This is a genomic window from Staphylococcus capitis subsp. capitis (assembly GCF_040739495.1).
Classification (GTDB): Bacteria; Bacillota; Bacilli; order Staphylococcales; family Staphylococcaceae; genus Staphylococcus; species Staphylococcus capitis.
Map to the genome: position 1 here is coordinate 1730141 of NZ_CP145263.1, position 115343 is coordinate 1845483.

A 115343-nucleotide genomic window follows, 5' to 3' on the forward strand; every position below is an offset into this window, starting at 1 on the left:
AAAATGAGTTATTTTTAAATTTATAACCTTTAGCCATTTCATTTTGTAATGGTTTTTCATCGTAAAATGCAGAATGCTTTAGGTGAAATTTATTGCCAAGTCGATTGTAATAATTTTGTACATAAGGTTTACCTGTTACCTTCTCAATTACTTTAGCTAGAACTAAATAGTTTGCATCGTTATAACTATGTTTATGATAAATTTCATCATCGATTCCGCGTTTCTGAATTGATAAAACTGCTTGATCTAAATTTTTAATGTTTGTTGAAGCTTCGTATTTGTATAATCCACTTTTATGTAACATTAAATCTTTAATTGTGATTTCTTTATCAGTTTTAAACCATGGTAAATATTTCGTTACAGGTGCATTTAAATCCACCTTATGTTCTAGCTCTAATTGTTTAAGCATTAAACCTGTTGTAAATTTTTGAGAAGAACCAATAAGAAACATTGTATTGGCAGTGTTCTTCTTACCTTTCTCAATGTCTTTATAGCCATATCCTTTATTCATTTTTAACTTACCATTATCAAAAACAGCAACTGTACCATTAAAATGTGTCTCTTTTAAATACTTGTCGATTTGACCATACATAGGTTCCTTCTTATCGACTACTGTTTTTAACTTCTTAGGCGCTTTAACTGACTTATCTCTCTTCTCAATATAATTTGTGTTATCACTTTGATTCTTCAATACTCGCGTTTCTACTTCATGATGTTTACTCCATTTAAATCCTAATATTCCAACTAATACAATCAATATAACTAGTACGATTATAAAAAAGATAATTTTAAATTTATTAAGTTTCATTTTCTCTTGTTAGCCTCACACATTCAAGTCTTTAATATTCAATATATGTCTCTTTAAATTCTTTAATTAAATTTTCAATATTATTCACATTTAGTGAAAAATATATCTTAATTTTAGGCTCTGTACCAGATGGCCTAATAGCTATAAAACCTTCATCAAATATGAGACGTATTAAGTTTGTATTAGGTAAATAAGTGGCATCTTTTTCTCCACTTTCAATGTTTTCAATTGTACCTAATTGATAATCCTCAATGGCTTTTACATCTAACCCACATACTTGATGAATTGTCTTATTTCTGAATGAATTTATAATTTCCTCTATTTTATGCTGCCCTTCTGCACCTTCAAATACAGGACTTAAATTAATGCTATGATAATGGCCGATAGTACGATAAATATCATCAAGCGTATCTTTTAAAGTGATATTATTTGCGTAAAGTAAATTTTTATATTTGATGATTAAAGGTACGATTTGAATAGCATCTTTATCTCTTACAAATGGTTTAGCCATATAACCGTTACTTTCTTCAAATGCTAACAATAACTTTTCTTTAGAGTGGCTCTTATCATTTAAAATTTCTGAGATGTACTTAAATCCTGTAAGCACATTATAGACTTTAACATTTAAAACATCCGCCAATTGTTCACTTAATTCACTAGTTACTATGGACTTAACGATATATAAATCTTCATATGAAGCATCAATTAAATCTTGGTATCTTAATTTCATTAATATAAGCCCTAGTTCATTACCATTGAAAAATTTATATTCTCCATTGCCTAAACGTTCTACAATCCCTAATCTATCCGCGTCAGGGTCAGTAGCAATAATGAGTTGGGCATCACTCTCTTCAGCGAGATGCTTCCCTACTTCAAATGCTGATTCATTCTCAGGGTTAGGACTATTTACCGTTGGAAATGTTCCATCTGGAATAGACTGTGATTGCGCAATGACATAATTATCATAATTCAGTTGATCTAAAATATCAGAAACAATAGGTAAACTTGTTCCATGTAGACTCGTTAATACTGTCTTTGCATTCTTTTTTTCAATGTTTCCCGTAGCTTTAATAACTTCATCAATGTAATTATTTCTAACATCACTGCTTGCGAAATTAATTTGATCTTCAGTCACTAACTTATCAAAGCTACCGATTTCAATATCTAATGGGTTTTCAATTTCGTCTATATAACTACTTAAAATTTCAGAGTCTTTAGGTAATAATTGTCCGCCATATTCGTTATAAACTTTGATACCATTATAATTCTTGGGATTATGACTTGCGGTTATCATTACTCCACCATCAGCTCCATAATACCTTATGGCGTGAGAAAGTTCAGGTGTAGATTTATAACTTTCAGCAGTGATAACTTTAACTTCATTATCAGCTAAAATTGTAGATAATTCTTTTGAAAATGCTTCTGAAAGTAATCTAGAATCATAAAAAACAACAATAGTTGCTTCATTGCAGTTTGCTTTTAAAAATTTTGCTAAGCCAAAAGCTACTTTTCTTACCGTGAAAGCATTCATTCTACCAGGACCAATGCCAAACTTTCCTCTAATTCCAGCAGTCCCAAAAGATAACTGTGTTGTTAATCCTTCTTCTATTTCTCTATCATTTTGTTGCTCATAAAACGATTGAATTAAACTTTCATCCAAGCGCTTTATCCATTCTTGTTTCATTAGTAATCTCCTTTCTTATAAACAATCAATTTAAAGGAAAGTAGCACGTCGAGTCTATGGTGAAAATTTGATAATTGAAATTGTATTCAAAATATATTTTTACATATTTTATGTATTTGATTAGCTATGCATTATTATAACTTAATGACATAGATAAATCACTTTAATTAGATAATACGCTTATTTAAAAATAATTCTATAGCACTTTAGTACCATAAAGGATTTTGTACGAAATTATTTTCAAACTTATAGAAAAATAATGTAAATTTAGTTTTAAGATTGTAAAATTAATATAAAGCTATGAGTTGTAATTTTGCTTATAAAGTAATACAATTTAAGGCTATAGTGCATAAATACAAAAGTGATCACGCATGAAAAAATTATACACAAATTTCAAAACATAAATATAAATTTTAATAATATAGGAGCACTTACGATGAACAAATTTTTAAAGTATTTTTTAATATTATTAACATTCGTTCTTGTCGTCGTTCCAATCATATTTGCTACTCAATTATATAAAAGTTCAGAATCTGCTTTTGAAAAATCTCAAGATCAACATAATGCACAACGTCAATCCACTTTAAGAGATTCAAAAGTAAATCCTGAAAAGCAACCTATTTCTATTTTATTTTTAGGAATAGATGATAATGAAGGCAGAGAAAAGAACGGACAAAGTATTGAACACTCTAGATCAGATGCAATGATTTTATCAACATTTAATCAAAAGAAACATCAAATTAGAATGTTAAGTATTCCACGCGATACAATTAGTTATATACCAAAAGTTGGTTATTACGATAAAATCACTCACGCTCATGCTTACGGTGGTCCTGTAGCTGCAATGGACTCTGTAGAAGCAACGATGAATGTACCAGTAGATTATTATGTTCGAATTAATATGAAAGCATTTGTTGAAGCCGTTGATGAGTTAGGCGGTATTTACTATGATGTACCTTATAATTTAAACGAACCAAATAGTGACGATACCGGCAGAATTAAAATTAAAAAAGGTTATCAAAAGCTAAATGGTGACCAAGCTTTAGCCGTAGCACGAACAAGACATCACGATTCAGACTTAAAACGCGGTCAAAGACAAATGGACTTAATTAAAATTCTTTTCCAAAAAGCCCAAAGTCTAGATTCAATTGATAAATTAGACAATGTAGTTGAAATCGTGGGTAAAAATGCTAAACATAATCTTACTAAAAAGGAAATTCAATCATTAGCCAAGATGTATCTTACAGGCAGTACTGATATAAAAACATCTCAACTTGAAGGTAAAGACGATTATTTAGATGGTATTTATTATTATAATCCAAGCGTTAAAAGTATTATGAAATATTCAAATGTCTTGCGCTCTGATTTAGGCTTATCTAAAATAACAGATAAAGATGACTTTTTAGATCATAGAGTTATTGAACATTATGGTTCACTCGTACCATTAACAGAATTAAGTGATAGTTTGTTACGTCATAATCAAAAAGATACAACTAGTGATAACAACAACGATAATAACGATAATAATGACACTACAAATGATAGTTCAAATAATGCAACAGAGAATAACAATAATCAAAATTATGATCAAGAAGATACAGGAAATAATAATCAAACTACTGATGACAATAATTACCAAAATCAATATCAACAAAATAATGAGCAAAATAGCACTTTAAATGATGAGGCTAATATGAGTGTACAATAATCATTTATAAATGATTATGTTAATCATCACAGTTATATAATACGGAGAGGAGCTTATACAATGAGCCGCAAAACATATGAAAAAGTCGCTAACATAAATGGCATGTTTAATATGTTGGAACAACAAATTATTCATAGTAAAGACATGGCCCTATTTCGTAATGAATTCTTCTATGTTAATCATGAGCATAGAGAAAATTACGAAGCGTTACTCGTTTATTATAAAAATAGTTTAGATAATCCAGTCGTAGACGGCGCTTGTTACATTGTCGCCCTTCCTGAGATTTTCAACAAAGTAGATGTATTCGAATCTGACTTACCTTTTACATGGGTTTATGATGAGAATGGCATTACTGAAACTATGAAAAGTATTAGCGTGCCTTTACAATACTTAATTGCTGCTGCGCTCGAAGTGACTGACGTTACCTTATTTAAACCATCTGGTTTTACAATGGGCATGAACAACTGGAATATCGCGCAATTAAGAATTTTTTGGCAATATTGCGCCATTGTACGAAAAGAAGCTCTATAAAATTTATAATCAAAGTATTTTTATATAACTTTACCTATCCGCTAACATTGTATTTATCTTTGTTAGCGGTTTTTTAATGAAAAAGTTGTCTTTCTTTGATGAACCATTTCTTAGAATGAAAAAATTTAACAATAATCTGTTCAATTTGTGATTTATTTACATGAAATTGGGAATTATTAGAGATATTGGAGGTTTTAAATGTTTAAAAAAGTAATTAATCAAGAAATGTTAAATGATTGTTTTATGATAAGAAAAAAAGTTTTCGTTAAAGAACAAAACGTCCCTGAAGAAAATGAAATAGATAAATATGAAGAATTATCATATCACGTAATCGGTTATACAAAAGATGGTGATCCGTTTGCTACAGCTAGATTTAGACCTCTTAATACAAAGTTAGGAAAAGTAGAACGTGTAGCTATCACTAAAGAAAATAGAGGATTGGGTTACAGCAAACTATTAATGAAATCTATTGAAGAAATAGCTAAAGATTTAGACTTCGATAAATTAACCATGCATGCTCAAACACAAGCGCAAGCTTTTTATGAAAAAATAGGTTACAAAGCAATTGGGGAGACATTTATTGAAGAAAATATTGAACACGTCAGAATGAATAAATCAATATAACAACTTTTTATATTCAATTTTCAACTTTGCACAAACTTAAAAATGTAATATTTAATATTCATTTTACACTTATGAAAATGTATAGAAAACGCGTAACCAATGCTTTAACGGTAAAAACAATAAAATATTTATCAACTCGTATACGTTAAAGTTTGATTACAAAACTGTTAAAAGTAATACAGATATTACAACTAATATTATAATTGGTACAAAATAAAATATTATGAGGAATAAATAAAAATATGACGAAGAAATTCAATTACAAATTGCCGTCAATGGTTGCATTAACGTTATTTGGAACTGCCTTCACTGCTCACCACGCACACGCCGCAGAAAATACTCAAGATCAAACAAACAATAAAAACGTATTGGATGACCAAACCGCTCTTAAACAAGCTGAACAAGCTAAAGAGAAGGTCTCTCAACCAGCGCAAAATGTGTCAGGAACTCAAACTTATCAAGATCCTACAAAAGTTCAATCAAATGATGATTCTACTTCTAATACATACGATGCCTCACTAGATGAATTAAACGATTCTTCAAGTAAAACTTCTCAAGATCAATCGAACAATTCAACTCAAAAAGAACAACAAACTCAAGATGCTAACGAAACAACTTCTAATACAGAAGTCGCTAACACGCAAGATGCTGATAATGAAAATTCACAATCTGAACAACAAGCACAAGAAGCAACTAATAGTTCAACTAAAGAAGACTTAAAACCAAATAATAGTGAAGATGCTTCACAACCTGATCAACAAAACAGTGAATCTATTTCAGATAAAAATGAGGTTACTTCACAATCTAAAGAAGCAACTCAGCCATCAAATACTGATAATTCAAGTTCAAATGATGATCAACAAGTAAATAACCAATCTACAAACGACCAAGATACAGCTCAAACGCAAGGTACTAAAAACAAGGAGTCAGATGCTACTCAATCATCATCAAACCAAGTTGATGATGATGAAAATAACGAGACTACTGTTACTACATCAAGTAATTCTGATGAACAAACAACTAAAAATTCTAATCATCAGCAATCAAGTGATGAAAAAACTGAACAATCAAGTACTAAAGTAAGTAACACTAATAAATCAGGTTATAATTTTGACTATGATGATGACACTACTGAAGATACAGATACAACTGATGTTCAAGATTTAAAATCAAATGGTGCAAAATCTCAAACTACTCGAGCTACTAATGATAAACAGCCTCAAATCGCATCATTAACGGCTCAAGCTAAAGACGACAATAGTCAGAAGCCTAAAACTGAATCTAATAATACTAAAAATAATGAAATAACAAATAAAACTACAACACCTAGTGTGAAAGCTACTAATAATAACGCAACAACTCGTTCAAACCAATCAACTAATGAAAAAGCCACTTCTAGTAATAATAAAAAAGTGACTACATTCGGTTCAGTAACTAAACCTAGAATGATGTATTCAGTAAATAAGAAAACTACATCTAAAGCCACTTCTTCTTTACCTAAATACACGCCACAAGTTAAATCATCAATCAATGATTATATTCGTAAAAATAATTTCAAAGCACCTCAAATTGAAGAAAACTACACTTCATATTTCCCTAAATATGGATATAGATATGGTGTAGGTCGTCCTGAGGGTATCGTTGTACATGACACTGCTAACGATAATTCTACAATTGATGGCGAAATTAACTTTATGAAGAACAATTATGAATCAGCATTTGTACATGCATTTGTGGATGGTAATAGAATTATTGAAACTGCACCAACTGACTATTTATCTTGGGGTGCAGGTCCAGCTGGTAACGAGCGCTTTATTAATGTCGAAATCGTCCATACACACGATTACGCTTCATTTGCACGCTCTATGAATAACTATGCAGACTATGCTGCAACTCAACTTGTTTATTACGGTTTAAAACCAGATAGTGCTGAAAATGACGGTCAAGGAACAGTGTGGACGCACTATGCAATTAGCCGATGGTTAGGTGGTACAGACCACGCCGACCCTCATCAATACTTCAGAGATCATAACTATAGCTATGCTGAACTTTATGATTTAATTAATGAAAAATACTTAATTAAAACTGGACAAGTTGCACCTTGGGGAACTACTTCTTCAAGCTCTACTAAACCATCAGGTGGTTCTAGTTCTTCATCAAGTAGCGATAAATTAACTGTAAGTGCTAATAGTGGTGTTGCTCAAATTAAACCTAGCAATAGTGGATTATATACTACAGTCTATGATTCTAAAGGACATTCTACAGACCAATCTCAAAAGACTTTATCTGTAACTAAATCTGCGACTTTAGGTAATAATAAATTCTATCTTGTTGAAGATTATAATAGTGGCAAAAAATATGGTTGGGTTAAACAAAGTGATGTTGTGTATAATACAGCGAAATCACCTGTCAAAGTGAACGAAACTTATAATATTAAACCTGGCGTTAAGTTATATACGGTACCTTGGGGTACATTTAATCAAGAAGCTAGTAAAGTTTCAGGTTCTGGCAACCAAACATTCAAAGCTACGAAAAAACAACAAATTGACAAAGCTATTTATTTATACGGCACGGTCAACGGTAAATCTGGTTGGGTAAGTAAATATTATTTAACTGCCCCAACTCAATCTAAAGCTGCAACGAACACTAAAGTAACAACAGCAAATAGAGCTGCTTCAACTCAATCAACACCTAAAGCAACTCAAAGTGCAACGACGCAAACTATAAATAAAATAGCGCAAGTTAAAGCTAATAATTCAGGCATCAGAACATCTGTTTATGATAAAAAAGCTAAGAGCGGTGCTAAATATGCTAATCGTACCTTTATCGTTAGCAAACAACGTACTGAAGGAAATAACACTTATGTTTTACTTCAAGATGGCACACAAAATACACCATTAGGTTGGGTAAACATTAAAGATGTCACAAGCCAAAACATTGGTAAACAAACGAAATCTTCTGGTCAATATAAAGTTAATTCATCTAATGACGGATTATACTCTATTGCCTGGGGTACGAAGAATCAACAACTTCTTCCATCAAACATGATTTCTAACAAATCATTTAAAGCTTCTAAATCAGTATATGTTGGAAAAGAATTATTCTTATACGGAACTGTTAATAGCAGAACTGGTTGGGTTGCAGCAAAAGACTTAACTCAAAACGGTAATGATACTCAAGCAACTCCATATCATTACACATTTGTTGTTAATAATAATAAGGGGTACTACTATAATGACTTTGCGAATAATGCACATTATTCACTCAATTCTTATTACAATCAACCATTCATTGTATCGAAACAAATGCAAGTCAATGGCGTAACTTGGTATTATGGTCAATTAACAAATGGTAAATATGTATGGATTAAACCAACGGACTTATCTAAAGAGTCAATTAAATACGTTAGAACTGGTATGACTTTAACAAAAGCAGCAAATATTCAAAATAATTCTTACTATAACCCTCAAGTTCAAAGAACAGCAGGAAAATGGGAAGATGCGAATTATGATGAAATTAAAAATGCTATGGATCCTGTTAGATTAGCTAAAGACGATGAGTATAAATATCAATTCTTACTTTTAGATCAACCACAATACTTACCAGTTTCAGCACTTAATAAATTGTTAGAAGGTAAAGGTGTGCTGGAAGGACAAGGCGCATCATTTAGCCAAGCAGCTAAAAAGTATGGTATTAATGAAATTTATTTAATATCTCACGCTTTAATAGAAACTGGCAATGGTACTTCTGATTTAGCTAAAGGTGGAGACATTGTTAATGGTAAATTCACAAATAAATCAGCTAAAAAATATCACAACGTATTTGGTATAGGCGCATATGATAATAATCCTTTAGTAGAGGGTATTAAATATGCAAAAGAAGCTGGTTGGGATTCAGTATCGAAAGCTATTATTGGCGGAGCGAAATTTATCGGTCAATCTTATGTCAAAGCAGGACAAAATACGCTTTATAAAATGCGTTGGAACCCTGCACATCCAGGTACACATCAATATGCTACAGATATTAACTGGGCTAATTTAAACGCTCAAGTTATTAAAGGATTTTACGATAAAATGGGTGAAGTTGGTAAATACTTTGAAATCCCACAATATAATAAATAAACAGTAATTAATACTAAGGCATCTCTTAAGTAAAATAACTAAGAGATGCCCTTTTTTCGTTTTATATCTAAAATCTAACATACGTCTCACTTTGAATATAAAAAATAAGCAACTTATATCAGTAATAAAATATTACTTATAAGTTACTTACCTTTTTAGTCAAATATTTGTTTAAATGTATATTGCACTTTAAAGCAAAAATTAAAATATTTACTAAACTAAATATAAATATGTCTACTGTTCAATTTATCTAATAATTGATTAAGACTTTCTATTTCTTTAGGTGTTAAACATTGGCATCTTGCTTCGATTAATTCACATCTCGCTGTATTAATTTGTTGAATAAGTGCACGAGCCTCATCAGTTAATATTAACTCCTTGCAACGTAAGTCCTCATGAGATTGTTGACTCGTAATATAACCTTTAAGTACAAGCTTTTTAATCCATCGTGAGACAATCGATTGTTCTCTACTAATCTTCATAGTTAAATCATACTGTGATAAGCGATCATAATTATATAAAATACGTAATAATTCTAACTGTTCAGAGGTTATATCTGTGCGTTGTCCAAAACGTCTGTTTACTAAATTTAAATCATTATTTGTGAGTGTTATAAGTTTTTCAAGTTGTTTATACATGTTGTTCTACTCCACTATTTAATGTTTTTAATATTATATTCTTTATTTATAAAATATACAATACTATTATACACTTTGCACAAATTCGTTGCATATCTACCTAAAAGTATACTAAATTATAATAAGTCTATTTAGAGAAAAAGGAGACGCTTTATGACAGCTATCAAAGATAGGGATTATTTTTTCGATAATGCCCGAGCATTTTTAATATTTCTAGTTGTCTTTGGACATCTTTTACAACCTTATACTTCCGAAGATAAATTTTTATCAGCATTATACCTTTTAATTTATAGTTTTCATATGCCTACGTTCTTATTTATTTCGGGATATTTTGCGAAGAATCTTGATAAACCACATTATTTAGAGAAAATCGCTAAAAAATTACTTGTACCTTATATCATTTTTTTCGCATTCTTTTCTATATATTATTACTTAACTGGCAAAGAAGACGCTATACAGTTAGATCCATTTAATCCAGTCTTTGCCCTATGGTTCTTACTCACGCTATTCTTCTTCCATGTTGTATTAGTGATTGTACGAAGATACAATCCATATATTGTTTTATCTGTGTCTATATTAGTTTCTGTGCTTGCGGGTTTTTCAGGTAATATAGATAGTTATATGAGTATTTCAAGAACAATCGTCTTCTTTCCTATCTTTTATATAGGCCATTTAGTCACTAAAGAACAAACAATGAAATTAAGAAATAAAAAATGGGTACCTATATCAATCATCATTCTTATAGGCTTCTTTATAGGATATGTTCTACACCCTATTAATGGTGATTGGTTACTAGGCAGTTCACCCTATATATCACTCGAAAATCATGGTGGCGATATGTATAGTCCATTTAAACGTTTAATACACTATATAATTATTCTAGTCACTATGGGGGCATTCTTAAATCTGACATCGCAAAAGAAGCGCTTCTACACGTATATAGGACGAAGAACGATGTTTGTATATTTATTACATGGCATTGTTATTGGTGTATTAAGAGGCTTTGCTATATATCCGTTTAAAGATACGATTTCAATATTCACTTATTTATTCTTAATCATTACTACACTAATCATCGTACTCGTATTATCATCAAGATTTGTGTGTAAATGGACCAATCCTGTTATCAACTTACGGAAACCAGCTGATTTCAGAGACTAACAATCTAATTATTAATCATAGATGTATTTTTATACCGAAATGTAGTACTCAAAATATGTTATGATAGTAATAATTTGAAAGAATTATGAGACTATTTTAACAATTCAAATACTACATTTTGGTATTTTTTTAGAGGTGTTTTTCGAAAATGAAGTTATCATTAAATACAAATTCAAAATTTTTAAGAGCGCCAAGTATACGTCAATTTTCAAACAGAATGAAACACATTGATGATTGTGTGAACTTAACTATCGGACAACCAGATTTTCCAATGCCTGATGTTGTTAAAGAAGCTTATATCAGTGCAATTAAAGAAGATAAGACAAGTTATTCCCACAATAAAGGCCTCCCAGAAACACGACAAGCAATTAGTAATTATTTCAAAAAGAAATACGGTTTCGAATATAGTGAAGAAGAAATTATTATTACGAATGGAGCTAGTGAAGCGCTTGATACATCATTAAGAAGTATGATTGAACCTGGTGATGAAATATTAATTCCTGGTCCAGTGTATGCAGGTTATATACCATTGATTGAAACACTCGGTGGTACACCTATTTATATGGATACTACACAATCCGAATTCAAAGTGACACCCGAACTCATTAATAGCCATATTACAGAAAAAACGAAAGCTATTTTACTCAACTACCCTACTAACCCTACTGGCGTTATACTTGAACGTTCTGAGGTCAAAGCCATAGTAAATACACTTGTTGATAAACATCTTTTTATCATTAGCGATGAAATCTACGCTGAAAATACTTTTAAAGGCACCCATACATCCTTTGCGGAATTCACAGAGATTCGTGATCAATTGTTACTTATTGGTGGTTTAAGTAAATCTCATTCAGCTACAGGTATTCGTATTGGTTTCCTCATTGGCCCAGAATATTTAATTGAAAAGTTAACATTTATGCATGCGTATAATTGTATTTGTGCAAATGTACCTGCTCAAATTGCTTGTATTGCAGCTTTAAACGAGGGATTAGAAGCACCACAATATATGAACGATGCTTACATTAAACGTCGCGATTATTTAAAAAATAAACTTGAATCACTTGGTTTTGAATTAACTGCTCAACCGGAAGGCGCATTTTATATTTTCCCAAGTATTAAAAAATTCACTGAAAATGACTTCGATTTCTGTGTAGATGTATTAGAACAAGCACATGTCGCAATGGTTCCTGGATCATCATTTACAGATATGGGTAAAGGATATATTAGAATTTCATATGCTTATGAGATGGATATGCTTAAAGAAGGAATGCGTCGCTTAGAAAATTATTTAAATCAAAATTATCCTGATAAGATGAAATAATTACTTGTAAGGTAATTCATTTTTAAATAAAATACTTACAAATACAAAAATCCACTTGATTGATATTCTACAATCAAGTGGATTTATTTATATTCTCACTAAACGCTTATGGGAATTTAGGGAATTGGTCAAAGTCAGGATCACGTTTTTCTTTGAAAGCGTCGCGTCCTTCTTTCGCTTCATCAGTTGTGTAGTAAAGTAGTGTTGCGTCTCCAGCCATTTGTTGTAAACCAGCTAAACCGTCTGTATCGGCATTCATAGCTGCTTTTAAGAAACGTAAAGCAGTTGGTGAATGTTTCATCATGTCTTTACACCATTGAACTGTTTCGTCTTCAACTTTATCTAAAGGTACTACTGTATTAACTAAGCCCATATCTAAAGCTTCTTGAGCATTGTATTGACGGCATAAGTACCAAATTTCTCTCGCTTTTTTATGACCAACGATACGCGCTAAGTAACCAGAACCATAACCAGCATCGAATGAACCTACTTTAGGTCCAGTTTGACCAAAGATTGCATTGTCTGCAGCGATAGTTAAGTCACAAACTACATTTAATACGTTACCGCCACCAATAGCATAGCCTCTAACCATTGCGATAACCGGTTTTGGAATAACGCGAATTAAACGTTGTAAATCTAATACATTTAAACGAGGAATCTCATCTTCACCTACATAACCACCGTGACCACGTTTCTTTTGATCTCCGCCTGAACAGAATGCTTTGTCTCCTTCACCAGTTAAGATAATAACTGATACATTTTGATCATCACGTGCACGTGAGAATGCATCAATCATTTCAGCGACTGTTTTAGGTGTAAACGCATTACGTACTTCAGGACGATTAATCGTTACCTTTGCAATCCCTTCGAAAAATTCATATTTAATTTCATCATATTCTCTAAGTGTTTCCCACTGTCTAGTCATTTTGCTCCTCCTTTAAAAAACCTAATATTATTGTATCAAATTCCGCACTATCTTCCACATGAATTGTATGCCCAACATCTGAAACTTGCACAGTATGACTATTAGGTATTTCCTCTTTTAATTTCTGTCCTATTTGAACAAACTTTTCGTCTTTTTCACCAGTTAAAATTAACGTACGAACACTTAGCGACGACACGTGTGGCCAAAGATTCGGCATATTGCCCGTACCATAATCACGAAGCGCTTTAGCCAACCTCACAGGGTTCTGGCTCATTCGATTCGCCCTAATAGCCTTTCGCACCTCAGCATCCAATTCATACTGCGACCGGAAAAGCGGCAACTTCTCCCAATCATTCACAAAGATTTCCAATCCAGCAATTTCAAGCACCTTCGCACGAGCAGCATCCACTTGAACACGTTCCACTTTATCCGCTTCCGATTGAATCCCCGCTGAAGTACTTTCTAAGAGCAGCCCACGTAGCGCTACACTGCCATTCAAAGCATAGTATAGCGCTACGCGGCCGCCCATAGAATAACCAAGTAGGTACACGTCATACATGTCATATTGAGACAATACCTCATCAAGTGCATGAGCAATATACGGGAAATCCCAAGTATCATTCATGTCTGAAGTATCCTTACCATGTCCGGGTAAATCAATAGTTAATACGTTCACATGTTGGCTAAGTTGTTCAATATGACTGTCATACGTCGTTGAATCACTAATAAACCCATGCAACATCACAAGTAATTGTTTGCTATCATTTTGAGATTTAAAAAAATTATAATTTAACATTAACGATATCACTCAATTTCTTATATAAAATTTGATGTTGTTGTAAATTATCTTCTCGACTTGTTAATACTTCATATATATGAGAACCCATCGCTGATAATTCCATGTATTTAAAATCTGTTAAGTTTTCAAAGCGATCAAAAGTAAAATCATATAATAGCGCAGTATGCTCGAAGTCTAAACCTGTAGGTGTGCCGAATAATTTCTCGAAATATTCATTCGCTGAATCTTTTTGTGGTAAATAAGAGAAGATACCACCACCATCGTTATTAACAAGCACAATATTAATATGAATATCATTTAATTTCGCCATTAATAAACCATTCATATCATGATAAAAAGATAAATCTCCAATCAAGAGCGTCACATTCTTATGAACTGCCATACCTATCGCGGTTGAGACAACGCCATCAATACCATTTGCGCCGCGATTTGCATAAACTTCCGCTTCAGTTTCAAACATTAAATTATCAACATCTCGAATCGGCATACTATTTCCAACGAAAAACGCATCTTCTTTTGATAATTTATGAATCAGTTCACCCACATAAGCAGCTTCATCAGTTGCATGATTCAAGTAATCTTTAATTTCAATGCGAGATTGTTGTTCTAATGATTGCCACAATTCTAACCAATCTTTACGTTGAACACTCTCTTCCTCAATTAATGATCTAAAGAAATCGTTCGCTGAAATTTCATAAGATATATGTGGTGGTGTTGGAAATACATCAATTTTATCATTATTTTGTACTAATATTTGATAAGCTGATGTTCGTTTAAGCCATTGATTTAACTTTTTAGAAATCACAGGTTTACCAACACGAATAACAAAGTCTACATCTAAATCCAAACCTGCACGATAGAGTAAATCATATGTGGTAATCACATTAGGATGGTTATATTTACGTAATTGGCTCAATGGATCAGCCAATATAGGCAAGTCATAAATTGTAGAGTATTTCAGAATTTGATCGACCTCTTGATGTTGCATATCTCCAACAATAATAAGTCCCTTTTTCTTCTGTAATGTCGCACTAATATCATGTACAGCAATACTCTTTTGATAGTGTGGTAATGTTTTATTCTCGGATGTGAGTAAATCAACACGATTCATATCAGGAGTCAGAGGCTCCCTAAATGGCATGTTGAAATGTATTGGACCACGATGCGGTCCATATAGATATTGGCTTGCAATCTGCATCTGATAATGTATCGTGTCTAGCAATTGCGTACTACCATCTGCGATAGGTAAATCAAATTGGAAATTAACATAGTTACTAAACATGTTCACTTGATTAATCGCTTGAGGTGCACCCACACTACGCAATTCATGAGGTCTATCGCTTGTTAATACGATTAAAGGCAATCTACTAATCTGGCTTTCAGCGATGGCTGGTGTATAGTTCGCAGCTGCTGTTCCTGACGTACATAATATCGCGACTGGTTTTTTACTTCCTTTAATAAGTCCTAATGCGAAAAATGCTGCGCTTCGTTCATCAGGATGTATCCAGGTTTTAATTTTCGGATGTGCCTCAAATGCAAGAGCTAACGGCGTTGAACGTGAACCCGGGCTAATCACCACTTCACGTACGCCATATGCATATAATTCCGACGCAAATGTGAAAACTTGTTGCGTCAATGCATCGCTATGATTTGTCATAATTATCTACTCCTAATGCATTCATCATTGGTGAAAATTTAACTGCCGTTTCAGCGACTTCGCTATCAGGATCAGAATTCTTAACAATTCCGCAACCTGCAAATAATGTAGCTTGGTCTCCTTTAATTAACATCGAACGAATCGCGACTATAAATTCGCAATCATCATAAACGTCAATGTAGCCTACCGGAGAACCATACAGTCCTCGCGTTCCAAATTCTTTATTCTCAATAAATTCTAATGCCTCGTCCTTTGGATAACCACCTAAAGCTGGTGTAGGATGTAAGCAATCAATTAATCCAATGTATGATTTATCGTTTAAATGACCCTTGATCTCTGTGTATAAATGATATAAATGATCATTTTTTAAAATATTAGGTGTTTCATTGTACTCTACATCTTGTACGAACGGCTTAATATCATTCAAGATACTTTCCACTACAAATTGATGTTCACCTAAGTTTTTCTTATCTTTTAAGAAAGCTTTAATATTCGCTTCATCTTCTACTTCGTTGTGCGAACGTTTAATCGTTCCCGCGACAGCCTTTGTCGAAAGCACGCCATCTTGAACTTTAATCAATTGTTCAGGCGTTTGTGAAAAGAATATAGATTGATTTGATTCTAATAAGAACATATAGCTATTCTTCTCATTTTTTAAAGCTTGATTTAGAACGTAAGGAATATTAATATCTTTATCAAATTTTATTAAACGTCTACGTGCGAGTACGATTTTTTTCGTTTCATCAATTGTGTCAATCGCTTCTTCAACGAGTTCTCGCCAGTCATCTTTGTAGATGTCTTCTACACGTGTGACATCTCCCAGGCTATCTTCTGTTTCGTTAACTTCAGTATTTTCAAAATATGAAACTACTTCTTTGAAAGTTTCAATATTAAAATCTTGACGTTCAGTAGTATAAGTGATGAATGTGCGGTCCCCTTCAATAGATATCAATACTTTAGGTAATACAAAGTGATTTAATCCATACTCTCGCCACTCATCGTCTGATTTATGACTTGAAAATTGAAATCCACCACATAATCTTAAGTGATGTTGACTTGTATTAGGATGTATCAATTCAATCTCATTTTTTAATTTTTCCCATTCCCTAAAGATAGACTGCTTATTTTCAAAGTTATTTTTAAACCTTTGAACTTCATGATATCCAAAATATGAAGAATGATTGTCATTCAAGCGCATATAAAAGCGGTCGCCAGCATCTTGTTCTGTTAAATGAAATAAAGTACTTGGATCAATTGTTCTATTTAATTCAGTTTCAACAGATACCCAGTCCTTGGTACTCGCATACAACTTATCGACAATGTCTTCTTCTTTTACATTCACAGCCATTCTTTTCACTTCTTTCTCCTTCGAATTTTACTCATTAGTATATTGTATCATTTTTGTATTAATGTGTTATCATTCTTGCTTAAACTAAACATGCAATTTTTCACGTCAATTGACCTTTATCTACGATTCTTTTAAAATATTTATGTTAAAACTATATAAATAAGAGGTTATGCATATTATGGCAGATCAATATCAACAATATTCAACTGTTAAGAAATACTGGCAATTGATGAGACCTCATACTTTAACCGCTGCAGTTATCCCGGTCTTAGTCGGAACAGCTACAGCAAAGATTTACCTACTTGGTAGTGAAGACCATTTGAAATTCAGCTTATTCCTAGCTATGCTTCTTGCATGTTTATTAATACAAGCTGCAACAAACATGTTTAATGAATATTATGATTTCAAAAAAGGTCTTGATGATCATAACTCTGTAGGTATTGGTGGCGCTATCGTACGCAATGGTATGAGTCCAAAACTTGTCATGAACATAGCGATTGCATTTTATATTATTGCAGCATTATTAGGTATCTTTTTAGCTATACAAAGTTCATTCTGGATTATTCCAGTCGGTATCGTTTGTATGGCAATTGGTTATCTTTATACTGGTGGACCTATTCCTATTTCATGGACACCATTTGGCGAACTATTTTCCGGTTTATTTATGGGAATGATTATTATAGTGTTATCATTCTTTATTCAAACTGGAAATGTTCAAGGTTATGCCTTTTGGATTAGTATTCCAATCGTTATTACAATTGGACTTATTAATATGGCAAACAATATCCGTGATCGTGTTAAAGATAAAGAAAGCGGCAGAAAAACTTTACCTATTTTATTAGGTAAACGTGCCTCTGTGATTTTCATGGCAGCCATGTATATAGTTGCTTATGTGTTCGTAATTTTCACAGCACTATTCAAAGCTCCAGGATCACTATTTTACTTATTAGTGTTATTATCTTTCCCTATGCCAATTAAAGCTGTAAGACGTTTCAATAAGAACGATACGCCAGCTACTATGATGCCAGCTATGGCAGCTACAGGTAAGACCAACACAATATTTGGTCTTTTATATGCATTAGGAATATATATTAGTGCACTTTTAGGCGCAATTTAATTTAATACTTTTGAAAATGAACTCGGCAATGAAATGATATTTCAATGTCGAGTTTTTTAATTTAATGTCATGTGATGATACTGATGTCCATACAAATCAATATCTCCATTTTCTTTAAAACCTAATTTACTATAAAGTTTAAAAGCACCCTCATTGTCATAATCACAATTCAAACTCCATTTCGCATGTTTATCAGTATCAATTAAATGTTTTAACAATTGCGTAGCGATACCTTGACCTCTGTATTCAGGAAAAGTAGCTACCGCTTCAATATAAATTTCATCATTATAAGCTTCTTGTTGCGGTAATGGTGTGCCTAGTTCACGAATATCCTCTTCAAGCGGTAAATTCAACCATTGTCGCTCTAAATCTAGCTCTTTTTCACCTGGATAAGCAATGATACAACCAGCCACGACACCTTCTTTTTCATATACCCAAATATGCTCATAATACGTACGGTATTTAACATTCACAATGCTTAGTTCTATCGCCTCAATGACACGTTCTTTGGTAAACGTTTGTGTAAGTTCTAGCTCCATATCTTGCCATATGATGTAACACAATTTAGCAATTTGCCTATTATCACTTGGACGCGCTCTTCTAATCATCATTCATTCCCCTTTTTAAATAGGTTGCAATGCTATTATATATAATCTCTGTGATTTAATAAAATTATTACTAACTTGGGACTAAATTGAAGAGTGAATTAAACTATGGATTTTTTAAAAAATTCTTAAAATTACTTTTAATAAACTACAATCAGGGGTAAGTATGAATAATAAATCAATTATATAAGGGAGAATAATTATGGATATTATAAGAAGAGTGTTTAGAATTTTAATCACAGGCTATATTGTCAAAGCCATAAGAAACCTCATATCTGGGAAATCTGGAAAATCAGACAACAGCAATAACAATGAGAACAAAGAAAAGTAAAACCTTATAAGTTTAATTAATGGGAATATGTTTTAGGTGTAAAAACACTATATTTATTTTAAGTCGAACTAATCACATGCGGTTAGTTCGACTTTTTATTAAATAAAAATATGTATTAATAATTAAAAGATATTCATTGAAGTAATGTAATAAAAATGTCGAAATCTTTATTTAAAATTTTATGGAATATTCGATTGAAAACCCTTACAATATATAATGTAAAATTCAGATAAAATATTAGTGTAAGAGGACCAATTCAATCTAATCAAGTCATGCTAGTTGTTATAGCAATTTATTAATATTAAAGAGTTGCATTTATTAGTAATTATGATTAATAATCGGAATTTTCTAAATAATGATTTTATTTCCCCTTATCTACCGAGATTTCTTAAATTACTAAAATCAAATGAGGTGAAAAAATGCTAAAAGAAAAAGATAGAGAGAGTAAGTACTACAATGACATATTAAATATTTCAAAGTTTATTAAAGGAGTGAGTAGTTATAAGTGTTTAATATTCAAATTTTGCCTTCTTTAAATAAAATAACAAAAGAAAAAATACTAGAAATCAATGATTGCATTGTCATTAATTCAAAAACCACCAATCCAGATTTGCTTATCATTTGGGAATCAAGTAATGAATATGATCAAATGATAGAAAATAAAGTTAGTTCATTACCTATCATCGTAATAACTAAAAATAATAATAGAGACAGAAAGTATTATTTTTATGAAAAAGGTGTAGCTTTGTATGTCATCATCAATGACGAAGATGATTGTTCGATAGAGTGTCTCATTATTAACGAAATAAAAAAGCATTTACATTACCTTAGACCTAAATTGCTCATCGATTTTGAGAAACAATTATTTATTTTTAATGATAAAAAATATGCACTATCTCACATTGAACTGCAAATTTTAAATTACCTATATCAACATATGAATCAATACGTCTCTAGCAAAGATTTAAAAATTCAAGTTTGGGATACCCTAGAATATGTAGACTCTAATACAATAAATGTTTACATTCACAGATTAAGATATCATCTTCAAACTTGCAATAATTTGGAAATTGTCAACAAAAGGTCTACAGGCTACAAATTAGTAATAAAAGATAGGTAATTGTACTTGCCATCAGTACATAATCAAAAATAATCCTCAAAGTAATTGAAGTCTTAATACTTTGAGGATTTAATATTTAAAATTAAACGTCTAGAGTACTTGTTCCGATGAATGAAGTTCATAATCTTAGATATTGAGTTAAAAAGTTTTATTTTCAAAAAAATAAAAAACATTGTTATTTAATAAACTATTATATTGCGATTGAAGCCCTAATCTTTCACGAGCCATCAATATATTAACGCGTCCTCATAACTAGCTAATTAAAAACATGTTTTTCCAACCTTTTTCTAAATAGTCAGTGTGCCTACTTTGATAATCTAATAATGATAAAAGAACACCTATCTGTCCTTCTAATAAACCAACCTTATTTTTAAATAGTTTCTGTTTATTATCTAACTCGATATCATGAAACATAAACTGATTTCCATAAGAATAAAGTGACAATATCTTTTCTTGGATTAATTCAAGATAACTATTAACTTCTTCTATATTAAAATATCTATTTACATTATTTAAAATAGTTAAATGAGATGAAAGAACATGACAAAACGTTGGACTCACTAAATTATCATTATTTAATCTAACAATTTTAATTATTAGATTTTTAGCTTTTTCTATGAGCGTATCATTATTTAAAGCTAAACCTAATAGCCAAATTGTATTCATTATTCCAGTATCTCCATAACACCAGCCATTTCTTACGGAGTACGTTGGATAATACTTTTCTGCTATATCATAGCGATCAAGCCATCCCAACTTATTTTGGAATTCTGTCCTAAATAAATATTCCGTAATATCAGACAGTAACCTCGTATGATTATCTATTTCTACTCCTTTTAATTTGCTAAGAGCTAAGAGCGAGAATGGACCTAATATTCCATGAGCTAAACCTAAATTAATATTTCCTAAAGAAAACCTTTCTTTATCTATATCTAAAAACTGGTTTTCTCTTGAAACAATCCAGTGGCTTTTTGAATAATGTATATCTCTAAAATGATTCATTATTTTTATTAAACTAGATATAACCTTTGGATTAGCCTCTACTCTATTTAGCAAATACCTACCCATACCGGCTAAGCCTCTTACCACATCATATTCTTTTGGATTTGCGTCCATATCTAAACATTTCATTTTTCTATTGATAAACTCGATTAAATAATCATCTAGTGTCTGTAAAATGCTTTGATAGTGCATAGTATTATCTGAAATCACGTCAATTGAGAATGCTACACCTGATATACCGCTAAACAATGAATAACCTTCTATTCCTCTTTCTAATTCTTTACCTAATCTCGACACATATTTATGTATTAATTCATCAAGGTTAACGTTGTATAAATTTTGAAATTCATTTAAGAACAATATCACTCCAGGGTAACCATGAGACAATGTATAAGAACTCCAACACTCACTCTTATTCTCAAATTGAGATGTAGCACTTCCAAAGTGAGATAAGAATTTTACTTCTCTTTTCATTATTTCTTCGATGTTATTCATTTACTGTCTCACCACGCCAGTATTTCTTAGTCTTCTCTATTTCGTTAAAAATAGAAAGTACAAATTTCTCTTTATCTCTATTAACTCCAAATATTCTATTACATCTCATATGAATTATACTGCCAATTATATGTGTTCTAGGTGTAGATAAATTTTTACTTAAAGCAACTTTCAATTTTTCTATTTCTTTATAGTTGTTATATAAAATTTGATGAAGTTTGGGTAGCTTTTCATGTAAATAGTGATAATTATCCTTAGGGTTCGTAAGTTTAACCATCTCATTTTTATATTCTCTTATCTCATTATTACGATATAGATTTTCAACATTGTTATATCTAATTTCATTTATTTCTTCTTGGCTTATTTATAATTCATTCACTAAGAAAATAAGACTTATAGCTACAATAAATTCTTTAGGGTAATTAAATGTTTGATCAATTATTTGAATTGCCAACCAACTATCATACATAAAATAATCCTCAATAACTTCAATTGTTTCAATGCCACCATACCTGTTGAATTCTGGTTGGTAATCAACAATTGCAGAATTAGATAATTCAGATTCATTAAGCCACTTTTGTTTCCGTTGCAACATAACATAATACAAATGCATTGAGTTATTTTGTTTACTTAATAATCGGAGTTTAATGAAATGTTCATTTTCTTTATATTTAATGAAAAAGAAACTTTCTACATGATTATTATCTAAAAGTTCTCTTAAACACGGTAAGATATGTTGAATTATAAAATCATTTTGGTAGTTTTCATCAATGTATAAATGTATTGAAAACCATTTCCTCTTAGTCTCCAATCGCTTATAAATATTTTTAGGAATAGATATTCTTTTTTCATTGGGTTTAACTTTTCTATATATTGGTGTCACAATTTCTATAACTCTATCATTGTTAGACTTTGATATAAAATCCTCTAACAGACTTAGCCTACCTTGCTTTTCAATTTCCTTTTTCAATATAGAAATATGTGCATAATTAGACAAATCAATAGTTAACCTATTATCTCCATAAGCCATCGTGACATCATTGGGAATATTATAATATTGTTGAATCTTTCGAAATTGTTCAATCCAATTTTCTTTTTCACTACTGGTGAACATATCTTTATTTAATTTCCATGTTGCTGGTTTTAAAATTACATTTTTATATCTAATTCTAGGACAATAATTAAACCCCTCAATTCCATTGTCCTTGATAGGTTGAATAAATCTTGTATTACCTATAGACACTTCTCTCAAAAACCTATATAAATTAGAACATAAAACATAGTTCAACATAGAATGTGTTATAAATATAACCCTTGAATTTAAAGTTTTAGAAAATAAATATAATTGATCAAAAGTACTTCCAACGAATAAATCATCTAACACAAATGAATTATACGGCATATCTAAATCTAATTCTTTGAATTGAGTAGTACCAGAATGATTGATATTTAAATTTCTAGCATATTTAGGTATCTCATTTATATGGATAACCTCAGTATCATTTTTATTACTATATTGAAGGTATTGTTCATATATTTCGTTATCTAATTGACTACGTAAATCTCTATCAATTTCTTGTGAAAATCGTCCCATCGTTGCTCCGGCATTGAAAGAAGATACGATAGGACTAATTACTAAAAATTCATCATATCCATTTATCATATTTCCATAATAAAATTCACTATATATTTCTGTAGTTAAAGGTGCTCTTTCCACAGGAACAGTGTTTTTCTTTTCTAAATCTAAGAGTTCTTTCTCAGTGATTTCTATCTCTTCATTATGAGATAGTGCATAATAATATTTATCTTTCAAAAATGGAATATCATTTTTTATTGGCTTATCTTCATTTGTGGAATAACCCATACCATTGATATCAGAAAGTAATTCCTTTAAATTTACAATTTGTTCTAAACCGTATTTTTCCAAAAAATTATAATGGAAATCATTATTAGTGCTAATTTCCAAGTCATTAGGAGAAAGTAACCAAAGTAGATATGCCGCTTCACTTATATTTTCAGCAATTTCGTTACTTAAATAATTATTTTTAGTTTGAATTTTAGTATCAATTTGAATATATTCTTTAGCTTTAAATAAACCGCTCATCAACTCTCTAATTCTTAAAAAGGTCGTCTTCCCCTCTCCAATTTCCATAATTTGGTACTTCATAATTTCAAAATGTATCAACTGAAGTGATCTTATAAAATCATTATTAACGTCTCTATAAAGGCATAATAGATAATCTAACAGGTTTTCTTTTTTTAAGGCAGTCCTCAAGCTAGTAAAGATTATTTCTTTGTCTAATAAACTTTGTATAAAACGTTTTATTTCATTCTCATCCTCAATTAAAAACTTCTCTGAAATTAATTTTATTAGGTCTTTAAATGTTAAATCTTCATGCAAACTTTGTTTAATGAACTTAAGTAAATCATTATTTTTGATAGAGACGCGTTCTTTATTATTTTCTTGAATTAAACATGTTTGATTATCTAAATAAATGCGCTGCTCAGTAATGTAATTTCTTTCATTCCAAATGACTAAACTATCTTGATAATAATCATAATTTCTTTCTAAAAAATGAATTAATTTACATAACCATGAACCATCGATTTTAACGCTTTTATAATAGTAATTAATATCTTCTTGTATTTGAATATTAGGTTTCTCATCAAATTGCCCTAAAGATATACCACTTAACAATCCATATGGCGTTCCTCTCGTACTCATTCTAATAAGATACTTTAAAAAGCTCTCTTTAGCATTACGCGCTTTTTTAGTCTCACTATCATATGAAATTTTAGTTAAGCTTTTGTATAAATGATATGTAGTAGTCATAATGGTTTCTTCAATAATTTTGTTTTTGAAAAAAGAGGAGTAATCTATTTCATCATTTTTTAAATAATTTTTATAAATAGATACAGGAAGTAAAGGGGCTCTAATAATGTAATAATTCGATGTATTAAAAATACTTTTCATCTATTCACCTCTAAAAATAAAGCAGAGCCCTTTATAAGGAACTCTGCTCAAACATTGCACTTAAATCAACACTTTTTACTAGAGAATTACAAGTTTTTAGCGCAACCTGGTGTACACCAAATTAAACTTGTATTTGGCGGATCTGATTCTGAATTACTGATTTCTCTCGCATTTACTTTAACGTCAAGATCAAAAAGTTCTTTCTTTTCTTTAACAGCTTTCATTGAACCACTCCTTAAAATTTTTAAAAGAATATTTAAATTCTTTTCAGTTACATATTAATACGAGTTTAAAAATATTTCTATATTTTATCATTATTATTACATATGTGTAATAATATAATAATTTGATTTAGGATTAACTTTATTAAATAACAAGAATACAATGCTATCTTACATACTCTCTAAAAAAATTACATATTAAAAAAGCCATGACTATAAAGTCATGGCTCCAACTAAAAATTAAGATATTCAATTCAAGTATTTATATTAAAATAAAATCTTAATTAAGAAAGTTTCATACTCATTAACCCTATAATAGTCACTAACATAATAGCGGCACCTAACAAATCAAGTTTAAATGTTCATATTCAATGACAACTCATAATAAATTTATCTTACAAATTATCATCATCTTTATCTTTTTATAAACCACAATAAAGGTTAGGTGGCTTTATAGTACGTGAAGCTGAAAAATTTCTTGACAAGACTAACTTATTTGAATTGCTTTATATACTATATGCCTATTTACCATTAGCAACTCAATCCCTCAATACTAAAGATTAATAACCATAACTCGTTTTAGTCCTTTAATTTTAACTGTTGTTTGAACACTTTAAATTTTTTATTTCACTATTAAACAAAAGTTTCACAATGTTTTAATTTCATATTCTAGAATTTTCTTATCGAACTTTTGTTTAATATTATATATAATATGCTCATAGGCTTTAAGTAGGTTCTTAAATAAGAATTATCATTAGTAATCGACTAAAAAAGTCTTAAAGTAAAATTATTACTACACATTTAACTGACTATATATTTTTTACAAAGCGATGAGAAATTCATAAATATCTTAGAATTAAAAATCTAAATATAGCTAAAAATAAAGAGAACGCTAATTTACTAATAAATAACCATTAGTATGAGTGTGTTCTCTTTTTTATATAAAAATTATGCATAATTTGAACTTTTAATAGGAGTTGATGTTTAAAAACAAATAATAAATATACAATTTCTAAAACTAAAAAAGGTATGAGAACTATGCATGAATACAAGGAGCTGATTGATAATATTAAATATATAGAGATGTTTACCAAATTAGAATATTTAATCTTAGAAAATGATTTATATACTGATGAAAGCTTATCATTGACTGCTTACATTAGAGAAACATCTGATTCTTATTATTCAAAACAATAAAGTATTTTTTTAATCTCTTTAAATCAAATAGAGTATGTAGTTATATCCAACAACTGCACTATCCTACTTAAACTGAGTATGTTTTCCAAACTTCCCACTACTTTGATTTAAATCTTTATTTGTATACTATTAAATATTCTAATTTACCTTTTCTCAATATATTACAATTTAAAAAACTAACAATTTATCAAATTGATACATAGGAGGATATTTTTATGCAACAAGAATCAACACCGTGGTACAAGCAAGAATGGTTTATAGTTTTAACTTTAATATTCATTTTTCCACTAGGTTTATTTTTAATGTGGCGATATAGTAAATGGCCATCTGTTGCAAAGACAATTGTAACAGTGGCAATAGTGGTTATAGCGTTATCTAGTACAACTTATGTTGGTAGCATCAAAACCGATAATCATGAAACACAATCTACCGAAACTACTGATAATGAAACTAAAGATAACGCTAATGAAACAAAAAATATAAATTCTGATGATAATAGTAAAGATGAAGAAACAAATGATAATTCTAAACAGGATAATAATACTACAATTAAAGAAGATGATGACAAAAATATTGAAGGTACACGTTTAGAAAAAGCAGCACTTGAAAAAGCAAAATCATACTCTAAAGATATGCATATGTCTAAACTAGGAATATATGACATTTTAACTTCGGAATATGGGGAAAAGTTTAATAAAGAAGATGCACAATTTGCTATTGATCATCTAAAAGCTAATTATGAGAAAAATGCTTTAGAAAAAGCGAAATCGTATGCTAAAGATATGAACATGTCTAATGATGCAATTTACGATATATTAATATCTGAATATGGCGAAAAATTCACTGAATCAGAGGCAAAATATGCTGTAGACCATCTAGATAATTAGTTCTTGAGGACGAATTACTGTCTCTATAACACTTAAAATGAGAGTAATTATAAGAATGAGCATAGGAAATTAATAGTAAACTTCGCCTATTTTAATTTTAAAATAGAATATGTCAAACGCTTTTTAAATTTAAAGTAGCAAAAAATCTATAAAATGAGTTTTATTCTTCTTAATCTAAGTAAAATAAATTAAGTGAGAATAACCAATAGTTAATGAAACATTAATAAAAAACGTTAACTTATCTGCTGATATTTTGGTATAATAAATCCATATTATTTTTTTATAAAGTTTACCACTATATTTCTAATATATATAAATTAAAGCAAGCAATACTCTTAGTTTCGTTGTTTTATAGAAATATCTAAAATAAAATTTATAAAGAAGGAATATTTTGAATGTGATGCTGTTACCAATTAATTATTCATTGAAATATGGTTACACCTTTCATTCAAATAGATACATCTCAATAATGACAATATCATCTTTTAATAGGTAATAAACAAATTAGATTTTAACCTCAAATCTCAACATGAAGTTGATGTAATGTGATTATTGATGATTTCAGTGTGCATGACTTTAAAACTTATTAAAAGGGAGTAAAAAGATGGAAGAAAACTACAATAAGTATCAACAAGAAAGACATCAGGAACAATTTCAAGAATATCAGAAAATGAATGGACAAAAAAAGAATTCTAAGAAAGGTTGGCTATGGGGTTGCGGTGGATGTTTAGTTTTAGTTATTTTAATCATTATAGGCATTTCAGCTTGTACAGCCAGTATAACTACCACTAACTCAAACAATAGTCCAAATGATACTAATGCTACTTCTCAGGAAAAAGCCGCTTTGAATAAAGCAAAAATATATTCAGATACAATGCACATGTCAAAACAAGGAATATATGATCAATTAACATCTGATGCAGGTGAGAAATTTAAAGAAAAAGATGCCAATTATGCAATAGAACATTTAAAAGCGAACTACAAAGAAAACGCTAAGAAGAAGGCAAAGGATTACGTTGAACAACAAAATATGTCAAAAGATGCGGTATTTAACCAACTAACTTCATCTTACGGTGAGAAATTTACTAAAGAAGAAGCGCAATATGCTGTAGATCATCTAGAAAAATAATTCCATTTTAGGGTAGCACGTCTACCCTTATTTTTTTATCATTTTTATAGAAAAGAATTTATAGAGAAGAACATAACAAGTAGCATAAAAGCTTGATACAAAATAGATTATGAAAAAAGAGGTTAAAACATATACTCAATTTTTAACACAGATAATTTATTTAGCCAAAACTATACGGCAATATTTGACCAGGTTACTTTCAAAATTTTACATTTCAATTTGTATGTAAAAAACACGATTATGACAGTATTTAAATAACATGACATATTTATCACCATTTATAGGAAGTACTAAAAAAGTGAAAAACTTACAAAGCTAGATAATATGAAAAAAATTTAAACCGTCAAAGAGACCGACAATTTAACAAAAACTCAAGTAATATTGACCACGAATTGACCAAAATGTTTAAAACAGACTTTTACAGATTTTTACCAAAATAAAAAAGAACGTTGATTTAACAACGTTCTAACAAAATTTAGTAAAATAAAAGTCTATTAATTTTTACTATTGTACGGAAACGGAGGGATTCGAACCCTCGCGCCGCTCTCGCGACCTACACCCTTAGCAGGGGCGCCTCTTCAGCCAACTTGAGTACGTTTCCATATGGCTCCGCAGGTAGGATTCGAACCTACGACCGATCGGTTAACAGCCGATAGCTCTACCACTGAGCTACTGCGGATTAATGTAATTTATCTCTATCAAGCACAAATATTATTATATCAATCCTGTTCAGTTTTTCAAGAGAAATCTTAAAAAAATATACGGAACATTTACACTAATTTAATATTAACGTTCCGCATATTTTAAAATTAAACAAACAATTTTATGCTAAATATGAGTAGCTAAAGTATTAAAAAAGTGTCTACTTATCATCTAAAAGTGAATACCTTGAAAGAGCTTCAAATATATTTAACGATGATTGGTTATAATCAATGAGTTGTTCTGGGTTATTTGATTTCATACGTGCATGTTTATCTACCATATAATAATAAATAATCGCGTTCGTATATTGATGCCATAAGCTATGATAAGAAACGTTTAATATAAATGATTCACTATTAGCAAATATCACTTTACTTTTACGATTTTTTAGTTCTTTGATGCTATCAATATAATGCATGTTTATCCAGATGTTTTCATCTTGACGATCAGAATGTGTTGGGAAAAAATAAGTTGGAAATAATGGAGTAAGTAAAATAGGTGGTTTACTAGAGATACCTGTAATTCTATTAGTTTCAGATTTTTTACTTAGATAGCTATTACCATAAAATTTGCAGGACCTTTCAATAATTCTTTGTACTTTAAATGGACTTTCCTTTCGTGATTTATCAAATCTTATAATTTCTGCCCCTGAAGTTTGTTGATATTCATCATACCTTGGTCGAATTAACATATCACCTTTTCTAATAACATAGATTGATTCACTAAAATTAGTCATTCGATTACCTCACTTCACAAAAAATTAATTATTGTTACTATTTTCTTTTAATAATAATAACTTAATATTATTTTATACGAGCTTCAAATTAAGTCAAGTTATACTTTTATTTTCTTTTTACACATATTTCTTTTAAAATGTCAGAATATTCATTGATTTCAAAAATTAAAAACTGTATACTACTCATATATCAATAAAAAAGAAAGGTAGTGATTTTCATGAATCATAATACAAATGTAAAATACACTACACTTGAAGACTTTGTAACAACGGTAAATGATTTAGGTGTAGAACTTGTAATTGATGAAGCATTACGAGAAGCTAGGAAGAAAAAACTCGAGACTCTTATCGATGAAGCACTAGTAAATAAGAATGAGAAAGATTTCAGACAGTATACGGATGAATATAAAAAATTGGAGGCTTTTCTCAGTGAATAAATTAGATTCGAGTCACTCATTATAAAAGGTCTATTCCCTACTTAATTTAAGTGTTGAGAATAGACCTTTTTTATAATATTTAAGACATTAATCTTATAATTTCATATTTATCAATATCACCAAAATAATGATAAAGATCATAATTGGATAATGCTTCCTCGATATGCTCGAAATCATGTAAACAACCTTCCAATGCATATTCAAGTTCAGTTACATCACCTTCACCAAAGAAGTCTCCAAATATTTTCGCATGTTCAATACGTCCCTTTTTAACATCAAATTTAATTTGAATAAATCCCTTTTCAAATTTTTCTTCACGCTCAAAATTATATTTAGGATTTTTACCATAATTCCATTCCCAAGTGCGGTATTTTTCGTCGCTTAACTGTTTGATTTTAGTCCAATCGTCATCAGTTAATACATATTCTTCTACTTCATTTTCCCCAAAAATAGTCTTTAGAATAATTTGTTTAAACTCATTAATATCTAGTGGTTCTTCTAAAAATTCATCAATGTTAGCCACTCTTTTTCTAACAGATTTAACACCTTTAGATTTAATTTTAGCAGGATTTACTTTTAAAGCATTTTGAACTTCATCAAGTTCGCAATTTAACATTAGCGTGCCATGACTAAACATTCTATTTTTAACTTTTACCATCGCATTCCCTGAAATTTTAGCTTCACCAACTTGAATATCATTACGACCCGTCATTTCAGCATTAACACCTAAAGATTGTAAAGCTTGTACAATTGGCATTGTAAATTTTTTAAAATTGTGAAAGCTATTTCCATCGTCATCAGTGATAAAGCTGAAGTTCAGATTACCTGTATCGTGATAAACGGCACCACCGCCGGATATACGACGTACAACATCAATATTATTTTTATCAATATATTCTTTATTAACTTCCTCAATTGTATTCTGATTCTTACCTACTATGATTGAAGGTCTATTAATGTAGAATAAAAAGTAACTTTCTTCAGCTGGAAGATGCTTAAGAACATATTCCTCCATAGCTAGATTGAGCGTTGGATCAGTAATATTATTATTACTAATAAACTTCATAACATTCCTCTCCTTAAAGTGTCTTTCTATATGCCCTTACCCTAGTTATGAATGATTTATATTAAAAATTCCAATTATTTACTCATTTATGTCTTACTTTTCATATTTATATATAACAATCTTAGTTTTTTAAGGATATTAGTTTATTTGTTATGTAAATTTTAGTACAATATTATCTAGCTATGATTTAAGGGAGGAGTCATTATGACTGTTGCAGAAGTAGGTAATATTGTAGAATTTTATGACGGTTTAAGAGGCCGTGTAGAGAAAATTAATGACAATTCTGTTATTGTAGACTTAACAATTATGGAAAACTTTAATGAATTAGATTTACCTGAGAAAACTGTCATTAATCATAAGCGATATAAAATCGTTGAACAAGAAGGTTAATTATAATGAAAAATGTTTCTAAAGCTTTAATTTGGTTTATTATAAGCTTCATCGTCTTTCACGCAATTTTATTTGTGATGTGGGGTGAACACCAAGAGTACTGGTACTTATATACTGGCATTATGCTAATAGCAGGAATAAGTTATGTTTTTTATCAAAGAGACATTGTATCAAAACGATTATTAACTTCAATTGGAATTGGTATAATTACAAGTATTGTACTTATAATCGTACAACTCATTTTTTCACTTATTTCATCAGAATTATCGTACGCATCATTAATCAAAGAATTATCAAGAACAGGCGTTTATTTCAAATGGCAAATGCTCGTTACATTACTATTTGTAATTCCATGCCATGAGTTATATATGCGAACTGTTTTACAAAAGGAATTAATTCGTTTCAATTTACCTAAATGGGTAAGCATATTAATTGTCGCAATCTGTTCAAGTTCATTATTTATCTATCTTGATAATTGGTGGATTGTATTCTTTATCTTTGTAACTCAAATCATTTTATCATTAAGTTATGAATATACTAGACGAATAGCAACAACTTCTATAGCTCAAATTGTTGCTATCATATTATTATTAATATTTCATGGATAAAAAGCATTTCTTAACCCTACTCTTGCGGGTTAAGAAATGCTTTTTTATTGAAGTAATTTCATTGCTTATACCGTTGTTATATATATAGAGGAAAATTAAAGATTAACCTTAAAATTATTCGTTACTTTAATATTGTAATCTGCTTTTTTTAAATTATTTCTAATCAGTCCCCCCATTGTTTCATCATGGGTTTCATGAACAATCGCATCTTTCAAGTAATCTTTGTAATTTCTATAACAGTAATCTGTCATTGTAATTCTATACATTTGTTCTTCATCTATATTTTCTATTTTAACTCGTTGGTATGGTTCTTGATTCATGTCGACTGTATAATTAATTCCTTGCCAGAATGTAAATAACGTTTCATCAACAATTGTTAAACTTAATTTTCCTTGTTCAAATTCTATGTGGGAGTAGCTATACTCTAAAATGTCTTTGATATTTTTTCCTCTAACTGTCAGATCAACAGGTTTGTCTGGATGAGGATATGCCTCATATAAATCCCTATTACGAACTACGCCACTTAGTCCTTCCTCACCATTTATAGGTAGATGTACACATGAGATTTCATGATTATAAGCAGTTTTTATGCCATCATGAAGCAATTGTGCAAATGGATGTGGCTGACAAATAATGTCTTCAATACTATCAATTGCCAAGTTAAATTTGTTATTAGATATAATTTCATCTGCCCAATACTCAACAGCTTTACGATCATAATGTGTCTCATTTAATAAAGCTTCATCTTCATTATAGTCATTTAAATCTATCACTTTAGATTCAATATTATCTATTTCATATGAACTAGTCCGCTTTTTAAAATGAATTGATAAATGTACTAACTCTTCAGCATTTTGACCTGCTTGTACATAAACTGTTTCATGATCTTTACCAACAATGGTTTGATGTTGATGAGCTGTAATAATTAAATCAATAACACCTAATTCTTCCATAATTTTTTCAGCTTCATTAGCATTTCTTTCGTTTCTTTTATTCTGATTACTAATTTTATTAAGACCACCGTGATAAATGACTATAAGAAAATCTGGTTCCTCAACCTCATGAATATATCTAATCCAACGCTTAGCTGATAGAAGCGTCTTTTCAATACTAACATCGTCTTCCATTTCAGCATATTCATTTTTCATTAAACCATCAGCTGTTAATCCTACAATGGCTATCTTTAAATCATCATAATTTTTTATTGTATACGGTGTTGAAAAATATGGTTCTCGAGTCACAGTGTATTCTATATTTGCAGATAACCAAGGAAAACGGGCTAACGCAACTGAACGTGTCAAGAATGATAAACCAAATTTAAATTCATTAGGACTTATACCACTAGCATCGTATTGCATAGCGTTCATTAATTTAATCATAGGATGACGCTTATAAGGAGCTACTACAGCATAATAAAATGCTGCCAATGAGCCAGCTAAACTGCCTCCACTATCTAGTAAAATAACATGTTTATTTTGATTACGTGCATCTTTTACATACGTACCAGCTCTGTATATATTTGATCCATAGTCCCCATTTAAGAAGTGACTATGCATATCAGATGTTGCAATCACATCCACTGTAATATTTTCATTTTTTTCCATCTAGCCACTCCTCTCATTAAAGTTAGTTTAACATGTAAATATCTTGTAGTGTAATTAATATAAAAGTATTTCAAATAATGCCTTCGGGAAACAAAATAGAATGTATAATTAAATACTTATCAAAACATAAAAACACTTCTGATAAATAATATTCATTTACCAGAAGTATTGATATAACAATTATCCAATTTGTATCCGTTCTTTAGGATAGCTAAATTTATCAGGTTCTTTACGTCCAGCTAAAATAATGATAAACGATATTAAGCCGACACGTCCGATGAACATCAGAATCATAAGTACAATTTTAGTTAAATTACTGATATCGTCTGTAGCACCTAAACTCAAGCCACAAGTACCGAAAGCTGACATCACTTCGAAAAATATTTGAATAAACGTCAGTTTACCTTGTTCAGTAGCAGCAATAATAATCATACTTACAAACGTTAAAATTGAAGCCATTGTAAATACTGCAAACGAACGCTGAATATCCATAATATGAATTTCTCTATTAAAGGCTTTGATACCTGTTTTGTCAGCAGTATTATTAAAATTGATAATAAAAAGAATAAGGATAGCAAATGTCGTAGTACGGATACCTCCACCAACTGAACTTGGAGAAGACCCAATGAACATTAATATACTCATTATAATATTTGTGGCATCACTGAAATGTGACACATCAATTGTCTGTAAGCCAGCACTACGTGTAGTCGCAGACTGAAATAATGAATCAAATAGAGCCTGATGCCAACTCAAACCCTTGAAGGCATGATTATGTTCCAATAACAATATAGATAACACACCAAATACGAATAGAAATAGATATGTAGAAGTTGTTATTTTAGTAAATAATGAAAATCTAAAATTAGTCACTCTATTCTTTATGTATGCTTTAAGTTCAAGAAGCACCGGAAATCCTATAGAGCCTAAAACAATTAAAAACATAACTATTGTTTGCACAAAATAATCTTTTGCATATGGCACGAGAGATTCCCCCGTTATATCTAAACCACCATTAGTTGTGGCTGAAACCGATACAAATACACCTTGCATAAAAGCATGTTTTAAATCAGGATTATCTCGATAAAAGTAAAAAGCTAATAATAATGCGCCTACCAGTTCAATTACAAATATTGTTCTCACAATTTCTAAAATTAATTTTACTGTACCACTCATCGTGTCTTTATTGTTATCTAACATGATAAGTTGACGTTCTCTTATACCAATGTGCTTACCTAACACTACCCAGAGTAATGTACCAATAGCCATGACACCTATTCCACCGATATTTAATATAATCAAAATTATTATTTGTCCAAAGGTAGAATAAGTATCAACTATATTTACTGGTGTTAACCCGGTAACACTAATTCCAGAAACCGCGACAAATAGTGTATCTATAGGATTTACATCCACTCCTTGTTTGTGCACATAAGGTAAATTTAATAATAGAAATGCAACCACAATGGCAAAGAGATAATAAAGAACAATCCCTTGTTGAGGACTTGATTTCTTAAGTAATTGACTTAATATAGACATAAATTTCACCTCAACGTTTATTTCAATTTAATTTTAATATTTTTTTCAGTACCATTTCTATAAATTTTAGCTGTTAAAGTTTTCAAATCATCTCTATGGCTAAAAATAATTTGTCTATAGCGTAAATTATCTTCAACAGTTTTACCATCTAATTCTACTATGACATCATCTTTTTTCAACCCTGATTTTTCACCTAGGCTATTTTCTTTAACATCATTGATGAGTACACCATTATTTATACTTGGTGGAAGCTTAGTTTCCTCACGCTCTTCACTTGAAATATCTGCTACATTTTTAATGTTTATACCAGTATTAGGGTATTGGACTTTACCTTTATCTTCTAATTGTTGTGCTATTTTACGTACATCATTAATCGGAATTGCAAAAGCCATACCTTCTACATTTTCCATATCTATCTTCAACGAAACTATACCTATAAGTCTACCATCTTTATCAATGACTGCTCCTCCAGAGTTTCCTGGATTAACAGGGGCATCAATTTGAAATGCTTTCATCAATACATCATAGCTATCATCTTTAACTATATCTACAGGTACATGACGTTCTAAACCTGAAATAATTCCTTTAGAGACGCTACCTTTAAAATCTACTCCTAAAGGATTACCAACTACCAATATTGACTGTCCCAATACTAAGTTATTTGAATCACCTAAAGTTATTGGTTTCATACTATCATCTGTTAACTTAGCTTTAACAACAGCAATATCAGACCATTTATCTTTGCCTATCACCTTTCCTTCAACAGACTTATTGTTATTGTATGTAACTTTTTGTTTATCTTTGTCTCCTACTACGTGAGCATTCGTTAATATATAAATAGAGTCGCCTACTTTTTTGTAGACGACACCTGAACCAATTTCATTATCTGATCCTGATTTACTTTTAGGAATAGTAGTATTATTAGATACATTGTTTTGAACAGTTACTACTGATTTGACAGAGTTATTAGCATTTTTCATTGTAGTTGTATAATTCTTGTCATTTCCGTTAAAAGCACTATCATTAGTATGATCATTTTTATTAACTGTTGTAAATATAGCATTTAATATAAGTAACAATAAGATAATACCTATGATAATTAAAAATTTTGGCCAGTGTTCTTTTAAAAAAGAAGTTATTATATTCTTGATGTGTTCAAAATTATCATTTTCATTACTCGTTTTTGCAGTATCTTTCGTAGCATGTTTATCATAATCTTTGTCACCATAGTTATCACTTTCATCTGAATGATTATTTATAGATGAATATGGCTTTTCTTTATTTTGTTCAGAATCTCTTCGAAGCTCATCATTATCTATTCTTTTATCTGTTTTGCCTTTAGAGGTCTCTGTCTGATTATTTTTCTTATAATTACTATCTTTAGTGCTGATCTCATTTTTATCAGATGTTTTATTAAGATTAGATTGTTCTTGTTGAATAGTGTCATCATTCTTTTTAGCTCTCTCTAAGTCATTAGGTTGGTTAGTGATAGAATATGGTACTCGTTGTTCTTTATGAACATTAATTACTTGTTCATCTTCAACTTCATTTTGTTTTTCAGTATCTGAAGTTAAATGTGATTGAATGTTGTTACCTATTTCATCAGAAGTAGACGATTTTGAGCTTGTGGAAGAATGTTTAATTGTATCATTCTTATTTGTATTAACATTTCTACCTTTTTGTCTTTGATTTGCCAACTCGTGTTGTTGTTGAATTTCTTCTTGGGTTAATTTCTCAATTCTTGCTTTACGTAAATTATCTTTAACACGCTCTTCGTTAACTTTTGATTGTTGTTGTTCTTTAACAACTTGCTGTTTTTGAGCTTCACGTTCACGTTTAATACGCTCTTCTCTTTCTTCATTATGGAAAAATTCACGTCGCTTTCGACGATACTGACTACGGGGTATGACTTGTTTTTTATCATTATCCAATTGATGACCCACTCCTATATTCACTTATATTAATTATATATGTAAAATTATTAAATTTAGTTATTTCTAAGATTTTTAATACACTATTATCGAGTTTGTTTATAGTTTAAATTTTAATATTTTAACTATAAAACTGCAATGTTCAATATAATAAAGTTAAAAATAAACTCCACTCAAAAACTTTAATGAGTGGAGCGAAATTTAAAATAATAAACTAATTATTCTTCTTTTTGTTTTTAATGACAGAAGTAAACCATCCTATAATTACTAGTAAAATAAGCACTGCCCAGAAAATGGATTGCCATAAAGCACCATGAGGGAATTCTTCTGGTAATACGCCAATATCAGGATGCGCAAGAACCATTACAACTAATTTAATACCAACCCAGCCAACAATGGCAAAGGCTGCTCCCTCTAAACCTGGATATTTATTTAATAATTCAACGAACCAATTTGCAGCAAATCTCATTAGGATGACGCCAATCATGCCACCTAGGAACATGACTATAAATTGACCTAAATCCATCCCACCGAAGTGAATACCCATCTTAGGTAATGTCACTGCTATAGCTAAGGCAGCTAACATTGAATCAATAGCAAATGCAATATCTGCAAATTCTACTTTGAAAACTGTACCCCAAAAAGCTTTAGGCCCAACTTTCTTCTCATTTCCAGAATCATCATAGTGATGGTCATCACCTGAGTCTTTATGATGCTCTTCATCTGATTTATGAAAGAAATCCCATAAATTCTTAATAGACATATAGATTAAATAGATTGCACCTGCAGCTTGAATCCACCAGAAATTAGCGATGATACTAATTAAGAATAAGGCAATAAATCTAAATATAAATGCTCCTAATAAACCATAAAACAATGCCTTCTTACGTTGTTCTGGTGGTAAATGTTTTACCATTACAGCCATAACTATTGCGTTATCAGCTGCCAATAAACCTTCTAAGAATACAAGCACTAAAAGCACCCATAAATAAGGTAAAATCAAACTTGGATCCATAGTGGACAACTCCTTTATTTAAGAAATACAAATAAAGAGACCTATGCTAAATCATAGCAAAGGTCTCACTAAGCAATTGTATTGCCCACTTTACCGGAAGACTTACCTTCGTAATGACGATAAAGTGTTAAATAGTAGTTACTAATAATTAAAGTTCTACTATCCTCAAGTTACTCCCCTCTGACAAAGTTGTCATAGGTATTCATTTGTTAATAATAGTATACATAGATTGTACAAGTTACACAATCTAAATCGTACTTACTTCGTTTAATATGTTCTTAAAGAATACCCTTTGTCAATAAAGTTAAACTCAAAACTTATAATAAACTGTATAACTTAATATCAGGGAATTTCTCTTCAAACCAACGTGTCGCAAATTCATTTTCAAATAAGAAGACGAAGTTATCATAACGGTCTTTCACTAAAATAGAACGTGATGTGTTCATATTATTTTTAATATCTTCTTCATTTTCTATCCAACGTGCAATTTTTCTGCCTACTGGTTCCATCACTACATCAACATTGTATTCATTCTTCATACGGTGCTCAAACACTTCAAATTGTAATTGACCTACAGCACCTAGAATGATTTGATTCGTGTGTAGTGTTTTATAGTATTGGATTGCACCTTCTTGTACAAGTTGCTCAATACCTTTGTGGAAATGCTTTTGTTTCATTACGTTTTTAGCTGAAACTTTCATAAAGATTTCAGGTGTAAATTGAGGTAAATCTTGGAAACTATATTTTTGCTTAGCACCGACAAGCGTATCGCCGATTTGATAATTACCAGTATCATATAGACCGATTATATCTCCAGCTACTGCGTGGTTAACAGTTTCTTTATCATCTGCCATAAATGAAGTAGATCGTGTTATCTTTTGTTTCTTATTTGTTCTTTGTAATGTAACATCCATACCACGTTCAAATGCACCGCTTACAACACGCATAAAGGCAATGCGGTCTCTATGTTTAGGATCCATATTTGCCTGTATTTTGAAAATAAATCCTGAAAAGTCTGTATCAAATGGACTTACTTCAACATCTTCATTTGTTTGACGAGCGTTAGGCATAGGTGCGTGGTCAACATAAGCATTTAAGAAGTTTTGTACACCAAAGTTAGCTAAAGCTGAACCAAAGAAAACTGGTGTGAGCTCACCGTTTAGTAACGCATCATTATCAAATTCTTCGCCCGCTTCTTCCACAAGCATCATTTCTTCAATAGCTTGTTCAAAAGCACTATCATTTTTAATATCATGATCTTCTTCTAATTCATAATCATCATTTAAATGTATTAAATTTTCTTCATCTCTAAATGGTTCGATAGTTTTAGTCGCTCTATCTATAATACCGAAGAAGTTTTGACCCATACCAACAGGCCAGTTCATTGGATACGTTTCAATATTTAATGTTTCTTCAATTTCATCTAATAATTCAAATGGTTCTTTACCAACTCGGTCAAGTTTATTGATGAACGTAAAAATAGGAATACCTCTCATTTTACATACTTTGAAAAGTTTTAGAGTTTGAGGCTCAATACCTTTTGCACAGTCAATTACCATGACAGCACTATCAACAGCCATTAGAGTACGGTAAGTATCTTCAGAGAAGTCTTCGTGTCCTGGTGTATCTAAAATGTTAATTTTATAATCATCATAATCAAATTGCATAACTGAACTAGTCACGGAAATACCACGTTCTTGTTCAACCTTCATCCAGTCACTTGTAGCAAATTTCCCTGTCTTTTTACCTTTAACAGTACCAGCTTCTCTAATCGCTCCACTGAAGTATAATAATTTTTCAGTTAAGGTAGTTTTACCAGCATCTGGGTGTGAGATGATGGCAAAAGTTTTTCTTGACTCTACTTCTTCCTTTAAATTCATTCATCATTCTCCTTTTAGTTTGTTGCTATCCAATCACTAATGTCACGTGCGAGTGCATCGGCTTCATTTTCCGTATATAGATTAAATAATTGCATTAATAATTCTTCATGTAATTCATCTTTAGTTAAGTCGAGAGGTAATTCTGTTGACCAGAATATATCGGGAATCGCAATTATCATTACGCCTCTCTCTATATATTGACAGAAATAAATATTTATCGTTAGTTCATTATACTGAAGTTGCTTAATCTTCAACAGGGCCACCGCCGAATTTCTTATAAGCAGCATCTAATCCAATTAAATCATCCCTATGAGGGACTTTCACATGTCCTGGCATTATTTGATAAGGTTCTCTACCTTTAGACGCCAATACTACTGTATCTCCGGGTTCAGCAACCTCTATTGCATGTCTAATACCTTCAGCACGATCATCAAATTCAACATAATTATCATGTGTTGCACCTTTAGCTAATTCAGCTGTTAGCATTTTAGGATCGTCATTTGCAGGGTTATCAGGAGTGAAGATAACATAATCTGCACGGCAAGCTACGCTACCCATCTCAGGCGTTTTAGTCATATCTCTTTCTCCAGCCATACCAACTAAGAAAATCAATTTCTGTTTAACAAACGGTTTTACAGCGTCAATTAATTTATTCATACCATCAGCAGTATGCGCATAATCAATAATTAAATCAATTGGTAATGATGGGTCCAGCACTTCTAATCGTCCTTCTACGGGTTCTAGAGAAGTTACCGCATTAATAATTTCTTCCATAGAAGCACCTTTACTCCAAACTGCAATGATAGCAGCCATAATGTTAGAGATATTAAATCGCCCTACATATGGTGATTTAACCCGATAATCTCCAAATGGTGTGCTTAAATCGAATTCTACACCCTGCAACGATTCATTAATATTTTTAGCCATAAATTGAGCTTCATTATCAATGCCATATGTAAACACTTCATAAGGTGTCACGCTTGCTAGGTAATGAGAAAATTCATCATCATTATTAAGAACAACGTATTTTTCTTTCGCTAAATCTTCACCAAGTTGGCTAAATAAAAGTGATTTTGCATGGCCGTATGCTTCCATAGTACCGTGAAAATCTAAGTGATCTTGTGTTAGATTTGAGAAGATTGCTACATCAAATTCTACACCTCGTAATCGGCCAAGCGATAAACCATGACTTGAGACTTCCATTGTCATTGCTTCCGCGTTAGCATCAACTGCTTCTTTAATTTTTTTAGTTAGTGAAACAGTTTCTGGCGTAGTGTTAGCTCCTTTAGTCTTCGTTTCATTAATTTGGAAACCATTGGTACCTAAATAAGCGCTATTTTTATTTAATTTTCTATAAATGAGATGAATCATTGTTGCAATTGATGTTTTACCGTTAGTACCTGTTACACCATAAGTCGTCAACTGATGACTTGGAAAATCAAATAACGTATGTGCTAGTAAACTAGCTACTCTCAATGTATCTGGAACAATAACTTGAGTCACTTCTCCTTCAAGTTCGAGTTCCCTATTTACAACTACAATACTACAACCTTGCTCAATTACATTTTGACAAAAATTATGACTATCTACCGTATATCCTTTTGATGCTACGAAAATACTTCCTTCTCTAGCTGTACGTGAATCAGTAGTAATATCGTCTACATTTTTATCTAGTGTTCCAATTACATTTTTTACTCTTATTTTCTCGAACAACGCACTCGCATTCAAAATGTATCGCTCCTTTATTTACAATAATTCTATTATACACATTTTACTTGTGTTGATAAATTTATTCTTATTTATTAAGGGTAGTTAATAAAATTATGTACTTCTGTATTAAATAGGAAGTAAAAATCCAATGAAAAATATACTTCAATGTAAAATTTAGGCAATTTTTATTAAGCTTAAGTAAAAATATCTTAAAAATATTTCTATAGCCCCAATCATCCCAATACATTTCCCTTAATTAATGCTAGTATGAAAGTAGATTAAGAAAATATAAAGTTTTTAATAAGTTTATTTTGAGTTAGCACGAAGTTTTGATTGAGTAATTAAAAATTTATTTTGAAGATGAGTATGGTATAATGCATAAATAAAAATTTAAAATTACTTAGTTTACAAAGTTAACATACAGCCAAAAAATGTGTTGCACACTGTATTTATTGTGCTACGAAACGGCACCTTGTTGTCACTTAATTTCTTTTATAATGTATGAAAATACGTTACACTTATTATAAATTTTAAAAATTAATGGAGGGTGGCTATAAATGGTTACTCAAAATAAAAAGATATTGATTATTACTGGATCATTTGGTAACGGTCATATGCAAGTCACACAAAGTATTGTCAACCAATTGAACGAAATGAATTTAGATCATTTATCAGTAATACAACATGATTTATTTATGGAAGCTCACCCAATTATGACTTCTATATGTAAAAAATGGTATATCAATAGCTTTAAATATTTTAGAAATATGTATAAACGTTTTTATTATAGCCGCCCTAACGAGCTTGATAAATGTTTTTATAAATATTACGGATTAAATAAATTAATCAATTTACTCATCAAAGAGAAACCAGATTTAATTCTTTTAACATTCCCTACACCTGTAATGTCAGTCTTAACTGAGCAGTTTAATATTAATATTCCAATTGCGACTGTTATGACAGATTATCGCATGCATAAAAATTGGATTACTCCAGATTCTCAAAGATATTACGTTGCTACAGAAGATACCAAAGATGATTTCGTTGAAGCAGGCGTTCCTGCCTCTCATATAAAGGTAACAGGGATTCCTATTGCTGATAAGTTTGAAGACTCCATTGATAAAGAGGCTTGGTTATCTAAACATCATTTAGACCCAAACAAACCAACGATTCTAATGTCAGCAGGTGCATTTGGAGTTTCTAAAGGTTTCGATTATATGATTAATGAAATTTTAGAAAAAAGCCCTCATTCACAAGTCGTTATGATATGCGGACGTAGTAAAGAACTCAAACGTTCTTTAAAAGCTAAATTTAAACATAATCCAAACGTTTTAATTCTAGGTTATACAAACTATATGAATGAGTGGATGGCTTCAAGTCAATTAATGATTACTAAACCAGGTGGAATAACAATCTCTGAGGGACTTACTCGTTGCATCCCAATGATCTTCTTAAATCCTGCACCTGGTCAAGAACTTGAAAATGCTCATTATTTCGAAGATAAAGGATTTGGCAAAATTGCTGACACGCCAAATGAAGCCATTGATATCGTATCACATTTAACAAATCATGAAGATAGACTAGAAGCTATGACAAATCAAATGCGAATATCCAAAGTAAGTTATTCAACTCAGAAGTTATGTAGAGATTTATTAGATTTAATTGGTCATTCATCTCAACCAGAAGAAATCTACGGAAAGGTTCCTTTATATGCAAGATTCTTCGTTAAATAATTACTCCAATAACAAAAATTTTGTTATTATGTTAGTTATTTTGTTCTTAATGGAATTTGCACGAGGCATGTACATACTTAGCTATATCAACTTCTTGCCTACAGTGACGTCTATTGCAATCGCAATTACTTCATTCGCATTTTCTATACATTTTATAGCTGATGCGGCGACAAACTTTGTTATCGGATTTTTATTAAAGAAATTTGGTGCTAAAATTGTCTTAACTGCAGGCTTTTTACTCGCGTTTGTTAGTTTGTTTCTAGTCATCTGGTTCCCGGCATCACCATTCGTAATCATCTTTAGTTCGATTATGCTAGGAATAGCCGTTAGTCCTATTTGGGTTATCATGTTATCAAGTGTTGAAGAGAATAATCGTGGTAAACAAATGGGTTATGTATACTTCTCATGGTTACTCGGTTTATTAGTCGGTATGGTCGTTATGAATTTATTAATCAAAGTGCATCCGACCCACTTTGCTTTCATGATGTCTCTTGTAGTTCTTATCGCATGGGTATTATATTACTTTGTTAATATACAATTGACGAACTATAATACGAAGCCTGTTTCTGAACAGCTTAAACAAATCGTGGATGTAACTAAACGACATCTCGTACTGTTTCCTGGGATATTACTACAAGGTGCTGCAATTTCAGCGTTAGTGCCTATACTACCTAAATACGCTACAAAAGTAATCAAAGTTTCTACCGTTGAATACACCATTGCAATTATTATTGGTGGTATCGGTTGTGCATTTTCAATGTTATTTTTATCAAAAATTATTGATAATAACAGTCGTGGATTTATGTACACCATCATCTTCGGTGGCTTCATACTATATACGTTATTAATTTTTGCTTTATCATTGGTAACAAATATTTACTTAGTTTGGGTAATCGGTCTATTTATTGGATTAATGTATGGAATTCTTTTACCTGCGTGGAATACTTTTATGGCGGGTCATATTAATCCTGAAGAACAAGAGGAAACTTGGGGCGTATTTAATAGCGTTCAAGGTTTTGGATCTATGATTGGACCATTAGTTGGTGGATTAATCACTCAATTTACAAACAATTTAAATAATACATTTTACTTCTCAGCTATGATTTTCTTATCTTTAGCTGTATTTTATGGATATTACTTCATAAGCGGTAAACAAAAAAAGAAATAGATTATTCGAAGCCTATTGATGAATTTCATTGATAGGCTTTTATTCGACCTAATGAGAAGCTAGATTTTCATATGTGATACATATAATATTCCGCTACAAAAAAAGGATGAATCGACACCCCTGTACAATTCATCCAATCATTTATATTAATTAACCTAACTCAAATGTTTCCACTACTGTCCATTTATCGTCTGCTTCATTATATTGTAGTAAAGAAAGTTCATTAATTGTCTCTTTATGGTCTACCCCTGCTAATTTTACTTGACCATAAATATCTTCAAATTCTTGACTTGAAAGCCCTTGTGCAATTGTAAAATGCGGAACAAATGGATGTTCAGCCTTACCATAAAATTCATCAGTATTGAATTTATCAAAAAGTTTTTCTAAAGAATCAGTTTTAGCTACTTTAAAGTAAATAACATTAGTTGTTGGAGCAAAACTTGAAGCTTTTGTTGCATGAACATCCACCGGTTGAATGTCATTAATACGTTTTTTCACTTCTTCTTTAATAGAATCTAATTCATTATCATCAATTTCAAATTGAGATTTGATAGTAATATGAGGCATAATTTGTGCATAATGCGTATCATAACGTTTACGATAAGCATTTACCTCTTCTTGGAATGACTTAGACGGAACTAATGCTAATCCTAGAATCATTTAAATTCCTCCTTTGTTTAACATATTTCCATTATATCAAAATTTTTTGAAAACCGTTACTTTTAAAGTGAAAACAATTACATATCTGAAATTTCTACATTTAGTAAAATTTATATTTATAATCCCTTTATGATTAGAATACTAAAATAGGAAGAACACTTAATCTGGTATGACATCACTTAAAAAATATTCAAGAATTTCACCTAATAATGGCTTCCATGATTTCCAACTATGCCCGCCCTCAAACTCAGTGTAATAATAATCAATATCATAATCTCTAATAAGTCCAGCTAATTCTCGATTAGGCGTAAGGAAATTAGCACGTTTACCATTTGTAGGTAATGTGAAATCTTCCTCTTCTAAACCAATTGCATGCCATAGTGTAAGTTGATTTCTATTATCACAATTAACTACTTTCTGTTTTACATTATCATCATACATTGGACTTAGCATTGCTGCCTGACTAAATATAGTTGGATAAGTGAGCGCAGTCATTAAAGCGATACTACCAGCCAAACTATCTCCAATTAATAATCTAGCATTACCTACTTTATAAGTTGGAAAAGTAGAATCAATGAACGGTAATATTTCCTTACCTATTGCTTGAACTGTCAAATGCGAGCGACTACCTGATGGATGAAACTCTTCTCGTCGTTTATCAACATCTTCATAATGAAAACCAACGATAATTGCTCTTTGAATAGAATTATCCTTTCTCAATTGTTCATACGTACGTTGAATTCTACCGAATCTTAAGAAATCTAAACCATCAAAGCATAAAATCACTTGATACTTAAACAACTCAGTATATTCTTCAGGTAAATAAATGGAGAGTGTCACATCCCTATCTAGAATGTCACTGTGTATTATTTTTTTATTTATCTTTCCAGCGTTAAACTCTGTCATATGCGTATGCCCCCTCATAGTAGTATTATCATTGTATCAAGACTTACACTACATTTAAATTCTCTATAGTAATTTTATGCATATACGTTAGTAGCATATTATTAATTTTAAAGATATAATAATCTTTCTTTATAAATTAAGTAAAAGCTTATTTATGCCGTCTTTGAGTATGATTTATAAAGTATTTTCTCTTTTTTAAGATATAGTTTTAAGATATACTTATTAAGAATAAATAAAAGTATTACTATAGGAGGAAAGAGGTTTATGTTAAATAAAGTTTGGTTTAGAACCGGCATATTTATTATAATGCTGTTCATACTCATCAAACTATTTATGGAAGTACATGAAGTATTTACACCAATCGCGACGATTATCGGCTCTGTATTCCTTCCATTCCTTATTAGTGGTTTTCTATTTTACATATGTTTACCTTTCCAAAATATTTTGGAAAGATGGGGATTTCCACGTTGGGCAAGTATTTTAACAATATTTATCGGGTTAATTGCAATTATTGCTATTGTAGTGTCATTCATCGCACCGATAATTATTTCAAACATCAATAATTTAATTAAGCAGACACCTGCTTTACAAAAAGAAGCTGAACATATTATTAATTTCTCTTTAAAACAAATGGATAAATTACCTGATGACGTGACGCATCGTATTAATAAGGCAGTTAAATCTGTAGGTGATGGTGCAACATCCGTTTTATCTAACTCAGTCACTTACATCACATCATTTATTTCAACAGTTTTCTTATTAATTATGGTACCTTTCTTCTTAATTTATATGTTGAAGGATCATGAGAAATTTATTCCAGCTATAGGGAAATTTTTCAAAGGTGAACGTAAAGTATTCATCGTTGATTTATTAAAAGATTTAAACTTCACTTTAAAATCTTATATTCAAGGTCAAGTGACAGTTAGTGTGATTCTAGGTATTATTCTTTACATTGGCTATTCAATTATAGGACTACCATACACACCATTACTTGTACTATTTGCAGGTGTAGCAAATTTAATTCCTTTCTTAGGCCCATGGCTTTCATTTACACCCGCGGCTATTTTAGGCATCATTGAAGGTCCTACAACATTTATATGGGTTTGTGTAGTTACATTAATAGCACAACAACTTGAAGGAAATGTGATTACTCCTAATGTTATGGGTAAATCTTTAAGTATTCACCCTCTAACAATTATTGTTGTAATCTTAGCTGCAGGAGATTTAGGTGGCTTCACTTTAATTCTAATAGCTGTTCCTTTATATGCGGTAATTAAAACGTTAGTTAGCAACATCTTTAAATATCGTCAAAGAATTATTGATAAAGCTAACAGTGACGTTAAAGATACGAAATAAACATTCTAAACATCGCTTACTATTAACGAGTAAGCGATGTTTTTTTATTGAAAATGATTAAACTTACGAGTGCGATTGTACGAGCAATTAAAAGTTAAAAATCTCATGTTGATTTATGGTTGAAAATAATATAAAAAAGCGATTGAGCTTGTTACTCAACCGCTTCAAATAATATAAATTGTTATTTAATTGCGTGGAATCCACTATCAACATGGATATTTTCACCAGTTACACCACTTGATAAATCACTTAATAAGTACGCTGCTGTTTTACCTACTTCTTCTTGATCAACGTTTCGTTTTAATGGTGCACGTTCTTCAATCTCTTTAAGAATTGTATTAAAGCCTCCTACACCTTTCGCACTTAAAGTACGAATTGGACCTGCTGAAATGGCATTTACACGAATATTATCTTCGCCTAAATCAAGTGCTAAATATTTTACATTTGCTTCTAAGCTAGCTTTAGCAACACCCATGACGTTATAGTTTTGAACAGCAAACTCACCGCCAAGGTAAGTTGTTGCAACGATACTTCCACCTTCTGGCATAAGCTTTTTAGCTTCATGTGCAACAATAGTTAAAGAATAAGAACTAATATCTTGAGCAAGTAAGAAACCGTCACGTGAAGTTTCATTGAAACGGCCTCTTAAGTCTTCCATATTGGCAAATGCAATTGAATGATAAACTCCGTCAATATTTCCTACTTCTTCGCCAATTTTTGCGAATCCGTTAATAACATCTTCATCACTTTGTACATCAATTTGATATAAATAATGTTCAGATTGATTGAGTTGTTCTAATAATTTTTCTAATTCTTTACGGCTACGTTCTTTACGGTATGTAAATACTAACTTTGCACCTAATTTGTCCAATACTTTAGCTACACCAAATCCGATACTACGTTTGTTTGCAATACCCATGATGACATATGTTTTATTCTCTAAATTTAACATTACAGTATAACTCCTTAATAAAAAATCAATTCTTTTTTCAATGGTTATAAACTTGTTTCTTAAATAACCCCTTTACCATAATTAGTTTAACACTTTTAGTACCTGATAATAAAGTATTTTAGACCTTCATCATTATTCGAAACTTATGGATAATTTTTTGAAAAAACATTCTTACGAGTACTAAAAAATTCTAGAAGATTAACACACAAATTCAACACTTTTTAGAAACTCAATAGATTAATAAATACCTAATTAAAAATTATGCCTACAACTGGATCGTTTTCAAACCCAATTATAGGCATTAATAATATATTTATTCTCTGACTTACTTTTTAAAGATCTTTGAAATCATAAATCTAATAATAGAATTCTAATTCTTGTTTAAGTTCATCAACATATTCTTTTGAACCAGTAACAATAAGACGGTCTTTATAACGAAGTTGAGTATCACCATGAGGAACGATGGATTCATTATTACGTACTATTCGTACGAATATGATATCTCCGCCAAATGGGAAATTACGTAATTGCATATTTTCATAATGATGATTTAACATTTGAATTTCGTATAATGAAGTTTCTACATTGCTTAAAAGGTTTAACATATTTGGAGTTTCAATTAGACCTTTTAATAAAATTTTATTACTTAAATAATTACTAAACACTTCAATACCTTGAGCTTTAATTTCCGCATCTTCATTGGAGCTCTCTAATCTACAAATAACACGATCGACTCCGTATTTCTTGGCCATTAATGCTACATTCCTATTAATTTCATCATCATTAGTTGCACACACCATAATGTCTCTTTCGAACAAACCTAAACGGGCTAATAAACTTTCTTCATAATCGGCAATTTCTACCATTGTAATTTCGTCTGATAATTTCCTGCTATCACTTAAATCCTTACGATAATACAACGAAATGTTATACAACTGAGATGTTAAGTTTTGAGCAATCGGAATAGTTAACTGATTCTTACCAATTAAACTCACTTCAATTCGACGATTAACCTCATTAGGTATTGGGAACATCTTTTTAAAAATAATAGGCACAAATACACAAGTAATCACGGCACTTAAAATTAATATACCTGATGTCTCTGCTGAAATCGTTTTAAGTTGTTCTGCGATTTTCGCTGCAGCAATAACTAAAGATAATGTAGAAGTTAATAAAAATGCTGAAGCAATCGTCGTTTTAGTATCAAACCAACGTTTTATAAATAAAACTGGGATAAGCTTCGATACTATAAAAGCTAAAATAAGCACTGGAATGATTAAGAGTAGAGATGGTTCTTTAATTAAAGAAGGTATATTTAAATCGACACCGACCATAATAAAGAATATTGGAATAAAGAACCCATACCCAAATGAGTCCAATTTCTCCACCATTTCTTCATCTGGATTTAATAACGAAACAACAACACCAGCTAGGAATGCACCTAAAATATACTCAGCACCTACACCTTCAGCAAGTGCTACTAATAAAATAATTAATGCAAAAACTGCACGGATTCCAATTTGAGTTGTTCCGTCCATTAACTTTTGTAAAAATGACATACGTTTAAATAGACCACCGATTATGTAGAAAATGATTGTAAATACGATTAGTATTCCCGTTAACCATATCGTACTGCCACCATGACCATTTATCGCTCCATAAACAGTTAATAAAAGCATCGTTACTAAATCAGCTAAAACTGCTACTAAAAGTATAAATTGACCTATTGTTGTACGCATTATATTCATTTCTTTAAGCGTTGGTACTACAACACCTAAAGAAATAGTTGAAATAATGATGACCATTAATAATACATCATCTACTAAACCTAGCCATTTGAAGGCGTAAGCCAAGATAATTGAGATCAACATGATAAAACCAAATACAGTTAAAGCTAAGTTTAAATGACTTGGTAAATTCTTTTCTTGTTTATTCTTTCCTTGTCTGGAACGTGAATCTTTTTTAAATGCTTTAAAATCAATTTCTAATCCACTTAAAAACATTAGAAATATAAAGCCTAAGGTAGATAATATATTTAATACAGAATCTCTTTCAACTAGATTAAGGAAAGAATGACCAATGATAATTCCCATCAAAATTTCTGCCACTACCACAGGTAGAAAATTGATGTTAAGTCGGTTAACGATAATAGGAGTTAAAAATGCAGCAACAACTACAATAACTAAAGATAAAAACCCCATGAGACCTCCTAAGTTAAATATGACATAAATGACGTTGCTAAACCGAAGTAAATTAACATACTTACAATATCATTTATAGTTGTAATGAAAGGACCACTTGCAACTGCTGGGTCAATTTTAAATTTATTCATGATTAATGGAATCATAGAACCCACTAATGTTCCGACAGTCATCGCACATGTCAGACTGCCACCTACTATTAGTGCTAATAAAGGTTGTCTATATATAACTACAATGATTAGGAATAGTACCACTGAACAAACTAAACCAGATAAAAATCCACTACCAGCTTCTCTTAAAGCTAATTTAAATTTACTCTGTTCGTTAATTTCACCAGTAGAAATATTACGTACAGAAACGGCTAAGGATTGTGTACCTGAATTACCAGACATACCACTAATAATAGGGATAAATGCCGCTAATAAAGCGACTTGAGATAATGTATCTTCAAAACTGCCTAAAATAGTGGCAGTAATCATTCCTAAGAAAGTTAAGACAATTAACCAAGGAAGTCGTTTGCTGGCTGTCTTGATAACTGAGTCACTTGTAGAGTCGATATCAGACACACCGGCTAAACGAGAATAGTCTTCACTCGCCTCTTCATCCATTACATCTAAAATATCATCAATAGTAATGATACCTAATAAGTGAGTCTGATAATCAACAACTGGTACCGCAATAAAATCATAATCTCTTATAACTTGAGCAACATCTTCTTGGTCATCAGCCACATTCACACTAATTACACGTTCACTCATGACATCTTCGATATACGAATCATTTTCAGCTGTGATTAAATCTCTTAAAGAGAGGACCCCTACCAGTTGCCCCGCTTCATTTACAGCGAAGATAACATAAATCGTTTCAGCATCAGGTGCTTGTTCTTTGACATGCATCAATGCTTCTTTCACAGGTGTTGTAGTTTTTAATGAGATATATTCCGTTGTCATGATACCGCCAGCAGTATCTTCTTCATAATGTAATAAAGCCTTTATTTCATTAGCTTCATCTTTATCCATTAATGTTAGTAAACTAGCAACTTTTGGTTTTGACAGCTTATTTAAAATATCTACCGAATTATCATAAGACATTTCCTCTAAGACATGACTTGCATAATTGGCATTTATTTTATCGAATAGTTCTTCATAATCTTCATCATCAATATCTAATTGATCAAAGAAATTAGCAACTTCTTTTGGAGATAAGAACTCAAATATTTTTTGTCTATTATTTTCATCTGTGTCTTCAAAGTATTCACTTTGTTCGTAATTATGCATAGATAAAAATTCATCTCTAAATTGGTCGATGTCATTTTCATCTAATAATCTATTTAATAATTCTTCATCATAAACGTCTTCGCGCACTTTATCTTTAATCTCTGTGTCGTTAGACAATATACACACCTCCAAAGCATATTTATTATAGCACGTTAAATAATTGAATTAATTGTTTGTAATCAATATTTATTGATATTTTGTTATGATTTATAGGATGAACAAACTTAAGTGAACAACATTGTAAACTCTGTCCCTTAACTAAATGATGTACGCCACCATATAAATCATCCCCTACTATAGGATGCCCCATAAATTGAAAATGCACTCTAATTTGATGTGTTCGTCCTGTATGAAGTTTTACTTTGCACAAACTCAAGGTATTATTTTGAACAATAGTATAATAACTTGTCTTGGCATATTTCCCTTTGTCCGAGACCTTTCTTGTAATAATACTATCGCTATCTCTAGCAATTGGTGCTTCTACAACACCTTCAGGTTGAGTACGACCATAATCCAAACATATATATTCTTTTTCAAATTTTACTTTAGAAAATAAATGATGGATGTGTCCAAACTTAGCAAATAAGACCAGGCCTGATGTATTGCGGTCTAATCTAGTTACAATATGAGGGTTTGTCTGCACATCTTTATTCATTAAATAAGCTAATACTTGCTCTACTAAACTCTCATGTGGATGTTCTCTTGAAGGTGCACAATTTTGAGATTGGGGTTTATTGACGATAAGAATAAATTCATCTTCGAATACAATATCTAATGGTTTGGGATAAGGTAACAAATTGGAACTGGGTTCCTCAATAGGCATGTGAACTTCAAATTGATCCCCAACAGTCATCTCTTTTCTAACTGTTACAGGATGCCCGTTTACTAATAAAGCGCCATTATGTTTAATGGCGCTAATAGTCTTTTTAGAGTAATCATGTCTTTGTAAAAAAGATTTAACAGTTTCTGATTTCTTGATAACATACTTGAAAATCATCTTTCATCATCACTTGAAATGAATGAATCATGAACTCTTTTCCAAAAAGGAAATGGTCGAAATCTAGCAAACCTTACTTTCTCATTTGCTACTCTAAATTGAATGGCATTTACATTTTTGTGTTTAATACTTACATGATCAATAGTTGTCCTAATCGTGTCATGATTAACAGGTGTAATCAAACATGTATGATGTTTAGGTAAAACCAAAGGAGATCCTACAGTTCTAAACACTCTATTATTAATAGAAGCTATTTCAGCAATTTGCATTGCTTCTAAGGATGGATGTATCAGCGCTCCACCTAAGGCTTTATTATAAGCGGTTGAACCAGACGGTGTTGATATACATAATCCATCTCCTCTAAATCGCTCAAAATGTTTACCACGTATATTAACGTCCACAACTAATGTTGAACCATTTTCAGTTTTCATTGTTGCTTCGTTCAAAGCAAGGTATCGTGTTTCGTATCCATTATCGTTGTACCTTACAATTAATTCTAATAACGGATATTCAATCACTTGAAATTCAGTATTATTTATTTCAATGATTAACTTCTCAACTTCATGAGGTAACCAGTCTGCATAAAAACCCAAGTGACCAGTATGAATCCCTACAAAGGCGACTTTAGATAACATATGACTATATTGATGAAACGCCTGTAGTAACGTACCATCACCACCAACAGATATGACAATTTCAGGATTTTCACTATCCTCTACCATTTGAAAATCCTTCATATGATTAATCATTTTATGCTTTAATGCATTCGATTTCGAATCACCTTTAGCTAGGATTGTATAACGCATTATCTACACCTCATTAGTCATTTTCATGTTTCTTAGCACGTTTCTGAGTATAATATTTCTGTGCCTCTTGAATTTCGTCTTTTATTTCAGACATTTCTTCATCTAATAAATAAGCTGCTTCTGCTGCTCTCTCCAAGCGATGTTGTATTTCATCAGGATAGTCTCCATCATATTTATAACGTAGAGTATGTTCTATTGTTGCCCAGAAATTCATAGCTAATGTTCTTATTTGAATCTCAGCTAGAATATGTTTCTGTCCATTTAACGTTTCAATTGGATATTCAATAATCACATGATATGAACGATAGCCACTTTCTTTCGTATTACGGATATAATCTCGTTCTTCTACGACTTTGAAATCTCTTCGTTGCCTTAATATATTAACAACAATATCGATATCATCTACGAACTGGCACATCATTCTTAATCCAGCAATGTCATACATTTCTTCATGTAAGCGGTCGAACGGAATACCTCTTTTATTAGCCTTATCGATAACACTTGAAATGGGTTTAACTCTTCCTGTTACAAACTCGATAGGTGACGTGTGTTCACCCACTTCATATTGTTTACGCAAACCTTTAAGTTTTACCTTTAATTCATCTACCGCTTGTTTATAAGGTGTTAAAAATTGATCCCACTGGTTCATTTTGTTTCACTCCGCTTCACTCTAGTTCGAAAGTTTTTTCAACAGTTGAAACAAACTCCTTACCATAGTTATTATTTCCTTCTATATTATCTATTATGTAATCTAGTTCTTCTTGGAAGTGTTTTAATTCTAAATCGTTATTAATGATAATCTTTTTATCTCTATTTTCATGTAACAACGACCATGTCTCTTGCACAAAAATTAGATAAGAATACGATTCACCGTCATCTAATATATATGCGAATCCATAATTATCACTATCAACAAGCATTTGTCCAACTTCTTCTAGACCATCTGTAGAGTCCTCTGAGAAGCAATAAATGCCATCTTCTTTAACTTTAATTTCATTTATATAAATACGCATGCCTGTTTTCCTCCTTATTCCATACTAGTTTAACATAATATACACTTACAAAACACGCCACAACTTGCATTGAAATTCTAGATTAAATCACAGATTTCCACTTTCTTTAAAGTTATTTTCATATATATAAATTGAAATACGTTATAAATTAATTTTCAGAGTTAAAAAGACTACAGATAATTTTTCACTACCTTAAAACAGTTATTAAATTACTTTAATTTAAAGGTAAAATTCGTCATAATTATAAATGCTTTAAATATCAACAAAAGTAAATGATTGAGGTGTTAACTATGGCAACAAATAATGAGATCGAGTTCAAGCAAATCTTAACCAAAGATTTATACGATAAGATTTTTAACACTTATTTTAAAAATGAAAAACCCTTTAGCCAAACTAATTATTATATTGATACTAAGGGTTTCAAACTTAGAGATCATCGTTCAGCATTACGTATCAGAGTAAAAGATAACTCATATGAGATGACTTTGAAAGTCCCTGCTGAAGTTGGATTAATGGAGTATAATCATCCAACTAATGTTAAACTAAAGATGAATGATACTCTTTCAAACTCCAAACTACCAGATGATATAAGAAATATTATTGAAGGACAATTTAATGTTTCAGAAGATGAATTAATTATTTTAGGGGATTTAACAACACTTAGAGTAGAAACTCATTATCAAAATGAATTACTTGTATTAGATAAAAGTGAATACCTAAATAAAGTTGACTATGAGCTAGAATTTGAAGTTGATTCATACAATGAAGGTTATGAAAAGTTTAAACAATTACTTCAGGAATTCGATATTAAACATGAGAAACCATTAAATAAGGTACAAAGATTTTTTGAAGAAAAGCAAAATGCAAGCAATAAGTAGCAATATTTTCCTAAAAGGCAAATTACTTTCAAATGTAAAAATTCATGTTATATTAGATATATATTAATGGAACACGGTGATATTATGTCTAAAACACCTTATGAGATAATAGGTCAAGACGCTTTGTATCAAATGATCGACTATTTCTATTACCTAGTCGAAAGAGATAATCGTATTAATTATTTATTTCCAGGGGACTTTAATGAAACAAGCCGAAAGCAGAAACAGTTTTTAACTCAATTTCTTGGCGGCCCTGACTTATATACTCAAGAACATGGCCACCCCATGTTAAAAAGAAGACATATGGAATTTACAATTACTGAATATGAGCGAGATGCATGGTTAGAAAATATGCATACTGCAATTCAATATGCAAATTTCCCCGCAGGCGTTGGTGATTATTTATTTGAAAGATTACGCTTAACTGCAAACCACATGGTAAATTCCGAAAAATAATTGTAGGTGAAAATACATGGCTGAAGAATTAAGAATATTGGATAACAAGAGTCGTGAAGATGCTAATCTATCACCTGTAAGCAAAATAGAAATTTATTCTTTTTTTGATCCTTTTAGCAAAGACTGTTTTAAGCTATCAGCTATATTATCAAAATTAAGAATTGAATATAATCAATATATCCGAGTAAGACACATCTTAAACCCTTCTTTAAAAGTTTTAACTAAGTGCCAAGCTCAAAGTACATCCGATTTCGATAACATTGCCCTTGCATATAAAGCAGCTGAATTACAAGGACGTTTGAGAGCTGAAAGATTTATTCACTTAATGCAAAATGAAATCATACCTAAACGCGATATCATTACTGAAGATATGATTTGCGATTGTATTAATAATGCAGGTATTGATTATCAAGTATTTAAGGAAGATTTACAAAAGAGTAAACTTACTGATAGTTTGAAAGTAGATCTCCACATTGCAAGAGAAATGGACATCGAACAAGCGCCCTCTCTTGTTTTCTTTAGTGAAGACGTCCAAGAAGAAGGTTTAAAAGTAGAAGGTCTATACCCATATCATATTTACACTTACATCATAAATGAATTAATGGGAAAACCTATTGAGAAGAATCTCCCACCTAAATTAGAAGTGTACATTCAAAAGAAACAATTAGTAACGATGGAAGAACTTCTAACCATTTATGAATGGCCAGAAAAATTACTCAATAAGGAGTTAAAAAAACTTTCATTACAACAAAAAGTTGAGAAATTACAATATCCAGAAGGCGAATTTTGGAAATCAAAAATGCCCCAATGCTAATTAAAACAAATTTAATGTATAAAGACGGCTAGTCAAATGAGGACTAGCCGTCTTTTAATATTTATATAGAGAATCATCTTATACTCTTTTTTGTATAAGAACTGCATAATTTACACATAAGAAAATTGTATTTTTAAAATTGAACATAAAAAAACGCCGTGTCTGATTACACGACGCTAAACAAAGGGGATGGGAGAAATTTTTCACTTCAAACAAAGGGGTATGTTTGTTATGTGATTAATTTCATGTTCATAATATAACACGGTGTATACCCCTTTTCAACCTTTGTTTAATTATATATTTAAATTGTCACAATCTGTTCAAATTGTAAGCGAATTCACTCATACTAAGCTTTCATTAGTTTTTCAAATGCATCTAATTTTTGTTCAAAAACTTCACATGCTTCTTCAATAGGTTTAGGCGTAGTCATATCTACACCTGCATTTTTTAAGATCTCGATTGGGTAGTTTGAGCTACCTTTTTTCAAGAATTCATTAATATATCTTTCAACAGCTGGTTTGCCTTCTGATAAAATTTGGTGACTTAAACTCTGAGCTGCACTATAACCTGTAGCGTATTGATATACATAATAATTCATATAGAAATGTGGTATACGAGACCATTCTTTACTAATATCTTCATCTGTTTCAACAGCATCTCCGAAGTATTGTTTATTAAGTTTCGCATACTCTTCATTCATTCGGTTAGGTGTTAATGGTTCTCCCGCTTCCTCATTTTGGTGAATTTTATGCTCAAATTCAGCAAACATAGTTTGACGGAATAAAGTAGCTCTGAAGCGCTCTAATTCTTGGTTTAACAACAATAATCGACGCTCATCATCTAAATGTTTATCCATATAGTCACTTAAAAGTGCCTCGTTACATGTAGATGCGACTTCTGCAACGAAAATTGTATAATCACTTAAGTTTGAAGGTTGATTTTGACGACTGAAATAACTGTGAGCAGAATGACCAAATTCATGTACTAAAGTGTATAAATCTGAAACAGTATCTGACCAGTTTAATAGAATGAAAGGATTCGTTAGATGCGCACCTGAAGAATAACCTCCAGAACGTTTACCTTTATTTTCATAAACATCAACCCATCGATTGTCTAAACCTTCTTTAACTACGTTTAAATACTCTTCGCCCATTGGTTCTAAAGCTTTCAACATCCATGATTTAGCTTCCTCATAAGGCATTTCAAATTTAACATCCTTAACTAGAGGTGTGTATAAATCATACATTTTAAGATCTTCAATACCTAAAAGCTCTTTTCTTAATTTAGTGTATCTGTGAAGTAATGGAAGATATTTATGCACTGTTTTAACTAAATTATCATACACGGCCTCAGGGATATGATTATTACTTAAAGCACGCTCCCGAGCTGAATTATAATGATGAGTTCTAGCATTAAATACATTTTTCTTCACTTCTCCTGCAAGTGTTGCGCCTAATGTATTGTTATGCGAACCATAAGCTTTATAAACATTTCTAAATGCTGATTCTCTTAACTTACGATCATCAGACTCTAAATATTTTATAAAAGTTCCTTGTGTTAATGGATGTGCTTCCCCGTTTTTATCAATAGCATCCTCGAATTCCAAGTCTGCATTACTAAACATTCCATAAACATTCGAAGGCGTTGATAAAGCATCTTGTGCTTCTGTTAAAAGCTTTTCTGTATCTGCATCTAAAATGTGTGGACGTTTCTCATTAATTAATTTTAAGTCAAACTCATATTGTTTTAATTTATCAAATGAAGAAATAAACTGTTCAATTGTCGATTGATCTAACTGTAATATTTCAGGCACTAAAAAGCTCCATGCTGAGCTATATTTAATAAGTAATTGATGTGCACGTGCTTCTAAACCAGTATATTTATCATTCGCAGTATCTTGGTCTTGTTTTAAATGAGCATAGACATAGACTTTTTCTAGTTTAGTTCCTAATTCATCTTCAGTTGCCAAGGCATTATATAAAGTTTCAGCACTATCACCTAAATGCCCTTTGAACTGTTCTTCTTTACCTAACTCATTTTCTACTTCCTTGAACGCCTCCTCAAAAGCTTCATCATTTTCGAAAATTGTTGTTAAGTCCCACGTATACTCAGGATATTTACGTTCCTGCTCTTCTCTTGTTAATTGTTGACTCATAAAGTAAACCTCCTTGATTATATCAATAGTTCAATTTTCTCATTTTAGGATTCGTTTTGCACGCTTAAACATCTGCTATAATACATTTTCTCGAAGTCGTTTACTAATTCTCTTAATATAGTCAACTTATTATAGTTATAATATGCGAAATACCTAAATTTAATGATAGGTAATAACAATTCACAACTTTGATGACTGTCATATTTCCGTCTTAATAATAGATATTTAAGTTGCCATTCAACTGGGTGCGTTTCTATATAAATTTGATTTAGAAATATAAAGCCCGTACTTATGCATACTTTACTATCGTTCATTTTTAACTGATACATAGCACTTAAAGTTGGTTCGAGAACCGAATTCTTTCTTCTACACTGTAGAATATAATTATTAATTGTTCTCTTAGATAATTTATAAACTCTTACTTGTTTTGATTTATATGTATTGAAAAGCTCATTAGGAGATATTGGCTGTCTTTTGCAAATAAATTTTTTACCAGCGATATTTTGAATGTGTGTATAAACTATGAGGTTAGATTCACTAAAGTTCCAAGTTATCAGTGTACGTTGAATAGGATTAATAAAAGTAGTCTGAAATTGGGTGAGTTCAATTAACCTTCCTCTTATTTTCACATCATTTATCAACCAAAAAACCTTTAAGCCTATACTTTCTAAACCAAGTGTTCTTTCTATTATTTCTGCCGAACTAATTGTGGAACACTGAATTTCAATGGCGTTACTTTGGTTTATTACTAAATCAGGATATTGCTTAATACTTTTAATGAAGGGTTCTATATCAACATGGCAATTCAATGCTGCAAATTTTTGAGCTAATAGCATTTTTAATTGGTAATGATTATACGTTTCAGCTTTATAACAAGGGCTATTGCTTTTAACTTTGTGTGCAAAGTGGGGTATAACTTTAACTCCGTGACGTAATATCACCTCTCCACGACAATAAGGGCAATAATATTCTTGATTTCTCTTTGCATTTTTTGCTAAAACTCGCTCCTCCATATTATTCATTGCTATTAACATTTCATCACCTCATATATAACAACGAAGAGATAAATGTTTTTACTTTAAAATTTAATAAAAAAACAAGGTACCTTGATTCGGTACCTTGTGAAATAAATTGAGTTATTCTTCTGCGTCTGTAAAATATCTACGAACTTGAGAAGTAACATTATGGCTCATGATTATTTTAGCATAATCATTTAAATATACTTCCGTTTTATCTGTTGGATAAGCAAACTCTAGCAATTGACTGTAGCTATCATTGATAGTTTCTTGACTTACAGAGTCATCAAAATGAACTGAATAATAGTAGTGATTATCAATCATATATAATAAATCTTCATATTCAGTCGTATTTTGATTATTATGATAAGCATAATTAATAACATGTTCTAAATCATCAAATTTAACAATTACAGTTCTTACGTTAGCACGTTTGTGAGTTCGTTGATTTTTAGCTTGTTGTTCTGCTTTTTTCTGTTGATTACGTTGTTCAAATAATTCTTCTAAATTATCTTCACCATCTAATGTTTGTGCTAATAATTCATTAACTTGATCATCAAATTGATCATTTGTATCTTCATCTGACATATTCATTGCGTCTTCATTTTTAGATTTAGAAATGGTCACTTCCACGCCTTTTTCAAAAGCATGTACTTGAATCCATAATGGACCTTCTACCACAAAATCTTCTTCTTCGTTAATTTCATCCATCATTGACCAGAAGAATTCTTCACCGCGTTTACGGTTAGTCCATAAGTCTTCACGATTAAATCCTCGTGCTTCAATGTCGCTATATGTGATAAACAATTTAACTGTTGTGTCATCAACGCGTTCTATTCTCATATCATCTCACTCCTTACAGTCGATGAATAGTAACCATATTGTATTAGAACGGAACGTAAATTACAATCTATTTGTTTGATTAAATTTAACTAATTTTAATTGGTAATCTATATTAACATATTCCCTATTTATTTACCAAAAAACTACTACTTTAGAAGGGACTATAACATGCAAAAAAACAACACTATTAACCATAAATAGTGTTGTTCTTAATCTTTTAGTAAAGTGATATTATCACATAGTTATGTTAGTTTTTAATCAACTAAACGTTGAGCTTCTTGTAATTGGAACGTACGAACTTTTCTTGGTAAGAAACGTCTAATTTCATCTTCGTTATATCCAACTTGCAAGCGTTTGTCGTCTAAGATAATTGGACGACGTAATAAACCTGGGTTATCTTGAATAATAGAATATAAGTCTTGTAAAGGTAAAGAATCAATATCTACATTCAATTTTTGATATGTTTTAGAACGAGTTGAAATAATTTCATCTGTTCCGTCTTCAGTCATTTTTAAAATTTGTTTAATTTCATCAATTGTTAAATGTTCAGAAAAAATGTTACGCTCCGTATATGGAATGTCATGTTCTTGTAACCATGCTTTCGCTTTACGGCAAGATGTGCAACTTGGTGAAGTAAATAATGTTACCATACATCTCACTCTCCTATAGAATGAATTAAATTCATTATTTTAATATTATTATCGATTTAAGAAATTGAATTTTTAAGCTTTCTTAATCTTACACTTAATAGTATAACTATCTAAGATTAAAATTAAATGAGAAAATCCTAATTTTCCTGAGAAATCTTGAAATTCATCAAATTTTTAATTCGCTTTTAGTATATACCCAGTTATATTAATATTTTAACACAACTTACATTTTAACGAAATACTGTTATAATGTTATCTAAACAATATTAATAAGAAAGTAGGCATCTAATATGGAAACTTTATTCTCAGGAATTCAACCGAGTGGTATTCCTACAATTGGCAACTATATAGGTGCGTTAAAACAATTTGTAGATGTTCAAGATGACTATGATTGTTTTTTCTGTATCGTTGACCAACACGCCATAACGGTACCACAAGATCGTTTGAAATTACGTAAACAAATTCGTCAATTAGCAGCAATATATTTAGCTACAGGAATTGATTCAGATAAATCTACTTTATTTATTCAATCTGAAGTTCCTGCTCACGTACAAGCTGGTTGGATGCTTACAACAATTGCTTCTATTGGTGAACTTGAACGTATGACACAATTTAAAGATAAAGCACAAAAACGCGTTGATGGTGTACCAGCAGGATTACTAACATATCCACCTCTAATGGCAGCTGATATAGTAATCTATAATACTAACATAGTTCCAGTTGGTGATGATCAAAAGCAACATATGGAACTAACTCGTAATTTAGTAGATCGTTTTAATAGTCGTTATAACGATGTCTTAGTAAAACCAGAAATTCGCATGCCTAAAGTTGGAGGACGTGTGATGAGTTTACAGGATCCTACTAAAAAAATGAGTAAAAGTGATGATAATCAGAAAAACTTTATTTCACTTCTTGATGAGCCGAATGTGGCAGCTAAAAAAATTAAAAGTGCCGTAACAGATTCTGATGGCATCATTAAATTTGATCGTGAAAATAAACCAGGTGTTTCAAATCTTTTATCTATATACTCAGGACTAACTGATGAACCTATCAAAGACATTGAAGTAAAATATGAAGGTGAAGGTTATGGTAAATTCAAAGGTGACTTAGCTGAGATCGTTAAAGAATTTTTAATTAATTTCCAAGAAAAATATGAAAGCTTCTATAATTCTGATGAATTAGATGACATCTTAGATAAAGGTCGAGACAAAGCTCATAAAGCATCATTTAAAACATTGAAAAAAATGGAAAAAGCTATGGGATTAGGTCGTAAGAGATAATTTTAAATAAAAAAGGTACTGGAAATTCTTTTCCAGTACCTTTTTTATTAATTCTTTTTCTTACCTGTATTTCTATCAACACTTTTATCAATATAAACATTTTTTAGTGTAGTATCAGGTCCCACTACATGATATATTAGTCCTTTAACTTGAGGATTAGTCAAATGTGCCTCTCCTTTTTGATATATAGGAGCGATTGGTGCATCACTTACTAATAATTCTTCCATATTTTTCATAGTCTCATTTCTCTTATCTATATATTTCAACAACTTCCCATTAACTTCATTATATGAATTATCAAAAGATGTATTATTCCATCCAGTATTATTTTGAGGATTGTCTTTAGTCATGGTACCCAAATATGATGTTGGATCTGAATAATCTGCGCCCCAACCACTTAATGAAGCTTCATAATTCATCTTGGTTTCTAAAGCTATTCTTTGTTTAAAAGGTAATTGTTTAATTTTTAAAGTAATCCCAGGTAGATTTTTTTCAACTTGAGATTTTATATACTCTGCGGAAATTTTTGCATCAGGAGTATCTTCAGTATTCATGGTAAATGTAAATTTTTCTATTTTTAACTCTTTTTTAGCTTTTTGCCAGTTTTCATTAGCTAATTTAGGATTAAAATCTAATGGAGAATTTATAGTTGAAGTATAATCTTTATCTCCTTCTACTTTGGCTACTCCTTTTGCAGTTAAAGTGTTAGAAGGAGACGAACCATCATTTTTAACTGCATCTACATAACCTTGTTTATTTATTGATCTTGCGATTGCTAAACGTAAATTCTTATTACTAAATTCTTTTACTTTCTTTTGATTTAATTTAATATAGAAGTTTCCTGAAGTTATTCTCTTTTTTAATGCTGGAGAGTCTTTATACTTATTGACTTGATCAGCAGTTATCAAAGTATCATCTATAGAACCTGTCTCATAGAGAGAGGCTCCTACCTGTTTGTCTTTCAAAACTTTGTAGTTAACTTTCTCCAACTTTACATTCTTTTTATCCCAGTAATTATTATTTTTTGATAATAAGATTTTATCTTCATGTTTCCATTTATCAACTTTGAAAGGACCATTAAAGACTGTTTTTTCTACTTTTGTTCCGTATTTTTCACCATATTTTTTAGAAATTTTTTCGTTCTGAGGATAGAAAGTACTTAATGTTAGAAGTTCATTAATGTAAGGTATAGGTCTATTTAATTGTATTTCGAGTTTATGTTTATTAATTGCTTTTATACCTAAAGACTCAACCGGCTTTTTTCCAGCATTAATGTCGTCAGCGTTTTTTATATCTGTCATGATATAAGCATATTCAGATCCTGTTTTAGGATTAACTACTTTTCTCCATGCATAAACAAAATCATTTGCTGTTACATCATCACCATTACTCCATTTAGCATTCTCCTTCAAATCAAAAATTAAAGTTTTTCCATCTTTAGATTTTTTAGGCATATTTTTAGCAATGGCCAAAGTTGCTTTATCATTTTTATCTAACGAGAATAACCCCTCAAAAGCTTGCTCTGCGATATCATTAGATACAGAATCAGTAATCATTGCAGTATCAAGTGTTGTCATGTCTTGAGGTATAACTTTTCTAAAGACTTGTCCTTCATCAGAATACATACCCTTATTTTGAGAACATGAACTTAAAATTAAAATTGATATAACTAGAATAATAGTTGTTCTAAAATATTTATTCAATTCCATCAGCCTCTCTTAATCTACTTTGCTATTTTCTTAGATGCCAGTATTTCTTTTGCTCGCTTTTCAGTAGTAAGTATGAAATGCTGCGAGTTTATCTCATATAGAGATTTTTCAGTGTCTTGGTCAATATCTTCATAACTATTATTGATACGTGATTTTTCATAATTAGGATCTAATTTAGGTATTGAATTAAATAATGACTTAGTATACTCGTGCAATGGATTCATAAATATTTCGTCACAAGAACCAATTTCAACAATTTCACCTGCATGCATTACTGCAACTCTATCGGAGATATATTTAACCATAGATAAATCGTGTGCGATAAATAAAATCGTTAAACCTTCTTGTTCTTGTAAATGTAAAAGTAAATTTATTATTTGTGCTTGGATAGAAACATCTAATGCAGATATGGGTTCATCAGCAATTATAAATTCTGGTTCAACCGCTAAAGCTCTAGCAATGCCTATCCTTTGTCTCTGACCCCCAGAAAATTCGTGTGGATATCTATTAGCATGCTCTTTATTTAATCCTACTTTAGCCAATAATTCATATACTCTTTGTTCTCTTTCACTTTTATTTTTGGCTAAGTTATGAATATCTATGCCCTCAGCTACTATATCCATAATTTTCATTCTTGGATTAAGTGAGGCATAAGGATCTTGAAATATCATTTGAATACGTTTATTTAATTTCAAAATATCTTTTTTTCTTTTTAAATTATGTATTTCTTGATTATCAAATATGATTTCACCTTTATCATTATTGATTAAATTTATTATGATTTTTCCTAATGTAGATTTCCCGCATCCTGATTCCCCTACTATTCCAAATGTTTCTCCTTTAAGGATTTTAAATGATACATTATTTAAAGCTTTCTTTTCATTAAATTTTTTAAAATTATAAGTTTTACTTATATTTTTAACTTCACAAAAAACTTTACTTTTATTCTCCACTAGCTGACACCTCACTTAGTAACCGTGGCATTTTATAATTTAGTGGCATCTTTCTTCTTTTATTTTTAACAATATTAGGAGGGTCTACCTCAGGTACTCTTTCATCTAACAACCAAGATTTAACAAAATGTGTTGGAGATATAGCATATAAAGGCGGTTCCTTTCTAAAATCTATCTCCAAAGCATAATCACTACGTCTTGAAAAAGCGTCTCCTTTAGGAGGATTAAGTAAATCAGGAGGTGTACCAGGTATAGAAATTAAAGTTTCATTATCTTTTGTATCTAAATCCGGCATTGACGACAATAATCCCCAAGTATATGGGTGTCTTGAATCATAAAATATTTCCTCAACACTGCCAGTCTCTATAATTTCACCTGCATACATTACAGCTACTCTATCCGCTATGTTCGCTACAACACCTAAGTCATGCGTTATAAATATAATAGACGTATTAACCTTCTTTTGTATTTCCTTCATCAAATCTAGAATCTGAATTTGAGTAGTAACATCAAGGGCTGTAGTTGGTTCGTCAGCAATCAATAACTTCAGTTCACATGCTAAAACAATAGCGATAACAATTCTTTGACGTTGACCACCAGAAAACTGATGTGGATATGAATTAAATTTTTCTTCACTTTTATCTAATCCTACTAAATCTAATAGCTCCATTGCTCTATTCTTCGCATCATTTTTATTCAGATTTTTATGATATATTAAAGGCTCCATTATTTGTTTTCCAATTTTCATGGTAGGATTAAGTGAAGTCATAGGATCCTGAAAAATCATTGAGATTTCTTTCCCTCGTATTTCACTTAATTCCTTATTATTTTTAACAGCTAAATTATCTCCTAAAAATAAAATTTCTCCATTCTTTATTTTTCCTATATTAGTATCAAATAATTTAGTAATTGCCTTAGTAACTACTGATTTTCCAGAACCTGACTCACCTACAATGGCCAATGTTTCTCCCTCTAAAACATGGAAATCTACATTTCTAACTGCTTGTATTTCACCATCTTCAATAAAAAAAGAGACTTTCAAATTTTTAACATCTAGTATTTTGTTAACCATCAACTCATACCTCCTTACTTACGCATTTTGGGATCAAACGCATCACGCAATCCATCACTAAATAAATAAAAGAATAAAATTAATAAACTCAATATTGTTGCAGGTATAAATAGTTCATGTGGGTGAATTAGTAACATTGCTCTACCATCGTTCACTAGTGAACCAAGGGAAGTTTTGGGTGCTGGCACACCTATTCCAATAAAACTCAAAAAAGCTTCAAAAAATATTGCATTTGGAATGGTAAACATAGAGGTAACTATTACTGCTCCAAGAGTATTCGGTAATATATGTTTAAAAATAATCCTTAAATTTGAAGCACCTAATGTCTTCGATGCTAATACGTACTCTTGATTTCTTAACTTTATAAATTCTCCACGAACTACTCTACTCATACCTAACCAACCAGTAACGGTCATTGCTAAAATAATAGTCCAAATAGAAAATTCAAATATTAATACAAACAATATCACTATTATCAAAGTAGGGATTGAAGCTAAAATCTCAATGATTCTTTGCATAACTATATCTATCTTGCCACCAAAATAACCTGATATAGCAACATACGTAACACCTACACATATATCTAAAATTGCTGCTACTATACCAATAAATAAAGATACTTGAGTACCTTTCCAAGTGCGAGCCCATAAATCTCTCCCTAATTGATCAGTACCGAACCAAAAATTTTCATTAACATTTCCTTTTTTATATGTATTGTCCCCATTAAAATCAACACCATCGAATGGAAGAAATTTCACTTTATCTAAAACCGGCATCTTGGCCGGAAGATTTCTATATTGAATATTTTGATCTGCATAATCATACTTACTTATTGAAGGACCTATCAAAGCTAAAAGAATAATTATTATAAGCCCTACTAACCCTACTATAGCTAGTTTATTTCTTTTCATTTGTGTCCAAGCATCTTGCCAAAAATTTTTAGATTTTCTAGTTATTATATTATCTTCTACTGTTTTTTTATTTTTGAAGGTAAAGTCTTTATCACTAAACTCATTTATTAAATTACTGTTACTCATCTATTTACCTCCTTTAACTCTAATCCTTGGATCAATTATTCCGTATAAAATATCAACTACAAATATAGATACTATGAAGAATGAACTAAATAATATAGTAATCGCCATAATTAAAGAGAAATCATTTGTAGCTATAGATCTTACAAATTGATCACCTAATCCTGGTACACCAAAAATATTTTCAATTGTTAATGTTCCAGTCATTATGCTGGCAGTCATAGGAACTATGACAGTAATAACCGGTATTAACGCATTTCTTAAAGCATGTACAAAGATAATTTTATATTGTGGCACTCCTTTAGCATAAGCTAAAAGAATATAATCAGAATTAAGTACTTCAATCATTTCAGATCTGATATACCTCGAAACAGTAGCCATAACGATAGCTGATAGAGACAAAGATGGTAAAACTATTGTAGGTAGTCCTTCCCACCCAGCAACTGGAAACCATCTTAATTGAACTGAAAAAACGTTTTGCAATAGTACTGCTAAAACAAATGATGGAACTGAGACAGCTATTACTGAAACAGTAGTCGCTAAATAATCTATCCATGTATTTTGTTTTACCGCTGCTATTACACCAAGAAATGAACCTAGTACAATACCAATCATTACTGCAATCAATCCCATTTCTAATGAAGGGATTAACTTAGGGCTTATTAAATCCCAAACTGGCTGATTGTGATATTGAAAAGAATTCCCAAAGTCTCCACTTATAACATTTTTTAAATAGTTTAGATATTGAACACCGACAGGGTCGTTTAATCCATATTTTTCCGCTAATATTTGCTTTTGTTCAGGAGATAATTTTGCATCATTGAAAGGTGAACCAGGCATCAATTTCATTAAGAAAAAAGTTATGCTGATAATTATGAATAAAGAAACAAACATATATCCCAAGCGTTTTAAAAAATATGATTTCAATATTATCACTCCTTTTTCAGAATATTATGTATATTATAAATAGCAATATATGTTATTCGCAATATGTTTTTGATATTTAATTTAAAATTTCAAAATCTTATAAACAAATTTAACTAAGTGTGGAATCCTCACTAAAATATAAAAAACGATACTGGTTTTAACTAACCAGTACCGTCTATAAATTAATTGTTTTATTGTTTTTCGGCTATTTTCCTTTAAATAGATTAATTGATATACATTATTTTAAAGTAATGTCTGTCCTACTTTAGGATAAACAAGTCTCAAAATTGCAATACAATATATTCGAATTCTTGGCAATAAGGTAAAATATATATACTATTTACAGTGGAGGTCTGCGTATATGTGTTACAAATCAACATCAATAAGAATTGCAATAACACCCTTGCTATCACTCATTATTTGGCAATTCACCGGGCATAGATTTTTAGATTTTATAAATATAATATTTTATGTCTCCTTAATCATTTTTATTATAGTTTTCGGCTTATTAGTCATTCAAGAAGGTATCTTTGATGCATCTAGTTATGGTTTTCGTCGTTTAAAATTTCAACTCTCTTCCTCTAAGAAAAAACAAACTATAGAAGATGATGAGTTTTTTAACCCTAAACATGCCAAAAAGGATCACTACATAATTTCTTCATGGATAATACCTATATTGCTCATTAATCTCATATATTTCGTTTTAGCTATTGTTATTTCATTTTCAATATAAAAAATCTTCAAGTGAGTTATTTATAAACCCACTTGAAGATTTAATTTTATATGTGACCTTAGTCTTCAAATTTCTTAAATACTAACACTGCGTTATGTCCACCGAAACCTAAACTATTACTCATGGCGTAAGTAATATCTAAATCTTCAGCTTTATTAGGAACGAAATCTAAATCGCATTCTTCATCTGGTGTGACCGCATGGATGGTAGGTGCGACTTTAGAGTCTCTAATTGATAGTGCTGAGAAGATGGCTTCAATACCACCTGTTGCACCTAATAAGTGACCAGTCATTGATTTTGTTGAACTTACTTTTAAAGATTTCGCAGCTTCTCCAAATGTATTTTGGATAGCTTTAACTTCATATAAATCACCTACAGGCGTACTAGTACCATGCGCGTTTAAGTATTGAACTTCTTTTGCTTCAATACCTGCATCGTCTAAGGCAGCTTGCATAGCTCTTGAACCGCCTTCGCCTTCTGGAGCTGGTGCTGTGATATGATAGGCATCTCCTGTAGAACCATAACCAACGATTTCAGCATAAATTTCTGCACCACGAGCTTTAGCTGAGTCTAATGATTCAATAACTACGATTCCTGCGCCTTCGCCCATAACAAAACCGTCACGGCCTTCTTGGAATGGACGACAAGCTGTTTCTTTATCGTCATTTGTAGATAAAGCACGGCTTGCGCTAAATCCAGCAATTGCCATATGTGTGATTGGTGCTTCTGTACCACCTGTGATCATCGCATCTGCATCACCACGTTGAATGATTTTAAATGCTTCTCCAATTGAATTAGTACCAGTTGCACAAGCTGTAACCGTAGCACCATTCGGACCTTTAGCACCTAAATCTATTGAAACTTGTCCAGTAGCCATGTCAGGGATTAACATTGGTACAAAGAATGGGCTTACACGACGTGGGCCTCTTTCAACGAGTGTTGTATGCGCAGTTTCAAATGTTTCCATGCCACCAATACCTGAACCAATCCAAACACCGATTCTATCAGCTGTTTGATCATTGATCTCTAACTTTGCATCCTGTACAGCTTCTCTCGCAGCAACAACGGCATATTGAGTGAAACGATCCATACGACGTGCTTCTTTTTTATCAATATGATCTTCAATGTTGAAGTCCTTAAGCTCACCTGCAAGGTGAACATTATAATTTTCGGTATCTAAGCGTGTAATTTTATCGATACCATTAACTCCTTTTAATGCGTTTGCCCATGTTGTTTTAGCATCGTTACCGATTGGAGATAAGGCTCCGATACCCGTTATAACAACTCTATTATTTTTACTCATACGTTATCCTCCTATTTTCCCCATTTGATAACGATTGCGCCCCAAGTTAAGCCTCCACCGAAGCCAACTAAGACTAAAGTATCGTCATCTTTAATTTTTCCGTTTTGTAATTCTTGATTGATACTTAAAGGTATAGAAGCAGCTGATGTATTACCATATTTATTCACTGAAACACTCATTTTCTCTTTTTCTATACCCAATCTCTCTCTTGCAGATTCCATAATACGAATATTTGCTTGGTGAGGGATAAATAAATCAATGTCATCTGAAGTTAAACCTGCTTTATCTACTACACGTGTTGATGCGTCACCCATAATTCTTACAGCAAATTTAAATACTTCTCTGCCATTCATTTTTAATTTACCAGTTTCTTTATCTAAATATAAATATTTTCCACCGCTACCATCAGATCCCATTTCATAACTAATGATTCCACGGCCTTCAGAAACTTCACCCATTACTACTGCACCGGCACCGTCGCCAAATAAAACAGCAGTTGAACGGTCAGTTAAATCCGTAATTTTAGAAAGCTTGTCAGCACCTACAACTAATATATTCTTATAATCACCAGATTGAATATATTGTTTAGCAGTAATCATTGAATACATAAATCCAGAACAAGCAGCAAGTTGATCCATCGTTGCTACTTTACCAGTTCCTAAACGCTCTTGTAATATATTGGCAACGCTTGGAAACGGCATATCGCCTGTTGCAGTTGCTACAATTATCATGTCTATATCTTCTGGTTGAATACCAGCATCTTCAATTGCTTTAACACTTGCGTTGTACGCTAAATCAGATGTATCTTGATCTTCATCTGCCCAGTGTCTTTCTTTAATACCAGTCATTTTAGAGATCCATTCATCTGAAGTTTCTAAAAATTGCTCAAAATAGGCATTGTCTACAATGTTTTCCGGAGCATAAGCACCGAAACCTTTAATACCCACGTTCATGGTCGTACACCTTCTTAAATAAATTTTTAATACCAGGTATTAATTTAACACATTATTGTTTTCAAACTCAAGTAGATTCATTTTAATACCACTTTTCAAGTATAGCGTTTTAAGGATTTATACAAAATTATAATTTACACATATTTTTTATGATAGAGGACAACAATTTACTCATCATAATTTTATATTATAAATAATCCTAAAAAGGTTAAAATTATAGGAGTTAATCCTTGATTACTACTATACAAACTTAGATATTTCACTTAAAATAGAGTTATCGATTTTATAAGCGGAGGTTATAAGCAATGAAATACCTCATGACATTTATTTGGGCAGTATTATTGCTTGAAATGGTTAACTTCGTATTGAATAGCCTTAACAGCGGTCCAGCGCTAAATGTAATTAATCCAATCATTATGGCTGTTGTATTTACAATTTTTATCGCTATTTTAGGTGCGGTTATGGAACCAAACAAAGGTTCAGATCAATACGATTCATAGCATAATGTATAAAAAGACGAGTTACTTTGACATATACTGTCATAAGTAACTCGTCTTTTTTTAAATTCTATTTTATTTTTACTAATATGGCTTAATAAACCATTCACATAATATCTAGATTTGATAGTTGATTAAACTTTTCTACCTATTAAATTAATTTTTGCTTTATCTAATAATTTAGAATCAACTTGGTGCAATAATTCATTTAGATAGAAAGTATTTTTCAAATTTAGCTTTTCACTTAAAGCATAAACTATAAGTTCATAGTAATGATTTTTATCTGGAGGCGTCGGTCCTACATAATGATTTTCAATCTCTGAAAAATCTTCAGCTAATAAACCTGTTGCAAAGCTGTTCTTACCTTGTACAAAGTCACCTTTAATTCTAGAAAAGTTTTCAACAATATCGATTGTATCGCTATTGACACTCACGTTAGCCACGACCCAGTGAATCCATGGGAAACCACATACTGGAACAGCATCATAATCAATTAAAGTCCAAGCAATATATTGTGTACCTGGTGGCAAGTCTACTACATTAAATGGAAATGATTTAATAGGATTATTGTTAATTAAGTCAACCGGTTGTGCACCTGCAGCATAGTCATAAGGTATAATGTTGTTGTTAAAATTAGTGTTGATTTTCATGTTGTCTTCTCCTTAGTAATAAAATTATTATTGAATAAATTACAAATATTATCTATATACATATTACAACTTATAAAATGTAAAATTTAGATTAAAAAAGGTGAACTAAACAAATAATTTATAAAGAAAGCGCAATAAAAAAATAAATCCAAGAAAGTGATTTGAACACACTTTCTTGGATCTTTATTTGATTCATTCTATTTCATTAAATATTTTCTGCTTTTTCAACGTCAAATTGTAATTCTTTGTCAGAATTTAAATCGACTTTAATTGTTGTACCTTCAGGTAGACTTTCTTTAATCATCATGCGTGCAAGTGGTGTTTCAATTTGTCTTTGAACGAAACGTTTTAATGGTCTAGCACCGAATTGTGGTTCATATGCTTCTTCACCTAACCATTTTTTAGCTTCATCAGACACTTCAATTGTAATACGTTGGTCCATTAAACGGATATTTAATTGAGTTAAAATTTTATCTATAATCATACTCATATCACTCACAGATAATGGTTTGAATAATACAATATCATCCATACGATTCAAAATTTCTGGTTTGAAGTAAGCATGTAAACTATCCATTACCGCTTTTTCAGTACTTTCGCTAATTTCTCCAGCGTCTTTCACATTTTCGAGTAACACTTGTGATCCAATGTTACTTGTCATAATGATGATTGTATTTTTGAAATCAACACTACGCCCTTTAGAATCAGTTAAACGACCTTCATCTAAAATTTGAAGTAGTACATTAAAGACATCACTATGCGCTTTTTCTACTTCATCTAATAAAATAACTGAATATGGGTTACGTCTTACCGCTTCAGTTAATTGTCCTCCTTCATCATGACCTACGTATCCTGGAGGTGCACCAATTAGACGAGAGACTGCATGTTTTTCCATGTATTCGCTCATATCAATACGAATCATGTGTTTTTCTGAATCAAATAATGATGCTGCAAGAGATTTGGCTAATTCAGTTTTACCAACACCAGTTGGTCCTAAGAATAAGAAACTACCGATTGGTCTGTTAGGATCTTTGATACCTGCACGAGCTCTAACTACAGCATCAGATACTAAATCGACAGCTTTATCTTGTCCTACAACACGTTCATGCAAGATATCACTTAAGCTAAGAAGTTTTTCACGTTCAGTTTCAACAAGTTTAGATACTGGGATACCTGTCCACTGGCTTACAATATCGCCAATTTCTTCATCTGATACGACTTCACGAATCATTCTCTCGCTATCCTCACCTGTTTCGTCTTGATAAGCCTCTTCGAATTCTTTTAATTCTTTTTCTAATTGAGGAATTGTACCATATTGAAGTTCCGCAGCTTTCTCAAGGTCACCTTTAGTTTGAGCATCTTCTAATGCTTGTCGACTACGGTCTAATTCTGCACGTTTTTCTTGTACTTTTGCAATTTTTTCTTTTTCTTGTTCTACACGAGACTGTAAAGAAGCTTGTTTTTCTTTTTCATTAGACAACTCTTCTTGTAACTCTTCTAAACGGTGTTTACTTGCATTGTCAGATTCGTTTTTTAAAGCACTTTCTTCAATTTCTAATTGCATTACACGACGGTTGACTTGGTCTAATTCAGTTGGATTAGAGCCCATTTCAGTACGGATTGTCGCACAAGCTTGATCGACTAAGTCGATAGCTTTATCTGGCAAGAATCTATCTGTTATATATCTATCGGATAATTCTGCAGCTGCAACTAGAGCACGGTCTTGAATACGAACACCATGATAAACTTCATAACGTTCTTTTAAACCACGTAAAATGGAAATTGTATCTTCAACATCTGGTTCGCTGACACCTACTTTTTGGAATCGACGTTCTAAGGCAGAATCTTTTTCAATATATTCTCGATATTCATTAAGTGTTGTCGCACCAATACAATGCAATTCACCACGTGCTAACATAGGTTTAAGCATATTTCCGGCATCCATAGCACCGTCAGTTTTGCCAGCGCCTACTAACATGTGTATCTCGTCAATAAAGAGAATAATTCGACCTTCTGATTCTTTTACTTCTTTAAGCACAGCTTTAAGTCGTTCTTCGAATTCACCTCTAAATTTCGCACCGGCTACCAATGCACTTAAATCTAATTCGAAAATTGTTTTATCTAACAATGATTCAGGAACGTCTTTTTTAACTATACGTTGTGCTAGACCTTCAACTATAGCTGTTTTACCTACCCCAGGTTCACCAATAAGTACCGGATTGTTTTTTGTTTTACGACTTAAAATACGGATAGAATTACGTATTTCTTCATCTCTGCCAATAACAGGATCCATTTTTCCTTGACGAACTTCTTCCACTAAGTCACGACCATATTTTTCTAAAGCTTCGTAATTTACTTCAGGATTTTGAGATGTCACATGATTTCCCCCTCTAATTTTAGTAATGATTTCTTTAATAACTTCACTTTTATTTCCGACATATTGTTGAGTCGTTTCATCAATATCCATTGCTGCACGCAATAAATGTTCCATAGAAATAAATTCATCATCATATTCTTTCATATAAGTTTCAGCTTTATTTAGTAAATCATTAGCTTTCTGACTTATATATTGACCATATTGAACATTATCACCTTGCACTGATGGATAATTTTTTAATTTGTTTTCATAAGCTTTTGTAAGTTGCTCAATATCTATATTTGCTCTTTCTAATACACTTTTAAATAAACTTTCATTCTCTTCTAAAGCAGCTTTTAATAAAGCTTCGATTTCAATATTTTGTAACTGATATTCTTTGCTTGATTCAACGGCTTTCTGTAAAGCTCCTTGAACAGCATATGTCATTTGATTAATATCCAATTGTTTTCACCTCTATCATTTAGAGTAGGTCAAAAATAAGGTTTTGACTTTGACTTTCTTTGACCTTAATTATATTATAGACCCTCTTTACTTTATATTCAATCATTTACACTTACTTTTTGACCTTTTTCTATAATTCTCAAAGTACACAATCATATCTTTCATCATCATTTTTATACCACAAAAAGAAACTAGCCTAACGTAATAAATACGTCAAACTAGTTCCTTTTTTAAAGCTATTTCTTTTTCATATTTTTTAGAATTTCATCAGTGAGTGCTTCAACACCGCTATTTCCAAGGTGAATACCATCAGGAGCGAAATACTCTGTATGTCCCTCTGAACGTTTATACCAATCAACAAGTTTCACATTTTTATGCTTTTTAGCAGCGTCAGCCATTAGTTCATTAACATGACCTTCATAGGATCGAGGTACTCTTGTATTCACGAGATAAACTTGAGCTTTACCAAACTTGTCAATTAAATTATCTAATTGATCTTCAGTAAAATCTCCATTAGTACCTAATTCAAGAACAACTTGATCTGAAGGCTGATTATAATGTTTATAATTGCTATCTGCTAAAGGTAATGCTTGGTATAAATTTCTTCCTACTTTACCATCAATATTTGCTTTAGGGACTCTGGATTTAAATTGTTCACCTATATCTACCATTACTGAGTCGCCAATTAATAATGGTTTAATATTAGAATAGACTTCATCCTCTTTGCCCTCTTCAGTTTTTCCGTCATCAGTTAGTTTAATGTCATCTATAGGCAACATATGGATAAGATATTTATCATTTTCACTAGTGTTAAATGTTTGTGCTTTATCAGTTATATTATCTTTACCTAATTTATCAAACGCACCTGCAAGTACTAAAACAAATGGCAATGCTAATACAATAGTAGCGATTGTTCTAATAAATTGAGGCTTGAAACGTTTGTTAATCGCAAAAGCTTTAAAACCTTGCTTTCTGAATGGCGTCTCTACATATCGATAAGATAACTCTGCTAAAGCTATCGTTAAAATGATATCAAATAGATATACATAGAACGGTATTTGACCATCAATATAGTGACTATGAATAAAACTTATTACTGCAAAATGCCATAAGTACAAGCTATATGAGCGTTTGCCAATATACACTAAAACTGGATTCCCTAATACTTTAGAGACTAATGTTGCAGGGTGGACTACACTAGCTATAATAAGCAAGGTCATTGTTGAAATTAGATAAAATCCACCGTTGTAAATCCAATCACTCTCGTCTTTAACGGTAAAGAATAAAACAAATAAAAATATTAAACCTACTATTCCAGCAGTATCAATTGTAGCTCTTAATGTCTTAGGTGGTTGAGCCTTGAGTTTAAATGGTGGCCACATAAATGCTAGAAGTACACCTAATAAAAGTGTTTGTAATCTTGTATCCGTTCCAAAATAGACACGTGAGTGATTCATATGTGGTTGCGAAATGATTACCATTAATAAAAGTGATACTAATGATATAATCCAAAATAATAATGCCACATTTCTGTATTTCTTAATCGTAAGCAGTAATAATATTAATATCGCTGGAAAGAACAAATAGAATTGTTCTTCTATAGCCAACGACCACAGATGTTTTAATGGCATAAATGAAAATTGTTCAAAGTAATTAACATCTTTAGCAATAAACCACCAGTTCGAAACATAGAATATTGCCGCAACAATATCATGTTTAACTCTTACAATATTATCTGGTTCAAATATAAGGGTTGCAAGTCCTACAATTATTAGTAATGCCAAAACTGCGGGTAACAATCTTTTTATACGTCTAATCCAGAAATTTTTAAGATTAATTATACCTGTTTCTTCATATTCTTTTAATAACAAACTGGTTATTAAATAACCGGAAATTACGAAGAACGTGTCCACTCCTAAAAAACCGCCAGTAAGCCATTTTTTATTTAAGTGATATATTATAATTCCAATAACAGCAATTGCTCGCAAACCATCAAGTCCAGGCATATAACGCATTTTTTTACCGCGTTGATGACCTTTCTTTAATTCTTTTTCCATTGTTAACATTCTTTCCCTATAAGTAGTTAATTTGTTAGACAGATAAATTGAGTTTTCAACAATTTCCCATAATAAAACAAATGCTTTTCAGTTCATCTAATACACTTCTTATTCAGTTTTCCCTACATATTAAATATTGAAAATTAATGTTTCATTCTCGTTAACTTAATAAATTTATGTCAAATCCTTCATATTTTTATTAAACATACACCTTTTAAAGTGTAAATTTCAACTCTTTTATGTAAGAATTTTCATTTCCCGAAATGTAGTAAGTCTTATGTATTGTAATATACTTGTAACATTAATTCAATTTAAATAGCATTTTCAATTTATTAAAAATTTCTTAACTCACTTTAAGCTTAAATTGCTCTATCATAAAAGTTTTCTATGTTTAAACAAAAAAAGAATAGCTACACACATTTTCAAAGTGAAATGTGTAACTATTCCTAGTCTTTTATCAATTATCCAACTCCGAGAGCGATCTTAGCATAACGAGACATCATGTCTTTGTTCCAAGGCGGATTCCAAACAATGTTTACTTCTGTTTCAGAAATCTCAGGAATTTCTGCTAATACTCCTTTAATCTGTTCAATAATTTGTGGTCCTAAAGGACAGCCCATAGAAGTTAAAGTCATCTCAACTGTACATAGACCTTCATCGTCTACATCAACTTTATATACTAAACCTAAATTGACAATATCAATGCCTAATTCAGGGTCAATTACCATTTCAAGAGCCCCTAGGATACTATCTTTTAATGCTTCCTCCATTAGTATCACCTCTTTAAAATTATCTTTATACTAATATATCAAATATCCGACAAAACGCCAATAAAATGCTATGATACTGATACATGAACAATCGATATACAAGGAGTTTTATATGCAACCTTATTTAATTTGTCTAGATTTAGATGGAACGTTATTAAATGACAACAAAGAAATCTCATCTTATACAAAACAAGTTTTAACAGAACTACAACAACGCGGTCACCATATAATGATTGCCACTGGTCGTCCATATAGAGCAAGTCAAATCTATTATCATGAATTAAATATGGACACACCGGTTGTCAATTTCAATGGTGCATACGTACATCATCCTAAAGATAAAGATTTTACTACTATTCATGAAGTTTTAGATGTAGAGATTTCCAAAAATATTATCACTGCTCTTCAACAATCTCATGTTACAAATATCATTGCTGAAGTAAAAGATTATGTTTTTATTAATAATCATGATCCGCGACTATTTGAAGGGTTCTCAATGGGTAATCCTAGAATACAAACAGGTAATTTATTAGAACAATTAACAGAACCCCCAACTTCTTTACTTGTTGAAGCAGAAGAAGATAACATCCCTAAAATAAAAGATATGTTAACTCATTTCTATGCTGAGAATATTGAACATCGTCGTTGGGGTGCACCATTCCCCGTTATAGAAATCGTTAAGCGTGGTATTAATAAAGCACGAGGTATTGAACATGTAAAACAATACCTTAATGTTGCGGACGAACAAGTCATTGCTTTTGGTGATGAAGATAATGATATCGAAATGATTAAATATGCCTCACATGGTATTGCAATGAATAATGGTTTACAGGAATTAAAAGATGTTGCAAATGATACCACATATAGTAATAACGAAGATGGCATAGGTCGCTATTTAAATGAGTTCTTTGATTTGAATATTCGCTATTATTAATATAGATAAGTATTAAAGGGGATGACATAAATCATGTATCCCTTTTGTTTTTAAATTTTTTTAAAAGGAGTTCACATTTTGAATAAAATAGTCATCATCGGTGCTGTTGCAGGTGGTGCAACTTGTGCTAGTCAGATTCGCCGTTTAGATAAAGAAAGCGAGATTATTGTTTTTGAAAAAGATAGAGATATGAGCTTTGCAAACTGTGCCCTACCATATTATATTGGTGAGCTAGTTACTGAGAGAGAAAAAGTATTAGCTTATACACCTGAATCATTTTATGATAAAAAGCAGATTAATGTTAAAACGTATCATGAAGTAATAGAAATCAATGATACACATCAAACTGTCACAGTTTTAAATAGGCAAACTGGAGAAACATATGAAGAATTATATGACACACTTATTTTAAGTCCTGGTGCCGGCGCTAATACTCTAGGTTTTGATAGCAATATTTCATTTAATTTAAGAAATTTAGAAGATACTGATGCAATTGATCAGTTTATTGCTAATAATCATGCTAAAAATGCGTTAGTGGTCGGTGCAGGATATATATCACTTGAAGTATTAGAAAATCTATATGAACGCGGACTTGACGTCACATTAATTCATCGTTCAGAGCGGATTAATAAACTAATGGATCAAGATATGAATCAACCTATTATTGATGAATTAGAAAAAAGAAATATCTCTTACAGATTTAACGAAGAAATTCATCAAATTAAAGGTAATGAAGTTACTTTTACATCAGGAATAAAAGAAAATTACGACATTATAATTGAAGGCATAGGAACACATCCACATTCGAACTTTATTAAATCATCAAATATTCACTTAGATGATCATGGCTTTATACCAGTAAACAAACAATTTCAAACTAATATACCAAATATTTACGCTTTAGGAGATGTCATAACGTCATTTTATCGTCATGTAGATTTACAAGCTCAAGTGCCATTAGCATGGGGCGCACATAGAGGAGCTAGCATTATTGCCGAACAATTGGCTGGAGATAGTTCAATTACATTTAAAGGCTATTTAGGATCTAACATAGTTAAATTCTTTGATTATACCTTCGCAAGTGTGGGCATTAAACCAAATGAACTATGTCAATTTGATTATGAAATGGTGGAAGTTAAACAAGGAGCTCATGCCGGTTATTACCCAGGAAATACACCTCTACATTTAAGAGTTTATTATGATAAAACTTCACGTAAACTTTTACGTGCTGCCGCAGTTGGACAAGAAGGTGTAGACAAAAGAATTGATGTCTTATCAATAGCAATGATGAACCAAATGACGGTAGATGAATTAACCGAATTTGAAGTTGCTTATGCTCCACCTTATAGTCACCCAAAAGATTTGATTAATATGATTGGTTATAAAGCTAGATAAAGCATATTAATATCGTGTTATATTCTAGCGTCAAATCTTTAAATATCAATAAGAATTACACAATGTAATTAACCACATAAACGAAAGAGACTGAGACAATGAATATGTCCCAGCCTCTTTCAATTTATACTTATTTTATCCTAAACCAAACATTTTAGTTAATGGACCCCATGGCAAGATGACTCCAATTGCCATTGTTACAATAATTAGCGCGATTGTAATCCAAAAGAATTTATGCCCTTCTTCTTTTTTCTTTCTTTTAGCAATAGTTACTTCCATTAAAGCAATAACTGCTAAACCACATAACATTTTTAAAGTGAGTAACATATGGTTTCCGCCACCGCCATGTGCTGCTGCGATAAATTCTTTAATTAATTCCCAGAAACCAGTAAATAATGTGAGTAACATAAATAGTCTTAGTGCCATATGTAATGGTTTAAAGTAAGGTGAAGCACCTTGAATTTTTGAAAAGTTTAAATAAGTTGCGATAAATAATACTATTGTTAATACCCAACTCAAAATATGGACATGTAACATGCTTGTGTCCCCCCATATATTTATTTTCCCAAATATCATAACATATTTCGAAATTACAAATGTAACAACATTTCAAGATTTTATAATTCTATCTTTTGCAAACAGTAAAACGTATAAATTATTAATTAATTCAAATTTAAAAAGCTGTCGATAATAGAGTTTTATCGACAGCATATTTTTATAAATCAAACTTTTTAAATATGGTAGTAATTATTTAGAGATGTAAGTTGTTAGTGTACCAATGTTATCAATAGTGACTTTAACTTCATCACCCGGTTGCAAGTATTGAGGTGGTTCCATACCTGCGCCTACGCCTGCTGGTGTACCAGTTGCGATGATATCACCAGGATGTAATGCTACATATTTAGAAATTTCTTCTATTAATTCATCAATTTTAAGAATCATTTCTCCAGTGTTACCATCTTGACGGATGTCGTTGTTCACTTTAGTGACGATATTAACATTTTCAGGTGTTGGCAATTCATCTTTAGTGACAATATATGGTCCCATTGGGCAACCACCCGTTAAACTTTTAGATAAAAATGCTTGATCATGTGCATTTTGAGCTGTACGGTCTGTAATATCATTAATAATAGTGTAACCATAGATATAATCTAAAGCTAATCCTTTAGGAATCTTCTCCCCTGATTTCCCAATAACGATGCCTAGTTCACCTTCGTAATCTAATTGGTCTGTAATATCTTTATGATTAGGAATTGTTGCTTCATCACCAGTTAAAGATGAAGCAGCTTTAGTAAATACATATAAACGTTCAACTTCATGATTTAATTCGCTAGCATGATCTTGATAATTACGACCAAATGCAATAACGTTATTTGGTGGTGTAACTGGAGGTAAAAACTCTACATCTTTGAACGAAATTTTAAACTCTGCTTCTCTACCGCTATCTTCAGCAGCCACAACTGCTTTACGCACTTGTTCTTGAAAATCTAAAGTTTGGTTTTGTTGTAAGCCTTGTAGTAATGTTTTGGGATGAAAATCTTCTTCACCAAATTCAGCAAAAACCATTGGTAAATCCCAAACAGCATCTTCACGTTTAACTTTTACCCCGTATGAAGTTCTGTCATTGTGTTTGAATGATAAAAATTTCATTCATAATCAACTCCTCATCTATATCTTATTACATATTATAACTATATCTGAGTTCAAATAACAAACATATAAGTAAGAAAATTAAGAAATTTCTTAATAGGATATTGGATAATCTTAAATAAAAATGCTACGTCATCATAAGTCTTACACTTAAGATAGACGTAGCACGTCTTTATTCTAACAAACAGTATTATGCTTATTATTCATCTATTGTTAACATACCAAATTTAAAGAAATATAGATAACCTTGAACTGGCTGTTTGAGTATAGTTTCTAACGTATTACGGTAATACTTCATTTGGATTTGATATTTCTCTTTAAGTTGTTGTCCAATCTCCTCATCAGTCATCCCTTTTCGTCGATTAAATGCATCTGTTTTATAATCCACGAAATAGTATTTTCCATCTTTTTGAAAAATTAAATCAATCATACCTTGAATAATTGAAACGTCTTGATTATCTTCAGGTAATTGATCGACCTTCGCTTGATTAACAACAAATGGCAATTCTGTATACACTTTGTCTGCTTGTGCAATTTGCAGATATAAAGAACTTTCAATAAATCTCATTATATCATCATATTTAATATCGGCTTTAGCATCCTCTTCAATGATATTACGATGAATCAGCATATCAATATATGAATCGAGCTCTTCTCTTGTTAATCCCGTTTCTTTAAATGGAAGATGTTGCATTACTGTGTGCATTAACGTACCAATTTCATTGGCTTTCCGCTTCTTATCTTCACTTAAAAATCTAGGACGCTCATATGTTGCTACACCGATACGGTATTGTCTGACTCTATCATAGTTTGTATCACTTTCCTCTGTTTCAAGTTGACGTTTAAGTTCAGATACAGACTGCTTTGAAGGTTTCAAAGTGTCTTCCTGATAAGGATATTCATACGCTAATTGATGATGAATCTTAGCTTTTACATCATCATTACCACTGTTGAAGTCATCAATATCATTAACTGTTCGACGTTCATTTTCAGGGGTAACCTCTTCTGTGGATACGTCTTCGTAGTGATCAATTGTGATCGTTACGCGTGGTTTCACTTCAGAATTAAGTGTTTCAATATCTCGTTCAAATTTCTGTTCGTCAGGTAAAGATGCTGATTGATGTTTAGCTAAAATACTATAAATGAATTTGAATGAATTCTTAGCAGTCAAGCGTTCATTTACTGCAATAAGATCTTTAGATATAGGTAATTGTTCAAGTTCAGTCAATTCTTGTTCTTTCTTGACTCTACCTATTAAAATCAATTGTTCTTTAGCACGAGTTAATGCAACGTAAATGAGACGCATTTCTTCAGAGATATGTTCTTTTCGATTAATAGCGCGGTAGGCTGCTGAAGATAATGATGGATAGATCATTTCTTTATCTGTATCATAATAATCCATTCCTAAACCGTATTGTTGGTTTAAAATGACAGGTTGAGTCAAGTCTTTTTCATTGTATTTTTTAGAAAGTCCTGAATAAATAACAAACGGAAATTCTAATCCTTTACTACTATGGATGGTCATCATTCTAACAACATTATCACTTGGCCCAACTATATTCTCTTCACCGAAATCTCTTCCTCTATCAATCAGCTCATCTATAAATCGAATAAATTGGAATAAACCTCTAAAGCTAGAGTTTTCAAATTCAATAGCTTTATTAATTAAACCATAGAGATTTGCGCGTCGTCCTTTTCCACCAATAAGACCACTAAAGTATTGTATAACAAAATGATCATTGTAAAATTTGTCAATAAGCTGATAAACAGGTTCATTTTGTCTATAATCTTGATAATTTTTTATATCTTTTATAAATCTTTGTAATTTGTGAACTAAATCCTCTTTAGCATTATTGTCATCTATATAATTTTGAATCGATTGATAAAAATAAATATCATTAGGACTAGCTACTCTAATTTCTGCTAATTCATCTTCTGTAAATTGATAAATAACTGAACGCATGAGCCCTACAAGATAAATATCTTGCAAAGGATTATCAACAGTTTTTAAAAATGATAATACTAGTTGTACTTCAGTTTGTTCAAAGTAACCCTTTTTACTTTTAACATGGAATGGAATATCACTATTTTTAAATGCTTGCTGCAAATTACGCGCATTATCAGTATTTCTTTCAAGTATTACAATATCTTTAAATGTTGCACTTCTATAAGTTCCAGTTTTCATATCATATACTTGTTCATTTTCAATGATATCTTTCACTTGTTCTACGATGTAATTAGCTTCCTGCTCACTTCCTGTTAATTCACTCGTTTCTCTATCAGCTTCAATTAATGCACGAAGTTGTACAGGTTTATCAGCTTGATCATATGGTGCTCCATAATAGAGTTGAGCCGCATCATCATAGATTATCTCTCCAACGTTATCATCCATCATATGCTTAAAAAGATAATTTGTGGTAGAAAGTACTTCTTGTCTAGAACGGAAGTTTTGAGATAGATCTATGACCATCCCTGTACCTTCTCCTTCACTAGTGAAGCGATTATATTTTTCAATAAAAAGACTTGGATCAGCTTGTCTAAATTTGTAAATTGATTGTTTTACATCCCCTACCATAAATAGGTTACCGTTATATTCTTCGCCTGTTTTAATACAAGATAAAATCTTTTCTTGAACACGGTTCGTATCTTGATACTCATCCACTAGAATTTCCTCAAAATGTTCTCGATACGTTTTTGCAATATGTGAAGGTGTACCATCTTCGTTAGTAAGTATTTGTAATGCAAAATGCTCATAATCTGCAAAGTCCAGTAAATTACGGCTTCGTTTTTGTTTGCTAAATTCTTCGATGACGTCTTTCACAATTTGAGCTAAATAAGCTACTCTAGGAGCCAATTTCTGCATATCTAACTTCAAATCGTCCGCACTTCTTGAAAAATAATCATTTTTCACATCACTAACGAGGCCTTTGTATTTATCATAGTGTTTTTTAGCATCATCTAACGCCTCTTCCATACCCTCATTTGCTTCTTTAATCTTTTTGGTAATTGAAGGAAAACGGCTTACAAATTGGTGTGATACCAGTGCATCAGTATTAATCATGTCACCTTCGATAACTTTAGAAATAAAACGACGTTCATCTTCCACTACTTCTAATTGTTTTTCAACATTGTCAAACATTGAGAATAAGTTAAAACTTTTTATAATTTCTTCATAAGCAGCTTTTAGAAATATCATTGCTAAATCATTTAGTAATTTCAATAATTGATTTTGTTGGCCTTCGTTTTTATAAGGTTGAGATAATTGATCTAACCATTTGAATGGATTAGGATTTGCAATACTAAAGAAGTACAAACGTTTAATAATATTTCTAAATTGGTCATCATTTCTATCTGAGGACAACTGCTCAGTTAACTCGATAAAATCAGAGTCTAGAATGTCATAATGGCGTTCGAGAACATCGTCAATTGTTTGATCAAGCAGTAGGACGTTTTCAGCTTCACTACTTGTTCTAAAATTAGGATCAATGTCTAAAACGTCGTAATGTAGTTGAATTAATTTTAAACAAAAACTATGTAACGTAGAAATCTGAGCCTGATGAATTTTAACACGTTGATTTTTTAAATGCTCATTATCGGGTTCAGCAAGAGAAGCTTCTTGAATACGTTGGTCTACACGAAGCTTCATTTCACGCGCACTCAAATTTGTAAACGTTACAACTAGTAAAAGATCAACATCCATATTATCTCGAAGAATTCGTTGAATAATACGTTCAACTAATACAGCAGTTTTACCCGAACCAGCGGCAGCAGCGACGAGGACATCTTGACCTTTAGCATATATACTACGCCACTGTGCGTCAGTCCAAATTACATCATTAGGTTTAGTTGGTATCATCACTGGTCACCACCTTCATCAATCATATTTTGAATTAATTCTATAGGTTTAATAGACTCATCTACTGTTCTATAACGTTTACTATCTATCATACTATCCACATGGCATACCGACTGATAACTACAAAATTGACATGGTAAAGTATTTTTGTATTTTAAAGGCGCTACCTCTGTATGACCATCCATAATATGAGTAGCTGTTTCAATGAAATTCTTCTTATTGTGCTGAATAAATTGTCGAATCACATCTTCATTAGCTACACGACTCGTATTCTTACTTATTGCACCTTTAGTAGTTAAACCAATTGGAGCGATATCTGAATTAAAACTTGGCTCCAAACGCTTGTCTAATGCATCTATTACTTCTTCATCGCTATTTACAAGACCACTCATTTTGAAACTTTTAATTAATTCTTTATTTAATTTCTCTTCATCAATTTTGGACCAGTTATCAAATTTAATACGCGGTTCATGGACGTGAAAATAGAGTAACCCACCTGGTTTAACTATATCAGTCAGCCCTAGTCTATCTTTATTTTGTAAGACAATGTCCATGTAAGTCATCATTTGCATTTGCAACCCATAGTACACCTTCGTTAAATCTAAAGTCGCACTACCAGTTGAAGATTTATAATCAATGATATTTACATAACTGTGATCGTCTTTAGTATACGTATCAATTCGGTCGATTTGACCTCTAATATTAATAGGAATTCCTTGTCTAGTATGTAGAGGCTTTGCAACTAATTCATCTCTATTTTTAGGTGATTTACGAAAGCCTGTTTCAAATCTTTGCGGTACAAATTTGGAAAAGCCTGTTTGATACTTTAAAGCATTTAAAGTTGTTTCTACTATAGAACCTATTCTTCTAGATAAATACTTATAGTAAGCTGTTGAATTCAATAAGTTGAACTGTACTTTAGGCAATATCAACTCCAATGCTTCTTCAGTTAACGCTCTAATCTTTTTACGATCTAAGTTCTTAAAGTCTCCTTCTACACGATCAGAAATATGTTTTAGCACTGAATGGAAAATATCTCCTAAATCAAAGTTTTGTAATTCATATTTCGAACGTTCATTCAACCTTAATCCATGTGATGCGTAATGTTTAAACGGACATTGCTGGTAACCCTCAAAGCGTGACACACTTGCATTAATAGTTTTTCCGTATAATTGCTTTGTGAGTGTTTCATTTAACTGAACTGTTTCATTATCGTATGTCAGAGAAGTGATAAGATAATCTAATCCCTCATTTAATCGCTCATCATCTCGAATCACTTGGTATGCATCTAGCCATCTTATATCTACATCTTCATGATCTAACCATCTACGCAATGTATCAAATAATTCAATTTTAGTTTGATGCACGTGTTGCATAAGACCTATTGGTTGTTCTTCATGTTGTCGCTGAATATTAACAATATCTAAATTATGATATAAATCTTTAATTTGTGATAAAAAGGGACTTATTTCCTTTTCCTCTCCCGAATTTCCCATCAAGCTATATGAGAAAGTTACTTTTTCACATGCACGTGTCATAGCAATATAACAAACAAATGCTTCATCCATTTGTAAAATATCTGATGTCGGACTTAATTCAATTTGTGCATTTTGTTCAAAATATTTCTTTTCTTCATCTGTAATCAAACTAGATGAAGATACAGGTTGAGGCAATGAACCGTCATTCATCCCTACCATATATACATGTTGTTTATTATCAACCTTAGCCAAATCCATTGTACCGATACTTACCTGATCTAAGGTCTGCGGAATCATAACAAATTCTAACTGCTCTAATCCTATATCAAACACTTCAAGGAATTGTTTTAAAGTCATCTCTTGAGTATCAAAAACTGTTACCAAATCATCTAAAATTTGAATTAATCCATTCCAAATTTGATCGATTTCCTCTGCTTGTTGATGCTTACCTGCTACGTCTAACTCATCTCTTTCGGTCATGAGTTGGTTTGGGAGTTCGAAATATTCCATACTTTCGTAAAAAGCAGTCGCAAAATCCCTCACAGTATGTGCTTCACTCATCGCTTTTTCAAAGTATAAAACTTTATCAATGACATTGTTCTTTAAACGAATTACCTCTTCGTACGTTTCTTTTTCTTGGGGAGTTAAAGCATGTGATTTACGTCCCATTTTGTTAAATTGGTCGACATGAAATACTTCCTCATCCAACCAACGTTTATCATAAACACCACGCTCTAATGCGAAATTCTCTAATAAATCTATTAAGTAGCTACTATGCTTAAATTGTGCAGTTAGTACATCTGTCTTAAATAAACGCAACATAGAGTTAATATTCCAATTCGACTGTATAACCTCAATTAAAGAACGAATCATTTCCATAATTGGATGATGTGACATTGACTTTTTAGTATCTATATTAAATGGAATATCGTATAGGGAGAAAATAGAATCGAATAAATATGCATATGATTCATCACGATACAAGATAGCAATGTCTTGAAATCTCAATTGGTTATCACGAACATCTCTAATAATTCGTCTGGCTAATTCATTCACTTCTTCACGTATATTAGAAGATTCGAGTATTTCAACATGATTTGAATGAGATAGAGGTGTCATTTGCAAAGCATCAAAATCACTTTCTAAATGCATGAGATCATCATTTTTAAATCGAAATCTTTGATGAAATAAGGTTTTATTTAATTGAATATTTAATTGGTTCGCAATGTCTTCGAGATGTGTTAAAACTTCTGATGGTTTTCTAAATAGACTAAAAGGGTCTTGGTCACCATCTGTTGTTAATAAAACTGTGACACTCTTAGCATGTTGTACCAAAGCTTCAATCATTCTGTATTCAAGTGTTGAAAAGTTATAGAATCCATCAATAAATATTTCTGCTCGTCTGAGCCACTCAGATTTTGACATTTGATCGATAAAACGTTCTAGACTATTCTCAGTAGTTATAAATTCCCCACTCATGCGAGATTCTAGCTCTTTATAAATTAGAGTAATATCTTCTAGTTTATGTTGTGTTCTCGTTTGTAACTGATGTTCTTTAATAAATTGATTTAAATGGTCCGGTGTGACACTATATTTTTTAAAATCTTGGATTTGTTCTGCGAGTTTCTCACTAAAGCCATAATATTTAGATTGAGAACGGTACAATTTAAGTTCTGTATCGTATTGTTGAACAATATGATAAATCATCATTTGCATGGCAGCTTTAGATAATTTTTGTTCTGTATATCCTCCTACTTCTTGAAAAATACGATGACTTAACCTTTCAAAGTGAAGGACTTCTGTTCTTAAACTTCCATTAAGTTCTGTATCATTTACAAAGGCTTGTTCTAATTGAAATGTACTCTGAGTTGGAGCGATTAATACAATAGGATCACCTAGAGGATCATGTTTCATTTCGTTCTTTATATAATTTAACATTGAAGCTGATTTACCCGTACCAGCTCTACCGATATATGTATTTAATTCCATAACATTCCCTCACTCCTTTATCCTTTATATTATCACACCAAAGTTAGGTTCTAATATAAATAAAAAATGGAGACATCTATAATTTTAAAAATTATAGATGTCCCCATTATTGAAATAATTTTACATAGCTTTAAAATTCTTAGTTTTTAGTGTTTTCAGGATTGAAATTTGATTTAAATTCGTTAAACGGCCAAAATCTAAATGAAACTTTACCAACTATTTGATCTTTATCTATTAAACCAAATGAGCGACTATCCTTACTTACTTCACGATTATCACCTAAAACTAAATATTTATCTTTAGGTATTACATTTGTTTTAGAGTTAGCATTTGCTAAGTCCTTCACTTTAAATGTTCCTGTAATATACTCAGTTTGTTTGCGCTTTTCATTATAGTTTAAATATGGTTCTTTTTGTTTCTTTCCATTGATGTATAATGTGTCATTTTTATATTGAACACTATCGCCCGGTGTTCCAATAACACGTTTAACATAGTCATCTTTTTTATTAGCATGGAAAACAATAACGTTACCTTCTTTAACGCCACCGATTTTATAACCAATAATATTTACCATTACACGTTGACTATCCTTGAGCGTCGGGTCCATTGAATCACCTTTAATAGTGTACGGCTTAGCAATAAATTTTCCAATTAAAAATATAAGTGCTAGCGCTACGGCAATGGCGGCAATCCATTCAATTATTTCTTTTTTCAATTTTCACACCTCTTCTAGTTTCTAAAAATCATAGGCGAATTCCTTAAAAGGGTAATATTTTAAACTCACATCGCCAATGATATCTTGTTTATCAATTAAACCATAGCGTCTCGAGTCTGATTTATTATCATCATTATCATTTAATACAAAATATGAACCAGGTGGCACAATATCTCCATCTGAATCTTTAATATTTCGTAATGCAATATTTTTTATTTGTCTATTTTTAGCATATTGTTCATTGACGCGTCTATCATCTCTATATAGATGATGATTTTTAATTTCAACTGATTCTCCAGGTTTACCAACAATTCTACTGAAATGGATTACCCCGTTATGTCTATACAAGATAACATCCCCATCTCTTAGTAAATCAAAAGTAACCTTTATTTTATTAACAATCACTCTATCATCCTTCTTCAACGTCGGAGACATATTATGATTAGGTATAACCGCACCAACAATAATAAAGGTTTGAACGAATAGTACAATAATAATTGCAAAAATTAAGGAAATCAAATATTTAATCGTGCGTTGCACATTTTCACTCCTTAGTAGAACCCATAAAATATTTTTCTACTTTTTTACTAACAAACCAAAGTGCAACGAGCAATAGTAGCATTATTAGTGCGCGTATTGGATTAGTAAAAATGGTAGTTACTTCTCTTCCCATTACTCCTAAAATAGTAATGGAAATAAGTTTCGAAATAGTCAAAACAATGAAATAATATTTCACTTTAATATGAGACAAACTTGCTACTAAATTAATCAATGTATTAGGTGTAAATGGAAAACATAATAATATAAATAAAGGTATTAAACCTTGTCTATCTATAAAACTTATAAGTCTTTGTACAGATTTTCTCTTTTTTTCATTTTTCATTTTTTCAGTATTAATTAATTTCTTGCATACTAAAAATACTGTGAATGTACCAGTTACGATGCCTAACCAACTGATGATAATTCCCGGAATTGACCCATAAGCGTGCATTAATAACACAACATAAAGTGTCAAAGGTAACACAGGTACAATTGCTCTCAAATAGAGCATAATGAACCCAGGAATGTATCCGAATTGCCGAAATACGTCAAACCATTCTTCCAATTGATGAAACGACAAAACATCAAATCCTTTCTAGGGTTAATATTACTTTATTATTATAGTGGTAATTTACGCTTTTTGAAACAACTAAATTTTGTTCACAATATAAGTCAAATTTTAGTAGTAAATACTCACACTGGTATTTATAAATAATTAATAACAAGATCTCAAACTGAATATGTAAAAAAGCCAAGAACTTGAGAGATTTTCTCAAGCCTTGGCTACAAATTACTATATTTTGAATACTAACTTATAATTGAAAAATTATAAGCGATCTTCTAATTCTTTTTTCTTATCTTCATATCCTGGCTTACCTAATAATGCAAACATATTTTGTTTATAAGCTTCTACGCCAGGTTGGTTAAATGGATTTACTCCTAATTGATAACCACTCATTGCACATGCAAGTTCAAAGAAATACACGACATAGCCGAATGTTTCTTCATCTAATTGAGGAATGTTCACTACGATGTTAGGAACTCCACCATCAGTATGCGCTAATAGTGTACCTTCAAATGCTTTTGTATTAACTTCATCAATTGTTTTACCAGCTAAGTAATTTAATCCATCTAAATCCTCACTATCTTGTTCAATAGTAATATCATGTTTAGGGTGATTTACTTTAACAACTGTTTCAAATAAGAAGCGACGTCCTTCTTGTACGTATTGTCCTAAAGAGTGCAAGTCCGTTGTGTAATTGGCACTTGAAGGATAGATACCTTTGAAATCTTTACCTTCAGATTCACCGTATAATTGTTTCCACCATTCATTAAAATATTGCATAGAAGGTTCATAGTTTATCAACATTTCTGTTGTATAGCCTTTGCTATATAAAATATTACGAATAGTAGCGTATTGATATGCAATGTTTTGCTCTAAATCTTCAGATGATAATTCTTCACGTGCTTTAGCTGCACCAATCATAATTGACTCGATATTAATACCAGCTGTAGCGATTGGTAATAAACCTACTGCAGTTAAAACTGAATATCTTCCACCTACATCGTCAGGTACGACAAAAGTTTCGTAACCTTCATTTTTTGCTAATTGTTTTAAAGCACCTTTTGATTTGTCTGTAGTAGCAAAAATGCGTTGTTTCGCTTCATCTTTACCATATTTATCTTCTACTAATTGTTTAAATAATCTAAATGCAACTGCTGGTTCAGTAGTTGTTCCAGATTTAGAGATTACATTTACTGAAAAGTCTTTATCAGCTAAATAATTTACTAGTTCTTGAGTATAACTTGATGATAAATGATTACCTACAAATACAATCTCTGGATATTCATTACTAGTTCTGAATGATGAAGTTAACATTTCGATAGCTGCTCTCGCACCTAGATATGAACCACCAATTCCAATTACAACAAGTACGTCAGAATTGGATTTAATACGTTTTGATGCTTCCACTATTCTTGAAAATTCTTCTTTATCGTAATTTACTGGTAAGTCTAACCAACCTAAAAAGTCTTTACCGGCGCCAGTACCTTTATGAATTGTATGATGAATCGTTTTAACGATATCTTTTTGTTGTTCTAATTCATGTTTGTCGAAAAATTCTAAAGTTTTACCATAATCTAATTGAATATGCGTCATCTTATTGCCTCCTATGATGTATACTATATTAATTTTACTAAGTTTATATAAGCTATTCAATTCACAAGACTGTCTCAAGACCAGAAAAGTGATTGTTCTGTGAATTTTCAATTTAAATTACAAGCTATTTATAGATTTTATCAGCAATATCTATATTAACTTTATATTCATTTTACAGAATTTTTAAATATATTAAAAATACCATTATTACAAAGTTTAATGAAGTATCAATGCATCCTCCTACATGTATATTTTGAATATTTATGTAATATAATGGTTTTATTTTCATCTATAATCTGCTATGATGTATCCATATTAAAATTCTGAAAATTTATTAGAGGTGTAAACTTATGAAAGAAAAAATTGTTTTAGCCTATTCTGGCGGTTTAGATACAAGCGTTGCAGTGCAATGGTTGATTGATAAAGGATACGACGTCGTAGCATGTTGCTTAGACGTAGGAGAAGGCAAAGATCTTGATGTTGTATATCAAAAAGCTTTAGATATGGGAGCTATTGAATGTCATATCATTGATGCAACAAAAGAATTTAGTGAAGATTATGTAAGCTATGCAATTAAAGGAAATTTAATGTATGAAAATGCATATCCACTAGTTTCTGCTCTTTCTCGTCCATTGATTGCTAAAAAGCTAGTAGAAATCGCTGAAAAAACTAATTCTATTGGAATTGCACATGGATGTACTGGTAAAGGAAACGATCAAGTACGTTTTGAAGTAGCTATTAAAGCATTAAATCCTAATTTAAAAGCATTTGCTCCTGTACGTGAGTGGGCTTGGAGTAGAGAAGAAGAAATTGATTATGCCATTAAACATAATATACCGGTTTCAATCAACCATGACTCTCCCTACTCCATCGACCAAAATCTTTGGGGAAGAGCAAATGAATGTGGAATTTTAGAAGATCCTTATGCAGCTCCACCTGAAGATGCATTTGACTTAACTACACCTCTTGAACAGACACCTGATAAAGCAGATGAAATTATTATTTCATTTAAAAAAGGAATCCCAGTTCAAATTGACGGTAAAGATTATCAACTCGATGACCTTATTCTTTTCTTAAATGAATTAGCTGGTAAACACGGTATTGGAAGAATCGACCATGTTGAGAATAGAATGGTCGGTATTAAATCTAGAGAGATTTATGAAACTCCTGGAGCTGAAGTATTACTCAAAGCTCATAAGGCACTAGAAACAATTACTTTAACCAAATATGTTGCTCATTTTAAACCGGTTATTGAAAAGCAATTTTCAGAACAAATATACAATGGATTATGGTTCTCACCACTTACGGACAGTTTAAAACTCTTTATTGATAGCACACAACAATACGTTGAAGGCGACGTAAGAGTTAAATTATTTAAAGGTAATGCAGTAGTGAATGGTAGAAAATCACCATACACATTATATGATGAAAAACTTGCTACTTATACAAAAGAGGATGCATTCAACCAAGAAGCCGCAGTAGGATTTATCGACATCTATGGATTACCTACACAAGTAAATGCAATGTTACATGGAGGTTATAGTGATGAGCAGTAAAGCTTGGGGAGGTAGATTTGAAGCTCAACCAGAAGATTGGGTTGATGACTTTAATGCTTCAATTGAATTCGATAAAAATTTAATTAATCAGGATATACAAGGTAGTATTGCACATGCCACTATGCTTGCGAATCAAAATATTATTACACAGAATGAAGCTCAAACTATCATCCAAGGATTAAAAGATATCCAGAAAGATTTTAATGAAGGAAATATTGAATTTAAAGCATCATTAGAAGATATACATCTAAATATTGAGCATGAATTGATTCAACGTATTGGAGAAACTGGTGGTAAATTGCATACTGGACGTAGTAGAAATGACCAAGTCGCAACAGATATGCATTTATATACAAAAGAAGAAGTTCAGAATATTATCGAATTAATCAACTCATTTCAACATGAAATAGTTAAACTTGCTGAAGACCATGTTGATACGATAATGCCTGGATACACGCATCTCCAACGTGCGCAACCTATTTCTTTTGCGCATCACGTCATGACTTACTTCTGGATGTTAGAACGTGATAAAGGGCGCTTTAATGATAGTCTGAAGCGTATCGATATTTCACCTCTTGGCGCTGCTGCTTTAAGTGGTACGACACATCCTATTGATAGACACGAAACACAAGAACTCTTAGGTTTTACAAATATTTATGAAAATAGTCTCGATGCAGTCAGCGACCGAGATTATATTATCGAAACGTTGCATAATATTTCATTAACAATGGTCCATCTTTCTCGTTTTGCTGAAGAAATTATTTTCTGGTCAACGGATGAAGCTAAATTTATAACTTTATCAGATGCTTTTTCAACTGGTTCATCGATTATGCCTCAGAAGAAGAATCCAGATATGGCGGAATTAATTAGAGGTAAAGTTGGACGCACAACAGGTCACTTAATGAGTATGTTAGTTACGCTAAAAGGTTTACCATTAGCTTATAACAAAGATTTGCAAGAAGATAAAGAAGGTTTATTCGATGCAATTCATACAGTCAAAGGCTCTCTACGTATCTTTGAAGGTATGATAGCCTCAATGACCGTAAATACTGAACGTTTAAGTGAAACTGTAAAAAAAGATTTTTCAAATGCTACTGAGCTTGCAGATTATCTAGTAAGTAAAGGGGTGCCTTTTAGAACCGCTCATGAAATTGTTGGAAAAATTGTACTAAATTGCATTCATAAAGGTATTTACCTACTTGTTGTGCCATTATCGGAATATAAAGCACATCATTCTAATATTGATGAAGATATTTATGACTATTTACATCCTGAAAATTGTTTAAAACGTCGTAAAAGTTATGGTTCAACAGGACAAAATTCTGTTAAACATCAATTAGACATAGCAAAATCACTATTAAATTAATACCTTCGAGATATTATTTAACTGATAATTAATACCTTTCGAATTTGTTAAATATTAATTAAGTTTTTTAATAATATTTTAATTTAGTAAATTTTATATAAAATTTTCTTCGTTCTCTTTTGCATCCTTTTAAAATGGTGTAATTTATATTTATCACATCAATTTGAAAGGATGTTTTTATGTTCAAATCTAAAAGAATAGTTTTGACGAGTTTAGTTGCGCTATTTATTGGTATCATTTGTATCACTACCTCTAACTTCCTTAATACTAAAGGAGTAAAAGCCAATCAAAGTCAAACACATCAAACAACTAAGACAAATCAAAATAACCATTTCAAACGAGAATCCGAATCTGATTCAGTAAGTGGAAAAACTAACGATTCACATGCTCACTGGGCTACAAATCCTACAGGTGAAAAATACACCACTATAGCCCATAGAGGTGCAAGTGGTTATGCACCTGAACATACTTTTCAATCTTATGATAAAAGTCATAATGAATTAGGCGCTTCTTACATAGAAATTGATTTACAACGCACTAAAGATGGTCATTTAGTAGCAATGCATGATGAAACAGTAAATCGCACTACAAATGGACATGGTCGTGTTGATCATTATACTTTAAAACAATTAAAACAACTCGATGCTGGAAGTTGGTTTAATAAAGCAAATCCTAAATATGCCAACAAGAAATATAAAAATGCAAAAGTACCTACGTTGGATGAAATTTTAGATAGATATGGTAAAAATGCCAATTATTATATTGAAACTAAATCACCTGATGTTTATCCTGGAATGGAAAAACAATTACTAAATACCTTAGCCCGACATGGTATGTTAACGAACAGTTCATTAAACAATGGACATGTAATGTTACAATCATTTTCCGGAGATAGTTTACAAAAACTACATCAAATGAATCCAAATGTACCTTTAATCAAATTAATGAATAAATTTGAATTAACGAACGCTTCAGACCAAGATTTGAAGGCAATTAAATCATATGCAGTGGGTGTTGGTCCTGAATACACAGACTTAAATATTAAAAATACTAGACACCTTAAAGATTTAGGTTTCTTAGTACACCCTTATACAGTTAATAACGTTAATGATATGAGACGTTTAAATCAGTATGGTGTGGATGGCGTTTTCACTAACTACGCTGATTTATATAAAGCCGTTTCAAAAAATCAATAAATATTTCTTTCAAAAAGACTTTGTGGGATAGTCAAACTATCTCACAAAGTCTTTTAGTATGTCGTTCTACCACTCACTACGATTTTTCATTCTTTAATCATCGGTTGCTTTCTTAAGCTAAGATATCGAAATTATTTTGAAAAAACTTTTACTATTTCATAGCTCTAAAAAAACCTGCAACTCATTACAAGTTGCAGGTTTCCCTATTACATTCTTTATTTGGTTAACAGTTTTAAGCCCAACCGCGATAACGAGCAGCTTCCGCTGTACGTTTAATACCTACAATGTACGCGGCAAGTCTCATATCAATTTTTCGGTTTTGTGCTAATTCATAAATTGTATCAAATGCACTAACTAATTTTTCACGTAATTTTTCATTAACTTCGTCTTCTGTCCAATAGTAACCTTGGTTATTTTGAACCCACTCGAAATAAGATACAGTCACACCACCAGCACTTGCTAATACGTCTGGAACAAGTAAAATACCTCTTTCAGTTAAAATGCGTGTAGCTTCAGGTGTTGTTGGTCCGTTTGCCGCTTCAACAACAATGTCAGCTTTAATATCATGCGCATTATCTTCTGTAATTTGATTAGAGATGGCAGCAGGTACTAAAATATCACAATCTAATTCAAACAATTCTTGGTTAGAGATTGTTTCCTCGAATAAGTTAGTTACTGTACCAAAACTATCACGACGATCTAATAGATAATCTATATCTAAACCATTAGGGTCATGTAATGCACCATAAGCATCACTAATACCAACTACTTTGGCACCTAAGTCATATAAAAATTTAGCTAAGAAACTACCAGCATTACCAAAACCTTGAATAACTACTCTAGCATCTTTGACGTTCATACCTCTACGTTTTGCTGCTTGTTCAATTGCAATAACTACACCTAAAGCTGTTGAACGGTCTCGCCCTTCTGAACCACCTAATACGATAGGTTTACCAGTAATGAAACCAGGTGAGTTGAATTTATCAAGTGCACTATACTCATCCATCATCCAAGCCATGATTTGGGAGTTCGTAAATACGTCTGGCGCTGGAATATCTTTGTTTGGTCCAACGAATTGAGAAATAGCTCTTACATATCCACGAGATAATCGTTCAACTTCATGAATACTCATTTGACGTGGGTCACAAACGATACCACCTTTACCACCACCATAAGGTAAGTTAACGATACCGCATTTTAAAGTCATCCACATAGATAAAGCTTTAACTTCTTCTTCATCCACTTCTGGGTGGAAACGTACCCCACCTTTAGTAGGACCAACGGCGTCATTATGCTGTGCACGGTAACCAGTGAATGTTTTAACTGTACCATCATCCATACGTACTGGAATGCGAACTTGTAAAAATCTTAATGGTTCTTTAATAAGATCGTACATTCCATCGTCAAATCCCAATTTGTGTAATGCTTCTTTAATAATCCCTTGAGTGGAAGTCACTAAATTATTATTCTCAGTCATGATCCTATTCGCCTCTTTTTAACTAATGATTTCGCTTTCAAATTTTATTGTAACACAAGTGTACGCTTTTTAAAGGGTTTACAAAGCGAATGTTACAACTTTTTGAACTTACTCAAACACGCTTTTGATTTTCTCTAATGCTAAATTTAATTCCTCTTTAGTTATAACTAATGGTGGTGCAAATCTAATAACTGTGTCATGCGTTTCTTTACATAATAAACCTTTTTCTTTTAAGGCTTCACAATATGGTCTAGCACTTTCATGAAGCTCTATACCAATGAATAAACCTCTTCCACGAACTTCCTTTATAGAAGGATGTTCAATTTTTTGAAGTTCTTCCTTGAAGTATTCACCTAATTCTAATGAACGACCTGGTAAGTCTTCATCTATAATTACATCTAATGCTGCAATTGAGACCGCACAAGCTAGAGGATTTCCTCCAAATGTGGAACCATGTGAACCTGGCGTAAATACATCTAGTACTTCGTTATCTGCCAAGACTACCGAAATTGGTAAGACGCCTCCTCCTAAAGCCTTTCCTAAAATGTAGACATCCGGTTTAACATTATCCCAATCTGTAGCAAATAGTTTACCTGAACGACCTAAGCCTGCTTGAATCTCATCAGCAATAAATAGAATATTGTGCTTATCACATAATTCTCTAATCGCTTTAAGATAACCTTCTGGCGGTACATTAATACCTGCTTCTCCCTGAATAGGTTCGACTAAAATCGCTGCAGTGTTCTCGTTTATTGCCTCTTTCAACTTCTCAACATTACCAAAATCAACTTTACGGAAACCGTCTAGTAAAGGACCATAACCTCGTTGATATTCAACTTCTGATGAAAGTGATACTGGAGCCATGGTACGTCCATGAAAGTTACCGTTAAACGCTATGATTTCAGCTTGGTTAGGTTCAATCCCTTTAACATCGTAAGCCCAACGTCGAGCTGCTTTTAATGCAGTTTCTACTGCTTCAGCACCAGTATTCATTGGTAACGCCTTATCTTTACCAGCTAATTTACAAATTTTCTCATACCATTCCCCTAAGTTATCACTATGAAATGCGCGAGAAACTAAAGTCACTTTATCCGCCTGATCTTTTAACGCTTGAATAATTTTAGGATGACGGTGTCCCTGATTTACCGCAGAATAAGCTGAAAGCATGTCCATATATTGATTGCCTTCTGGATCTTTAACCCATACACCTTCCGCTTCTGAAATAACAATTGGAAGTGGTACATAGTTATGTGCCCCATAATGATTAGTCAATTCAATAATTTGTTCAGATTTAGTCATAATATCTCCCCTTTGTTCTCTAATTATGAAACTTATTAACAATATCATAACTGATTTCTAACGGCTCTCAAGCTTTATTTTATTGAAAATGAAAAAACCTTTAAATACTGTTGCAACAGCTATTTCATCTCAATATAAATAATCATAAAAAGCGAACACCAACATATTTGAAAGCCCTTACAAATATAATGACACAATATTGCTACAATTTACAAGCAAAATTTACAATATTTCCACAACTTTTAATTTATAACTTACAACCTTTTAGAATAAAAAAATAAACCAAGTTCCTCAATCCAAATGGAACCTGGTTTAATACCGAAACGGTTATTTATCTTTACGAGGTAACGGATAGAATCCTTCGTCAAATTGTTTCCATAACTTCGGTGGTAATTCGTGGCGATCTTCTCTATTCGGATCATATTCGCTAATAATTTCCTCTTCTTGTCCATTTTTAATTTTGCCGACAAAATCAGCATCAAGAAGAATTTCACGTCCTAATGCAACAAGTTCTACGCCAACATTATCAATTGCATTTAACGCATCTTCAGGTGTAAAAACTGAACCAATACCAATAACTGGCATACGACCATTAACCCAATGATGAATCAGTTTAAGACGATTTTCACCTTTATATTTTCCTTCGCGTGTTTCGGAATTAACGTCCATTAATGAAATATGAATATAATCTAAAGGTTGATTCGCAATTTGATTAATGAGTTGTTCAGTGATTTCCATAGATATACCTGGAGATTCAGCTTCTTCAGGTGACAATCTATAACCTACAATAAATTCATCATTAGCATATTCTTTTTTAGCCTTAACAACTTCATCAATTACTGCCATTGGGAATTTAAGATTATCTGCCCAAACGTCGTTTCTATTATTATAATAAGGAGAAACAAATTGGTGAATAAGATAATGGTTCGCACCATGAATTTCAACACCATCGAATCCAGCTTCAATTACTCTTCGTGTTGCTTCACCAAAATCTTTGATTGTTTGTTCAATTTCATCTGATGTCATCTCACGCGCATTATGAGGTTCTTGTTGCCCAAAGCTTTTAAGTGTAATCGGACTAGGTGCAACAACATCACCTTGAGGTGTTAAATTAGGTAAAGCTTGAGCCCCACCATGATGAATTTGTACTAATGCCTTCGCGCCGTTTTTCTTCATTGCTTTTGCAAGTTCTTTAAGACCTTCAATATCAGAATCATGAGCTACTGAAGGCTGTCCTGGGAAAGCTTTCCCTACATCATTAATATTACTTGCAGCGTTAATAGCAAGTCCAACATCTTTAGAACGTTTTTCAATATATGGGATTTCTACATCAGAAATCGTCCCATCATCGTTTGATGAAATATGAGTTAATGGAGCTAAAACAAAACGATTTCTCAATTCTACGCCATTCGGTAACACGAGTGGTTCGAATAAAGATTTGTATTTATTATTCATGTGTTAATACTCTCCTTGTTTATATGCTGACATGACTATATCATGCAAGTTTCATTTATCTCTAATTATTTGCTTGCACGTGCATATTTATCGAAAATTTTACCTATATAGAGGTAAATAGTTGAGATTACGCAGATTTCTAAATCTGTGTTCCTCAGTACCTCTTTTATCTTTTTTTAAAAGATAATTAATGTGACTTATGCAAGCGTGTAGCGCTTGTAATCCTCTAACTCAATTAGCTAAATAGAGTGACTCGCAAAAGCGTATTGAACTTTATCAACTTAAAAAATCATTTTACGACAAAAAGAAAACGATAATCCTACGACAATGTATCGTAAGATTATCGTTATGATGTGATGAATTACTCTAAGTGAGCTCATCACTTATTGGCACGAATGTACAGTCATTCAGTCATTACGAATGGCACGTTTAGACTGTTTGATCCAGACCGGTAAGCGTTCTTCAAGTGTTTGAAACCCATACTTTTCCGTCTCTCTTATTTCATCTAAGACTGACTGTTTTTCTTTTTTACGTTCATAATTTTTAAAGTAATCATTATCTTTTAAAGACAAGTTCAATTTTCCTTCATCATCGATGGATAAAATTTTAGCTTTTACAATTTGTCCCTCAGATAGAAATTTCTTCAAGTTATGGACATAGTCATCCATGATTTCAGAGATATGGATTAGTCCTTCAGTATGGTCAGGGGTCTCAACAAATGCGCCATACGGTTGAATACCAGTCACACGTACCTTAATATGTTGACCTACTTTATAGTGATTATTCAACGTGATAACCCCTTATTTCGATTTTTCTTAACACACATATCATAGCATAAATCATTTTTATGGACTAACTAAAACGATAATAAATTTCAATTATTCTAAAAATTGTTGTGTAACGCGTACCTTTTCAACTATTTTATATAATCAAAAAAGCTTTAAGTTACATACATCAATCAGACATGTAATAACTTAAAGCTTAAATTCGTTATAAATATTTTAATATTACTCTGCAATGTCGATAGATTCGATGACGACATCGTAAACTGGTTTATCTTGTGCGCCTACTTTAGTGTTAGCAATATCTTCTAAAGTAGATTCCCCATCGATTAATTGACCAAATACTGTATGTTTTTGGTCTAACCAAGGTGTGCCACCCTTTTCACCATAAGCTTCAACTATAGGTTGAGGCCAGCCACCATCAAGTAGTTGATTTAGCATATTTTCAGGAACTTCTTTCATTTGAACCACAAAAAATTGAGACCCATTAGTATTCGGACCGGCATTTGCCATTGAAAGTGCACCATATAAATTAAAAGCTTCCAATGAGAATTCATCTTCAAATGCTCCACCATAAATACTTTCACCGCCCATACCTGTTGCTGTTGGGTCGCCTCCTTGAACCATAAAATCATTAATAACTCTATGGAAAGTCACGCCATCATAATATCCATTCTTAGAATGTGTCACAAAATTTTCAACAGTTTTAGGTGCAATGTCAGGGAAGAGTTTAAAAGTCATATCTCCCCTATTTGTATGCATAACGACTTTAATTTCATTGTCTTTAATCTCTTTATTTAACTGAGGATAGTTCGCCATTTAAATTCTCCATTCATGTTATGATATAAGCATATCTTAACACATTTGAAAGGAAGTAATATAGCATGTTATATCGATTTTCTCATAAGACTGGTAGTTATGGTGTAACTATCAAAGAAGAGAATGATGAACAAGTTTTAGTACAAGTCGAACAAGTTATTAAACACCCAAAACAAGGTGATTTACATAATCCTAACGAAACTGAAGGTGTCTTCTTTCACGAGCGTAAAGCTTTGAGTCACTTTGAAAAAAGATATGCCAAACGTTCACAACTACGCGATTTTAATATGGAAAAAATGAATTATGAGGACTCACTTCAACAAGCAATTACAAATTTAGAACATCAATTAGAAGAAGATGATTCTGAACATGCTCGTCTCTCACTTAAAAATTTAAATCAACTTAAAGAAGATTATTCAATTCAATATAAAAGACAATTTGTCTAAAATTTTTAAAACAGCATGCTTGTTTACGAAATAAAAATTTTTCTATAAATTTTAACGTGTTTCTTCTTATTTAACAGACCCTTAAAATCAATGCTTTCAAGCGATTAAGAGGTTTTTCAGACTAAGCGCATTCATGTATAATGTAAGTCATAAATATTTTTTAAAGGAGGACAACATAATGAGTTTATTACATATTGCGGTACTATTACCGTTAATATTCGCACTCATTATTCCTATCCTGTATCGGTTCGTTAAACGTATACATTTAGGATGGTTTGTATTACCTGTCCCAATAGTCTTATTTATTTATTTCTTAACTATGATTTCAATTACGATGTCAGGTAATACAGTAATGAAAACCTTAAATTGGATGCCACATTTTGGTATGAATTTTAATCTATATGTGGATGGTCTTGGATTACTCTTTAGCCTCCTTATTACAGGCATAGGTAGCTTGGTTGTTTTATATTCAATTGGCTACTTAAGTAAATCTGAGCAACTTGGTAATTTTTATTGCTATTTATTACTATTTATGGGTGCAATGCTAGGAGTTGTGCTTTCAGATAATTTAATTATTTTATATTTATTTTGGGAGTTAACTTCATTTTCAAGTTTTTTACTTATCTCATTTTGGAGAGAGAAAAAAGCTTCAATTTACGGTGCACAAAAATCACTAGTTATTACAGTTCTAGGTGGATTAAGCTTATTAGGAGGGATTATCCTTTTATCTTTAGCCGCTCATACTTTCAGCATTCAAACAATGATTGAAAAAACAAGTGACATACAAAATAGTCCTTTCTTTATTTTAGCAATGGTACTAGTCATGATCGGTGCGTTTACTAAATCAGCTCAAGTGCCATTTTATATTTGGTTACCTGATGCTATGGAAGCCCCTACACCCGTTAGTGCTTATCTACATTCAGCCACGATGGTAAAAGCTGGACTTTATTTAGTAGCAAGAATGACGCCTATCTTTGCCGTATCTGAAGGTTGGGTATGGACAATCACTTTAGTAGGGTTAATCACACTTTTTTGGGCTTCATTAAATGCCACTAAACAACAAGATTTGAAAGGCATTTTGGCATTTTCAACTGTATCCCAACTCGGAATGATTATGTCAATGTTAGGAATAGGTGCAGTAAGCTACCACTATCATGGCGCTGATAGCCAAGTTTATGTTGCTGGTTTCATTGCTGCTATTTTCCATTTAATCAACCATGCAACATTTAAAGGTGCATTATTCATGATTACCGGTGGGGTTGATCACTCTACAGGTACTCGAGATGTAAGAAAATTAGGCGGTTTACTAACAATCATGCCAATCTCATTTACAATTACAGTTATCACTGCGTTGAGTATGGCTGGAGTACCACCATTTAATGGATTCTTATCAAAAGAAAAGTTCTTAGAAGCAATGATTGATGTGACACACGCGAATTTAATGAGTCTCAGTACATTAGGGTTTATTTTCCCAATCATAGCGATTGTAGGTAGTATTTTTACTTTTGTGTATTCAATTAAATTTATTATGCATATATTCTTTGGTAAATATAAACCTGAAAGTTTACCGCAATCTGCACATGAATCATCTATTTTAATGCTTTTATCTCCAATTATTCTAGCACTGTTAGTTATTGCATTTGGACTTTTCCCAAGCATTTTAACGCAATCTATTATTGAGCCTGCAACTCAATCAGTGAGTCAATCAACAGGAATAACTGCGGAGTTCCATCTTTTCCATGGAATTACACCAGCTTTTATTTCAACAATGGCTATATATATCATAGGTATATTACTCATCATTACATTTAGTTATTGGGTAAGATTATTAGAAGCTCAACCTACTCAACTTAAATTTAATCATTGGTACGACACTATGGGTCGTAAGATCCCAGGTTATTCTGAAAATATGACCAATAGCTATGTCACTGGATTCTCTAGGAATAACTTAATCATCATATTTGGCATCTTAATATTACTTACATTGGTAACTTTAATCAGTGTTCCATTTAGTATCAATTTTAAAAACGTAAGTCAATTCCGAATTTTCGAGGGAGGCATTGTATTATTCTTACTTGTTGCCTCATTTTTAATTATATTTGCTAAATCACGACTCTTTAGCATTATTATGCTAAGTGCTGTAGGTTATGCAATTTCAGTATTATTTATATTCTTTAAAGCACCGGACCTAGCATTAACACAGTTTGTTGTTGAATCTATTTCTACGGCTTTATTCCTATTATGTTTCTATCATTTGCCAAATTTAAATCGCTATAATGAGTCATCAGCGTTTAAAATTAACAATGCTATAATTTCTGCTGGCGTTGGTTTAGTCGTAATAATTTTAGGCTTGATAGGATATGGAAACAGACATTTTTCTTCAATTACAAAGTACTACCAAGACCATGTATATGATCTGGCTCATGGTAAAAACATGGTAAACGTTATACTTGTCGACTTCCGTGGCATGGATACATTATTCGAATCATCAGTACTAGGTATTGCTGGTTTAGGTGTTTATACGATGATTAAACTTCGTCTTAAACAGAAAAATCAATCTAGCGAGGTGAATGACCATGAATAGACAAAAAAATAACTTAATGTTCCAATACGCCGCTGTCGTCATTTTCTTCATGGTTATCGTCTTCGGTTTTTCATTATTTTTAGCAGGTCACTATACGCCAGGTGGTGGCTTCGTCGGAGGATTATTATTTGCAAGTGCGCTATTAGTCATTACAATCGCGTTCGATGTAAAAACAATGCGTAAAATTTTCCCTCTCGACTTTAAAGTTTTAATTGGCGTAGGCTTACTGTTTTGCGTTGGTACCCCAATTGCAAGTTGGTTTATGTCAAAAAACTTTTTCACACATGTCACTTTTGACATACCACTTCCCCTACTTGCACCCATGCATATGACTACGGCAATGTTTTTTGATTTTGGGGTACTTTGTGCAGTAGTAGGAACTGTAATGACTATTATTATTTCGATTGGAGAGAACGAATAGTGGAAATTATCATGATATTTGTTAGTGGTATTCTCACAGCAATTAGTGTCTATCTCGTTTTGTCTAAAAGTTTGATACGAATTATTATGGGGACTACTTTACTAACACACGCAGCAAACTTATTTTTAATTACTATGGGTGGATTGAAACATGGTACCGTACCTATTTATGAAAAAGGAATAGCCAGCTATGTTGATCCTATTCCACAAGCACTTATTTTAACTGCAATCGTTATTGCATTTGCTACAACAGCATTCTTCCTTGTACTTGCATTTAGAACTTATAAAAAACTTGGAACGGATAATGTGGAGCGTATGAAAGGAGCGCCTGATGATGACAGAGAGTAACTTGCTCGTTTTAACACTTGTAATACCTATTTTGACTGCGATCTTACTTATCTTTATCGGAAAGCGTCCTATAATCAAACGTTACGTGGCACTTGCTGGATCAATACTGACATTGATTGTAGCATTCATTAATTTGAAAAATGTTCTACATACAGGACCTTTAAAAGTAGAATTAGGTTCATGGAAGGCACCTTACAGTATTGTCTTTGTATTAGACGTTTTTAGTGCATTACTTATTATTACAAGTATTATTATAACGATTTTAGTCATTTTATATTCATATCGTTCTATAGGTATTGAAAGAGAACGGTATTATTACTACTTTTCAATTATGTTTATGTTAATTGGTATTATCGGAGCATTCACAACTGGTGATATCTTCAATATGTTCGTGTTCTTTGAAGTCTTTCTCATGTCATCTTATTGTTTACTAGTCGTTGGCACGACAAAAATTCAACTTCAAGAAACGATTAAATATGTTTTAGTTAATGTTGTTTCTTCATCATTCTTTGTCATGGGTGTAGCGATACTTTATTCAATAGTTGGAACACTTAACTTAGCGCATATTAGCGAAAGATTATCTAGTTTATCCGTTCATGATAGTGGCTTAGTCAATATAGTTTTTATTTTATTTATCTTTGTCTTTGCAACTAAAGCTGGCGTCTTTCCTATGTACGTATGGTTGCCAGGGGCTTATTATGCACCACCGGTAGCTATTATTACATTCTTTGGTGCCCTACTTACTAAAGTGGGTGTCTACGCAATTGCTAGAACACTTAGCCTATTCTTCAATAGTACCGTAAGCTTTTCACATTATGTCATTCTATTTTTAGCTTTACTTACAATCATTTTCGGATGTGTAGGTGCAGTAGCTTATTATGATACGAAGAAGATTATTCTATATAACATTATGATTGCTGTTGGAGTCATCTTAGTAGGTGTAGCTATGATGAATGAAAGTGGTATGATGGGCGCTATTTACTACACTATTCACGATATGCTAGTAAAAGCTTCATTATTCCTACTTATAGGAGTCATGTATAAGATTACTAAGTCAACGGACTTGCGCCATTTTGGTGGTCTGATCAAGAGTTATCCTATATTAGGATGGACCTTCTTTATTGCTGCACTTAGTTTAGCAGGAATACCACCATTGAGTGGTTTCTATGGAAAGTTTTATATTGTACAGGCCACTTTTGAAAAGGGATTCTACCTTAGCGGTATCATTGTCTTACTTTCAAGCTTAATCGTTTTATATTCAGTCATACGTATCTTCCTCAAAGGCTTCTTCGGTGAAGCAAAAGGTTATGATACAACACGCAAAGTGAATGTAAATTACTTAACAACTATCGCCGTAATTTCAACTATCATTACAGTACTATTTGGCTTGTCCGCTGATTTATTATTCCCTATAGTTAAAGAAGGCTCTGAAACTTTCACTGATCCAAATATCTATATTCACAGCGTTTTAGGAGGTAAGTAATATGGCCGCACAATTCATCGTCAATTTATTAGTAGCTATCATTTGGTTATTTGTTACTGACAGCTACACTTTAAATAACTTTGTTTTAGGATTTCTATTTGGTCTTATACTTGTCTATCTCCTTCACCGCGTTATGCCTGGTCGCTTTTATTTAGTAAGGATTTATCGCATCATTGTATTAATCCTTACATTTTTAAGTGAACTAATTAAGGCGAATTTCGATGTTCTGAAAATAATTCTTAAACCAAGTATCACGAATAAACCAGGTTTCTTTGTATATGAAACAGATCTTAAGACAGACTGGCAAATTGTCTTACTTTCGAATCTTATAACATTAACTCCTGGAACTGTGGTATTAGGCATTAGTGATGATCGCAAGAAAATATATATTCATGTAATTGATTTTAGTACTAAAGAGGAAGAGGTTGAAAGTATAAAATCATCATTAGAAAAGGTAGTAAGAAAGGTGGGTGAAAACGAATGACACATAATATTTTCATTATTATTGCATTAATCATTGTTGTAGCTTCTATGTTAGCAATGCTTGTACGTGTCATTCTTGGCCCTTCTTTAGCCGATCGCGTTGTTGCACTTGATGCTATTGGATTACAGTTGATGGCTGTAATCGCACTATTTAGTATTTTATTAAATATCAAATATATGCTAGTAGTCATTTTAATGGTAGGTATATTGGCTTTCTTAGGTACTGCAGTCTTTTCTAAATTTATGGATGAAGGTAAGGTGATTAAACATGATAACAACAATCGTCACTAGTATTGCCATTATCTTTGTCATGTTAGGTGCGCTAATTAGTGCCTTTGCAGCGATAGGTTTAATTAGACTTAAAGATGTATACTCACGTGCCCATGCTGCCGGTAAAGCAGCAACACTTGGTGCGATGTTTTTACTCTTTGGGGCCTTCTTGTATTTCATTGGTACTGAAGGCTATGTCAATATGCAATTAATCATAGGCATCATCTTTGTTTTTATAACTGGCCCGCTCTCAAGTCATTTAATTATGAAAGCAGCGTACAATATTCAAACACCTTACAGTAAAGAAACAAAGGTTGATGAAATTAAAGAAGATATGAATGATACAAAATTATAGTTTTAAGAGAGTGGGACAGAAATATAATTTGTTAAAATTATTTTCGTTGTCCCACCCCAACTTGCATTGTTTGTAGAATTTCTTCCAAAAGAAATTCTCTATGTTGGGGCCCCGCGGCAAGGATGACTAGGATTGAAAGAAGCTTGGAATAAGCGCACTTTCAATTCAGACATCTTCTGCCAATATGTTAAGTGAGGTCGAGTCAATGAATTATGTCTCAACCTCTTTTTTATGCGAAATCATCCTTCTATTTTCTTTTGTCTATATGTAAAAAGTGTGATATGATTTAAATCGTAATTATTTCGATTTAAATTTTTAGAAAAGGGGCACTTTACATGCATTGGACTATTATAGGTGGCGGAATTCAAGGTACAACTGTAGCAATTAAACTAAGAAATGAAGGAATAAGTAGCAATCAACTAACTATTATTGATCCTTATCCTTCCCTATGTGAGCAATTCAACGAGTATACTAAACGTATAAGTATGCCCTTTTTAAGGTCACCATTTGTACACCATATACACCCCCAACCTTTTCATTTAAAACAATATGCTAAATTAAATCAGTATACTTCGGCATATTATGGTCCATACAAACGTCCTCAAAGAGATATGTTTATGCATCATATTCATGATTTAGTTCATCAATATGACTTAAACAATAGTCATATTCAAGGCATTGCTTCTAAAATTACTAGTCATAATAAAGGTAAATGGCAAATTGAATTACATAATGGGAAGTATGTCGATACCGATTGTGTAGTTATAGCAAATGGATGTAATCATCAACCATTTATACCTTCTTTATTTATTGATAAACCTAGAGTTACCCATATATTTGATAAAAATTATGATCAAACAATTGAAGAAAAAGCTAATCATATTGTTGGTTCAGGAATTTCAGCAGCACACTTAACTTTAAAATTAATTCACCGTCAAAATAATCATAATAAATTACATTTATGGCTTAATAAAAACATTGAAATACATGATTTTGATGCTGATCCTGGCTGGTTGGGTCCAAAACGTATGAATCACTTATTGGCGATGCCTTCACCAGAAGCACGCTTAAAAGTCATTAATAAAGAACGCCATAAAGGTTCAATGCCTATGGAGCTATTTTTACGATTAAAGAAACAAGAACAAGCGGATCGGTTAATTATTCATCATTCACCTATAGATGAGATAAGTGATGATAAGATTACTTCCGAAGGTTGTCATTATGACTATCATCATATTTTACTTGCAACTGGATTTCACAATAAAGTCTGTAATCAACCTATGATTAAACATCTTGTGCGCGATGAACATGCCCCATTAAATTCTTGTGGGTATCCTTCTTTAAGTGATGAACTTGAATGGCTACCTCAATTATTTGTTGTAGGTGCACTCGCCGATTTAGAATTAGGACCCTTTGCGAGAAATATCATGGGTGGTAAAGAAGGTGCCGAGCGAATTAGTAAAGCATTACACCGATTAAATAAAAAGATATCATAAAATAAAAAATGCTCCCTTTTATTGTAGACTTAATCGTCTTTAAACAATTCAAAGGAGCACTTTTTTATTTGATTGACTTGATAGCAATTGTGCCACGCATAATACTAATTAATTGATCCGAGTCATTTTTGATTTCAACATTCCAAACCTGTGTTGTTCGACCTTGATGAACTATCTTAGCAATTGCTGTGACGCGTCCCTCTTTTGTGGAATGTATGTGGTTAGCATTCATCTCTAAGCCAAGAGGAATATATTGAGTTGTATCTATTAAATTAGCTGCTCCTAAAGAGCATGCTGTTTCACCTAAGGCAAGACTTGCCCCACCGTGTAAATAACCAAATGGTTGTTTAACTTTATCTGTGACAGGCATAGAAATTACTACAACACCTTCATCCTCATGTTCAACTTGCATTTCAAATGTTTCCAAAAGATTGGTCACGTTTTACCCACCTCATTTCAAGTTTTATAGTACCATAGCTGCAACCGTACCAAAAATGATGAGAGGTATATTATAGAACAAGAAGTTTGGAATACATGTATCTCGTATATGATCATGTTGCCCATCAAGATTGAGTCCCGCTGTTGGACCTAAAGTAGAATCACTTGCTGGTGAACCTGAATCACCTAGAGCACTTGCAGTACCTATTAAGGCAATAAGCGCCATAGTATCAAGACCAATAGATGCGCCAAAAGGTATAAATAACGATGCGATGATTGGTATCGTTGCAAATGAAGATCCGATACCCAAAGTAACTATAAGACCAATGATATACATGACAATAATACTAATTAATTTGTGATCGCCAGTGACACTTGTTAAATCTTTAACCAAAGTATCAATATCACCTGTCGCATTCATAACTCCTGCAAAGCCGTTAGCTGTCAGTATTACTACCCCAATATATGCCATGATTTTAATACCATCGACAAACTGTTCATCTAGCTCATACCACTTATAAACTCTTGAAATAAAGAAGACAAGCACACCTGCTAGAGCACCAAAAATCATTGAATCTGTGAAAGTTTGTACAATAAATGTTGCTAAAATCGCAATGATTGTCACGATTAAAACATATGGCTTTAATTCAGTAACTGTTTCACGTTCATCAACATTACGTTGTACGTAGTTTCTTGGTTTACGATACACAATAAATCCTAATATAAGTCCTACAATATAACCCATTGAAGGAATCAACATCGCCTTCCAAATCATATTGAATTCAATCGGGTGATGTGCTTTTTGGAAACCACTTTGAATGATTTGATGGAAGATTTGACCAAAGCCATATGGAAGTAAAACATAAGGCCAACATAAACCAAATCCAATTACTAAACCAATAAGTCGTCTATCCATTTTTAAATCATTAAATAAACTAATTAATGGCGGAATAACTATTGGAATAAAAGCTATATGTACTGGAATAAGGTTTTGACTCATAATACTCATTGCTAGTAAAGCAAGGATAATAATAACTTTTACTTTTATACGTGATAGTCTACTATTTTCAGAATGAATACCTTCAATAATTTTACCAACGAGATAATCAGTAATCCCACTGTATGAAATGAGTGCTGCAAAACCACCTAATAAAGCGTAGCTTAATGCAACTTCTGCCCCATCGGTAATATTCTTCCCAAAAACACTGATGACTTTCTCTACACTCATGCCAGATATTAAACCACCTATGAGTGCGCTTATAAATAAACTGATGACTACATTGAGTCTACATAGACATAAGACAATCATTAAAATAACCGCTATAACAACTGCATTGATCATTTCTCTCCCCATCCTTTACCACTCTATCGAACTAAAGTATTTATGTTTTAAATAGTACCAAGACACAAATTTAATGTCAATATAAAATATGATGCAAAATATTTTATTGTTATAGACTTAATTATCTTATTGGCAACTGCTGACTGGATTAAAAGTGTACTGCTAGAATCAAGCTTCTTTTAATCCGAGTCAAATCATGCCAAGTGATGGTAAGTGATGAAAGTGTTGCCAAAGAAATTTTTCAGTCAGAGTTAATCTGGGGAAATTATAGAATTACAAATTCCAAGATATTATCATTTCACCTAATAAATATCATCTTTACAAGTATAGGGGTGTTATTGGTATTGCTGTCTTAACCATTCCACTACTGTAGGAATCATATATCCTTTTGGTCCTTTTGGTCCTTTAAAAGTTGCTTTATTGATCGTAGCTGGTCCAGCGATATCAAAATGAATATGAGGTATTTGACCGCTAAAATGTGTAATAAATGCCGCGGCAAATAGTGCTTTACCTTGTCCATTCGTATGATTGACTAAATCTGCTATATCCGAATTTCTAATTAATTGTTTTTCAGTATCAGTAATCGGTAATTCAAACACCTTTTCATCTACTGATTTAGCTATATCTAAAAGACTTTTGATTTCATTTTCAGCATGAGATTGAAAGGCAGCTGCTTTATCCTCTCCAAGTGCAACAATTGCTGCACCAGTTAAAGTGGCAAAGTCCATAATAAGTTGAGGTTGAAATTGCGTAGCATATGTTACAGCATCACCTAACACCATACGTCCTTCAGCATCACTATTTAACATTTCAACTGTTTCACCGTTGAGTGCTGTAAAGACATCGTCTGGTTTCATAGACAATTCGTTTATCATATTCTCAGCTGAAGCAATGACGCCCACTACATTAACTGGCAATTCTAATTTTGCAATAATATCTATCATACCTACAACATTTGCAGCCCCACACATATCAAATTTCATGGTCTGCATGCCGACTTTAGATTTAATGCTATATCCTCCTGAATCATATGTAATACCTTTACCTACTAAAGCAATGGGGGCATCATTGGCCTTCCCACCATTATATGTCATTGTTATTAAACGAGGACCATTTACCGAACCTTTACCAACTGCATGTAGAAGACCAAAACCTTCTGAAACAAGTGTTTCCGCATCTTTAATATGTACTGATACACCACTCTCTTTAAAGTGATTATCAATTTCTTCCGCAAAATACTGTGGTGTTAAAATGTTAGGAGGCATTTGGCTTAACTCTCGTGCTAGATTAATAGACTTTCCTAGTTGTTGCCCTTCATAAATAGCAGAATTAACCTTATCAAATTCAGTTTGTACATAAATATTTGGTTGATACGGCGCTTTTTTATCCGATTTATAATTATCAAATTGATAAATAGACTGATTACTTTGCAATCCAAATGTTTTAGCTACTTCTATGCTGTCATTATATTTAGATATGAATGTATCTAAAAGCACCTCTGCTTCATTAATATGTTCTTGCTTTAAAAACTGAAACGTATGTCCCCAAACTTTTAATAATCGCTGATATGAAAGGTCTTTAAGATTGCCTAAACCTACTGTTAATAACCGCTTTGGCTGATTATTTGTGTAAAACATAGTTGAAGATATCTTTCCTACCGAGCTACCTATAATATGATGTTGCTTCAATGTCTCAAGTTGTTCATTAATAGACTGGTTGTTGTATTTAATCTCTCTTAATTGATTAATATGTTCAGGTAAGCCCACGATGAGCGTCTCAATATGTAATATAGATTCTTCATTGATGTAAATGTTCATGTAATCCCTCCATTAATGTGTTACACATATTCTATTAAAAAACCCTCCTGCTTGAGAACAGAAGGGTAAAATATTTTCATATATTTATTAGCTCAGTTTAGAATTTACCTTTTTTGAATGCTAAGCCGATACCACCGAGTTTGAATACGGCACGTGTATCAATAACTTTCTTCATTAATGCTGCTTTTTTACCAGTGATGTCTCTACCATAAACGATACCTACACCATCATGAGCACCTAATGAGCATACTGTACCACGGTTTACATATTGGAAATCCTCTTTAGATTCACCATTTAAGATATGTTTGATATTTTTAGCAACATGTTCACCTTGTTGCATAGCAATTTGTGCAGTTGTTGGTAGTGGACGTTCTTCACCTGCTGGAATGAACGCTGAACAATCACCAATAACAAAAATATCATCGTGACCTTCAATAGTTAAATCTTGCTTATTAATGATACGACCACGTTTAACACCTTCGAATGATTCTTCCATTAATTTACTACCACGTACACCAGCAGTCCATACTGAAGTACC

At 31.7% G+C, this 115343-nt stretch carries 97 protein-coding genes, 2 tRNA genes, 4 pseudogenes and 1 riboswitch (2 of these 104 running past the window's edge); of the genes and pseudogenes, 40 read left to right on the forward strand and 63 right to left on the reverse strand.

The features are described from left to right. On the reverse strand, nucleotides 1–808 hold the 5' portion of the coding sequence (locus tag V6C74_RS08585) for a serine hydrolase (protein WP_016898788.1). Its footprint begins 416 nt before the window's first position; 808 of the gene's 1224 nt are visible here — the first part of the coding sequence; its start codon is at nucleotides 806–808; the stop codon falls past the left edge of the window. Nucleotides 809–839: 31 nt separating this feature from the next. Further along, nucleotides 840–2492, reverse strand: coding sequence for a phospho-sugar mutase (locus V6C74_RS08590; RefSeq protein ID WP_002452919.1), 1653 nt, complete (start codon nucleotides 2490–2492; stop codon nucleotides 840–842). Nucleotides 2493–2928: 436 nt separating this feature from the next. Here V6C74_RS08590 and V6C74_RS08595 point away from each other — a divergent pair, with 436 nt between their 5' ends. The 4 genes from V6C74_RS08595 to V6C74_RS08610 all read left to right on the forward strand — a co-directional run bounded on the left by V6C74_RS08595 (nucleotide 2929) and on the right by V6C74_RS08610 (nucleotide 9476). Beyond that, nucleotides 2929–4200, forward strand: a complete 1272-nt coding sequence (locus V6C74_RS08595) for an LCP family protein (protein ID WP_002452918.1) — start codon at nucleotides 2929–2931, stop codon at nucleotides 4198–4200. A gap of 60 nt (nucleotides 4201–4260) precedes the next feature. Beyond that, entirely contained in the window at nucleotides 4261–4731 is a 471-nt protein-coding gene (locus V6C74_RS08600) for a DUF2538 family protein (protein WP_002452917.1), read from the forward strand. Between the two features lie 198 nt (nucleotides 4732–4929). Then, on the forward strand, nucleotides 4930–5355 hold the full coding sequence (locus V6C74_RS08605; protein WP_002452916.1) for a GNAT family N-acetyltransferase: 426 nt from the start codon (nucleotides 4930–4932) through the stop codon (nucleotides 5353–5355). A 242-nt stretch (nucleotides 5356–5597) separates the two neighbouring features. Then, on the forward strand, nucleotides 5598–9476 hold the full coding sequence (locus tag V6C74_RS08610) for a glucosaminidase domain-containing protein (protein WP_103175557.1): 3879 nt from the start codon (nucleotides 5598–5600) through the stop codon (nucleotides 9474–9476). 218 nt (nucleotides 9477–9694) lie between these two features. Here V6C74_RS08610 and V6C74_RS08615 read toward each other — a convergent pair whose 3' ends face one another. Then, a complete protein-coding gene (locus V6C74_RS08615; RefSeq protein WP_002452913.1) occupies nucleotides 9695–10114 on the reverse strand; it encodes a MarR family transcriptional regulator in 420 nt (139 codons plus the stop codon). A 153-nt stretch (nucleotides 10115–10267) separates the two neighbouring features. On the opposite strand from V6C74_RS08615, the gene V6C74_RS08620 reads away from it, so the two are divergent. Both V6C74_RS08620 and V6C74_RS08625 read left to right on the forward strand, forming a co-directional pair. Continuing rightward, complete coding sequence (locus V6C74_RS08620; RefSeq protein WP_002452912.1) at nucleotides 10268–11275, forward strand: acyltransferase family protein; 1008 nt, start codon at nucleotides 10268–10270, stop codon at nucleotides 11273–11275. Between the two features lie 148 nt (nucleotides 11276–11423). Next, nucleotides 11424–12596 carry an aminotransferase class I/II-fold pyridoxal phosphate-dependent enzyme gene (locus tag V6C74_RS08625; RefSeq protein ID WP_002452911.1) on the forward strand — a complete coding sequence of 391 codons (1173 nt, stop codon included), beginning with the start codon at nucleotides 11424–11426 and terminating at the stop codon, nucleotides 12594–12596. 106 nt (nucleotides 12597–12702) lie between these two features. Here V6C74_RS08625 and menB read toward each other — a convergent pair whose 3' ends face one another. Genes menB through V6C74_RS08645 form a run of 4 tightly spaced genes read right to left on the reverse strand, consistent with a single transcriptional unit; the run spans nucleotide 12703 to nucleotide 17325 of the window. Next, on the reverse strand, nucleotides 12703–13521 hold the full coding sequence (gene menB / locus V6C74_RS08630) for a 1,4-dihydroxy-2-naphthoyl-CoA synthase (RefSeq protein WP_002452910.1): 819 nt from the start codon (nucleotides 13519–13521) through the stop codon (nucleotides 12703–12705). Continuing rightward, nucleotides 13514–14317 carry a 2-succinyl-6-hydroxy-2,4-cyclohexadiene-1-carboxylate synthase gene (gene menH / locus V6C74_RS08635; RefSeq protein WP_002452909.1) on the reverse strand — a complete coding sequence of 268 codons (804 nt, stop codon included), beginning with the start codon at nucleotides 14315–14317 and terminating at the stop codon, nucleotides 13514–13516. The genes menB and menH overlap by 8 nt, the downstream gene beginning before the upstream one ends. After that, on the reverse strand, nucleotides 14304–15977 hold the full coding sequence (gene menD / locus V6C74_RS08640; RefSeq protein ID WP_103175558.1) for a 2-succinyl-5-enolpyruvyl-6-hydroxy-3-cyclohexene-1-carboxylic-acid synthase: 1674 nt from the start codon (nucleotides 15975–15977) through the stop codon (nucleotides 14304–14306). The genes menH and menD overlap by 14 nt, the downstream gene beginning before the upstream one ends. Continuing rightward, nucleotides 15964–17325, reverse strand: coding sequence for an isochorismate synthase (locus V6C74_RS08645; protein ID WP_039973772.1), 1362 nt, complete (start codon nucleotides 17323–17325; stop codon nucleotides 15964–15966). Before V6C74_RS08645 ends, menD begins: the two co-directional genes overlap by 14 nt. 178 nt (nucleotides 17326–17503) lie before the next feature. Between V6C74_RS08645 and V6C74_RS08650 the strand changes: the two genes are divergently transcribed. Further along, nucleotides 17504–18442, forward strand: a complete 939-nt coding sequence (locus V6C74_RS08650; RefSeq protein WP_002452906.1) for a 1,4-dihydroxy-2-naphthoate polyprenyltransferase — start codon at nucleotides 17504–17506, stop codon at nucleotides 18440–18442. 56 nt (nucleotides 18443–18498) lie between these two features. Here V6C74_RS08650 and V6C74_RS08655 read toward each other — a convergent pair whose 3' ends face one another. After that, on the reverse strand, nucleotides 18499–19050 hold the full coding sequence (locus V6C74_RS08655; RefSeq protein WP_016898793.1) for a GNAT family N-acetyltransferase: 552 nt from the start codon (nucleotides 19048–19050) through the stop codon (nucleotides 18499–18501). 199 nt (nucleotides 19051–19249) lie between these two features. Here V6C74_RS08655 and V6C74_RS08660 point away from each other — a divergent pair, with 199 nt between their 5' ends. Further along, on the forward strand, nucleotides 19250–19378 hold the full coding sequence (locus V6C74_RS08660) for an SAR1012 family small protein (protein ID WP_353770116.1): 129 nt from the start codon (nucleotides 19250–19252) through the stop codon (nucleotides 19376–19378). A 505-nt stretch (nucleotides 19379–19883) separates the two neighbouring features. Next, nucleotides 19884–20498, forward strand: a complete 615-nt coding sequence (locus V6C74_RS08665) for a winged helix-turn-helix domain-containing protein (RefSeq protein ID WP_002452904.1) — start codon at nucleotides 19884–19886, stop codon at nucleotides 20496–20498. A gap of 252 nt (nucleotides 20499–20750) precedes the next feature. Here the strand turns inward: V6C74_RS08665 and V6C74_RS08670 are convergent, their stop codons facing one another. The 3 genes and pseudogenes from V6C74_RS08670 to V6C74_RS08680 form a co-directional block, all read right to left on the reverse strand. Continuing rightward, the gene (locus V6C74_RS08670; RefSeq protein ID WP_002452903.1) at nucleotides 20751–21995 is read right to left on the reverse strand and encodes a lanthionine synthetase C family protein; all 1245 of its coding nucleotides are present in this window, start codon (nucleotides 21993–21995) and stop codon (nucleotides 20751–20753) included. Then, nucleotides 21988–24969 (reverse strand): annotated as a pseudogene (locus tag V6C74_RS08675) (lantibiotic dehydratase). Before V6C74_RS08675 ends, V6C74_RS08670 begins: the two are co-directional and overlap by 8 nt. An 86-nt stretch (nucleotides 24970–25055) precedes the next feature. Beyond that, nucleotides 25056–25193: a gallidermin family lantibiotic gene (locus V6C74_RS08680; RefSeq protein WP_016898795.1), complete on the reverse strand. Its 138-nt coding sequence runs from the start codon at nucleotides 25191–25193 to the stop codon at nucleotides 25056–25058. A gap of 1035 nt (nucleotides 25194–26228) precedes the next feature. On the opposite strand from V6C74_RS08680, the gene V6C74_RS08685 reads away from it, so the two are divergent. The 5 genes and pseudogenes from V6C74_RS08685 to V6C74_RS08705 form a co-directional block, all read left to right on the forward strand. Next, on the forward strand, nucleotides 26229–26387 hold the full coding sequence (locus tag V6C74_RS08685; RefSeq protein ID WP_016898796.1) for a hypothetical protein: 159 nt from the start codon (nucleotides 26229–26231) through the stop codon (nucleotides 26385–26387). Between the two features lie 215 nt (nucleotides 26388–26602). Next, a complete protein-coding gene (locus V6C74_RS08690; protein WP_002452899.1) occupies nucleotides 26603–27274 on the forward strand; it encodes an Ltp family lipoprotein in 672 nt (223 codons plus the stop codon). Between the two features lie 682 nt (nucleotides 27275–27956). After that, nucleotides 27957–28058, forward strand: a pseudogene (locus V6C74_RS08695) (hypothetical protein); the annotation flags it as partial. A 60-nt stretch (nucleotides 28059–28118) separates the two neighbouring features. Further along, nucleotides 28119–28232: pseudogene (locus V6C74_RS08700) on the forward strand (Ltp family lipoprotein); the annotation flags it as partial. 30 nt (nucleotides 28233–28262) lie between these two features. Beyond that, nucleotides 28263–28403: pseudogene (locus V6C74_RS08705) on the forward strand (Ltp family lipoprotein); the annotation flags it as partial. A gap of 512 nt (nucleotides 28404–28915) precedes the next feature. Here V6C74_RS08705 and V6C74_RS08710 read toward each other — a convergent pair. The 3 genes from V6C74_RS08710 to V6C74_RS08720 all read right to left on the reverse strand — a co-directional run bounded on the left by V6C74_RS08710 (nucleotide 28916) and on the right by V6C74_RS08720 (nucleotide 29841). Beyond that, nucleotides 28916–29004, reverse strand: a tRNA-Ser gene (locus V6C74_RS08710). Nucleotides 29005–29007: 3 nt separating this feature from the next. Then, nucleotides 29008–29082 (reverse strand) — tRNA-Asn (locus V6C74_RS08715). Nucleotides 29083–29265: 183 nt separating this feature from the next. After that, on the reverse strand, nucleotides 29266–29841 hold the full coding sequence (locus V6C74_RS08720; RefSeq protein WP_049389109.1) for a competence protein ComK: 576 nt from the start codon (nucleotides 29839–29841) through the stop codon (nucleotides 29266–29268). Between the two features lie 218 nt (nucleotides 29842–30059). On the opposite strand from V6C74_RS08720, the gene V6C74_RS08725 reads away from it, so the two are divergent. Further along, a complete protein-coding gene (locus V6C74_RS08725) occupies nucleotides 30060–30278 on the forward strand; it encodes an IDEAL domain-containing protein (protein WP_002452896.1) in 219 nt (72 codons plus the stop codon). Between the two features lie 79 nt (nucleotides 30279–30357). Here V6C74_RS08725 and V6C74_RS08730 read toward each other — a convergent pair whose 3' ends face one another. Further along, nucleotides 30358–31344 carry a lipoate--protein ligase gene (locus V6C74_RS08730; RefSeq protein WP_002452895.1) on the reverse strand — a complete coding sequence of 329 codons (987 nt, stop codon included), beginning with the start codon at nucleotides 31342–31344 and terminating at the stop codon, nucleotides 30358–30360. Between the two features lie 204 nt (nucleotides 31345–31548). Between V6C74_RS08730 and V6C74_RS08735 the strand changes: the two genes are divergently transcribed. Both V6C74_RS08735 and V6C74_RS08740 read left to right on the forward strand, forming a co-directional pair. Next, a complete protein-coding gene (locus tag V6C74_RS08735) occupies nucleotides 31549–31734 on the forward strand; it encodes a DUF2187 family protein (RefSeq protein WP_002433441.1) in 186 nt (61 codons plus the stop codon). Nucleotides 31735–31739: 5 nt separating this feature from the next. Beyond that, on the forward strand, nucleotides 31740–32342 hold the full coding sequence (locus V6C74_RS08740) for a CPBP family glutamic-type intramembrane protease (RefSeq protein ID WP_016898798.1): 603 nt from the start codon (nucleotides 31740–31742) through the stop codon (nucleotides 32340–32342). Between the two features lie 95 nt (nucleotides 32343–32437). Here V6C74_RS08740 and V6C74_RS08745 read toward each other — a convergent pair whose 3' ends face one another. The 7 genes from V6C74_RS08745 to V6C74_RS08775 form a co-directional block, all read right to left on the reverse strand. Continuing rightward, nucleotides 32438–33946, reverse strand: coding sequence for a bifunctional UDP-sugar hydrolase/5'-nucleotidase (locus V6C74_RS08745; RefSeq protein WP_002452892.1), 1509 nt, complete (start codon nucleotides 33944–33946; stop codon nucleotides 32438–32440). 180 nt (nucleotides 33947–34126) lie between these two features. Then, nucleotides 34127–35485, reverse strand: a complete 1359-nt coding sequence (locus V6C74_RS08750; protein WP_002452891.1) for a TrkH family potassium uptake protein — start codon at nucleotides 35483–35485, stop codon at nucleotides 34127–34129. A gap of 17 nt (nucleotides 35486–35502) precedes the next feature. After that, nucleotides 35503–37416 (reverse strand): S1C family serine protease, encoded by a 1914-nt coding sequence (locus V6C74_RS08755; RefSeq protein WP_016898799.1) that lies wholly within the window; start codon nucleotides 37414–37416, stop codon nucleotides 35503–35505. A gap of 214 nt (nucleotides 37417–37630) precedes the next feature. After that, complete coding sequence (locus V6C74_RS08760; protein WP_002452889.1) at nucleotides 37631–38431, reverse strand: TerC family protein; 801 nt, start codon at nucleotides 38429–38431, stop codon at nucleotides 37631–37633. 71 nt (nucleotides 38432–38502) lie between these two features. After that, a riboswitch (yybP-ykoY riboswitch) is annotated at nucleotides 38503–38622 on the reverse strand. A 126-nt stretch (nucleotides 38623–38748) separates the two neighbouring features. Further along, on the reverse strand, nucleotides 38749–40311 hold the full coding sequence (locus V6C74_RS08765; protein WP_016898800.1) for a peptide chain release factor 3: 1563 nt from the start codon (nucleotides 40309–40311) through the stop codon (nucleotides 38749–38751). A gap of 14 nt (nucleotides 40312–40325) precedes the next feature. Beyond that, a complete protein-coding gene (locus V6C74_RS08770; RefSeq protein ID WP_080554658.1) occupies nucleotides 40326–40598 on the reverse strand; it encodes a YueH family protein in 273 nt (90 codons plus the stop codon). Next, nucleotides 40555–42039: a UDP-N-acetylmuramoyl-L-alanyl-D-glutamate--L-lysine ligase gene (locus V6C74_RS08775; RefSeq protein ID WP_002452886.1), complete on the reverse strand. Its 1485-nt coding sequence runs from the start codon at nucleotides 42037–42039 to the stop codon at nucleotides 40555–40557. Before V6C74_RS08775 ends, V6C74_RS08770 begins: the two co-directional genes overlap by 44 nt. A gap of 539 nt (nucleotides 42040–42578) precedes the next feature. On the opposite strand from V6C74_RS08775, the gene V6C74_RS08780 reads away from it, so the two are divergent. Then, complete coding sequence (locus V6C74_RS08780) at nucleotides 42579–43754, forward strand: diglucosyl diacylglycerol synthase (protein WP_002452885.1); 1176 nt, start codon at nucleotides 42579–42581, stop codon at nucleotides 43752–43754. Further along, the gene (locus V6C74_RS08785) at nucleotides 43732–44922 is read left to right on the forward strand and encodes an MFS transporter (protein WP_002452884.1); all 1191 of its coding nucleotides are present in this window, start codon (nucleotides 43732–43734) and stop codon (nucleotides 44920–44922) included. Before V6C74_RS08780 ends, V6C74_RS08785 begins: the two co-directional genes overlap by 23 nt. Nucleotides 44923–45072: 150 nt before the next feature. Here V6C74_RS08785 and V6C74_RS08790 read toward each other — a convergent pair whose 3' ends face one another. Next, entirely contained in the window at nucleotides 45073–45582 is a 510-nt protein-coding gene (locus V6C74_RS08790; protein ID WP_002452883.1) for a YjcG family protein, read from the reverse strand. Nucleotides 45583–45741: 159 nt separating this feature from the next. Beyond that, complete coding sequence (locus V6C74_RS08795) at nucleotides 45742–46488, reverse strand: esterase family protein (RefSeq protein ID WP_002452882.1); 747 nt, start codon at nucleotides 46486–46488, stop codon at nucleotides 45742–45744. A gap of 264 nt (nucleotides 46489–46752) precedes the next feature. Between V6C74_RS08795 and V6C74_RS08800 the strand changes: the two genes are divergently transcribed. Further along, nucleotides 46753–47844: an AI-2E family transporter gene (locus tag V6C74_RS08800; protein ID WP_002452881.1), complete on the forward strand. Its 1092-nt coding sequence runs from the start codon at nucleotides 46753–46755 to the stop codon at nucleotides 47842–47844. A 181-nt stretch (nucleotides 47845–48025) separates the two neighbouring features. On the opposite strand, the gene fabI is transcribed toward V6C74_RS08800, so the two are convergent. The 7 genes from fabI to V6C74_RS08835 all read right to left on the reverse strand — a co-directional run bounded on the left by fabI (nucleotide 48026) and on the right by V6C74_RS08835 (nucleotide 55090). Beyond that, complete coding sequence (gene fabI / locus V6C74_RS08805) at nucleotides 48026–48796, reverse strand: enoyl-ACP reductase FabI (protein WP_002452880.1); 771 nt, start codon at nucleotides 48794–48796, stop codon at nucleotides 48026–48028. A 356-nt stretch (nucleotides 48797–49152) separates the two neighbouring features. Continuing rightward, a complete protein-coding gene (locus V6C74_RS08810; RefSeq protein WP_002452879.1) occupies nucleotides 49153–50997 on the reverse strand; it encodes a monovalent cation:proton antiporter family protein in 1845 nt (614 codons plus the stop codon). A gap of 8 nt (nucleotides 50998–51005) precedes the next feature. Further along, nucleotides 51006–52391, reverse strand: coding sequence for a magnesium transporter (mgtE, locus tag V6C74_RS08815; protein WP_002452878.1), 1386 nt, complete (start codon nucleotides 52389–52391; stop codon nucleotides 51006–51008). A 25-nt stretch (nucleotides 52392–52416) separates the two neighbouring features. Then, nucleotides 52417–53271, reverse strand: a complete 855-nt coding sequence (locus V6C74_RS08820) for an RluA family pseudouridine synthase (protein ID WP_016898802.1) — start codon at nucleotides 53269–53271, stop codon at nucleotides 52417–52419. Further along, on the reverse strand, nucleotides 53268–54077 hold the full coding sequence (locus V6C74_RS08825; RefSeq protein WP_016898803.1) for an NAD kinase: 810 nt from the start codon (nucleotides 54075–54077) through the stop codon (nucleotides 53268–53270). Before V6C74_RS08825 ends, V6C74_RS08820 begins: the two co-directional genes overlap by 4 nt. A 13-nt stretch (nucleotides 54078–54090) precedes the next feature. Beyond that, nucleotides 54091–54726, reverse strand: coding sequence for a GTP pyrophosphokinase family protein (locus tag V6C74_RS08830; RefSeq protein WP_002452875.1), 636 nt, complete (start codon nucleotides 54724–54726; stop codon nucleotides 54091–54093). A gap of 16 nt (nucleotides 54727–54742) precedes the next feature. Next, nucleotides 54743–55090 carry a hypothetical protein gene (locus V6C74_RS08835; RefSeq protein ID WP_002452874.1) on the reverse strand — a complete coding sequence of 116 codons (348 nt, stop codon included), beginning with the start codon at nucleotides 55088–55090 and terminating at the stop codon, nucleotides 54743–54745. Nucleotides 55091–55380: 290 nt separating this feature from the next. Here V6C74_RS08835 and V6C74_RS08840 point away from each other — a divergent pair, with 290 nt between their 5' ends. From V6C74_RS08840 to yjbH, 3 genes are all read left to right on the forward strand, one after another. Then, nucleotides 55381–55968: a CYTH domain-containing protein gene (locus V6C74_RS08840; protein WP_002452873.1), complete on the forward strand. Its 588-nt coding sequence runs from the start codon at nucleotides 55381–55383 to the stop codon at nucleotides 55966–55968. A gap of 84 nt (nucleotides 55969–56052) precedes the next feature. Next, entirely contained in the window at nucleotides 56053–56424 is a 372-nt protein-coding gene (locus V6C74_RS08845; RefSeq protein WP_029625773.1) for a truncated hemoglobin YjbI, read from the forward strand. A gap of 16 nt (nucleotides 56425–56440) precedes the next feature. Then, nucleotides 56441–57238, forward strand: a complete 798-nt coding sequence (gene yjbH, locus V6C74_RS08850) for a protease adaptor protein YjbH (protein WP_002452871.1) — start codon at nucleotides 56441–56443, stop codon at nucleotides 57236–57238. A gap of 346 nt (nucleotides 57239–57584) precedes the next feature. Here yjbH and pepF read toward each other — a convergent pair whose 3' ends face one another. From pepF to spxA, 4 genes are all read right to left on the reverse strand, one after another. Beyond that, entirely contained in the window at nucleotides 57585–59393 is a 1809-nt protein-coding gene (gene pepF / locus V6C74_RS08855; protein ID WP_002452870.1) for an oligoendopeptidase F, read from the reverse strand. A 44-nt stretch (nucleotides 59394–59437) separates the two neighbouring features. Next, entirely contained in the window at nucleotides 59438–60427 is a 990-nt protein-coding gene (locus tag V6C74_RS08860; RefSeq protein WP_002452869.1) for a competence protein CoiA family protein, read from the reverse strand. A 102-nt stretch (nucleotides 60428–60529) separates the two neighbouring features. Further along, entirely contained in the window at nucleotides 60530–61252 is a 723-nt protein-coding gene (gene mecA / locus V6C74_RS08865) for an adaptor protein MecA (RefSeq protein WP_002452868.1), read from the reverse strand. A gap of 254 nt (nucleotides 61253–61506) precedes the next feature. After that, a complete protein-coding gene (gene spxA / locus V6C74_RS08870) occupies nucleotides 61507–61902 on the reverse strand; it encodes a transcriptional regulator SpxA (protein WP_001829294.1) in 396 nt (131 codons plus the stop codon). Between the two features lie 290 nt (nucleotides 61903–62192). On the opposite strand from spxA, the gene trpS reads away from it, so the two are divergent. Next, complete coding sequence (gene trpS / locus V6C74_RS08875; protein WP_002452867.1) at nucleotides 62193–63182, forward strand: tryptophan--tRNA ligase; 990 nt, start codon at nucleotides 62193–62195, stop codon at nucleotides 63180–63182. Nucleotides 63183–63229: 47 nt separating this feature from the next. On the opposite strand, the gene V6C74_RS08880 is transcribed toward trpS, so the two are convergent. The 5 genes from V6C74_RS08880 to V6C74_RS08900 are packed head-to-tail and all read right to left on the reverse strand — an operon-like array spanning nucleotide 63230 to nucleotide 68877. Then, a complete protein-coding gene (locus tag V6C74_RS08880) occupies nucleotides 63230–64891 on the reverse strand; it encodes a peptide ABC transporter substrate-binding protein (RefSeq protein WP_049391010.1) in 1662 nt (553 codons plus the stop codon). Nucleotides 64892–64905: 14 nt separating this feature from the next. Then, nucleotides 64906–65844 carry an ABC transporter ATP-binding protein gene (locus V6C74_RS08885; protein WP_016898805.1) on the reverse strand — a complete coding sequence of 313 codons (939 nt, stop codon included), beginning with the start codon at nucleotides 65842–65844 and terminating at the stop codon, nucleotides 64906–64908. After that, a complete protein-coding gene (locus tag V6C74_RS08890) occupies nucleotides 65834–66916 on the reverse strand; it encodes an ABC transporter ATP-binding protein (RefSeq protein WP_016898806.1) in 1083 nt (360 codons plus the stop codon). Before V6C74_RS08890 ends, V6C74_RS08885 begins: the two co-directional genes overlap by 11 nt. 14 nt (nucleotides 66917–66930) lie before the next feature. Then, nucleotides 66931–67953 carry an oligopeptide ABC transporter permease gene (opp3C, locus tag V6C74_RS08895; protein WP_002452863.1) on the reverse strand — a complete coding sequence of 341 codons (1023 nt, stop codon included), beginning with the start codon at nucleotides 67951–67953 and terminating at the stop codon, nucleotides 66931–66933. Then, nucleotides 67954–68877, reverse strand: coding sequence for an ABC transporter permease (locus V6C74_RS08900; RefSeq protein WP_016898807.1), 924 nt, complete (start codon nucleotides 68875–68877; stop codon nucleotides 67954–67956). A gap of 361 nt (nucleotides 68878–69238) precedes the next feature. Here V6C74_RS08900 and V6C74_RS08905 point away from each other — a divergent pair, with 361 nt between their 5' ends. Continuing rightward, complete coding sequence (locus V6C74_RS08905; protein ID WP_002452861.1) at nucleotides 69239–69610, forward strand: DUF3899 domain-containing protein; 372 nt, start codon at nucleotides 69239–69241, stop codon at nucleotides 69608–69610. A gap of 58 nt (nucleotides 69611–69668) precedes the next feature. Here the strand turns inward: V6C74_RS08905 and fabF are convergent, their stop codons facing one another. Together fabF and V6C74_RS08915 are read right to left on the reverse strand one after the other, a co-directional pair. Further along, nucleotides 69669–70913 carry a beta-ketoacyl-ACP synthase II gene (gene fabF / locus V6C74_RS08910; RefSeq protein WP_002452860.1) on the reverse strand — a complete coding sequence of 415 codons (1245 nt, stop codon included), beginning with the start codon at nucleotides 70911–70913 and terminating at the stop codon, nucleotides 69669–69671. 11 nt (nucleotides 70914–70924) lie between these two features. Continuing rightward, nucleotides 70925–71866, reverse strand: coding sequence for a beta-ketoacyl-ACP synthase III (locus V6C74_RS08915; protein WP_002433345.1), 942 nt, complete (start codon nucleotides 71864–71866; stop codon nucleotides 70925–70927). A gap of 305 nt (nucleotides 71867–72171) precedes the next feature. Between V6C74_RS08915 and V6C74_RS08920 the strand changes: the two genes are divergently transcribed. Beyond that, nucleotides 72172–72366 carry a YjzD family protein gene (locus tag V6C74_RS08920; protein WP_002452859.1) on the forward strand — a complete coding sequence of 65 codons (195 nt, stop codon included), beginning with the start codon at nucleotides 72172–72174 and terminating at the stop codon, nucleotides 72364–72366. A gap of 131 nt (nucleotides 72367–72497) precedes the next feature. Here the strand turns inward: V6C74_RS08920 and V6C74_RS08925 are convergent, their stop codons facing one another. The 4 genes from V6C74_RS08925 to V6C74_RS08940 form a co-directional block, all read right to left on the reverse strand. Continuing rightward, the gene (locus V6C74_RS08925) at nucleotides 72498–73013 is read right to left on the reverse strand and encodes a YbhB/YbcL family Raf kinase inhibitor-like protein (RefSeq protein WP_002452858.1); all 516 of its coding nucleotides are present in this window, start codon (nucleotides 73011–73013) and stop codon (nucleotides 72498–72500) included. Between the two features lie 205 nt (nucleotides 73014–73218). Continuing rightward, nucleotides 73219–75831: an ATP-dependent chaperone ClpB gene (clpB, locus tag V6C74_RS08930; RefSeq protein WP_002452857.1), complete on the reverse strand. Its 2613-nt coding sequence runs from the start codon at nucleotides 75829–75831 to the stop codon at nucleotides 73219–73221. 236 nt (nucleotides 75832–76067) lie between these two features. Further along, a complete protein-coding gene (locus V6C74_RS08935; RefSeq protein WP_002452856.1) occupies nucleotides 76068–77888 on the reverse strand; it encodes an acyltransferase family protein in 1821 nt (606 codons plus the stop codon). 461 nt (nucleotides 77889–78349) lie between these two features. Then, on the reverse strand, nucleotides 78350–78658 hold the full coding sequence (locus V6C74_RS08940) for a metal-sulfur cluster assembly factor (protein WP_002452855.1): 309 nt from the start codon (nucleotides 78656–78658) through the stop codon (nucleotides 78350–78352). Between the two features lie 112 nt (nucleotides 78659–78770). On the opposite strand from V6C74_RS08940, the gene V6C74_RS08945 reads away from it, so the two are divergent. After that, nucleotides 78771–79592, forward strand: coding sequence for a Cof-type HAD-IIB family hydrolase (locus V6C74_RS08945; protein WP_016898809.1), 822 nt, complete (start codon nucleotides 78771–78773; stop codon nucleotides 79590–79592). A 78-nt stretch (nucleotides 79593–79670) separates the two neighbouring features. Then, nucleotides 79671–80987, forward strand: a complete 1317-nt coding sequence (locus V6C74_RS08950; RefSeq protein WP_002452853.1) for a CoA-disulfide reductase — start codon at nucleotides 79671–79673, stop codon at nucleotides 80985–80987. A 135-nt stretch (nucleotides 80988–81122) separates the two neighbouring features. Here the strand turns inward: V6C74_RS08950 and V6C74_RS08955 are convergent, their stop codons facing one another. From V6C74_RS08955 to V6C74_RS08990, 8 genes are all read right to left on the reverse strand, one after another. Beyond that, a complete protein-coding gene (locus tag V6C74_RS08955) occupies nucleotides 81123–81524 on the reverse strand; it encodes a YisL family protein (RefSeq protein ID WP_016898810.1) in 402 nt (133 codons plus the stop codon). Nucleotides 81525–81734: 210 nt separating this feature from the next. After that, on the reverse strand, nucleotides 81735–82637 hold the full coding sequence (locus tag V6C74_RS08960) for a fumarylacetoacetate hydrolase family protein (protein WP_002452851.1): 903 nt from the start codon (nucleotides 82635–82637) through the stop codon (nucleotides 81735–81737). A 199-nt stretch (nucleotides 82638–82836) separates the two neighbouring features. Beyond that, nucleotides 82837–86493 (reverse strand): helicase-exonuclease AddAB subunit AddA, encoded by a 3657-nt coding sequence (gene addA / locus V6C74_RS08965; protein ID WP_016898811.1) that lies wholly within the window; start codon nucleotides 86491–86493, stop codon nucleotides 82837–82839. Next, a complete protein-coding gene (gene addB / locus V6C74_RS08970) occupies nucleotides 86493–89960 on the reverse strand; it encodes a helicase-exonuclease AddAB subunit AddB (protein ID WP_002452849.1) in 3468 nt (1155 codons plus the stop codon). Before addB ends, addA begins: the two co-directional genes overlap by 1 nt. A gap of 139 nt (nucleotides 89961–90099) precedes the next feature. Further along, nucleotides 90100–90675: a signal peptidase I gene (lepB, locus tag V6C74_RS08975; protein WP_002452848.1), complete on the reverse strand. Its 576-nt coding sequence runs from the start codon at nucleotides 90673–90675 to the stop codon at nucleotides 90100–90102. A 21-nt stretch (nucleotides 90676–90696) separates the two neighbouring features. Continuing rightward, entirely contained in the window at nucleotides 90697–91215 is a 519-nt protein-coding gene (gene lepB / locus V6C74_RS08980) for a signal peptidase I (RefSeq protein ID WP_002452847.1), read from the reverse strand. A gap of 4 nt (nucleotides 91216–91219) precedes the next feature. Then, on the reverse strand, nucleotides 91220–91795 hold the full coding sequence (locus V6C74_RS08985; RefSeq protein WP_002452846.1) for a TVP38/TMEM64 family protein: 576 nt from the start codon (nucleotides 91793–91795) through the stop codon (nucleotides 91220–91222). 246 nt (nucleotides 91796–92041) lie between these two features. Beyond that, the gene (locus V6C74_RS08990; protein WP_002452845.1) at nucleotides 92042–93373 is read right to left on the reverse strand and encodes a glucose-6-phosphate isomerase; all 1332 of its coding nucleotides are present in this window, start codon (nucleotides 93371–93373) and stop codon (nucleotides 92042–92044) included. A gap of 350 nt (nucleotides 93374–93723) precedes the next feature. Between V6C74_RS08990 and V6C74_RS08995 the strand changes: the two genes are divergently transcribed. The 3 genes from V6C74_RS08995 (at nucleotide 93724) to V6C74_RS09005 (ending at nucleotide 97491) form a co-directional block, all read left to right on the forward strand. Continuing rightward, complete coding sequence (locus V6C74_RS08995) at nucleotides 93724–94929, forward strand: argininosuccinate synthase (RefSeq protein ID WP_016898812.1); 1206 nt, start codon at nucleotides 93724–93726, stop codon at nucleotides 94927–94929. Next, entirely contained in the window at nucleotides 94919–96295 is a 1377-nt protein-coding gene (gene argH, locus V6C74_RS09000; RefSeq protein WP_016898813.1) for an argininosuccinate lyase, read from the forward strand. The genes V6C74_RS08995 and argH overlap by 11 nt, the downstream gene beginning before the upstream one ends. A gap of 227 nt (nucleotides 96296–96522) precedes the next feature. Continuing rightward, nucleotides 96523–97491: a glycerophosphodiester phosphodiesterase gene (locus V6C74_RS09005; RefSeq protein WP_306008926.1), complete on the forward strand. Its 969-nt coding sequence runs from the start codon at nucleotides 96523–96525 to the stop codon at nucleotides 97489–97491. Between the two features lie 232 nt (nucleotides 97492–97723). Here the strand turns inward: V6C74_RS09005 and V6C74_RS09010 are convergent, their stop codons facing one another. From V6C74_RS09010 to V6C74_RS09030, 5 genes are all read right to left on the reverse strand, one after another. Further along, nucleotides 97724–98968, reverse strand: a complete 1245-nt coding sequence (locus tag V6C74_RS09010) for a Glu/Leu/Phe/Val dehydrogenase (protein WP_002452841.1) — start codon at nucleotides 98966–98968, stop codon at nucleotides 97724–97726. A 108-nt stretch (nucleotides 98969–99076) separates the two neighbouring features. Continuing rightward, nucleotides 99077–100267, reverse strand: coding sequence for an ornithine--oxo-acid transaminase (locus tag V6C74_RS09015; protein ID WP_002452840.1), 1191 nt, complete (start codon nucleotides 100265–100267; stop codon nucleotides 99077–99079). A 327-nt stretch (nucleotides 100268–100594) separates the two neighbouring features. Then, nucleotides 100595–101722 (reverse strand): NADH-dependent flavin oxidoreductase, encoded by a 1128-nt coding sequence (locus V6C74_RS09020; RefSeq protein ID WP_002452839.1) that lies wholly within the window; start codon nucleotides 101720–101722, stop codon nucleotides 100595–100597. A gap of 407 nt (nucleotides 101723–102129) precedes the next feature. Continuing rightward, the gene (ygs, locus tag V6C74_RS09025; RefSeq protein ID WP_002433374.1) at nucleotides 102130–102510 is read right to left on the reverse strand and encodes a S1 domain-containing post-transcriptional regulator Ygs; all 381 of its coding nucleotides are present in this window, start codon (nucleotides 102508–102510) and stop codon (nucleotides 102130–102132) included. A 219-nt stretch (nucleotides 102511–102729) separates the two neighbouring features. Further along, nucleotides 102730–103323, reverse strand: a complete 594-nt coding sequence (locus V6C74_RS09030) for a peptidylprolyl isomerase (RefSeq protein ID WP_002452838.1) — start codon at nucleotides 103321–103323, stop codon at nucleotides 102730–102732. 65 nt (nucleotides 103324–103388) lie between these two features. Between V6C74_RS09030 and kapB the strand changes: the two genes are divergently transcribed. The 9 genes from kapB (at nucleotide 103389) to V6C74_RS09075 (ending at nucleotide 111208) form a co-directional block, all read left to right on the forward strand. Further along, on the forward strand, nucleotides 103389–103769 hold the full coding sequence (gene kapB, locus V6C74_RS09035; RefSeq protein WP_002452837.1) for a sporulation phosphorelay system protein KapB: 381 nt from the start codon (nucleotides 103389–103391) through the stop codon (nucleotides 103767–103769). Nucleotides 103770–103947: 178 nt separating this feature from the next. Continuing rightward, on the forward strand, nucleotides 103948–106353 hold the full coding sequence (locus tag V6C74_RS09040; protein WP_016898814.1) for a Na+/H+ antiporter subunit A: 2406 nt from the start codon (nucleotides 103948–103950) through the stop codon (nucleotides 106351–106353). Further along, on the forward strand, nucleotides 106346–106774 hold the full coding sequence (gene mnhB1 / locus V6C74_RS09045) for a Na+/H+ antiporter Mnh1 subunit B (protein ID WP_016898815.1): 429 nt from the start codon (nucleotides 106346–106348) through the stop codon (nucleotides 106772–106774). The genes V6C74_RS09040 and mnhB1 overlap by 8 nt, the downstream gene beginning before the upstream one ends. Continuing rightward, nucleotides 106774–107121 (forward strand): Na+/H+ antiporter Mnh1 subunit C, encoded by a 348-nt coding sequence (gene mnhC1 / locus V6C74_RS09050; protein ID WP_103175560.1) that lies wholly within the window; start codon nucleotides 106774–106776, stop codon nucleotides 107119–107121. Before mnhB1 ends, mnhC1 begins: the two co-directional genes overlap by 1 nt. Continuing rightward, nucleotides 107108–108604, forward strand: coding sequence for a Na+/H+ antiporter Mnh1 subunit D (mnhD1, locus tag V6C74_RS09055; RefSeq protein ID WP_002452833.1), 1497 nt, complete (start codon nucleotides 107108–107110; stop codon nucleotides 108602–108604). The genes mnhC1 and mnhD1 overlap by 14 nt, the downstream gene beginning before the upstream one ends. A 1-nt stretch (nucleotide 108605) precedes the next feature. Then, complete coding sequence (mnhE1, locus tag V6C74_RS09060) at nucleotides 108606–109088, forward strand: Na+/H+ antiporter Mnh1 subunit E (RefSeq protein WP_016898816.1); 483 nt, start codon at nucleotides 108606–108608, stop codon at nucleotides 109086–109088. Continuing rightward, nucleotides 109085–109378, forward strand: a complete 294-nt coding sequence (mnhF1, locus tag V6C74_RS09065; RefSeq protein ID WP_002452831.1) for a Na+/H+ antiporter Mnh1 subunit F — start codon at nucleotides 109085–109087, stop codon at nucleotides 109376–109378. The genes mnhE1 and mnhF1 overlap by 4 nt, the downstream gene beginning before the upstream one ends. Next, nucleotides 109356–109712: a Na+/H+ antiporter Mnh1 subunit G gene (mnhG1, locus tag V6C74_RS09070; RefSeq protein WP_002452830.1), complete on the forward strand. Its 357-nt coding sequence runs from the start codon at nucleotides 109356–109358 to the stop codon at nucleotides 109710–109712. Before mnhF1 ends, mnhG1 begins: the two co-directional genes overlap by 23 nt. Before the next feature lie 335 nt (nucleotides 109713–110047). Beyond that, the gene (locus V6C74_RS09075; RefSeq protein WP_002452829.1) at nucleotides 110048–111208 is read left to right on the forward strand and encodes an FAD/NAD(P)-binding protein; all 1161 of its coding nucleotides are present in this window, start codon (nucleotides 110048–110050) and stop codon (nucleotides 111206–111208) included. A 64-nt stretch (nucleotides 111209–111272) separates the two neighbouring features. On the opposite strand, the gene V6C74_RS09080 is transcribed toward V6C74_RS09075, so the two are convergent. The 4 genes from V6C74_RS09080 to V6C74_RS09095 form a co-directional block, all read right to left on the reverse strand. Then, nucleotides 111273–111647 carry a PaaI family thioesterase gene (locus V6C74_RS09080; RefSeq protein ID WP_002452828.1) on the reverse strand — a complete coding sequence of 125 codons (375 nt, stop codon included), beginning with the start codon at nucleotides 111645–111647 and terminating at the stop codon, nucleotides 111273–111275. A gap of 24 nt (nucleotides 111648–111671) precedes the next feature. Continuing rightward, the gene (locus tag V6C74_RS09085; RefSeq protein ID WP_016898817.1) at nucleotides 111672–112988 is read right to left on the reverse strand and encodes a Na+/H+ antiporter family protein; all 1317 of its coding nucleotides are present in this window, start codon (nucleotides 112986–112988) and stop codon (nucleotides 111672–111674) included. A 335-nt stretch (nucleotides 112989–113323) separates the two neighbouring features. After that, complete coding sequence (locus V6C74_RS09090) at nucleotides 113324–114805, reverse strand: leucyl aminopeptidase family protein (RefSeq protein WP_002452826.1); 1482 nt, start codon at nucleotides 114803–114805, stop codon at nucleotides 113324–113326. Nucleotides 114806–114902: 97 nt separating this feature from the next. Then, nucleotides 114903–115343: the 3' portion of an NAD(P)/FAD-dependent oxidoreductase gene (locus tag V6C74_RS09095; protein ID WP_002452825.1), read on the reverse strand. 768 nt of this gene lie beyond the right edge of the window; 441 of the gene's 1209 nt are visible here — the last part of the coding sequence; its start codon lies off the right edge, out of view — the gene reads right to left on this strand; its stop codon occupies nucleotides 114903–114905.

Coding starts and splice junctions, on each gene's coding strand:
- V6C74_RS08780 (WP_002452885.1), top strand. CDS start 42,579: ATGGTTACTCAAAATAAAAAGATATTGATTATTACTGGATCATTTGGT.
- V6C74_RS09020 (WP_002452839.1), bottom strand. CDS start 101,722: ATGAATAATAAATACAAATCTTTATTCGAACCACTCGTGTTACCGAAT.
- V6C74_RS08670 (WP_002452903.1), bottom strand. CDS start 21,995: ATGAATAACATCGAAGAAATAATGAAAAGAGAAGTAAAATTCTTATCT.
- V6C74_RS08750 (WP_002452891.1), bottom strand. CDS start 35,485: ATGTCTATATTAAGTCAATTACTTAAGAAATCAAGTCCTCAACAAGGG.
- V6C74_RS08730 (WP_002452895.1), bottom strand. CDS start 31,344: ATGAAGTTTATTAGTAATAATAATATTACTGATCCAACGCTCAATCTA.
- V6C74_RS08960 (WP_002452851.1), bottom strand. CDS start 82,637: ATGAAATTTTTATCATTCAAACACAATGACAGAACTTCATACGGGGTA.
- mnhB1 (WP_016898815.1), top strand. CDS start 106,346: ATGAATAGACAAAAAAATAACTTAATGTTCCAATACGCCGCTGTCGTC.
- addB (WP_002452849.1), bottom strand. CDS start 89,960: ATGGAATTAAATACATATATCGGTAGAGCTGGTACGGGTAAATCAGCT.
- V6C74_RS08925 (WP_002452858.1), bottom strand. CDS start 73,013: ATGAAAATCAACACTAATTTTAACAACAACATTATACCTTATGACTAT.
- V6C74_RS08825 (WP_016898803.1), bottom strand. CDS start 54,077: ATGCGTTATACAATCCTAGCTAAAGGTGATTCGAAATCGAATGCATTA.
- V6C74_RS08690 (WP_002452899.1), top strand. CDS start 26,603: ATGCAACAAGAATCAACACCGTGGTACAAGCAAGAATGGTTTATAGTT.
- mnhG1 (WP_002452830.1), top strand. CDS start 109,356: ATGATAACAACAATCGTCACTAGTATTGCCATTATCTTTGTCATGTTA.
- V6C74_RS08940 (WP_002452855.1), bottom strand. CDS start 78,658: ATGGAGGAAGCATTAAAAGATAGTATCCTAGGGGCTCTTGAAATGGTA.
- V6C74_RS08605 (WP_002452916.1), top strand. CDS start 4,930: ATGTTTAAAAAAGTAATTAATCAAGAAATGTTAAATGATTGTTTTATG.
- V6C74_RS08830 (WP_002452875.1), bottom strand. CDS start 54,726: ATGAACCAGTGGGATCAATTTTTAACACCTTATAAACAAGCGGTAGAT.
- V6C74_RS08810 (WP_002452879.1), bottom strand. CDS start 50,997: ATGGGGTTTTTATCTTTAGTTATTGTAGTTGTTGCTGCATTTTTAACT.
- V6C74_RS08685 (WP_016898796.1), top strand. CDS start 26,229: ATGCATGAATACAAGGAGCTGATTGATAATATTAAATATATAGAGATG.
- V6C74_RS08955 (WP_016898810.1), bottom strand. CDS start 81,524: ATGTTACATGTCCATATTTTGAGTTGGGTATTAACAATAGTATTATTT.
- V6C74_RS08620 (WP_002452912.1), top strand. CDS start 10,268: ATGACAGCTATCAAAGATAGGGATTATTTTTTCGATAATGCCCGAGCA.
- V6C74_RS08840 (WP_002452873.1), top strand. CDS start 55,381: ATGGCAACAAATAATGAGATCGAGTTCAAGCAAATCTTAACCAAAGAT.
- V6C74_RS08820 (WP_016898802.1), bottom strand. CDS start 53,271: ATGATTTTCAAGTATGTTATCAAGAAATCAGAAACTGTTAAATCTTTT.
- V6C74_RS08785 (WP_002452884.1), top strand. CDS start 43,732: ATGCAAGATTCTTCGTTAAATAATTACTCCAATAACAAAAATTTTGTT.
- V6C74_RS08735 (WP_002433441.1), top strand. CDS start 31,549: ATGACTGTTGCAGAAGTAGGTAATATTGTAGAATTTTATGACGGTTTA.
- V6C74_RS08770 (WP_080554658.1), bottom strand. CDS start 40,598: ATGCTGCTTATAAGAAATTCGGCGGTGGCCCTGTTGAAGATTAAGCAA.
- spxA (WP_001829294.1), bottom strand. CDS start 61,902: ATGGTAACATTATTTACTTCACCAAGTTGCACATCTTGCCGTAAAGCG.
- V6C74_RS08945 (WP_016898809.1), top strand. CDS start 78,771: ATGCAACCTTATTTAATTTGTCTAGATTTAGATGGAACGTTATTAAAT.
- opp3C (WP_002452863.1), bottom strand. CDS start 67,953: ATGAGTAACAGTAATTTAATAAATGAGTTTAGTGATAAAGACTTTACC.
- V6C74_RS08625 (WP_002452911.1), top strand. CDS start 11,424: ATGAAGTTATCATTAAATACAAATTCAAAATTTTTAAGAGCGCCAAGT.
- V6C74_RS08655 (WP_016898793.1), bottom strand. CDS start 19,050: ATGATTAGAAGAGCGCGTCCAAGTGATAATAGGCAAATTGCTAAATTG.
- addA (WP_016898811.1), bottom strand. CDS start 86,493: ATGATACCAACTAAACCTAATGATGTAATTTGGACTGACGCACAGTGG.
- mecA (WP_002452868.1), bottom strand. CDS start 61,252: ATGAGAATAGAACGCGTTGATGACACAACAGTTAAATTGTTTATCACA.
- V6C74_RS08920 (WP_002452859.1), top strand. CDS start 72,172: ATGAAATACCTCATGACATTTATTTGGGCAGTATTATTGCTTGAAATG.
- V6C74_RS08915 (WP_002433345.1), bottom strand. CDS start 71,866: ATGAACGTGGGTATTAAAGGTTTCGGTGCTTATGCTCCGGAAAACATT.
- V6C74_RS08935 (WP_002452856.1), bottom strand. CDS start 77,888: ATGGAAAAAGAATTAAAGAAAGGTCATCAACGCGGTAAAAAAATGCGT.
- V6C74_RS09040 (WP_016898814.1), top strand. CDS start 103,948: ATGAGTTTATTACATATTGCGGTACTATTACCGTTAATATTCGCACTC.
- V6C74_RS08650 (WP_002452906.1), top strand. CDS start 17,504: ATGGCAGATCAATATCAACAATATTCAACTGTTAAGAAATACTGGCAA.
- argH (WP_016898813.1), top strand. CDS start 94,919: ATGAGCAGTAAAGCTTGGGGAGGTAGATTTGAAGCTCAACCAGAAGAT.
- V6C74_RS09015 (WP_002452840.1), bottom strand. CDS start 100,267: ATGACTAAATCTGAACAAATTATTGAATTGACTAATCATTATGGGGCA.
- V6C74_RS08745 (WP_002452892.1), bottom strand. CDS start 33,946: ATGGAAAAAAATGAAAATATTACAGTGGATGTGATTGCAACATCTGAT.
- fabF (WP_002452860.1), bottom strand. CDS start 70,913: ATGAGTAAAAATAATAGAGTTGTTATAACGGGTATCGGAGCCTTATCT.
- V6C74_RS08860 (WP_002452869.1), bottom strand. CDS start 60,427: ATGTTAATAGCAATGAATAATATGGAGGAGCGAGTTTTAGCAAAAAAT.
- yjbH (WP_002452871.1), top strand. CDS start 56,441: ATGGCTGAAGAATTAAGAATATTGGATAACAAGAGTCGTGAAGATGCT.
- V6C74_RS08795 (WP_002452882.1), bottom strand. CDS start 46,488: ATGACAGAGTTTAACGCTGGAAAGATAAATAAAAAAATAATACACAGT.
- trpS (WP_002452867.1), top strand. CDS start 62,193: ATGGAAACTTTATTCTCAGGAATTCAACCGAGTGGTATTCCTACAATT.
- V6C74_RS08995 (WP_016898812.1), top strand. CDS start 93,724: ATGAAAGAAAAAATTGTTTTAGCCTATTCTGGCGGTTTAGATACAAGC.
- V6C74_RS08905 (WP_002452861.1), top strand. CDS start 69,239: ATGTGTTACAAATCAACATCAATAAGAATTGCAATAACACCCTTGCTA.
- V6C74_RS08880 (WP_049391010.1), bottom strand. CDS start 64,891: ATGGAATTGAATAAATATTTTAGAACAACTATTATTCTAGTTATATCA.
- V6C74_RS08645 (WP_039973772.1), bottom strand. CDS start 17,325: ATGGCTGTGAATGTAAAAGAAGAAGACATTGTCGATAAGTTGTATGCG.
- V6C74_RS08660 (WP_353770116.1), top strand. CDS start 19,250: ATGGATATTATAAGAAGAGTGTTTAGAATTTTAATCACAGGCTATATT.
- V6C74_RS08800 (WP_002452881.1), top strand. CDS start 46,753: ATGTTAAATAAAGTTTGGTTTAGAACCGGCATATTTATTATAATGCTG.
- V6C74_RS08835 (WP_002452874.1), bottom strand. CDS start 55,090: ATGCGTATTTATATAAATGAAATTAAAGTTAAAGAAGATGGCATTTAT.
- V6C74_RS08720 (WP_049389109.1), bottom strand. CDS start 29,841: ATGACTAATTTTAGTGAATCAATCTATGTTATTAGAAAAGGTGATATG.
- V6C74_RS08590 (WP_002452919.1), bottom strand. CDS start 2,492: ATGAAACAAGAATGGATAAAGCGCTTGGATGAAAGTTTAATTCAATCG.
- menH (WP_002452909.1), bottom strand. CDS start 14,317: ATGTTAAATTATAATTTTTTTAAATCTCAAAATGATAGCAAACAATTA.
- V6C74_RS08990 (WP_002452845.1), bottom strand. CDS start 93,373: ATGACGCATATTCAATTAGATTATGGTAAAACTTTAGAATTTTTCGAC.
- kapB (WP_002452837.1), top strand. CDS start 103,389: ATGTTATATCGATTTTCTCATAAGACTGGTAGTTATGGTGTAACTATC.
- V6C74_RS09075 (WP_002452829.1), top strand. CDS start 110,048: ATGCATTGGACTATTATAGGTGGCGGAATTCAAGGTACAACTGTAGCA.
- V6C74_RS08725 (WP_002452896.1), top strand. CDS start 30,060: ATGAATCATAATACAAATGTAAAATACACTACACTTGAAGACTTTGTA.
- V6C74_RS08760 (WP_002452889.1), bottom strand. CDS start 38,431: ATGGATCCAAGTTTGATTTTACCTTATTTATGGGTGCTTTTAGTGCTT.
- V6C74_RS09085 (WP_016898817.1), bottom strand. CDS start 112,988: ATGATCAATGCAGTTGTTATAGCGGTTATTTTAATGATTGTCTTATGT.
- pepF (WP_002452870.1), bottom strand. CDS start 59,393: ATGAGTCAACAATTAACAAGAGAAGAGCAGGAACGTAAATATCCTGAG.
- V6C74_RS08845 (WP_029625773.1), top strand. CDS start 56,053: ATGTCTAAAACACCTTATGAGATAATAGGTCAAGACGCTTTGTATCAA.
- V6C74_RS08790 (WP_002452883.1), bottom strand. CDS start 45,582: ATGATTCTAGGATTAGCATTAGTTCCGTCTAAGTCATTCCAAGAAGAG.
- mnhD1 (WP_002452833.1), top strand. CDS start 107,108: ATGACAGAGAGTAACTTGCTCGTTTTAACACTTGTAATACCTATTTTG.
- V6C74_RS08765 (WP_016898800.1), bottom strand. CDS start 40,311: ATGAATTTAAAGGAAGAAGTAGAGTCAAGAAAAACTTTTGCCATCATC.
- V6C74_RS08680 (WP_016898795.1), bottom strand. CDS start 25,193: ATGAAAGCTGTTAAAGAAAAGAAAGAACTTTTTGATCTTGACGTTAAA.
- V6C74_RS09030 (WP_002452838.1), bottom strand. CDS start 103,323: ATGGCGAACTATCCTCAGTTAAATAAAGAGATTAAAGACAATGAAATT.
- V6C74_RS09010 (WP_002452841.1), bottom strand. CDS start 98,968: ATGACTGAGAATAATAATTTAGTGACTTCCACTCAAGGGATTATTAAA.
- V6C74_RS08615 (WP_002452913.1), bottom strand. CDS start 10,114: ATGTATAAACAACTTGAAAAACTTATAACACTCACAAATAATGATTTA.
- V6C74_RS08890 (WP_016898806.1), bottom strand. CDS start 66,916: ATGGTTAACAAAATACTAGATGTTAAAAATTTGAAAGTCTCTTTTTTT.
- fabI (WP_002452880.1), bottom strand. CDS start 48,796: ATGTTAAATTTAGAGAATAAAACATATGTCATCATGGGTATTGCAAAC.
- V6C74_RS08740 (WP_016898798.1), top strand. CDS start 31,740: ATGAAAAATGTTTCTAAAGCTTTAATTTGGTTTATTATAAGCTTCATC.
- V6C74_RS08610 (WP_103175557.1), top strand. CDS start 5,598: ATGACGAAGAAATTCAATTACAAATTGCCGTCAATGGTTGCATTAACG.
- menB (WP_002452910.1), bottom strand. CDS start 13,521: ATGACTAGACAGTGGGAAACACTTAGAGAATATGATGAAATTAAATAT.
- mnhF1 (WP_002452831.1), top strand. CDS start 109,085: ATGACACATAATATTTTCATTATTATTGCATTAATCATTGTTGTAGCT.
- mnhE1 (WP_016898816.1), top strand. CDS start 108,606: ATGGCCGCACAATTCATCGTCAATTTATTAGTAGCTATCATTTGGTTA.
- V6C74_RS08595 (WP_002452918.1), top strand. CDS start 2,929: ATGAACAAATTTTTAAAGTATTTTTTAATATTATTAACATTCGTTCTT.
- V6C74_RS08600 (WP_002452917.1), top strand. CDS start 4,261: ATGAGCCGCAAAACATATGAAAAAGTCGCTAACATAAATGGCATGTTT.
- menD (WP_103175558.1), bottom strand. CDS start 15,977: ATGACAAATCATAGCGATGCATTGACGCAACAAGTTTTCACATTTGCG.
- V6C74_RS09090 (WP_002452826.1), bottom strand. CDS start 114,805: ATGAACATTTACATCAATGAAGAATCTATATTACATATTGAGACGCTC.